This window comes from Paenibacillus lentus, assembly GCF_042714055.1.
Lineage (GTDB): Bacteria > Bacillota > Bacilli > Paenibacillales > Paenibacillaceae > Fontibacillus > Fontibacillus lentus_A.
Genome location: NZ_JBHGVC010000002.1, coordinates 576,168 through 670,396, shown reverse-complemented (window position 1 = coordinate 670,396; position 94,229 = coordinate 576,168). Strand labels below are relative to the sequence as shown.

General features: G+C 49.1%; 97 protein-coding genes, 1 tRNA gene and 3 pseudogenes (1 of these 101 only partly in view). 17 read left to right on the top strand and 84 right to left on the bottom strand.

The features are described 5' to 3' along the window. The 8 genes and pseudogenes from ACE3MQ_RS06850 to ACE3MQ_RS06815 all read right to left on the bottom strand — a co-directional run. A pseudogene (locus tag ACE3MQ_RS06850) lies at nucleotides 1-1,230 on the bottom strand (flagellar hook-length control protein FliK); the annotation flags it as partial. Nucleotides 1,231-1,301: 71 nt separating this feature from the next. Continuing rightward, nucleotides 1,302-1,922, bottom strand: coding sequence for a ribonuclease HII (locus tag ACE3MQ_RS06845; RefSeq protein ID WP_379391846.1), 621 nt, complete (start codon nucleotides 1,920-1,922; stop codon nucleotides 1,302-1,304). A gap of 193 nt (nucleotides 1,923-2,115) precedes the next feature. Next, entirely contained in the window at nucleotides 2,116-3,090 is a 975-nt protein-coding gene (locus ACE3MQ_RS06840; RefSeq protein WP_379391876.1) for an MraY family glycosyltransferase, read from the bottom strand. Between the two features lie 124 nt (nucleotides 3,091-3,214). Beyond that, complete coding sequence (ylqF, locus tag ACE3MQ_RS06835) at nucleotides 3,215-4,078, bottom strand: ribosome biogenesis GTPase YlqF (RefSeq protein ID WP_379391845.1); 864 nt, start codon at nucleotides 4,076-4,078, stop codon at nucleotides 3,215-3,217. 39 nt (nucleotides 4,079-4,117) lie between these two features. Next, nucleotides 4,118-4,741 carry a signal peptidase I gene (gene lepB / locus ACE3MQ_RS06830; RefSeq protein ID WP_379391844.1) on the bottom strand — a complete coding sequence of 208 codons (624 nt, stop codon included), beginning with the start codon at nucleotides 4,739-4,741 and terminating at the stop codon, nucleotides 4,118-4,120. Nucleotides 4,742-4,846: 105 nt separating this feature from the next. Continuing rightward, a complete protein-coding gene (rplS, locus tag ACE3MQ_RS06825) occupies nucleotides 4,847-5,191 on the bottom strand; it encodes a 50S ribosomal protein L19 (protein ID WP_379391843.1) in 345 nt (114 codons plus the stop codon). A 308-nt stretch (nucleotides 5,192-5,499) separates the two neighbouring features. After that, nucleotides 5,500-5,573: transfer RNA gene (locus tag ACE3MQ_RS06820), tRNA-Pro, on the bottom strand. A 284-nt stretch (nucleotides 5,574-5,857) separates the two neighbouring features. After that, nucleotides 5,858-5,986, bottom strand: a complete 129-nt coding sequence (locus ACE3MQ_RS06815; RefSeq protein WP_379391842.1) for a hypothetical protein — start codon at nucleotides 5,984-5,986, stop codon at nucleotides 5,858-5,860. A gap of 264 nt (nucleotides 5,987-6,250) precedes the next feature. On the opposite strand from ACE3MQ_RS06815, the gene ACE3MQ_RS06810 reads away from it, so the two are divergent. After that, on the top strand, nucleotides 6,251-7,165 hold the full coding sequence (locus tag ACE3MQ_RS06810) for a polysaccharide deacetylase family protein (protein ID WP_379391841.1): 915 nt from the start codon (nucleotides 6,251-6,253) through the stop codon (nucleotides 7,163-7,165). A 52-nt stretch (nucleotides 7,166-7,217) separates the two neighbouring features. On the opposite strand, the gene trmD is transcribed toward ACE3MQ_RS06810, so the two are convergent. The 19 genes from trmD to ACE3MQ_RS06715 form a co-directional block, all read right to left on the bottom strand. Next, on the bottom strand, nucleotides 7,218-7,967 hold the full coding sequence (gene trmD, locus ACE3MQ_RS06805; RefSeq protein WP_379391840.1) for a tRNA (guanosine(37)-N1)-methyltransferase TrmD: 750 nt from the start codon (nucleotides 7,965-7,967) through the stop codon (nucleotides 7,218-7,220). A gap of 2 nt (nucleotides 7,968-7,969) precedes the next feature. Next, a complete protein-coding gene (gene rimM, locus ACE3MQ_RS06800; protein WP_379391839.1) occupies nucleotides 7,970-8,488 on the bottom strand; it encodes a ribosome maturation factor RimM in 519 nt (172 codons plus the stop codon). Between the two features lie 116 nt (nucleotides 8,489-8,604). Next, nucleotides 8,605-8,835: a KH domain-containing protein gene (locus tag ACE3MQ_RS06795; RefSeq protein ID WP_019638108.1), complete on the bottom strand. Its 231-nt coding sequence runs from the start codon at nucleotides 8,833-8,835 to the stop codon at nucleotides 8,605-8,607. Nucleotides 8,836-8,858: 23 nt separating this feature from the next. Beyond that, nucleotides 8,859-9,131, bottom strand: coding sequence for a 30S ribosomal protein S16 (gene rpsP, locus ACE3MQ_RS06790; RefSeq protein ID WP_019638109.1), 273 nt, complete (start codon nucleotides 9,129-9,131; stop codon nucleotides 8,859-8,861). 45 nt (nucleotides 9,132-9,176) lie between these two features. Further along, on the bottom strand, nucleotides 9,177-10,556 hold the full coding sequence (gene ffh / locus ACE3MQ_RS06785) for a signal recognition particle protein (protein WP_379391838.1): 1,380 nt from the start codon (nucleotides 10,554-10,556) through the stop codon (nucleotides 9,177-9,179). A gap of 86 nt (nucleotides 10,557-10,642) precedes the next feature. After that, complete coding sequence (locus ACE3MQ_RS06780; RefSeq protein ID WP_379391837.1) at nucleotides 10,643-10,996, bottom strand: putative DNA-binding protein; 354 nt, start codon at nucleotides 10,994-10,996, stop codon at nucleotides 10,643-10,645. A gap of 212 nt (nucleotides 10,997-11,208) precedes the next feature. Next, nucleotides 11,209-11,856, bottom strand: a complete 648-nt coding sequence (gene trhA, locus ACE3MQ_RS06775) for a PAQR family membrane homeostasis protein TrhA (RefSeq protein ID WP_379391836.1) — start codon at nucleotides 11,854-11,856, stop codon at nucleotides 11,209-11,211. Nucleotides 11,857-11,896: 40 nt separating this feature from the next. Continuing rightward, complete coding sequence (ftsY, locus tag ACE3MQ_RS06770; protein WP_379391835.1) at nucleotides 11,897-12,910, bottom strand: signal recognition particle-docking protein FtsY; 1,014 nt, start codon at nucleotides 12,908-12,910, stop codon at nucleotides 11,897-11,899. A gap of 91 nt (nucleotides 12,911-13,001) precedes the next feature. Next, nucleotides 13,002-16,574: a chromosome segregation protein SMC gene (smc, locus tag ACE3MQ_RS06765; RefSeq protein WP_379391834.1), complete on the bottom strand. Its 3,573-nt coding sequence runs from the start codon at nucleotides 16,572-16,574 to the stop codon at nucleotides 13,002-13,004. A gap of 114 nt (nucleotides 16,575-16,688) precedes the next feature. Further along, nucleotides 16,689-17,387, bottom strand: a complete 699-nt coding sequence (gene rnc / locus ACE3MQ_RS06760) for a ribonuclease III (protein WP_379391833.1) — start codon at nucleotides 17,385-17,387, stop codon at nucleotides 16,689-16,691. Nucleotides 17,388-17,399: 12 nt separating this feature from the next. Continuing rightward, the gene (gene fabF / locus ACE3MQ_RS06755) at nucleotides 17,400-18,638 is read right to left on the bottom strand and encodes a beta-ketoacyl-ACP synthase II (RefSeq protein ID WP_379391832.1); all 1,239 of its coding nucleotides are present in this window, start codon (nucleotides 18,636-18,638) and stop codon (nucleotides 17,400-17,402) included. Nucleotides 18,639-18,761: 123 nt separating this feature from the next. Continuing rightward, nucleotides 18,762-18,995: an acyl carrier protein gene (acpP, locus tag ACE3MQ_RS06750; protein WP_019638123.1), complete on the bottom strand. Its 234-nt coding sequence runs from the start codon at nucleotides 18,993-18,995 to the stop codon at nucleotides 18,762-18,764. A 69-nt stretch (nucleotides 18,996-19,064) separates the two neighbouring features. Further along, nucleotides 19,065-19,814 carry a 3-oxoacyl-[acyl-carrier-protein] reductase gene (gene fabG / locus ACE3MQ_RS06745; RefSeq protein WP_379391831.1) on the bottom strand — a complete coding sequence of 250 codons (750 nt, stop codon included), beginning with the start codon at nucleotides 19,812-19,814 and terminating at the stop codon, nucleotides 19,065-19,067. An 83-nt stretch (nucleotides 19,815-19,897) separates the two neighbouring features. After that, nucleotides 19,898-20,833, bottom strand: coding sequence for an ACP S-malonyltransferase (gene fabD, locus ACE3MQ_RS06740; RefSeq protein ID WP_379391830.1), 936 nt, complete (start codon nucleotides 20,831-20,833; stop codon nucleotides 19,898-19,900). Between the two features lie 82 nt (nucleotides 20,834-20,915). Beyond that, complete coding sequence (locus ACE3MQ_RS06735; RefSeq protein ID WP_379391829.1) at nucleotides 20,916-21,905, bottom strand: beta-ketoacyl-ACP synthase III; 990 nt, start codon at nucleotides 21,903-21,905, stop codon at nucleotides 20,916-20,918. A gap of 8 nt (nucleotides 21,906-21,913) precedes the next feature. Further along, nucleotides 21,914-22,906, bottom strand: a complete 993-nt coding sequence (gene plsX, locus ACE3MQ_RS06730) for a phosphate acyltransferase PlsX (RefSeq protein ID WP_379391828.1) — start codon at nucleotides 22,904-22,906, stop codon at nucleotides 21,914-21,916. After that, the gene (fapR, locus tag ACE3MQ_RS06725; protein ID WP_379391875.1) at nucleotides 22,890-23,486 is read right to left on the bottom strand and encodes a transcription factor FapR; all 597 of its coding nucleotides are present in this window, start codon (nucleotides 23,484-23,486) and stop codon (nucleotides 22,890-22,892) included. The genes plsX and fapR overlap by 17 nt, the downstream gene beginning before the upstream one ends. Before the next feature lie 213 nt (nucleotides 23,487-23,699). Then, the gene (rpmF, locus tag ACE3MQ_RS06720) at nucleotides 23,700-23,873 is read right to left on the bottom strand and encodes a 50S ribosomal protein L32 (protein ID WP_055108505.1); all 174 of its coding nucleotides are present in this window, start codon (nucleotides 23,871-23,873) and stop codon (nucleotides 23,700-23,702) included. A gap of 52 nt (nucleotides 23,874-23,925) precedes the next feature. After that, a complete protein-coding gene (locus tag ACE3MQ_RS06715; protein ID WP_379391827.1) occupies nucleotides 23,926-24,444 on the bottom strand; it encodes a YceD family protein in 519 nt (172 codons plus the stop codon). A 285-nt stretch (nucleotides 24,445-24,729) separates the two neighbouring features. Between ACE3MQ_RS06715 and ACE3MQ_RS06710 the strand changes: the two genes are divergently transcribed. Next, entirely contained in the window at nucleotides 24,730-25,989 is a 1,260-nt protein-coding gene (locus tag ACE3MQ_RS06710) for a nucleotidyltransferase (RefSeq protein WP_379391826.1), read from the top strand. Here the strand turns inward: ACE3MQ_RS06710 and ACE3MQ_RS06705 are convergent. Continuing rightward, nucleotides 25,979-27,016, bottom strand: coding sequence for a SepM family pheromone-processing serine protease (locus tag ACE3MQ_RS06705; RefSeq protein WP_379391825.1), 1,038 nt, complete (start codon nucleotides 27,014-27,016; stop codon nucleotides 25,979-25,981). The genes ACE3MQ_RS06710 and ACE3MQ_RS06705 overlap by 11 nt on opposite strands. Nucleotides 27,017-27,128: 112 nt before the next feature. Here ACE3MQ_RS06705 and ACE3MQ_RS06700 point away from each other — a divergent pair, with 112 nt between their 5' ends. Further along, a complete protein-coding gene (locus ACE3MQ_RS06700; RefSeq protein WP_379391824.1) occupies nucleotides 27,129-28,382 on the top strand; it encodes a nucleoside recognition domain-containing protein in 1,254 nt (417 codons plus the stop codon). Between the two features lie 27 nt (nucleotides 28,383-28,409). Here the strand turns inward: ACE3MQ_RS06700 and coaD are convergent, their stop codons facing one another. From coaD to gpmA, 6 genes are all read right to left on the bottom strand, one after another. Beyond that, entirely contained in the window at nucleotides 28,410-28,922 is a 513-nt protein-coding gene (gene coaD, locus ACE3MQ_RS06695; protein WP_379391823.1) for a pantetheine-phosphate adenylyltransferase, read from the bottom strand. Beyond that, a complete protein-coding gene (rsmD, locus tag ACE3MQ_RS06690; protein ID WP_379391822.1) occupies nucleotides 28,906-29,523 on the bottom strand; it encodes a 16S rRNA (guanine(966)-N(2))-methyltransferase RsmD in 618 nt (205 codons plus the stop codon). The genes coaD and rsmD overlap by 17 nt, the downstream gene beginning before the upstream one ends. A 424-nt stretch (nucleotides 29,524-29,947) precedes the next feature. Continuing rightward, nucleotides 29,948-30,139, bottom strand: coding sequence for a hypothetical protein (locus ACE3MQ_RS06685; RefSeq protein WP_379391821.1), 192 nt, complete (start codon nucleotides 30,137-30,139; stop codon nucleotides 29,948-29,950). Between the two features lie 133 nt (nucleotides 30,140-30,272). Beyond that, entirely contained in the window at nucleotides 30,273-30,368 is a 96-nt protein-coding gene (locus ACE3MQ_RS06680; protein WP_379391820.1) for a YjcZ family sporulation protein, read from the bottom strand. 84 nt (nucleotides 30,369-30,452) lie between these two features. Then, the gene (locus ACE3MQ_RS06675; RefSeq protein ID WP_379391819.1) at nucleotides 30,453-31,166 is read right to left on the bottom strand and encodes a glycoside hydrolase family 73 protein; all 714 of its coding nucleotides are present in this window, start codon (nucleotides 31,164-31,166) and stop codon (nucleotides 30,453-30,455) included. A 93-nt stretch (nucleotides 31,167-31,259) separates the two neighbouring features. Next, nucleotides 31,260-32,009: a 2,3-diphosphoglycerate-dependent phosphoglycerate mutase gene (gene gpmA, locus ACE3MQ_RS06670; RefSeq protein WP_379391818.1), complete on the bottom strand. Its 750-nt coding sequence runs from the start codon at nucleotides 32,007-32,009 to the stop codon at nucleotides 31,260-31,262. Between the two features lie 184 nt (nucleotides 32,010-32,193). On the opposite strand from gpmA, the gene ACE3MQ_RS06665 reads away from it, so the two are divergent. Further along, nucleotides 32,194-32,685 (top strand): hypothetical protein, encoded by a 492-nt coding sequence (locus tag ACE3MQ_RS06665; protein ID WP_379391817.1) that lies wholly within the window; start codon nucleotides 32,194-32,196, stop codon nucleotides 32,683-32,685. Nucleotides 32,686-32,817: 132 nt separating this feature from the next. Beyond that, on the top strand, nucleotides 32,818-33,489 hold the full coding sequence (locus ACE3MQ_RS06660; protein ID WP_379391816.1) for a tetratricopeptide repeat protein: 672 nt from the start codon (nucleotides 32,818-32,820) through the stop codon (nucleotides 33,487-33,489). Between the two features lie 255 nt (nucleotides 33,490-33,744). Here ACE3MQ_RS06660 and ACE3MQ_RS06655 read toward each other — a convergent pair whose 3' ends face one another. From ACE3MQ_RS06655 to ACE3MQ_RS06630, 6 genes are all read right to left on the bottom strand, one after another. Continuing rightward, nucleotides 33,745-34,179, bottom strand: coding sequence for a GNAT family N-acetyltransferase (locus ACE3MQ_RS06655; protein WP_379391815.1), 435 nt, complete (start codon nucleotides 34,177-34,179; stop codon nucleotides 33,745-33,747). Between the two features lie 16 nt (nucleotides 34,180-34,195). After that, nucleotides 34,196-34,867 carry a ribose-5-phosphate isomerase RpiA gene (gene rpiA, locus ACE3MQ_RS06650; RefSeq protein ID WP_379391814.1) on the bottom strand — a complete coding sequence of 224 codons (672 nt, stop codon included), beginning with the start codon at nucleotides 34,865-34,867 and terminating at the stop codon, nucleotides 34,196-34,198. A 129-nt stretch (nucleotides 34,868-34,996) separates the two neighbouring features. Continuing rightward, on the bottom strand, nucleotides 34,997-35,683 hold the full coding sequence (locus ACE3MQ_RS06645) for a thioredoxin domain-containing protein (protein ID WP_379391813.1): 687 nt from the start codon (nucleotides 35,681-35,683) through the stop codon (nucleotides 34,997-34,999). Nucleotides 35,684-35,813: 130 nt separating this feature from the next. Next, nucleotides 35,814-37,064 (bottom strand): MFS transporter, encoded by a 1,251-nt coding sequence (locus ACE3MQ_RS06640; protein WP_379391812.1) that lies wholly within the window; start codon nucleotides 37,062-37,064, stop codon nucleotides 35,814-35,816. A gap of 82 nt (nucleotides 37,065-37,146) precedes the next feature. Further along, nucleotides 37,147-39,489, bottom strand: a complete 2,343-nt coding sequence (helD, locus tag ACE3MQ_RS06635) for an RNA polymerase recycling motor HelD (protein ID WP_379391811.1) — start codon at nucleotides 39,487-39,489, stop codon at nucleotides 37,147-37,149. A 231-nt stretch (nucleotides 39,490-39,720) separates the two neighbouring features. Continuing rightward, entirely contained in the window at nucleotides 39,721-40,749 is a 1,029-nt protein-coding gene (locus ACE3MQ_RS06630) for an FUSC family protein (RefSeq protein WP_379391810.1), read from the bottom strand. A gap of 160 nt (nucleotides 40,750-40,909) precedes the next feature. Between ACE3MQ_RS06630 and ACE3MQ_RS06625 the strand changes: the two genes are divergently transcribed. Then, nucleotides 40,910-41,431, top strand: coding sequence for a hypothetical protein (locus tag ACE3MQ_RS06625; RefSeq protein ID WP_379391809.1), 522 nt, complete (start codon nucleotides 40,910-40,912; stop codon nucleotides 41,429-41,431). Between the two features lie 108 nt (nucleotides 41,432-41,539). On the opposite strand, the gene ACE3MQ_RS06620 is transcribed toward ACE3MQ_RS06625, so the two are convergent. Together ACE3MQ_RS06620 and ACE3MQ_RS06615 are read right to left on the bottom strand one after the other, a co-directional pair. Next, entirely contained in the window at nucleotides 41,540-42,619 is a 1,080-nt protein-coding gene (locus ACE3MQ_RS06620) for an AI-2E family transporter (protein WP_379391808.1), read from the bottom strand. Between the two features lie 198 nt (nucleotides 42,620-42,817). Further along, the gene (locus tag ACE3MQ_RS06615; protein ID WP_379391807.1) at nucleotides 42,818-43,903 is read right to left on the bottom strand and encodes a lactonase family protein; all 1,086 of its coding nucleotides are present in this window, start codon (nucleotides 43,901-43,903) and stop codon (nucleotides 42,818-42,820) included. 176 nt (nucleotides 43,904-44,079) lie between these two features. Between ACE3MQ_RS06615 and ACE3MQ_RS06610 the strand changes: the two genes are divergently transcribed. Continuing rightward, nucleotides 44,080-44,433 carry a LytTR family transcriptional regulator DNA-binding domain-containing protein gene (locus ACE3MQ_RS06610; protein ID WP_379391806.1) on the top strand — a complete coding sequence of 118 codons (354 nt, stop codon included), beginning with the start codon at nucleotides 44,080-44,082 and terminating at the stop codon, nucleotides 44,431-44,433. A gap of 112 nt (nucleotides 44,434-44,545) precedes the next feature. Here ACE3MQ_RS06610 and ACE3MQ_RS06605 read toward each other — a convergent pair whose 3' ends face one another. Continuing rightward, complete coding sequence (locus ACE3MQ_RS06605; protein WP_379391805.1) at nucleotides 44,546-45,547, bottom strand: aldose 1-epimerase; 1,002 nt, start codon at nucleotides 45,545-45,547, stop codon at nucleotides 44,546-44,548. Between the two features lie 60 nt (nucleotides 45,548-45,607). After that, nucleotides 45,608-46,870, bottom strand: coding sequence for an MFS transporter (locus tag ACE3MQ_RS06600; RefSeq protein ID WP_379391804.1), 1,263 nt, complete (start codon nucleotides 46,868-46,870; stop codon nucleotides 45,608-45,610). Between the two features lie 220 nt (nucleotides 46,871-47,090). On the opposite strand from ACE3MQ_RS06600, the gene ACE3MQ_RS06595 reads away from it, so the two are divergent. The 3 genes from ACE3MQ_RS06595 (at nucleotide 47,091) to ACE3MQ_RS06585 (ending at nucleotide 51,690) form a co-directional block, all read left to right on the top strand. Then, nucleotides 47,091-47,972 (top strand): molecular chaperone DnaJ, encoded by an 882-nt coding sequence (locus ACE3MQ_RS06595; protein ID WP_379391803.1) that lies wholly within the window; start codon nucleotides 47,091-47,093, stop codon nucleotides 47,970-47,972. A 129-nt stretch (nucleotides 47,973-48,101) separates the two neighbouring features. Continuing rightward, nucleotides 48,102-49,160, top strand: coding sequence for a LacI family DNA-binding transcriptional regulator (locus tag ACE3MQ_RS06590; protein WP_379391802.1), 1,059 nt, complete (start codon nucleotides 48,102-48,104; stop codon nucleotides 49,158-49,160). Nucleotides 49,161-49,254: 94 nt separating this feature from the next. Next, entirely contained in the window at nucleotides 49,255-51,690 is a 2,436-nt protein-coding gene (locus ACE3MQ_RS06585; protein ID WP_379391801.1) for a glycoside hydrolase family 94 protein, read from the top strand. Nucleotides 51,691-51,789: 99 nt separating this feature from the next. Here ACE3MQ_RS06585 and ACE3MQ_RS06580 read toward each other — a convergent pair whose 3' ends face one another. The 4 genes from ACE3MQ_RS06580 to ACE3MQ_RS06565 are packed head-to-tail and all read right to left on the bottom strand — an operon-like array spanning nucleotide 51,790 to nucleotide 55,592. Then, the gene (locus ACE3MQ_RS06580) at nucleotides 51,790-52,179 is read right to left on the bottom strand and encodes a RidA family protein (protein ID WP_379391800.1); all 390 of its coding nucleotides are present in this window, start codon (nucleotides 52,177-52,179) and stop codon (nucleotides 51,790-51,792) included. A 21-nt stretch (nucleotides 52,180-52,200) separates the two neighbouring features. After that, on the bottom strand, nucleotides 52,201-53,673 hold the full coding sequence (gene nhaC, locus ACE3MQ_RS06575; RefSeq protein ID WP_379391799.1) for a Na+/H+ antiporter NhaC: 1,473 nt from the start codon (nucleotides 53,671-53,673) through the stop codon (nucleotides 52,201-52,203). A gap of 27 nt (nucleotides 53,674-53,700) precedes the next feature. Next, on the bottom strand, nucleotides 53,701-54,879 hold the full coding sequence (locus ACE3MQ_RS06570) for a MalY/PatB family protein (protein WP_379391798.1): 1,179 nt from the start codon (nucleotides 54,877-54,879) through the stop codon (nucleotides 53,701-53,703). A 38-nt stretch (nucleotides 54,880-54,917) separates the two neighbouring features. Next, nucleotides 54,918-55,592, bottom strand: coding sequence for a helix-turn-helix transcriptional regulator (locus ACE3MQ_RS06565; RefSeq protein WP_379391797.1), 675 nt, complete (start codon nucleotides 55,590-55,592; stop codon nucleotides 54,918-54,920). Nucleotides 55,593-55,860: 268 nt separating this feature from the next. Here ACE3MQ_RS06565 and ACE3MQ_RS06560 point away from each other — a divergent pair, with 268 nt between their 5' ends. Further along, nucleotides 55,861-57,111: a methyl-accepting chemotaxis protein gene (locus ACE3MQ_RS06560; protein WP_379391796.1), complete on the top strand. Its 1,251-nt coding sequence runs from the start codon at nucleotides 55,861-55,863 to the stop codon at nucleotides 57,109-57,111. A 96-nt stretch (nucleotides 57,112-57,207) separates the two neighbouring features. Here ACE3MQ_RS06560 and ACE3MQ_RS06555 read toward each other — a convergent pair whose 3' ends face one another. From ACE3MQ_RS06555 to ACE3MQ_RS06505, 11 genes and pseudogenes are all read right to left on the bottom strand, one after another. Then, entirely contained in the window at nucleotides 57,208-59,403 is a 2,196-nt protein-coding gene (locus ACE3MQ_RS06555; RefSeq protein ID WP_379391795.1) for an alpha-galactosidase, read from the bottom strand. Nucleotides 59,404-59,522: 119 nt separating this feature from the next. Next, nucleotides 59,523-60,632 (bottom strand): DUF4349 domain-containing protein, encoded by a 1,110-nt coding sequence (locus ACE3MQ_RS06550; RefSeq protein ID WP_379391794.1) that lies wholly within the window; start codon nucleotides 60,630-60,632, stop codon nucleotides 59,523-59,525. A 153-nt stretch (nucleotides 60,633-60,785) separates the two neighbouring features. Beyond that, nucleotides 60,786-62,213 carry a C4-dicarboxylate transporter DcuC gene (dcuC, locus tag ACE3MQ_RS06545; RefSeq protein ID WP_379391793.1) on the bottom strand — a complete coding sequence of 476 codons (1,428 nt, stop codon included), beginning with the start codon at nucleotides 62,211-62,213 and terminating at the stop codon, nucleotides 60,786-60,788. A 105-nt stretch (nucleotides 62,214-62,318) separates the two neighbouring features. Continuing rightward, nucleotides 62,319-63,239, bottom strand: a complete 921-nt coding sequence (gene rihC, locus ACE3MQ_RS06540; RefSeq protein WP_379391792.1) for a ribonucleoside hydrolase RihC — start codon at nucleotides 63,237-63,239, stop codon at nucleotides 62,319-62,321. Then, entirely contained in the window at nucleotides 63,236-64,126 is an 891-nt protein-coding gene (gene rbsK, locus ACE3MQ_RS06535) for a ribokinase (RefSeq protein WP_379391791.1), read from the bottom strand. The genes rihC and rbsK overlap by 4 nt, the downstream gene beginning before the upstream one ends. A gap of 14 nt (nucleotides 64,127-64,140) precedes the next feature. Further along, complete coding sequence (locus ACE3MQ_RS06530) at nucleotides 64,141-65,121, bottom strand: LacI family DNA-binding transcriptional regulator (protein ID WP_379391790.1); 981 nt, start codon at nucleotides 65,119-65,121, stop codon at nucleotides 64,141-64,143. 525 nt (nucleotides 65,122-65,646) lie between these two features. Beyond that, a complete protein-coding gene (locus ACE3MQ_RS06525; protein WP_379391789.1) occupies nucleotides 65,647-65,970 on the bottom strand; it encodes a hypothetical protein in 324 nt (107 codons plus the stop codon). A 39-nt stretch (nucleotides 65,971-66,009) separates the two neighbouring features. Next, nucleotides 66,010-66,525, bottom strand: coding sequence for a hypothetical protein (locus ACE3MQ_RS06520; protein ID WP_379391788.1), 516 nt, complete (start codon nucleotides 66,523-66,525; stop codon nucleotides 66,010-66,012). Between the two features lie 190 nt (nucleotides 66,526-66,715). Then, a pseudogene (locus ACE3MQ_RS06515) lies at nucleotides 66,716-66,900 on the bottom strand (hypothetical protein); the annotation flags it as partial. Between the two features lie 49 nt (nucleotides 66,901-66,949). Continuing rightward, a pseudogene (locus ACE3MQ_RS06510) lies at nucleotides 66,950-67,003 on the bottom strand (hypothetical protein); the annotation flags it as partial. 139 nt (nucleotides 67,004-67,142) lie between these two features. Beyond that, on the bottom strand, nucleotides 67,143-68,636 hold the full coding sequence (locus ACE3MQ_RS06505; RefSeq protein WP_379391787.1) for an amidase family protein: 1,494 nt from the start codon (nucleotides 68,634-68,636) through the stop codon (nucleotides 67,143-67,145). Nucleotides 68,637-69,241: 605 nt separating this feature from the next. On the opposite strand from ACE3MQ_RS06505, the gene ACE3MQ_RS06500 reads away from it, so the two are divergent. Genes ACE3MQ_RS06500 through ACE3MQ_RS06485 form a run of 4 tightly spaced genes read left to right on the top strand, consistent with a single transcriptional unit; the run spans nucleotide 69,242 to nucleotide 73,074 of the window. Beyond that, nucleotides 69,242-70,216, top strand: coding sequence for a FecCD family ABC transporter permease (locus tag ACE3MQ_RS06500; protein ID WP_379391785.1), 975 nt, complete (start codon nucleotides 69,242-69,244; stop codon nucleotides 70,214-70,216). Continuing rightward, nucleotides 70,213-71,028 (top strand): ABC transporter ATP-binding protein, encoded by an 816-nt coding sequence (locus ACE3MQ_RS06495; RefSeq protein ID WP_379391783.1) that lies wholly within the window; start codon nucleotides 70,213-70,215, stop codon nucleotides 71,026-71,028. The genes ACE3MQ_RS06500 and ACE3MQ_RS06495 overlap by 4 nt, the downstream gene beginning before the upstream one ends. A gap of 25 nt (nucleotides 71,029-71,053) precedes the next feature. Further along, nucleotides 71,054-72,115, top strand: a complete 1,062-nt coding sequence (locus ACE3MQ_RS06490; RefSeq protein WP_379391781.1) for an ABC transporter substrate-binding protein — start codon at nucleotides 71,054-71,056, stop codon at nucleotides 72,113-72,115. Between the two features lie 32 nt (nucleotides 72,116-72,147). Further along, nucleotides 72,148-73,074, top strand: coding sequence for a ferrochelatase (locus tag ACE3MQ_RS06485; protein WP_379391779.1), 927 nt, complete (start codon nucleotides 72,148-72,150; stop codon nucleotides 73,072-73,074). A gap of 85 nt (nucleotides 73,075-73,159) precedes the next feature. On the opposite strand, the gene ACE3MQ_RS06480 is transcribed toward ACE3MQ_RS06485, so the two are convergent. The 7 genes from ACE3MQ_RS06480 to ACE3MQ_RS06450 all read right to left on the bottom strand — a co-directional run bounded on the left by ACE3MQ_RS06480 (nucleotide 73,160) and on the right by ACE3MQ_RS06450 (nucleotide 79,142). Next, nucleotides 73,160-73,879: a 3-ketoacyl-ACP reductase gene (locus ACE3MQ_RS06480; RefSeq protein WP_379391777.1), complete on the bottom strand. Its 720-nt coding sequence runs from the start codon at nucleotides 73,877-73,879 to the stop codon at nucleotides 73,160-73,162. Between the two features lie 133 nt (nucleotides 73,880-74,012). Next, nucleotides 74,013-75,011: a biotin synthase BioB gene (bioB, locus tag ACE3MQ_RS06475; protein ID WP_379391775.1), complete on the bottom strand. Its 999-nt coding sequence runs from the start codon at nucleotides 75,009-75,011 to the stop codon at nucleotides 74,013-74,015. A 200-nt stretch (nucleotides 75,012-75,211) separates the two neighbouring features. After that, nucleotides 75,212-75,622, bottom strand: a complete 411-nt coding sequence (locus ACE3MQ_RS06470; RefSeq protein WP_379391774.1) for a hypothetical protein — start codon at nucleotides 75,620-75,622, stop codon at nucleotides 75,212-75,214. 2 nt (nucleotides 75,623-75,624) lie between these two features. Further along, entirely contained in the window at nucleotides 75,625-76,374 is a 750-nt protein-coding gene (locus ACE3MQ_RS06465) for a GNAT family N-acetyltransferase (protein WP_379391772.1), read from the bottom strand. Between the two features lie 302 nt (nucleotides 76,375-76,676). Beyond that, nucleotides 76,677-77,120: a hypothetical protein gene (locus ACE3MQ_RS06460; RefSeq protein ID WP_379391770.1), complete on the bottom strand. Its 444-nt coding sequence runs from the start codon at nucleotides 77,118-77,120 to the stop codon at nucleotides 76,677-76,679. A gap of 151 nt (nucleotides 77,121-77,271) precedes the next feature. Further along, nucleotides 77,272-78,369: a saccharopine dehydrogenase family protein gene (locus ACE3MQ_RS06455; protein ID WP_379391768.1), complete on the bottom strand. Its 1,098-nt coding sequence runs from the start codon at nucleotides 78,367-78,369 to the stop codon at nucleotides 77,272-77,274. Beyond that, on the bottom strand, nucleotides 78,366-79,142 hold the full coding sequence (locus ACE3MQ_RS06450) for a class I SAM-dependent methyltransferase (RefSeq protein ID WP_379391767.1): 777 nt from the start codon (nucleotides 79,140-79,142) through the stop codon (nucleotides 78,366-78,368). The genes ACE3MQ_RS06455 and ACE3MQ_RS06450 overlap by 4 nt, the downstream gene beginning before the upstream one ends. 149 nt (nucleotides 79,143-79,291) lie before the next feature. Between ACE3MQ_RS06450 and ACE3MQ_RS06445 the strand changes: the two genes are divergently transcribed. Beyond that, the gene (locus tag ACE3MQ_RS06445; protein ID WP_379391765.1) at nucleotides 79,292-80,359 is read left to right on the top strand and encodes a LuxR C-terminal-related transcriptional regulator; all 1,068 of its coding nucleotides are present in this window, start codon (nucleotides 79,292-79,294) and stop codon (nucleotides 80,357-80,359) included. On the opposite strand, the gene ACE3MQ_RS06440 is transcribed toward ACE3MQ_RS06445, so the two are convergent. From ACE3MQ_RS06440 to ACE3MQ_RS06390, 11 genes are all read right to left on the bottom strand, one after another. Beyond that, nucleotides 80,356-80,820, bottom strand: a complete 465-nt coding sequence (locus ACE3MQ_RS06440; protein ID WP_379391763.1) for a GNAT family N-acetyltransferase — start codon at nucleotides 80,818-80,820, stop codon at nucleotides 80,356-80,358. The two genes, ACE3MQ_RS06445 and ACE3MQ_RS06440, sit on opposite strands and share 4 nt — an antisense overlap. Nucleotides 80,821-81,019: 199 nt before the next feature. After that, entirely contained in the window at nucleotides 81,020-81,895 is an 876-nt protein-coding gene (locus tag ACE3MQ_RS06435; RefSeq protein ID WP_379391761.1) for an alpha/beta fold hydrolase, read from the bottom strand. Then, a complete protein-coding gene (gene fosB, locus ACE3MQ_RS06430; RefSeq protein ID WP_379391759.1) occupies nucleotides 81,888-82,310 on the bottom strand; it encodes a metallothiol transferase FosB in 423 nt (140 codons plus the stop codon). The genes ACE3MQ_RS06435 and fosB overlap by 8 nt, the downstream gene beginning before the upstream one ends. A gap of 180 nt (nucleotides 82,311-82,490) precedes the next feature. After that, entirely contained in the window at nucleotides 82,491-83,231 is a 741-nt protein-coding gene (locus tag ACE3MQ_RS06425) for a GTP pyrophosphokinase (RefSeq protein WP_379391757.1), read from the bottom strand. An 80-nt stretch (nucleotides 83,232-83,311) separates the two neighbouring features. Further along, a complete protein-coding gene (locus tag ACE3MQ_RS06420) occupies nucleotides 83,312-83,995 on the bottom strand; it encodes a phosphatase PAP2 family protein (protein ID WP_379391755.1) in 684 nt (227 codons plus the stop codon). Between the two features lie 37 nt (nucleotides 83,996-84,032). Continuing rightward, the gene (locus tag ACE3MQ_RS06415) at nucleotides 84,033-85,163 is read right to left on the bottom strand and encodes an FtsW/RodA/SpoVE family cell cycle protein (RefSeq protein ID WP_379391753.1); all 1,131 of its coding nucleotides are present in this window, start codon (nucleotides 85,161-85,163) and stop codon (nucleotides 84,033-84,035) included. 28 nt (nucleotides 85,164-85,191) lie between these two features. Beyond that, a complete protein-coding gene (locus ACE3MQ_RS06410) occupies nucleotides 85,192-85,731 on the bottom strand; it encodes a hypothetical protein (RefSeq protein ID WP_379391752.1) in 540 nt (179 codons plus the stop codon). 78 nt (nucleotides 85,732-85,809) lie between these two features. Continuing rightward, on the bottom strand, nucleotides 85,810-87,204 hold the full coding sequence (locus ACE3MQ_RS06405; protein WP_379391750.1) for a sensor histidine kinase: 1,395 nt from the start codon (nucleotides 87,202-87,204) through the stop codon (nucleotides 85,810-85,812). A gap of 1 nt (nucleotide 87,205) precedes the next feature. Continuing rightward, nucleotides 87,206-87,910 carry a response regulator transcription factor gene (locus ACE3MQ_RS06400; protein ID WP_379391748.1) on the bottom strand — a complete coding sequence of 235 codons (705 nt, stop codon included), beginning with the start codon at nucleotides 87,908-87,910 and terminating at the stop codon, nucleotides 87,206-87,208. Between the two features lie 159 nt (nucleotides 87,911-88,069). Continuing rightward, nucleotides 88,070-88,522: a RidA family protein gene (locus ACE3MQ_RS06395; RefSeq protein ID WP_379391746.1), complete on the bottom strand. Its 453-nt coding sequence runs from the start codon at nucleotides 88,520-88,522 to the stop codon at nucleotides 88,070-88,072. Between the two features lie 27 nt (nucleotides 88,523-88,549). Further along, on the bottom strand, nucleotides 88,550-89,167 hold the full coding sequence (locus ACE3MQ_RS06390; RefSeq protein ID WP_379391744.1) for a hypothetical protein: 618 nt from the start codon (nucleotides 89,165-89,167) through the stop codon (nucleotides 88,550-88,552). A 108-nt stretch (nucleotides 89,168-89,275) separates the two neighbouring features. Here ACE3MQ_RS06390 and ACE3MQ_RS06385 point away from each other — a divergent pair, with 108 nt between their 5' ends. Further along, nucleotides 89,276-89,917, top strand: coding sequence for a copper amine oxidase N-terminal domain-containing protein (locus ACE3MQ_RS06385; RefSeq protein WP_379391742.1), 642 nt, complete (start codon nucleotides 89,276-89,278; stop codon nucleotides 89,915-89,917). Here ACE3MQ_RS06385 and ACE3MQ_RS06380 read toward each other — a convergent pair. The 7 genes from ACE3MQ_RS06380 to ACE3MQ_RS06350 form a co-directional block, all read right to left on the bottom strand. Next, nucleotides 89,904-90,266: a VOC family protein gene (locus tag ACE3MQ_RS06380; protein WP_379391741.1), complete on the bottom strand. Its 363-nt coding sequence runs from the start codon at nucleotides 90,264-90,266 to the stop codon at nucleotides 89,904-89,906. The two genes, ACE3MQ_RS06385 and ACE3MQ_RS06380, sit on opposite strands and share 14 nt — an antisense overlap. A gap of 112 nt (nucleotides 90,267-90,378) precedes the next feature. Then, the gene (locus ACE3MQ_RS06375; protein WP_379391739.1) at nucleotides 90,379-90,588 is read right to left on the bottom strand and encodes a helix-hairpin-helix domain-containing protein; all 210 of its coding nucleotides are present in this window, start codon (nucleotides 90,586-90,588) and stop codon (nucleotides 90,379-90,381) included. Between the two features lie 123 nt (nucleotides 90,589-90,711). After that, nucleotides 90,712-91,398, bottom strand: coding sequence for a phosphoribosylaminoimidazolesuccinocarboxamide synthase (locus tag ACE3MQ_RS06370; protein ID WP_379391737.1), 687 nt, complete (start codon nucleotides 91,396-91,398; stop codon nucleotides 90,712-90,714). Between the two features lie 1,111 nt (nucleotides 91,399-92,509). Next, a complete protein-coding gene (locus ACE3MQ_RS06365; protein ID WP_379391735.1) occupies nucleotides 92,510-93,283 on the bottom strand; it encodes an N-acetylmuramoyl-L-alanine amidase in 774 nt (257 codons plus the stop codon). Further along, entirely contained in the window at nucleotides 93,283-93,531 is a 249-nt protein-coding gene (locus tag ACE3MQ_RS06360) for a phage holin family protein (protein ID WP_379391874.1), read from the bottom strand. The genes ACE3MQ_RS06365 and ACE3MQ_RS06360 overlap by 1 nt, the downstream gene beginning before the upstream one ends. A 37-nt stretch (nucleotides 93,532-93,568) precedes the next feature. Further along, a complete protein-coding gene (locus ACE3MQ_RS06355; protein ID WP_379391733.1) occupies nucleotides 93,569-93,793 on the bottom strand; it encodes a hemolysin XhlA family protein in 225 nt (74 codons plus the stop codon). Between the two features lie 101 nt (nucleotides 93,794-93,894). Further along, nucleotides 93,895-94,229, bottom strand: partial view of a hypothetical protein gene (locus ACE3MQ_RS06350; protein WP_379391732.1) — the 3' portion only. It continues 121 nt past the right edge of the window; the window shows 335 of its 456 coding nt (coding positions 122-456); its start codon lies off the right edge, out of view — the gene reads right to left on this strand; it ends in the stop codon at nucleotides 93,895-93,897.

Sequence of the window (94,229 nt, the reverse complement as noted above, 5' to 3'; positions counted from 1 at the left end):
GACAGGGCCACTGCCGCCTGGCGCCTCTGCGCCTCCGGCGGCAGCCCGCTGCGCCGCCCCTGCGGCTGGCGGCGCCTCCTGCGCGCTGCCCGGGGCTGCGCGCAGCACTTGCTGCTCGTGCTCCGCACCGAGCAGCTTCAGCACGCGTCCCACCCACGGCTCTGCCTCGGTGGCGGGACGCGTCAGCGCGGGCGAAGGCCCTGGGGGCACTTCGCCTTGCGCCTGCGCCGCAGGCGCCGGTGCCGCCGCCGCAGGCATGGCGGCTGCAGGGCTATGCGGCTGCAGGCTTGCCGCTGCGCGATCCGCAGCTGGAGCTGCGCTCGGCGTTGGCATCGCCCCGCGCAGCTCCTGCAGCACCTGCTGCAGCTTGACTAATAGCGCCTCAGTGGATCCCCCGGCGCTCGGCACAGCTGCCTGCCGGCTCTGCGCCATTAGTCCCGCAGCTTGGTAGCCTGTCGCCGAATGGGCCACAGTTCCGGCTGGATTTGCCGTAGACATACTGCTAGCGGCATTGGCTGGAATAGAAGCAACATTCGATGCATTCGGAGACGACTGACCAGCCGCCGCCTGAGCCTGCGCTTGAGGCGGGTTAGTCGTATTCGCAGCTCCATCTTTCGTACCATTCCCTCCGGCTGAACGAATAAAATTCCCAAGCAGTTCATCCAACGTGGAGAGCAGTTCGTGAAGAGGCGCGCCAAATACAGCCTGATGCAGGCCGGCGATCGTCTCACCAGTAAGCGGGAGGCCCCGGCCCATAGCAATTCCTGCAGTCTGTATCCATTCCGATAAAGGAACAGCCGCCGGTTTATGCAAAGATAGCTGCTGTAAGGTTTGCAAGCTCTCTTTCGTTAGCGGCAGCCCGCTCGCCCTCATCATCTGCACAAGCTCCCGATTGGCTGCCGTATCCTCCAGCCCCATGGCCGCCAGAGCGCTAGCCAGCGAAGCGGCGGACATCGGTGCCGAACCATTGGAGCCGACGGGCTTTAATACGGCCAAGCCATCGGCTGACGGCTGCTGAACCTGCAGCAGCGTCGTTTCGCCTTGACGAAGCGGAGTCTCCAAGGCAGCGTGAAGCTTCACGCCTTGTACCTGAATTACCGCTTCTTGTCCATTCTCCGAGACACTCAGCACAGTCCCTCTAACCACTTGTCCGGTTTTTAGTTCTAACGCTCGCGGTTCTCCCGGCCGGGTATCCCCCATAAGACTACGCAGCAGCGGTCCGATATTCATGAGCATCCTCCTGTAATCGCAGCAATGATACGGAAAACCCGCCTTACTTAAGACGGGTCAATGAAAAAGCATTAAAACAACGTCTGTTCCTGTACGAATAAATTGCGCATAAAGCTTTTGCGATGCATCGGTGTCGGGCCCAAAGCCTGAATACGCTCCCGATGCAGCTTGGTGGCATATCCCTTGTGCGTGGCAATTCCGTATTCCGGATACAGCACATCCCATTCGCCTTGACATAGGCGATCCCGGGTCACTTTGGCAACGATGGAAGCTGCGGCAATAGACTGACTTACGGCGTCCCCTTTGATGACCGCCATCTGCTCGATATCGACATCAACCTTCTCCGCATCTACGAGGAGAAAATCCGGTCTTATCGCAAGCTGCTCTACAGCCTGCTTCATCGCCAGGCGCGTCGCCTGTTTGATGTTCAGCCGGTCAATCGTCGCTGCATCAACAAATCCCGTGCCTACAGCTAACGCCTCTTTCATAATGATGTCGTATAGTTTATCACGCTTTTTGGCGGTCAGCTTCTTCGAATCATTGACTTCCTCTAAGATTAATCCATGCGGCAAGATGACTGCCGCAGCAACAACGTCACCGAACAGGCAGCCTCGGCCCACTTCGTCAATTCCGGCGATATGATGGAACGAGCGCTGCCAATATTCTTTTTCATACGCTAATAAATCACTCATTTTGCCTCCTTGTATTTTGAAACCCCACCGTCCCGACACGTGAAACATAATGATCTTATAAATTCCGAATGCCTGCTGAATACAAGCCCTACGTCTGGTTATATCAGTAATATCGGAAGCTGAGCCTGATTTATATAGACTTTAAGCAAAATAAAAAGCCGGGTCTCTTCTCCCGGCCAGATATACTTATACTCTAGGTTTGAATAAGGAGCAGTATGATCGAGGACAAGCATAGACAAGTGCTGATCAACCATAAAAACATTACGGTTTGTCGATGGGTCAGGCCTGCCCGAAGCAAGCGATAGTGCACCTGGCTCGCATCCGCCTCATAAATCGATTTCCCCTGTAAAAAGCGTTTGATCACGACAAAAAGATTGTCAAAAATCGGCACACCAAGCGCCAGTACAGGAATAAACAACGATAATACTGTAGCTTGCTTAAATGCACCGTCCAGAGCAATGACCGCTAAAATAAAACCGAGAAACGTTGCCCCCGCATCCCCCATAAAAATTTTGGCTGGCGGCTTATTGTAACGTAAGTAAGCAAGTGCTACTCCAACGAGAATGATGGCCATGATCGCGGAATTGGATTGCCCTTTGGTCACTGCTACGATGAACAAGGTAATCGCGGATATAGCGGATAGTCCCCCAGCTAGCCCGTCCAAACCATCCGAGAAATTAATGACCGTGGTTACCCCGAAGATCCACAGGATCGTCAGGATAAACTGCAATATTCCCGGCAGCACAACATACTCCCCTGAGATTGGGTTAAAAAAGCCGGTAAAGGAAATGCCTGACGCATAAACGATCACGGCAGCCGATACTTGGACAATCAGTTTCGGAAGAGCCGGAAAATCCTTGCCCTTCGTCTTATACCAATCGTCGAGCGTACCGATCACCAGCAGCAATATTCCACCGATAAAGATAGCCAACGTCTCCAAGTTGAACTCTCTGCCAACAACTAAATATGTAACAAAAAAACCAATGAATATGACGTAACTTGCCGTCAGCGGAATCGGCTCGCGGTGCAGCTTGCGCTCTACATCCTTTCTTGGTTTGTCTACGAAGTCAAGCCGAAACGCTAGTCTTCCAAAAGGGGGAATAAGCAAATATACGATAAGAAACGACATAATAAACGAAATTACATATAGAATGATCAACACCACCATCAAGTATAATCAACAAGATTATACAATCTAACCGGAAGATTGTCGATAATCCAGCTAACTTGCCACCGTAAATAGCATAAATAAAAAACCGCCTTCCTGGATGGAAGACGGTCTAACCCTTGATTTAATAAGGAGCCTCTAGGGAATATCTTCCTAGCTTTCCGGCCCGCAGCTCGCGCAATAGCACGCTGGATGCCTTCTCGAGATCCACCCGTCCGCCGCTGATCAAGCAGCCGCGTTTACGGCCTACGGCTTCCATAACAGCCACAATTTCATCCGGGTTCTCGAAATCCTGAGGGGCCTCTGCGATTTCAAAACGTTCCGCAAATGGCTCCCAATAATATTTCGCTAAATATTTCACCGCAAAAAAAGCAATATCTTCAATATTCAGTATTTCTTCACGGATCGCCCCGGTCACGGCCAGTCGATATCCTACGTTCTGATCCTCGAATTTAGGCCATAATATGCCTGGAGTATCGAGCAGTTCCATCTCTGTGCCTACTTTAATCCACTGCTGGCCTTTCGTAATTCCCGGCCGATCCCCGGTCGCCGCGATATTTCGCCCTGCCATCCGGTTAATGAGCGTTGATTTGCCGACGTTCGGAATACCGACAATCAGCGCCCTGACCGCTCTCGGGTTCATGCCTTTAGCCAATTGCTTCTCGATCTTATCCTTCAGCAGTTCTCTAGCCAAGGCAGGAATTTCTTTGACACCCTGCCCGCTGGAAGCATCTACAGCAACAGCAGCAAAGCCCTCTTCCTTAAAATAATCAATCCATTGACGCGTTATCGCAGGGTCTGCCAGGTCGGCTTTGTTCAACAGGATCATTCTCGGCTTTCCTTGCAATATTTCATCGATCATCGGATTTCGGCTAGACAAAGGAAGCCTTGCATCCAGCAGTTCTATTACAACGTCAATCAGCTTCAGCTTCTCCTGAATCTGGCGGCGCGCTCTCGTCATATGTCCGGGAAACCATTGTATCGTCATATCATCACCTCAGCTCCCGTTAATCCCGCTTCCGGGTGTTCATTTATGCTTGATCACTTTAATATCCTTCAAAGGCCAGAACACGAGATCCGCTCTTCCGACGATATCCTTGTACGGCACGAAGCCGATTCTCCGGCTATCCGTGCTGTTCGAGCGATTATCCCCTAGCACGAAGATATGTCCCTCCGGAACCGTACTCTCCGGGACGAATTCATTCGGGAAATTTCCTTCTGTATTATAAAGCTGATTATTATTATGTTTCTCAGTTATGACGTCTTTAATGTATGTTTCGTCAACCACTTCCCCGTTCACCATAACGGTATCGCCCTCAATCTGTACGGTGTCACCGGGAACGCCGATAACCCGTTTGATGAAATCGCGGCCTTGCGAAGGCACATGAAACACGACGACTTCACCATGCTTTGGTGCACGAATGTCATACAGAATTTTGTTAACAATGATTCGTTCGCTCGTATGAAAGTTCGGCTGCATCGACTCTCCGTCTACAATAAAAGGAGCAAAGAACAGCCAACGGATAAGAAGAACCAACACAACAGCAATAACTATGGCTTTTAGCCACTCCAAAGCCTCGTTCTTTTCTTTATTTGGCGGGTCCTGCGGTACGCTGGATTGCCCCGTCTCCGATTGAAATTGCTGTTCCATAGTTCGCAACCTCACTTTATCATAAAATATGTAACGAAAACGGCTGTTCAAACAAATAGTAAAGGGGCTTGAATAAATACAAGCCCCCACTTGATCGTTAACGAATTAACGACGCGCTTCTTTAATTCTCGCTGCTTTACCGCGAAGTTCACGAAGATAGTACAGCTTCGCACGACGCACTTTACCACGGCGAGCCACTTCGATTTTATCGAGTTTCGGGGAATGAAGTGGGAAAGTTCTTTCCACACCAACACCGTTAGAAATTTTACGAACAGTAAAAGTCTCACTGATTCCGCCGCCACGACGCTTAATTACAACACCTTCAAATAGCTGGATACGCTCACGAGTTCCCTCGATAACCTTAACGTGCACTTTCAAAGTGTCACCGGAACGAAAGCTCGGAATATCTTTGCGAAGTTGTTCTTGCGTAATCGCTTGTACGATATTCATCTATGACTCCCTCCTTCCACTCAGGTGTTCTTGCCTCTTCCGGAGAACCCCATGTTCTCCCTCATCATCCGCAGCGGACCACCGAATTCACAACAAGAAAAATTTTATCACATTTAACCAGCGTTAGCAAGCGATAAACGAAACTCTATCGGAGATACCAATCAAAATCGCTAGCCTCGAAACATAGTATTTTCACCCCAAAGCATCTTTGAGAAGAAGCAGCAATTAAGCTCAAATTGTCACAGAATGAACTATGGACAAAAAAAGTTATGCGCGAGCTAATTCTCGTCACATAACTTTATTTAGGATCGGAGTAGCGGGATTCGAACCCACGGCCTCACCCACCCCAAGGGTGCGCGCTACCTGACTGCGCCATACCCCGATTTAATTAATATATGTATATGTCAGGGTTAGCAAAGAAGACCTCAACCTAGCAAAATCCCTTCATATATGAGAAATATTAGCATACTTCACAGGTTAATGTCCAGTGCGCTTCAACCCTGAAGACAAAGAGCGTTTACAGCAAAAAACCTCACTGTAAACGCTCTTATATTACTCGACTTATCTCGTTCTGTCATCAATCATACGGCAATACTTCATTCAACAATTCAAATTCCTCGTCTATTGGGTCAATTAAGTATTCACTTAACATTCAGGTAACCCCCTTCACTGCAAAAGCTTTTTCCGGCCGCCGGCGTAAAAATCGAGGATATCATCAACCGTTAACATCCGATCATCTTCTCTTCGTCCATTATCCTGTGACTGCTGTGGTTCGTTCTTCTCTGTCTGTTCCATGATGTTCTGCCTCCCAAACCAATAAACGTGATTAGGTGCCTCTAGTTAATTAACCAGGAGCTCTAATCCTGAAACAGGATTACCGCAATATCTTTTGTAATCCAGCCTAAAAATATACAGGCACATATTCATCATATTCCGCTCGAGGCTAACGCGTGCCCGTCTACAAAATATTTATGAACAATTTACATTTTCTACACTTATTTCGTACCTGCTTTCATATACAATAGAGCTAGCAAGTTACCTAGATAAAGGAGAGTCATTATGAGTCGCTTCAAGAAATATGCATTAGTTTTGCTAGCTTTTATTATTATTCTATACGCGGTAGCCGTAGCAAATCCCGGTACGGTTCTCTCGCGCAAAGCCTGCAGCTCCTGGAGCTTGGTTAAGGATCAAGCCTTTCTGATGACTCACCCCAGACAGGACGATAACCTGAAGCTGCCTGCCAGCTTCTCAATCCAGCCCGGCACCGCCGAACAGGTTCCTGTTCTTATGTATCATTACATTACTCCTCAAGCCTACAATGATCAACCGGACAACAATTCGATTATTAATCTGGAAGCCTTCGAGGAAGGGATCGATTACCTATATGAACAAGGCTACTATACAGCTACTTTGGAAGAGCTGGAGCAATATGTGCTCGGCCAAGCAGCTCTTCCCGCCAAAACTGTAGTCATTACTTTTGACGACGGCTATCAGAACAACTATATCTATGCTTATCCCATTTTGAAAAAATACGGATTCCACGCAACGATCTTCCTGATCGGCAGCAGAATTCAGGCGGAGACAACGCCATTTGATCCCGCCAAAAAAAGCTTTCTCTCGCAGGAGGAAATAGAGGCTTCCTCGGACGTATTTGAATATCACAGCCATACGTACGATCTTCACCACAAGGAATTTATAAAATGCGGATTGAACTACTCCTCAGGCTTTGACACTACTAATTTGGAGAAGGATATCGCCAAAATGAAGGAGCTCGGCATCGACAGCCCCTATTTTGCATATCCTTTTGGTGAGAAAAGCACCCCTATGGTCTACTATTTGCAAAAAAACAGCTACCGGATGGCCGTGACCGTTCACCAAGGCTTCGTCAAGCCCGGCGACTCTCCCATGAGATTGAAACGGCTCACGGTGACTTCAGGAACTAGCATGGCTGAATTATTGCAAAACGAACCATGAGAAAAAGCAAAATACCCTTGCCGCTGGCAAGGGTATTCTAACATTCGCTCCTCTATCCTTCCTGCTCCGACTTGATCTCCTCGAGCCATTTCCGATCCTTTGGAGTTAGCTCGATAAGCTCCAGCAAATCGGGACGACGCAGCCATGTTCTGCGCAGCGCCTCCTTGCGGCGCCAATCCGCTACATTGGCATGATGCCCGCTTAACAGGATATCCGGCACTTTCCAGCCCCTAAACTCTACAGGACGGGTATAGTGAGGGTGCTCCAACAATCCGGTACTGAATGAGTCGCTGACCGCACTAGTTTCATTTCCTAGGACGCCAGGCAGCAATCGAACGACACTGTCGATCACGACCATTGCCGGCAGCTCCCCGCCGGTCAGCACATAATCGCCAATCGACAGTTCATCCGTGACGAGATGCTCCCTAATTCGTTCGTCATACCCCTCATAATGGCCGCATATGAAGATCAGATGCTCCTCCTGGGCCAGTTCCTCCGCTTTGCGCTGCGAGAAGCTTTCGCCTTGAGGGCACATCAGAATAACGCGGGGAGCGGGCGCACTCGCAGGCTGGGCGGACAACAGCTCCTCAACCGCCCGGAAGATCGGGTCAGGCTTGAGCACCATTCCTCCTCCTCCGCCATACGGCGTATCGTCCACCGTACCGTGCTTATTTTCGGCATAGTCTCGAAAGTTGACCGGTTTTAGCGTAACGATCCCCTTATCTTGAGCCTTACCGAGAATGCTCGTTCCAAATACGCCTTCGAACATTTCCGGAAACAGAGTTAATACATCTACTCTCATCCCTACAGCAGCCCTTCCATCAGGTGAACTTTGACAATCTTGGCCTGCACGTCCACATCGAGCACAACCTCGTCTATAACCGGAAGCAGAAGCTGCTTCCGAGATGGCATTTTGACCACCCAAACATCGTTTGCTCCTGGGCGAAGGATCTCTTCTACGACTCCAAGCTCTTCCCCTTCTTCATCCATGACCCGGCAGCCGATGATTTCATAGAAGTAGTACTCATTATCCGGCAGCTCGACGGATTCCTCTTTGCTGACTTTAATTTCAAAGCCTTTATACTTCTCTACCTCATTGATGTTGTCAAAGTCCGCGAAACGGACGATGAACATTCCCTTGTTAGGGCGCGCGGAAGCGACAGTTACCTCAATTTGCTCGCCAGTTTCAGGGTGAACCATCATCAGCCGGCTCTTTGGAGCGAACCGCACCTCCGGGAAATCCGTGTTGGAAATAACCTTTAATTCTCCACGGATGCCGTGTGTATTTACAATTTTGCCAACAGACAGCAATGAATCCGACATAACATCCTCCTTGAAAAAAAATCATCACTTGTAGAACTGTGCTCCATCTCTCGCCTCAGCTTCAGCATGTACGAAAAAGGGCTAGGACAGTCATCCTAACCCTCTTTCGTATATTTTTAAGATATGATATCCACGGTGACCCGTTTATCCATCTTAACGGCTGCCGATGCTACAACCGTGCGGAGCGCCTTAGCGATTCTCCCCTGCTTGCCAATCACTTTCCCCACATCATCAGGATGTACGGACAGTTCATACACAATCAGGTGTTCCTTCTCTACGACCTCCACACGAACATCGTCCGGATGATCAACAAGAGCCTTCGCAATAACGCCGACTAATTGTTCCATAAAGGGACCCTCCGAATCAGCAATTATTTTTGCTGCTTAAGCTCATGAAATTTCTTCATTACGCCTGCTTTGCTAAGCAGGTTGCGAACAGTATCAGATGCTTGCGCACCGTTCTGAAGCCATTTCAACGCTTTCTCTTCGTCAATGTTTACTGCTGCCGGCTCAGCGACCGGGTTGTAGTAACCAATTTCCTCGATAAAACGGCCGTCACGCGGGGAACGGGAATCCGAAACCACGATACGGTAGAAAGGAGCTTTATGAGCACCCATGCGTTTCAAACGAATACGAGCTGCCACGAAATTCACCTCCTTCAAAGAATGAACTGAACGATACATAACGGCTTACCGGAAAGGAAATCTCATTCCTTTGCCTGCTTTGGCCTGCATTTGCTTCATCATTTTGGAGCCCTTGCCTTTCGGCCCCATCATATCGGAGAACTGCTTCATCATCCGGCGCATTTCATCGAACTGCTTGATCAGCCGGTTCACATCGGCAAGCGTCGTGCCGCTTCCTGCGGCGATCCGTTTGCGTCTGCTGTGGTTGATCATATCCGGGTTCTGCTTCTCTTCCTTGGTCATGGAATGGACGATCGCCTCGACGCGGCCCATCTGCTTCTCATCGACCTTGATATCCTTCATCTGCTTCATCTTGCCCATGCCCGGAATCATATCCATGATCTGATCGAGGGGACCCAGCTTCTTCACCTGATCCATCTGCTCGAGGAAATCATCAAACGTAAATTCCGCATTGCGCATTTTGCGTTCCATTTCCTTCGCTTTCTCGGCATCGATGTTCGATTGCGCCTTCTCAATGAGGGACAGCATATCGCCCATGCCGAGAATTCGCGAAGCCATCCGCTCTGGATGGAACGGCTCCAGCGCATCGATTTTCTCTCCGAGCGCCGCAAATTTGATCGGGCATCCGGTAACTGCTTTGACGGACAAGGCAGCACCACCGCGGGTATCTCCGTCCAGCTTGGTCAGCACGACACCGGTCAGCTGGAGCTGCTGATTAAAGCTCTCGGCCACGTTAACGGCATCCTGACCCGTCATCGCATCAACGACAAGCAGCACTTCATCCGGCTGCGTCACCTCATGAATTTGACGAAGCTCTTCCATCAGCTCTTCATCGACATGCAGGCGACCCGCTGTATCGATCAGCAGATAGTCGTTGCCGTTATCCTTCGCATGCTGCAGCGCCTGTCTTGCAATCTCTACCGGGCTGTTGCCTTCAGGCAGTGTGAATACAGGCACCTTGATCTGCTCGCCTAGCACCTGAAGCTGCTTAATGGCCGCCGGACGATAAATATCTCCCGCTACCATCAGCGGACGATGATTTCCCTTCAGCAACAGCTTGGCCAGTTTAGCTGAAGTCGTCGTCTTACCCGCACCTTGCAGACCCGCCATCATAACCACGGTCGGCGGTCGATTGCTCTTCGCGAGCTTGGCCTGGCTTCCGCCCATAAGGTCGGTCAGCTCTTTGTTAACAATATCAATGATGACCATGCCCGGCGTGAAGCTGTCCATCACTTCCTTGCCGACGGCCTTCTCCTTCACCTTGGAGATAAATTCCTTGACCACTTTGAAGTTGACGTCCGCTTCGAGCAATGCGAGCCGTACTTCTCTCATAGCTTCATTGACATCGTCTTCCGATACCTTGCCTTTGCCGCGCAACTTGCTGAATACGCCCTGCAATCGGCTCGTTAAACCTTCAAAAGCCATCTTCGGTCACCTCCGTTTCAAGGATTAAATACTGCGAAATCCAGATAAATCATGCATAACCAACCCGTCGATACATGTTTTTCTTATTATAATTGCTCAGCCTGATCGAGCAAGTTCCTTGCTTCTTCTTTATGTACGGCGGGTAACTCGCTGTTTGCAATCAGTTCCCCCAGCCGGACAAGTACAGCGCTTCGTTCCTCATGCTTTTGAAGGAGCCCAAGCTTCTCTTCATAGACCTCCAGCATGCCCTCGGCCCGCTTAATATGTTCATAAACGGCCTGTCTGCTGATCCCAAACTCGGCAGCAATTTCGCCCAGCGAAAAATCATCATGGAAATAATATTTAAGGAACGTCTGCTGCTTCTCTGTAAGCAGCGTCTCATAGAAATCAAATAAAAGGTTGATCCGATTCGTCTTCTCAAGCCTATTCTCCTGACTCATATGGGCACTCCCTCCGTCAAGGAAAAACACTTTACAGCGCGCATCAACGTTCTTTATCATACCTAATGAAAAGTAGGATGTCAAGTAGTTTCCCTTAACATATAAATTGCAATTTCCCGCCTTAGCGATTCTGCCCCGCAAATCATCAAGGCCGCATGTCGATCAAGCGGACAGCGGCCTTATCCTATGAACAAACGGAGTATATTTTATTCCTACCAGTTTGGCAGCAGATACAGCAGAATGGCGAAGAAATGCGTAACACTGCCTGCGAGCACGAACAAATGCCAAATCGCATGATGGTAAGGAAATGCTCGCCATACATAGAATACCGTGCCCAGCGAATAAAGAATCCCCCCAGCGACAAGCAAAGCCATGCCCTGAGAAGGAACTGCAGCCGTCAACGGCCCCCAAGCAATAACGATCAGCCAGCCCATGATTAAATAGAAGAAGGTGGACATGAACAAAAAACGTTTGACGAAAAAAGCCTTGAACAGTACGCCAAGGATCGCTATCCCCCAAATGACGCCGAACAGGCTCCAGCCGAGCGGGCCGCGAATCGCCACAAGGAGAAATGGAGTATATGTGCCAGCGATGTAAAGGTAAATGGAGGAATGATCGAAAAATTCGAACAAGTCCTTCACTTTGCCTTCCTTAAAGCTATGAACGAGAGTGGAGCAAACATACAGCAGAAGCATGCTGACCCCATAAATTGTAAAGCTGACTACGTGCCAGGCCGTCCCCTTCAAGCTGGAAAAAACAATGAGCAAAACTAGCGCTGCCACACTTAGTACAGTTCCAATCCCATGGGTAATGGCATTGGCGATTTCTTCTCTGCGCGGATAAGTATGCGTATTAGCCATACTATATCGCCTCCTAGAATTTTGGTGTGCTTCTCTCTAATCAGTCATGACTCGCTGCAGGGTCTTCTTCTGCCGCTTCTTCTTCCTGAATCAGTCCAGCGAATAAGCCGTGAACAAACTGCTCGGAATCGAATCTTTGCAAATCCTCCATTTTCTCTCCAAGGCCTACGAACTTCACCGGCAGGCTCAGTTCTTGACGGATAGCGATAACAATGCCACCCTTGGCTGTCCCATCCAGCTTCGTTAACACAAGTCCAGTAACTCCGCTTTTTTCACCAAACAGCTTCGCCTGACTTAAAGCGTTCTGACCCGTTGTGGCGTCAAGCACCATCAGCACTTCATGCGGCGCATCCGGAATTTCCCGCTGAATCACGCGATAGATCTTGTTCAGTTCTTCCATCAAATTCGATTTGTTCTGCAAGCGTCCTGCCGTATCGCAGAGCAGAATGTCTACTCCGCGCTGTTTCGCGGCCTGAACGGCATCAAACATAACGGCAGCCGGGTCGGAGCCGGGCTGCTGCTTGACGACGTCTACGCCGACGCGCTCGCCCCATACCTCAAGCTGCTCAATGGCTCCGGCACGGAACGTGTCTCCGGCAGCAAGGAGCACCTTCTTGCCCTGCTGCTTATAATGATGCGCCAGCTTGCCGATGGTGGTTGTCTTGCCGACGCCGTTGACCCCGACGAACAGAATAACGCTGATTCCATTCGGATTCAATCGCATCGTGTTGTCTTCATCCCCACGAAGCAGCTCCGTGAGCTTCTCCGACAGAATCGGCTGCAGCTCGGCCGCGTCCTCGATCCGCCGTTTCTTCACTTCGCTTCGTAAATCGTCGATCAAGGTAATTACGGTATTTACGCCGACATCGGCTCCAATTAATATTTCTTCCAATTCCTCAAAAAACTCCTCATCGATCTTTTTGCGGCGAATGACGAGGTCAGTCACTTTCTCGACAAAGCCTTTACGGCTCTTCTCGAGTCCATCCTTAAATTGCTTTGTCACCGTCTCCGTTTTGGAGGCAATGCTATCCTTCAATTTTTTAAAGAAACTCATGAGGTTCCTCCCTTAAGTAATTCATCCCAAGTTCCATTTTCAAATCGATCTGTGACGCTCTATGCTCTAATTTATGCCACGGCAGAGCGGCTCAAGCAATTTCCACCGTCTCCTCATCCTCCAGCTTGACGGAGACAAGCTTGGATACCCCGCCTTCCTCCATCGTTACCCCATAAAGAACATCCGCCTCTTCCATCGTCCCTTTGCGGTGGGTAACGACGATAAACTGGGTTTGCTCGGAGAATTCTCGCAAATATTGAGCGAACCGGGCGACATTGGCTTCATCCAGCGCGGCTTCTACCTCGTCGAGCACGCAGAACGGCACGGGCTTCACGTGCAGGATTGCGAACAGCAGCGCCATTGCCGTTAATGCGCGTTCTCCGCCTGAGAGCAGCTGCAAATTCTGCAGCTTTTTGCCCGGCGGCTGGGCCACGACATCGATGCCGGTCTCCAGCAGATTATCCGGATCAATGAGCACGAGATCTGCCCGTCCTCCTCCAAAAAGCTTGGTGAACACCGTGCCGAATTCCCGGCGAATGGCATCAAAGGTGATTTTGAAGCGCTTGGACATTTCGTCGTCCATTTCCTTGATCACCTGATAGAGCGTCGCCTTCGCCTCCACCAGATCATCCTTCTGCTCGCTCAGGAATTGATAGCGCTCGGACACCCGCTCGTATTCGTCAATCGCCCCGAGATTCACTTCGCCCAGCATCGTGATCTGCCGTTTGAGCTCTTTGACCTCCCCTTGCGTTTGCGGCACATCCTCAGGCACAGCATAACGCTGTTTCGCCAATTCAAAGCTAAGCTCATACTCATCGCTCAGCTTATGCAATATGTTATCGAGCTCCACATCAAGTCTGTTCGCTTGAATTTCCGTCTGACGAAGCTGCTCCTCAACAGCCTTGAGGCCAATTCTTTGCTCCTTAGTCTCACTCTCGCCTTCTTCAAGCTTCTTCACCAGTACGCTTCGCGAAGCCCGCTCCATATCAAGCTGCTCGCTCGTGCGCTCTTTTTTCAATTTGAAGTCATTCAGTTCTTCTCGCTGATTGACGCTTTGCCGTTCATTCTGCTGCAAATCGGCCTCAATCGACTGAAGAATGCTGCGGTTCTGCTCCAATTCCTTCTTCTGGATTTGGAATTCCTCCTGCGAGCGCTGAAGCTGCTCACGGAGAGAGTGGCATTCCTGATCCAGTTTGCCTTCACGAACCTTAAGCCCGGTTAATTGATGCTGCAATTCTTCCTTTACGGATTCATTCGCTTTACGGGCAAATTCGGCCGCCTGAATTGACTGGCGGATCGTTTGCTCCTCCTTTTCCAGCTCCTTCAGTCTTGCTTCTGCAGTTGCTTTGCTCTTGTCCAGCTCCTCGATCTCCTGGATATAGTGCCCCTTCTCCTGGCCATAGAGCTCAAATTGCTCGGAAACATGTCTCCATTCATGCTCTACTTGCTTCAGCTCGCTGGTCTGAGACTGCTCTTCCGTACGCTTACTATCTCCGGCTTCGCGCAGCTTCTCCAGCTCCTGCTCGCACTGCTTCATTTGCGTGCGAACATCATTTAATCCATTTCTCAGCTTGTCCAGCATATCCTCGCTTTCGCGAATATCGGCAGCAAGCTGATCCAGCTGGCGCTTCCGCCCCAATAAATTGCTGTTCTTGCGATGCTGGCTGCCTCCGGTCATCGAGCCCCCGGCGTTGACGACATCGCCCTCCAGGGTGACGATCCGGAAACGATACTGGCAGCGGGCCGCCATCTTATTGGCTCGTTCCAGGTCGCTGGCAAACACGACGTTGCCAAGCAGACTGCCCACAATATTCGCATAACGCGGGTCATGGCCGACGAGCTCGGCGCCGATGCCGATAAAGCCCTCGGCTTCCTCCATCGTTCTCTTGTCTGTCCCGGACATCTGCCGGGGACGAATGACGTCGAGCGGCAGGAAGGTCGCCCGTCCGAGCTGGCGCTGCTTCAGGAACGCGATCGCCTGCCGGGAGACGGCTTCATTCTCCATGACGATATGCTGCATCGCGGCTCCGAGTGCGGTCTCAACGGCAAGCTCCAGCTTCTCCGGTACCCGGATCAGCTCCGCCACTGCCCCGTGCACTCCGCCGAGCAGCGATTTGCGGGATGCCTTCAGCACTTCCTTGACGCCCAGGGCAAAGCCGTCAAAATCCTCCTCCATCTCCTTCATCGTATCGCGGCGGGAAATCAAGGCTTCTCGCCTTTGCTCCCACTTGCGGATATTCGCGGAGCTGTCCTCAGCCAGCTTTTGCAAGGACTGCTGCCGTTCGCTTTCTGTAATATACCGGCTGCGAAGGTCGGCAATTTCCTTGCCGAGACGTTCCAGCACCTGCTCAAGCTCCGTCTTTCTGCCTTTCAGGCGTGCCAGATCCTCCCGCCATTTCGCGCCCTCTTCCTCCGAACGATCCATTCGGCGCTGAACGCCTTCCTTCTGCTGGTCGGCATAGCGAATTTCATTGCGGGCCTCTGCCATTTGATTCATCGTATCCAGCAATTGCCCTTTGAGCGCTTCCTCCTGAGCCTGGCTGATGCCACCGGTCACGCCCACGAGCTTCACTTCCTCTGCCGAGAGCTCCGTTCTCAGTTCGTTCAGCTGCTTCTCGGCCTCGGCAAACTTCTCGGACAAAGCATTCATTTCTTCTGCGCGCTGGGCGTAACGTTCCTCATTGACAGCGAGCGATTGACGCAGCTGATCACGATTCTGGATCAGGTTCTTCTCGCGCTCCTTCAATACCTCGCCAAAGCCTTCGCTTTTCTCAAAGCTTTCGCTGTACTCCAGAAGCTGTCCCTGCAGCACATCGATATGCTCCTCTAATTGGCGAAGAGCTAGTCGGTCACTCTCCAGCTTGGCATCATGAGCCGATACGATCGTCGATAACGCCAACTGCTCCTCCTGCAGCTTGGCCAGCTTGCCGTTCGCCTCGCTCCAGGTCTCATGAATTTTCTCGATTTGGTGCACATATAGCGATATTTCTTTATGCTTTAACTCCTCACGGAGCTCTTTATAACGAAGCGCCTTCTCCGATTGCTCCTTCAAAGGGCCGATTTGATCTTCCAATTCACTGACCAGATCGTGAATACGCAGCAGATTTTGTTCCGTGTCATCGAGTTTACGCCGGGCATCCCGTTTACGGCTCTTATATTTGACGATCCCGGAAGCTTCCTCAAAAATTCCTCGCCGATCCTCAGAGCGCGTACTCAAAATTTCCTCGATTCGCCCTTGACCGATGATCGAATAAGCTTCCTTTCCGATTCCCGTATCCATGAACAGCTCGGTAATATCCTTTAGGCGGCAGGATTGCTTATTGATCATGTACTCGCTATCCCCGCTGCGGTGAACCCGCCTTGTAACCGTTACTTCACTGAAATCGAGCGGAAGGGCATGATCCGTGTTGTCGAGGGTAAGAGAGACTTCTCCGTAATTCACTGCTTTACGCGCGTCACTGCCCGCAAAAATAATGTCTTCCATTTTGCCGCCGCGGAGCGACTTGGCACTCTGCTCACCCAGCACCCACCGAATGCCGTCCGAGATATTGCTCTTTCCGCTGCCGTTGGGGCCAACTACAGCCGTAATGCCGCGTACGAATTCCATTTCCGTTTTGTCGGCAAAAGATTTAAATCCTGCTAACTCGATCCGTTTCAAAAACATACCTTCACGATCACCTCTACCAGCTATTGTAACATACAAAAATGCTTAATGGGACAAGCAAAACGTCCCCGTGCAGCAAGCAGCGGGGACGATTCATTAATGCCATTTTGATTGTCATTCATTCAAGGATTTCAAACGTTCTAGCGCCACTGCGGCAGCCTGCTGTTCAGCTTCCTTCTTGGAACGTCCAGTCCCTTGCCCCAGCGCACGGCCATCCATGGATACCTCGGAGACGAACTCGCGCTCATGGGCCGGGCCCCGCTCCTCTACGATACGGTACTCCAGCACTCCCATATTATGATGCTGGGTAAGCTCCTGCAGCTCCGTTTTGTAATCCGTCGTCTGCAGCTTTCCGTTAAGCGTAAATTGAGAGAACACGTACTGATGAAGGAAGGCATTAACGGCCTTCAACCCTTGATCCAGATAGAGGGCGCCAATGAACGACTCGAAAACATCCGCCAGCAACGCCGGACGGGTTCGTCCTCCGGTCAATTCCTCCCCTTTGCCGAGTAGTACGTATTTGCCAAACTCCAGACTCTCGGCAAACTTCACGAGTGAAGGCTCGCATACGATTGCTGCGCGAAGCTTGGTTAATTCTCCCTCAGGACGATCCGGAAACATCCGATACAAATGCTCGGATACCGTCAGCTCCAGGACAGCATCGCCGAGAAATTCCAGGCGCTCGTTGTCCTGATGCTGGCTGAACCGATGTTCATTCACATATGATGCATGGGTAAAGGCCTGTTTCAACAGCTGTCGGTTTTGGAATACAATTTGAAGTTTATGCTGTAACTGCTTCAGATCTCCACTCAACAGACTGACCCCTTATGCTTCAAATTTCTTCAGAACAATGGTGGCATTGTGCCCTCCAAATCCGAAGGAGTTGGACATGGCTACAGTAACATTTGCTGGTCTAGCTTGATTTGGCACGTAATCCAAATCGCATTCCGGATCCTGGTTCTCCAGGTTGATCGTCGGTGCGATCATTCCATTCTGAATCGTCAATCCGCAAATAACAGCCTCTACGCCGCCTGCTGCCCCGAGCAAATGACCCGTCATCGACTTGGTCGAGCTGACGGCCACTTTGCGAGCATGCTCTCCGAGCGCTTCCTTGATGGCTAACGTCTCGGAGCGGTCGCCTACAGGCGTAGACGTACCATGGGCATTGATGTAATCGACTTCATTCGGACTGATGCCAGCATCGCGAATCGCCATCTCCATGCAGCGGCGCGCCCCGTTCGGATCCGGATCGGTCATGTGATGCGCATCAGCGCTTAGCCCGTATCCAATCACTTCCCCGTAGATTTTAGCGCCGCGCTTCTGGGCATGCTCCAGCGATTCAAGTACGAGAACCCCCGACCCTTCGCCCATAACGAATCCGTCCCGTCCCGTATCGAAAGGACGGCTCGCTTTCTCAGGTTCATCATTGCGAGTCGACATCGCCCGCATCGAGCAGAATCCGGCGAGACCGGTCGGTCTGATCGTCGCTTCTGCGCCGCCGCAAATCATGACATCGGCATCGCCACGCTGAATCAATTTATACGAATCGCCAATGGAATGAGTTCCGGTCGCGCACGCCGTTACAGCCGTACTGTTGGGACCTTTCGCTCCGAACAGTATCGATACGTGGCCGGAAGCCATATTCGCAATCATCATCGGAATAAAGAAAGGGCTAACACGTTTCGGGCCTTTCTGCAGCAAAATATTATGCTGATCCTCCCAGGTTCCCAGTCCGCCAATCCCTGAGCCGATAATAACGCCTACACGCTCAGGATCAGCTTGTTCACCAATCACGAGGCCGCTGTCTTTTATAGCATTCGTAGCCGCCGCCGCTGCAAACTGAACGAAACGATCCATTTTGCGCGCATCCTTGCGGTCTACGTAATCCTCGGCATTAAAATCCTTCACCGAGGCAGCGATTCGGGTCGGATATTCGCTGACATCGAATGATTCGATAGCGGATACCCCCGATTTCCCAGCCATGAGATTATTCCAGAACGTATCCAAGTCTTGACCAAGGGATGTTACGACTCCCATACCGGTTATTACCACTCTATGCTTCAAACACACTCACCTCGTATAGATCTCATGTGCAATATTGTAATGTAACTAACGATCCTAGCCTGATGATTTGCTAAGATGAGGAGAAGTCCCGCCTACAAAGGAGGTACGGGACTTTGAATGACATTAGGTATGAGATTGTATGTAGTTTACAACTTCACCTACGGTCGTAATCTTCTCAGCATCTTCATCTGAAATTTCCAAATCGAATTCATCTTCGAGTTCCATAACCAATTCGACAACATCGAGCGAATCAGCACCCAGGTCATCTTTGAAAGACGCTTCAAGCGTCACTTCAGCTTCATCTGCGCCGAGGCGATCCACTACAATGCGTTTTACGCGCTCCAATACATCGGACATCCGGTTCACCTCCTCCTTCGTATTATACGAAAATTAAAATCAAAATGCCATAGAAGCTAGGACTATAAATCACATATACATCCCGCCGTCTACGTGCAGGGTCTGTCCTGTCATGTAGGACGCAGCATCGGATGCAAGGAACACCGCCACTTTCGCGATTTCTTCCGGCTGGCCAAGGCGGGCCAACGGAATGTCACCAAGCAAATTTTGCTTCAAATCTTCCGGCAGCTGATCGGTCATATCCGTTGCAATAAATCCAGGCGCAATGCAGTTCACGGTAATGTTCCGGCTGGCCAGCTCCCGCGCGGACGATTTAGTCAAGCCGATTACCCCGGCCTTGGCCGCCACATAGTTGGCCTGCCCGGCATTGCCAAGCACGCCTACGACGGACGATATATTTATAATGCGTCCGGAACGCTGCTTCATCATCGGACGGGTAACCGCTTTGATGCCGTTGAATACGCCCTTCAGATTCGTCTCGATGACCGCGTCGAATTCTTCTTCTTTCATACGCATAATTAGATTATCTCTAGTAATTCCGGCGTTATTCACCAGGATATCAATTCGGCCCCATGTATCCATCGTCTGCTTGACGATCGCCTCGAATTGAGCACTGTCGCCGACATGGCCTTTTACAGCAAATGCCTGAACGCCAAGCGCCTCAATCTCGCTGACGACGCGAGCCGCTGCTTCCTCATTGCCAGCATAATTGACGGCCACGTTTGCCCCTGCTTCAGCAAGCGCAAGCGCAATGGCGCGCCCAATACCACGGGAGGCACCTGTTACCAAAGCCGCCTGACCACTTAGCAATTTCGTCATTGTACACTCTCCTTTCCTAGGATAAACAAGCGGTTAACCGGCATCCTTAAAGCCAGCGCTTAAATGAATACGACTTATATAAGCTACATCAGCGCTGCTGCCGTTTGCTCCAAGCTCTCCAAGCTATTCACGTTATATGTCGTAATGCCTCGGTTTATTTTTTTAATAAGTCCAGTCAGCACGCTGCCCGGCCCGATTTCCACAAAGGTATCCACGCCTTGCGATAACAGCCAGGAAACGCTGTCCTCCCAAAGAACCGGCGAATACACCTGTTCTACTAACAATCTGGAAATGTCCTCTCCGCGCAGAACCGAATTCGCCGTTACATTAGCCACGACAGGGATGGATGCATCACGAATCGTTAGCTGTTCCAGCTTGCCGCCTAGACGCTCTGCCGCCGATTTCATGAGCGACGAGTGAAACGGACCGCTGACTTCGAGCGGAATGGCCCGTTTGGCGCCGATTTCCTTCACCCGTTGGGTGACTGCAGCCACGCCTTCACGACTGCCGGAGACAACGATTTGTCCCGGACAATTGACGTTAGCGAGTTCAACCAAGCTTCCGCCTGCCGTTATGTCGGCACATAATCCAGCCAATGCTTCGCGTTCACCGCCAAGCACTGCCGCCATGGCCCCTTGGCCTCCTGGAACGGCTTGTTCCATGAATTCGCCGCGAGCCCGTACAGTAGAGACCGCATCGCTAAAGCTAAGCGCTCCAGCTGCCGTCAACGCGCTGTACTCCCCGAGGCTATGTCCCGCTACGAAGTCCGGCGTTATTCCCTTGGCCGAAAAAGCCTGATATAGCGCTACGCTTGTTGTCAGCAAAGCAGGCTGCGTATTCGCCGTCTGCTTCAACTCCGTGTCGGGGCCTTCAAATATAAGGCGGGTCAGCGGGAATCCGAGAATCTCATCGGCTTGATCAAACAACTGCCGGGATTCCGGTACCGCTTCATAAATGTCCTTCCCCATTCCTACGCTTTGAGAACCCTGACCTGGAAATACAAATGCCAGCTTACCCATAAATTCGTCAGCACTCCTTCTCCCTATATCAATCACCATATGAAACTCTTTATGACTGTCCGTCGCATATGACTGTGGTCACTCACCAGACAAGAACGGACGCCCCCCAAGTCAGTCCCCCGCCGAACCCTACGAGAAGCAATGTGTCGCCTTCTTTAACTCGACCTTCCTCCACGGCTTCGACAAGCGCCAGCGGGATCGATGCCGCCGAGGTGTTCGCATATTTATCCACGTTAATGACGCACTTCTCCTCCGGCAAGTCCAGCCGCTGCATGGCGGATTGAATGATGCGGATGTTGGCCTGGTGAGGAACGAACAGATCAATTTCACTCTTGTCCTTGCCGGCTTTGCGCAGCACTTCTTCCGTGGCCGTTCCCATAACACGTACGGCGAATTTGAATACCTCACGGCCATTCATATAAATAAAATGCTTGCCGCTTCGTACCGTCTCCTCGGAAGCCGGGCACCGGGAGCCGCCGCCTTCGAGCTTGAGCAGCTCTCCGCCTGCCCCTTCAGCCCCCAAATCAAAGGAAAGGAAGCCTCTTCCTTCCGGTACCTCGCCGAGCACGACCGCTCCGGCTCCGTCACCGAACAGGACGCAGGTGTTGCGATCTGTATAATCCGTAATCCGGGACAAGGCATCCGCCCCAATGATCAATGCATTGCTGTACATACCGGTCTTAATGAAGCCGTTGGCCGTAGCCAGGCTGTATACGAATCCAGAGCAAGCCGCCGACAAATCAAAGGCCGCCGCCTTCTTCGCTCCAAGCTTCTCCTGCAAAATACAAGCGGTAGACGGGAACGTCATGTCCGGCGTTACCGTAGCCACAATAATCAACTCTAAGTCCTCGGCGGTAAGACCCGCTGACTTCAAAGCTCGAACAGCCGCTTCATAAGCTAAATCCGAGGTGGCCTGATCCGGTGCCGCGATGTGGCGCTCGCGGATTCCCGTCCGCGATACGATCCATTCATCGTTGGTTTCCACCATCGTCTCCAACTCGGCATTTGTTAATACTCGTTCAGGTACGTATTTCCCTGTTCCAATGATGCCTACTGAACGTGATTTCATCATTCTACCACTCACTTCCCGCTGATTTCCTGTGATATGCTCTCTGTCAATTGACCTTGAATTGCTGTTCTTGCCTGTCTTACCGCATTCTTAATCGCTTCCCCGTCAGAAGAGCCATGCCCCTTCACCACAAGACCGCTCAGGCCAAGAAGCGGGGCCCCGCCATGCTCCTTGTAGTCGAGCGTCTTCTTCATGCCGCGCAGCGAAGGCATCAATAAGGCGGCGGCTAGTTTGTTCTTCAGCGATTTGGAGAATTCCTGCTTAAGAATCGAGAATATTGTTCCTGCTGTTCCCTCTAGCGATTTCAGCAAAATATTGCCGGCGAATCCGTCACAAACGAGCACATCGCAAGCGCCCGTCAGGATGTCCCTGGCCTCTACGTTGCCGACGAAGCGAATCGGGAGTTCCTGAATCAGCGGGTAAGCGGCTTTCGTCAGCTCATTCCCCTTCATTTCCTCCGTCCCGACATTCAGAAGGCCAACGCGCGGCTTGTGGATACCATGTACCTTCTCCCGATAAATGCTGCCCATTAACGCGTATTGAGCCAAGTGCTCCGGCTTCGCATCCATATTCGCGCCAAGATCCAGCGCCAGAACGCCTCGCTCGTCCACCGTCGGGATCATTGGCGCCAAGGCCGGACGCTCAATGCCATTCATCCGTCCTACGACGAGCAATCCCGTCGTCATCAGCGCGCCCGTATTGCCTGCCGAAATCATCGCCTCGGCTTCTCCTTCGCGCACAAGCCGCCCGGCAACAACCATAGACGCGTCTTTTTTGCGTCGCACCGCCCGTACAGGCTCATCATCCGCTTCTATCACTTCCCCGGCATGATGAATCCGTAGATTAGCAGGTACCTCCGAGCCTTTCAGCAGCGGCTCCAGCTGCTCCTGATCACCAACGAGAATAATTTCGATATCCTTCCATTCCTTAGCTGCAGCCAAGGCACCTTCAACCGTGCTCTTTGGCGCGTGGTCACCGCCCATGGCATCAATGGCGATTCTCATGAAGACTTCCTCCTTCGTTGTTGTCCTCTACCGCTGAACGGTAAATGACGAAGTTCCCTTGGAACACCATCTCTTCGCCCACATAGGTGAACACTTCGACCTTGGCCTTGCCCTTGTTGCCGGATACCGGACGAACATATGCTTTGGCGATGCACTTCTCTCCCAAATGAACCGAACGGATAAAGCGAATATCCGCCGAAAACGTCAGTGCAATCTCATCGTTAATGACCGCAACCGCCAATGAATTGGCTTGAGCGAAGACATGATGTCCGCGCGCAATGCCCGTTCGTGAAAAGACATGCTCCTTGCTTATTTCAAAAATAGATATTCCACTCTTGTCCAACTGCAAATCAACGATTTCACCGATAACCTCATGCAGCGGCAAGGAACGCACCTGATCATAGGATCGTTCCGCCATCAGCTTCATCCGCTCCCGCAGCTCAGGAATTCCCAGCTCCATCCGATCCAGCCGGATCGTCTGAATGCTGACCTTCAGCTGCCGGGTCAATTCCTGATCCGTGACGAACGGATTCTCCTCGATCAGTTTAACAAGCCGCTGCTGCCTCGCCCTCTTGGGCAAACGTTCGATGGGTAACACCCCCGAGTGATCACATTATTTTTATGTAAAACGAATCGCATCAGTTTAGAACCTGGTACTAAGATAGAGTATAAAACATCTCCCTGCAAAAATAAAGAGAAACTAATAAATGAACCTGCCATTTCCATATTAAGCAATAAAAAACAGCACTTCCTTAAAGGATGTGCTGTTTAAGTTCTGAGATATTATCTGGAATTAACCTTTGATAACTTCTCTTGCTTTGTATGTTCCGCAAACTTTACATACGTGGTGAGCAAGCTTCAATTCTCCGCATTGTTCACATTTTACCATGCCCGGCACAGCCAATTTGAAATGCGTGCGGCGTTTGTCGCGGCGCGTTTTGGACGTTCTCCGTTGAGGTACTGCCATGGTTCCCACCTCCTTAATGAAGTCAACCTTATTACGGTGTCACATTGTAATCTCATTTTTTGAAAAAGTCACCGAGCGCTGCCAGCCGCGGATCGATCCGATCCTTCTCGCAGTCGCAATCCCGTTCGTTCAAGTCCGTTCCGCAATTGGGACAAAGCCCCTTGCAGTCGTCCTTGCATACGGCAGCATACGGAAGATTCAGAAGCAAAGCTTCTTCAATATATGGATTCAAATCCACCTGATCCTCGGCCGTAAACCGAATCTCATCCTCTTCTTCATTCTGCCCTTCTTCTTCGGGGGTGTCAATGCGTTTGAAAGTTTCCTCAAATTCAATATCGACTTTACGCTTCAAAGGCTTTAAACAGCGGGAGCAGGACATGTCCAATTCCGCGGACAACGTACCAGTCACCTCAACTATATTCCCTTCCACGTAGACAGCCTTCAAGTCGCATGCAAGCGGACTTATGCTGTGAATGTCTTTACGTCCTTTAACCACATGGCTCATATCCAGAGCTTCTTGCAGCTGCTTCGGCCCATCGTGTGATGCCATCTGGCGAAATTTAAAATTCATGAGTATCACTCCAAACAAACAAAAATTATTATACCGATTTCAAGTAAGTTTTGTCAACAGCAAAGCGCAGAACAAAAGCGGCTGTCTCCCTAATATTACACATATTCCGCAAAACGTCCATGCACATGTGCCAAGAAGGCAGACTGCGTTTTTAGGGCAAGAATCGGCCGGTCATAACGGAATTACACGGCGCAGCTGAAGGCCAAAAAGCTTTATCTTCTTCAAAATGCCCTGGCGAACATGGTATAGTCATAAATTATAGGCCTGTAAAGGTGGTATGCAACATTGAACGTCGTCGGATTAATCGTTGAATATAACCCGTTTCACAACGGGCACGCCTACCACATGACGGAAGCGAAGCGGCTCGCAGGCGCGGAAGCGGTCGTCGCCGTCATGAGCGGCGACTTCCTGCAGCGCGGCGAGCCCGCGATCGTGAGCAAGTGGGCGCGCGCCGAAATGGCGCTGCATGGCGGCGCCGACCTCGTGCTGGAGCTGCCGGTCGCCTATGCGACCCAGCCCGCCGAGTGGTTCGCGCACGGCGCCGCAGCGCTGCTGGATGCGACAGGCATCGTGTCGCATCTCTGCTTCGGCAGCGAGGCGGGCACGCTCGCCGAGCTGCAGCCGCTCGCCCAGCAGCTCGCGGGCGAGAGCGGCGCGCTCAAGGCGGCGATCGCGGAGGAGCTCGCCACCGGGGCGAGCTACCCTGCGGCCTATGCCGCCGCTGCCGCGCGCAGCGTGGCCGCCCCGCAAGCGGGCGTCTCAGGCGCCGCGGCCGACGCAGCTCGCGCGCGAGCGCTGCTGGAGCAGCCCAACAACAGCCTTGGGCTGCACTACCTCATCGCGCTGCAGCGGCTCGGCAGCGGGATCGCGCCGCTCACCGTACGGCGCGAGGGCGCTGGCTATCGCGACGCAGAGCCCGGCTCCGCGAATATCGCCAGCGCCACCGCCATACGCGGGCTTATCGCAGGCGGCGGCAGTTTTCAAGCTGCCGCTCCCTACGTCCCGCCCTATACGGCGGACATCCTCACCCGGGAGTTCCGGGCCGGGCGAGGCCCCGTCACCTGGGAGAGCTTCGCCGCACCGCTGTTCCACCGGCTGCTGACCAGCTCTCCCGAAGCGCTCGCCAAGCATCACGAAGTCACCGAGGGCTTGGAATACCGCATGAAGAAAATGCTGCCTGAGCTAAAACGGTTAACCGTAGAGGAACTGCTGGAGAAGCTTAAAACGAAACGGTACACGTATACGAAATTACAGCGCATGCTGCTGCATATTTTACTTCAGCATGATCGCCAGACCCTGGCTCCCGGACAACTGGCACAAGGCCCCGGGTACCTGCGCGTGCTTGCCTTCAGCCCGAAAGGCCGGGAGCTGCTCAAAAAAATGAAGGGCCGCTCATCCCTGCCCATCGTTACTAGAGCTGCCGCGCTGTCTCATCCCGGTCTGGAGCTTGACATTCGGGCTTCCGCTGCATATGCAAATGCCATGCCTGTCCGAGATGATGCGGAAGTATTCCGAGACTATCGCCAGCCGCCCATCACGATTTAGAGGACGTTTTAACAGGCAGTGCCTCCAAATATTGCAGGGCCTCATCGGCATGCTTGACGGGGATAAGCTTCATCGTCGTGCCGATCTCATCTGCTTTCGCCTTAGCATCCTTATAGTTCGCTTCCGGCACGAAAAATATTTCCGCCTTTTCCCGATGTGAAGCAACGATTTTAAACTGGACGCCGCCGATCGAGCCGATCGTGCCATCCTCTGATATCGTACCCGTTCCGGCGATCCGGTAGCCTTTACTGAGATCGCCCGGAGTCAATTGATTGTAAATTTCAAGCGTAAACATTAAGCCCGCTGAAGGCCCGCCGATTCGCGTATCTGCGAATTTCACTTCCTTATTCTTATCGGTCGGCATCACCTTGCGGACTTCTCCTACGCTCACGCCAAGGCCTGCCTTCGGCAGAGCGCTATCCTGCCCGATCTCCACGAGTTCGACCTGCTGGCGAATCTCTTTGCCGTTACGACTGAGCACGACCTCTACGCGATCTCCTGATTTCTTGCCCTGAAGCAGCTCGGGCAGATCCTCAAACCGCTCAACCGGGCGGCCGTCAACCATGGAAATGATATCGCCAGACTGAAAGTCCCCCTTCGGGGCAAACGTTTTAGACAATCCTACGACGAACACGTACTCGGGGACGACTTCATATTCGACATTGGCCAAATTATAAGCCGCCATGATCGCATTCGATTGGGAGCTGCTCATGTAATAATGCTGCTGCGTTGCATACTCCTTCTCGTTCCGATCCGGCTCCTTGCGTACAACCTCGGTATGAGCCTGGAACCGGGAGGTCGCCAGCATCGCGATATTCGCGTAGCTCACGGACACCGTTGTCAGCATAAACGTGCCCTCTTCTTCCGGATCACCGGCAGGTATCGTCACCATCGGCTTGATCTCCTCCGCCGTACCTGGCTGGTTGATCATATAGGGCGTAGGCATATAAACAACCACATATACAATAATGGCGAGCGTGATGATGTATAACCCCGCTTTTATGACTCCTGATCTGGATTGACGCATATTTTTGCTTCCTCTCTTTTCACCAAGCAGTTAACTGGTGGTCTTTCAATGGCTGATCGAGCATAGACATGTACTAGCCTTCCATATGCTCAAAAAGAGGTGAACTCGCCCGATGAATTACGAACGTTCCGAGGACAGCAGCCTGCTCTCCACGATTCTGCTGGGTATGACCGCCGTCCTGCTAGTTGTTAGTATCATTTATGCTCCTAGTCAAGCTTTTGAAGCCTCAAGCCAAGGGCTGGCTCTTTGGTGGAGAATCGTATTCCCCGCCCTGCTGCCTTTTCTCGTGCTCTCCCAAATTCTCATGGCTACAGGATATGCCCATGGACTCGGGACGATCATCGAACCGATCACCCGCCGTGTTCTCGGCTTGCCGGGAGCACTTGGCTGGGTGCTTCCCTTAGGTATGACCGCCGGATTTCCTGCAGCTGCCGAGGCGGCCGCTACCCTATATAAGCAAGGCAGAGTCACCGCCCATGAAGCCGAGAAACTGGCCAGCTTTGCGCATTATTGCAGCCCGGTGCTAATCGTCGTCGTCGTCGGCACCGCTTTTATGAAGCAGCCTGAGCTGGGCCTCTTTCTACTTGGCATACACTGGGCATCGGGCCTGAGCGCCGCAATGACCATGCACCTGGTCTTCTCCGGCCGAAATGACAAGCAGTCTAATTTAGCCTCGAAGCGGCCTCTCCGCAAGCCCGCAATTTCCAGGTGGAGGCTTGTCTTAGAGCAAATGGAGGAGGCGCGGCGTGAAGATGGCCGCGGCTTCGGCAAGCTGCTCGGCGATTCCGTAAGCATGTCCGTGCAGACATTAATGTCGACGGGGGGCTATATGCTTATCTTTGCCGTTATTATTCATATTGCCTCATCGCTCTTAGCACCCGTTATATCGCCTGTCTTGGCAGCTACGCCCATCGCAGCCCTGCTGGAAGTTCACCTCGGCTCACACGCCATTGCCAAGCTCGGCTCAGCTTCTCCATTTCCCGCAGCCTTCCTGGGAGCCTTATTCGGCTGGAGCGGGTTGAGCGCCTATTTGCAGGCACGTGCCGCCCTGAAGCCGACCGGGCTGAGCGGAGCTTTTTTTCTGATCAACCGAATCATTCACGGCGCGTACGCCTATGTATTCACTTTGCTGCTCTGGAAGCCGCTTGCCGCGATAGCTCCGCTAACCTCCCCCACCTACCAAAACCGGAATGGGGCCGCAGCCTGGATCGCTAACGAGGAGCCGCTTACGAATTGGAAAGTTTTCTCAAGCGTTATTTCCTGGCAGCTGTGCATGTTTGGATTGCTGATCATGCTTCTTCTTTTTACCGCTTATCTATGGACGAAACATATCCAGACAAAAGAACTTAACAACAATACAAATTAGCCTGCTATCGGCACGACTAAAATGCGATTAAGCTTTCGCAGGCCTCGATCTATATTTGCTTTTTAAAGCCTCCTCCACTACGGATGGGACGAGATCCGACACATCACCCTGGAAGCTGGCAATCTCTTTGACAACACTCGAACTCAAATAAGAATATTTGGGGTTCGTCATCATAAAAATTGTCTCAACCTCACTGTTTAGTTTATGGTTGGTGGATGCCAGCTGCAGCTCGTATTCGAAATCCGTCACGGATCTAATGCCGCGTACGATCACATGGGCTTGCTTATAGTCCATATAATTTACGAGCAAGTCCCGGAAGCTGTCGATCTCGATATTAGGCACATGCTGCGTCGCTTCCCGAAGAAGCTCCTTTCTCTCCTCCACCGTAAACAGAGGGTTCTTGCTTGTATTGTTCAATACGGCTACGATCAGCCGGTCAAATTGACGGGAGGCACGCTGAATAATATCCATATGCCCCTTTGTTACCGGATCAAAGCTGCCGGGATAAACCGCGATCCGAAGCTCATGTTGTTGCTCCATGGGAATGCTGCTCCTCCTTCTCCATCGAATTCGATTCTGTCCCGTGATCTCGGTCGTAGACATAAATCGTAATTCCTGTCTCTCCGTAATCTGTTTTGCGAATCATTTTGAAATTTCCGAATTTTTCCCGATAGTCGAAGGAAGATTCGTATTCCAATACGAGAATAGCCTGATCCTGCAGCAAATTCAGCTCGTCCATTCGTTCCATCAGCTTGTCCCCGTGCTTTAAACGATAAGGCGGGTCTAAAAAAACAAGATCAAAAGACGCCCCCCGTTTGGCCAGCGTCTTAAGCGCCCTTTCCGCGTCGTTCTTATACACTTCTGCCTGCCCGGTTAACCCTGCAGCCTTTAAGTTTGCTTTCACCGTCTCTACGCTTTTGTAATCCAAATCCACGAATATCGCTTTATCCATACCTCGGCTTAACGCCTCAATACCCAAGCCTCCCGTACCCGCGAATAAATCAAGCACAGTCCCGCCTTCAAAATAGGGGCCGATCATGCTGAACAATGCCTCCTTCACCTTGTCGGTGGTTGGCCTTGTGCCCATGCCGGGAACGGCTTTCAAAGGTCTGCCCCTCGCGCTTCCCGATATTACCCTCATTGTTATTCACCTTATTTCAGTCACCTGTTTGTCCATGATTTAACATGGTATGTCGATATCGTACCACAATCATGGGCAGATTGAAATTTGCAGTATTTTTTTACATTTTTGCATCCTTCAGGTATAAAACCTGCGAACCGGGACACACTTGAAATATCGACATCACAAATGTCGTAGACAACCGCGGAGAAGACTTACGTTTCCCCATAAGCTCTTCGTCCGGTTTCTCCTCTCCCATGATGGGCGTCCCGCAAGGGGCGCCCGGACAAAAGCCTTTGTAGCGTAGAATTCTACGAGGGCTTTTGTCCTTTTTTTATGTTTTGTTTCCCCTAGCGTATGAAAAAACCGCTCAAAAGAGCGGCCCAAAATACGGCGAATAGCTTGATACTACTATAAATCACCTATAAACAACCTCTCCTAATCCTTATAAAAACACCCTCACCACAATAGTGACGACAGCAATGATGGTCACCAAAATGAGCAGATTACTGACTTGCCGCCACAGGCCAGGAAGGCCGCTTCTATGCAGCAACTGCTGATTGGCGTCAAAGTTGGATTTAGCAGCATACCCATCTGTCATATGTGTAAAAGGTTGGTTATGATGATTCTCACTCATACCTTTCACTCCTTCTCGCATGGTTATGGAGTATTATACCTCAATTCTGTTGTGATGGCGCCTTCCCCTCAATGAATAATCCGCCAGGCAGAGCCTGGCGGATGTTTGCTTTGCTGCTTCATTTAAAGTTTGGTTAAGTCCAAGCACGAGAGACGATTACTAACAGGATGAACAGCACAAGAATTACCCCAGTAGAAGTCCAGAGTCCTCCGCCTCCAATTTCGCCCATCGAGATTCCTCCTTTACTCTTGAGTACATAGTCAGCATATTCAATTCATTAGCAGTGGATTGGACAAATGTTAAAACTGTATGCTTATCCCGCATCGGATTTATTGAACAATCCTCTGCGGTACATAATCGTGATTAATCGATAAAAGTCGTAGCTTCCTTGTACGGGAGACTGAATCAGAGGATGCTTCTTATCGTAGTTTACGGCAGCCTTCACCGCTTCCTTAGCCCAATCCGGCATCTTGAATTCGGCTCGCTTCTCCAGCTCTGCAATGCGCTCCGCCTGCTTCTTCACCGTCTCTTTAAGAGCTTCAAACTGCTTCTTCTCCTCCGCCGTCATCGGCTCCTCCCCCATTTCTGCGTCATATTGATATAAATCATATTTATCCATCAGGGCAATCAGCTTATTGGCATAATTCGGATCCGTCGCATAGCCGGCTGCCGCGACCCGGCGGGCGGCTTCCCTGCCTGGTCGGCGGAGAGCCTGCTCATAGCGCTTGTTCAGCAGCAGTCGGGTATGATCGGTGACAGACTCATCCCACGATTTATATTTACGGAAGGCTGCGTTAACGGTAAATGATACCCTGCCTCGATATTCCTTTGTAGGCATGCTAATGCTCCCGGCAGAACCCGTCCCCTTGATTCCGAATAAATTGTTGGCCCGTTTCGCCAAGGCGCTCGTCCCCCAATTCGATTCGAGAATCGCCTGAGCGATGGTTAGTGCCGCAGATACTCCGCTGGACTGCCAATCCCTTATAGCAGCAGGCGCAATTTTAGCGATAAAATCGTTTGAATTCATCCTGTCCCCCCCTTGCTGCGGCTTGGAGTCGTATGTCGCTTTCTACATTAAATGATGCCGGGAGGGGGACCGCTTGGACATCCTGGCCTTTTTTTACTCCATAACCCGATCAGGATCGGCCGCTTTCTCCATCTTCCGTTCAATTCTCCTATCGCTGCCGAGATAGTATTTCTCTATAGGCAACAACTGCTCATCGAGCGTATAAACGAGCGGAGTCCCTGTCGGAATGTTGACCTGCATGATTTCCGCCGCACTCAGGTTGTCCAAATACTTAATCAGCGCCCGCAGGCTGTTTCCATGTGCAACGATAATGATTTTTTTGCCTGTCAGAATTTGCGGCTTGATCTCGCGCAGCCAATAATCTTCTACACGAATAATCGTCTCCTTCAGGCTCTCGGTTAACGGAATGAATTGATCGGGGACATCCCGATACTTCGGATCATTCCGCGGATATCTCTCATCCTCCTTGGTCAAGGCAGGGGGCAGAACGTCATAGCTCCTCCGCCATAGCATCACCTGTTCTTCGCCATATTTTTGAGCCGTCGTCAGTTTACTAAGTCCTTGGAGCGCCCCGTAATGCCGCTCGTTCAATTGCCAGCTCTTGTAAGTAGGAATCCACAATAAATTCATCGTATCCTGAATAAAATATAAGGTCTTGATCGCCCTTCTCAAATAAGAGGTATAAGCGATATCAAATTCGAATTTATGCTCCTTCAGCATATTTCCAGCCTCCTTGGCCTCATCGACTCCTTTACTGGATAAGTCTACGTCCGTCCAGCCGGTAAATAAATTGGATTTATTCCACTCACTCTCGCCATGCCGGACAAGTACAAGCTTATGCATGCTTTATCCTCTCCTTCCCTATTCCCTTATCCCAAAGACTGAACCGAGTATATGTTTCCCGTGTTCGTCTCTATTCCGTCCAATGGCCGGAAATTGAGCTTCTATGAATATCTTTACCCCACCTGGGAAACCTAACCCTGGTTTCTAATTACAACAACTTACCACCCGAGGAGGATTTACGAACATGCATCAAAACGTAAACCAGCAAATCCGTCAAATCGAGCAAACGATTCAGCAGTTGGAACAGCAAACTCGTCAAGCTACTACGATGTATCAGCAATTGATGGAGCAGGAGCAGCAAAACGCGATACAGCTGGAAGAAATCGCCCAACGCGAACGCAGAGCTGCCCAACAAATCCAATCAGCGCTTCAAGGGCATCAAACAGCCATGAACCAATATCAACAGATTTCGCAACTCGCCAACCAAATCGAGAATATGGTCAGCTCGAATGTATCCCATTTCAGCAGCCCTTCCAGCTTTGGCCAATCCGGAATCGGGCAGCGCTCTATGGGGGGCGGTCAAAGCTATGGTCAGCCTAGCTATGGGCAACAAGGCCTCGGTCAACAAAGCTTCGGACAACAAAGCAATTTCGGTCAAGGCAGCTTCAATCCATCCCAATCCGGCTCTTCTATGGGCCAAATGGGACAAGGGTCGCAAGTACGCGGCTACCAATAAAAGAGACGAAAAGGCAGACCAAGAAATTCTTGATCTGCCTTTTTGCATTAACGAGCATTCGTTACATAACACGAGCACAATTGCACTTCTGCGTGGTATAATTGGAAAATAATATTACCGACGGAGGAGAACATGAAATTTTTAATTCTCGTAATACTTTCCTGGCTCACAGGAAATGTATTCCTTTCTTTACTTATTTTTTTGGCTATCCTATACTTTTTGGACAGACGCTTCATCGGCATCTTCCCCAGTGTGACCAAGCCCTTTCGCAGATCACGACACATCTCCCGCTTACGGCAGCAGCTAGCCGTCAATTCCTTTGACGTCTCTTCAAAACGAGAGCTCGCCAGACTTCTGCTGGATCGCAAAAAATTTCAAGAAGCTCACGACCTGCTTCAAGAAGTCAAATCCTCCTCTGATACTTCGGCAGAATACTGGAGCGATCTGGGAGAAGCCCTTCTAGGAATGGGACAATTGGAAGAGGGCGAGCAGCATACTCTCCAAGCACTAAAAATTAACGAACGCGTCAAATACGGACAGCCCTACTTAATCCTTGCTTTTGCGTTCCGGGAGACGAATCCTGAAAAAGCATTGCATTATACCGAACAATTCGGTGAGCACTACTCCTCCTCCAGCGAAGCGTACTATCTGCTCGGCAGCTTGTACCAATCATTGAACCGGAAGGATGAGGCCAAGCAGGCTTGGGAAGAATCGATTGCGATTTATCGGACGTTGCCCAGGTATAAGAAGCGGGACGAACGGAAATGGGCATGGAAGAGCTACTTCAAAAAGCTTGCCCAATAGTCAAGTAAGCCGCCAGCCATCATGATATGCTCCCCTTTAGGTAGACAGGTGAAGTATAAAATCTGTTTACTAAGGGGAGTTTTGCTTTGAAGAAGGATATTGATAACTATATTCATTTTTATAATTTTTAATAGTTGCAGAAAAAAATGAAACAGCCTTAGCCCGATGGAAGCACGAGCTAAGACTGCCTAATCATTTTATTTTATTCCACGTCTGCTTGAGTGGGGTGCACTTCAGTCTATCTTTTTACTGATTTTAATATTCTTCGTTCTCTTCGGTTACGTATATACAGCGAAAATACTCTGGCCCGCCGGGGTACTTCGTAAACCCGGTCACCTGGAAGCCGATGCTGCGGAAAAAGTCGGCGCTCTCCTCGTCCGTTTCCGCCCGAATCACGGCCGGCCGCTCCATCACTAAGGCGTCCAGAATGATTCCTCGGCCATAGCCCATGCCGCGATCCTCCGGATGAACAGCAAGGTGCAGCAGCTCCATCGAATTTCCGTCACCGCAACGATAACCGATAATTCCAACATACTGGCCTTCCTCCTGAAAGGCATATAGCTTGCAGTCGGCGTCCGACATATACTGCCTCAGCGTCCGATTAAGCTCCTCTTCATCGTCTTGCGACGCATATTCGAGCAGCTCCCGAATTTCTTCGTCGGCCAATTGCGATTTAACATCTATAAGCATACTTAAAACTTCCTTCCTACTTCTCGATAACCTCGGTACGTCCATCGTCATAACCGATGATAACCGTGTGGGCAATGTCTACGAACAGACCATGCTCGACCACCCCGGTCGTAGCCTTCAGTTCATCACTAAGCTTGCCTGGCGACTCGATCTTGCCGAAGGCCGCATCAGCGATATAATTGCCGTTATCTGTTACGTAGAGCTCATCGCCGTCCATTCGCATCTCGATCGTTACATGATATCGGCTCCGCAGCAGCCGAAGCGTCCATTCATAGCAAAAAGGCACGATTTCGATCGGCAGCTTGAATTGCCCTAAATGAGCTACTCTCTTAAGGCTGTCGGCAATAACGACGAAACGGTCGCTTTGAACCGCTACCAGCTTCTCCCGAAGCAAGGCGCCCCCGCCCCCCTTAATGAGAGCCATATCCGGATCTACCTCGTCCGCACCGTCAATCGCAATATCAAGCCGATCTACATCAGCCGCAGGGACAAGCGGAATATTATATTTAGCAGCAAGCTCTTCCGAAGCCTTCGACGTAGCAATCGCTCGAATGCCAAGCCCGGCTGCAACCATTTCACCGATTTTCTCAATGGCATAATAGGCCGTAGACCCCGTCCCGAGTCCGACCGTCATTCCTTCCCTTACCAATTCTGCTGCACGGTAGCCCGCCGCTTGTTTTGCATTCATGGTTACCCCTCCTGGTCTTGTTGCTGTCTATTATGTAAAACTCATTTCACAAAATAATCACGCCTTCATCATACCAAAATATAAGCAAAAAAAGAACAGCAAGTCCGCTTGGGGACTTGCTGATCTATATTATAAATTCTCAATCGCGGCTTGAATGCCGGCAAACGAAACGTCTTCGACCTCTTTACCATTCACGAATACGGTTGGCGTTCCTCTAACCTGATAATGATCTACGAGCATGAGGTCTTTTTTTATATTAGCGCTGTAGGTTCGGTTGTCCAAATCCTTCTCGAATTTCTTGATGTCCGCTTCCGGAATGTGGGTGCGTACTAAATCGAGAATAAATGATTTCGTTGCCCAGATGTCATCCTTTTTCCCTTGCAGCTCGCTCATTTTATGATGATAAATCCAGAAATACTCCTGATTTTGCTGATACAGCGTCTCCCCGGCCAATGCTGCCAAGTTGGAATCCGGTGCGAGAAATGGGTAATCGACGTAATACAATACGGCTTTGCCCGTGTCCAGATATTCCCGTTTCAGCTCTGGTAGCACCTCTTCATTCCATATTTTGCAAGCTGGACATTTGTATTCGGAAAATTCGACGATCGTGATCGGAGCTTCCTTATTGCCGATATAGGGCTGCTCCGCCTCGTTAAATCCTTCAGGACTGAATTGAACCGTAATTTGATCAAAATTGGGAAATTCCGCTTTTACTTCCTTGGTACCCTTCAGACTGCTAAAAATTATGACTGTTATGGCAAGTAAGGCTACAGCTGCCAGTATCACAAGGCCCAGCTTTTGTTTGTGCTGCTTCACCATTGTTCCCCCCATTAACATCGATATAATCATTGATTGTTCGATTGTATAAGGGGGGAACCTGGGAATCATAGGACAGATATAACATTCAAAGTATATGTTTATGTATAAATTGTGAAATGAATACAAATCAGGACTGAGGGGCTGGACGTGCTGCTTTTTTTATACCGCCCTTGCCTTTATCCTTACCCGACCCCGGCTGAACCAACGTCAGCAGTAGAATAACTGCAATGAGCGACACACCGGCGATTGCAAAGAACATCGTCATATGTCCCGCCTTCATTAACAGCGATACTGCGGGAGGCCCTAAGGACACACCGATAAACCGCATACTTCCATAGATGGAAGTGATCGTTCCACGCAAAGATTTGTCAATGCCCTCGGTAATCAAAGCATCAGAGCTCGGCAGAACTATGCCGATGCCCGCGCCGCATACGATGAGGCAGGCGATAACGAAGTATATATTGTTAAAAAAGCCAATGCCAAAAAGGGCTCCTGTAGACATAACTAAGCCGAATACCCCGCACCACTTCATCAGCTTTTTGTTATTGCCGATCTTCTTCCCTGTAAAATAAGCGGCAAGGCATAGCGCTGCCAGCGGAATGGCCAGCACTAGCCCCTTCAATACACCGTCCAGGCCATGCTTGCTCTCAAGCTGCTCAGACAAGTAGAAGAGCACGCCAAACAACAAAAACATGCAGATACAACCGATGGCAAAAATCGCGTAGAGCCAGCGTCCTTTTTTTTGAAACAATTCCTTCACCGTACTCAAAAATTCCTTTAACGGCTTCGCCTCTTCCCTCCGCTTTGGCTCCTTCACTAGGAAGATGACGAGCAGCAGGGAGACGAAACATAGAACGGGGATTGCCAGGAACGGCACATACCAAATCCAGGCGCCAAGCAGAGCTCCCAAAATCGGGCTGAGCACTTTACCGAACGTGTTGGACGTTTCAATGATCCCAAGGCTATGGCTGACTTCCTCATCAGCATCGAACAGATCGCCAACAAAGGGAAGAACGATCGGGAATGCCCCGGCCGCACCGATTCCCTGCAGTAAACGGCCGGCCAGAATAATCCAGTATACCGTCGCTCCATCGGCGAACCAACTGGCGACACCCGATACCGCGCCTCCCGCGCCGGCTATGATCAAGCTCGGAATAATAATCATTTTTCTGCCGAATTTATCGGATAGATAGCCCGCGATCGGTATGAGCAAGATGGCGACCACCGCGTACACTGTAATAAGCATGCTGACCTCGAAAGAAGAAACATGCAGCTCGCGTGATATTTGGGGCAAAATCGGGATCAGCATCGAATTTCCTAATGTCATAATTAATGGAATGGAGGCAAGGGCAAACAAATCGTTTTTTTTGTTATCCATTCTATTTTTGCCACCTTTCAAACACACGATATGTACAACGTTAGTGTGGTTGAAAAGCGAAAATATATTCTGGTTCTCCCGTCTAAGCTTGGATATATGTCGATGGGTCGCTCTCCGTAATAAACCGGCTTGGTTCTCCGTCCGAATAGATGTGCAGCAGATGCATCGCTCTCGTGCATGCCGTATAGAATAATTTGCGTTCTGCCTCTTTGGTGTAGTTTTCATTGGAGCCATCATAAATGAGGACGGCATCAAATTCCACGCCCTTCGCGAGGTAAGCCGGAATAATATGAATGCCCTTCTCAAACGACAGCGTGGTTTTCTTGATTAGCTTGACAGGCAAATCAGCCGACAATATCTCGTGCGCCTGCTCGCTCTGCTCGGCCGTCTTGCAGATGACCGCGATCGTCTCATATCCGTCCGTCCGCAAGGCGGATAGATCCTTTCTAATTTCATTATGCAATGCGTCCCGGCCCGGCAGCACTCTAACGAGCGGCTTTTCTCCTTGGCGATTAAAGGGAACGATCTCCTCGCCTCCAGCAATCATCCGTTTCGTAAATTCGACAATTTCGCGAGTAGAACGGTAGCTCTGCTTCAGCACAATCAGCTCGCTCTCCTCTGTCCCATATAAATCGGTCAGCGTAGCGGACTGCTGAAGCACTGAAGCATGGGCATAAATGGCCTGATTAAGATCGCCAAGCGCCGTCATTCGCGCCCGAGGAAACAGCCGCTTGAGGAAGAACAATTGAAACGGCGAATAATCCTGAGCCTCATCGATGATCACATGGCGAATATCCGTATTCGAATGAAAACCTAAAACCAGCTCCTTTAAATATAGGAACGGAGTAGCGTCTTCATAAAACATTTCGCCCGAACGAATTTTGCCCACGGTCTGCAGACTGATTTCGTTCCAGTCTTCGGGCAGCGCTTCAAGCCCGACTTCAGCCGCAATATTCGGGTCTTCAAAAAGCTGTGTATACAGCTTCGTTATATCGACGAAGCGCAAAGCTTTTACCCATCGGCGCAGCGGCTTCAAACGCTCGCTGACGACCATGCGGGCGAGAATTTCCTTCTCGTTCTCATAATCGCTAAATGAGGCGCCTGCACCCCGCTGTTTATGGCGCATGCGCTGATACGCCCGCTGATAATCCTCCGCATCAAGAAGCTGAATCTGCTCCTCGACCCACGGAGCTTCCAACTCGTTTTTCCCGAAAGCGGCGATCTCTTTCAGCAGCCACTCCTTCAACAACTCGCAGCGGTTCGCCAAGGTAATGGCGGAATCGTATCCATAAAATTGGCGGGATATTTCCTCAGCGTCCACGACGACCCTGCCTTGAAAACGGATCGGCCGAAACTTCATCCCCTTCTTTTCCAGCCAGTGCTTATAGCGATTTACCGCATCGAGATACAATGAGGAGGATTTATAACGGATCCCGCTGATCCGATGGGCGTAATCCTCATCCTCCGTCCCAGTTAAGACATATTCGATTTGCACGAACGGATCCTCAAGCTGGAACTCCCTGCCCAGACGATGCTCCAGGTATTCTTGAAACGTCGTCTGCTGCATATTCTCCTCGCCAAGCTCCGGAAGCACGGTGGAGACATAGCTGTTAAACATGGGATTAGGGGAGAACAGAATCATTTGATCGGCGTTCAAATGCTCCCGGTGCTTATACAGCAAATAAGCGACTCGCTGCAGAGCTGCCGACGTTTTCCCGCTGCCGGCCGCGCCTTGAACAATGAGCATCCGGCTGCGGTCATTGCGAATAATCCGGTTTTGCTCCTTCTGGATCGTGGCAACGATGCTTTTCATTTGCGCGTCCGAGCTGCGGCTCAGCACCTGCTGAAGCATTTCGTCGCCAATGGTGACGCCCGTATCGAACATTAGCTTAATGACGCGTCCATGAATGACGAACTGACGCTTAAGCGACATCGTTCCCTCGATCATCCCGGATGGCGTCATATAAGAGGCTGAACCCGGCACTCCGTCATAATATAAATTGGAAATCGGCGCACGCCAATCATAGACTAGGAACTCTTCATCTCCCTCTTCCAGCAGAGAGGCGATTCCCAAATAAATCGCTTCCTCTTCCCCACCGTCCTCGGCAAAATCGATGCGCCCGAAATACGGAGATTGCTGGAGCCGTTTCATTTTCCCCAGAGCCGCCGATGCATGAAGATGGCTTCTTTCCCGGTCAGATAGAACCTGTGACTGCTGCCGCAAGCTCGTCGAGGTCTCGCCAACATCGTCCGCTTCACTGAAGTTGACCGTTACTTCATCCCAGAAGTCTCTGCGCATACCAACGACGTCTTCCCGAACTACCATCACTTCCTGTTCAAGTCCACGAATCCGCTTCTCGATTTGATCAGCTACATATTCGACGCGCCGCTGTTCCTCCTGCCAAGCCTTATCCGTACTATTCAATCATGATCGCCCCTCTACATTTACTCAACGATAGTTCCATCGTTAATCCCTTGCCTCAGCGGTATTGACAAACAAATCAATTTGTGATAAGATTGATATAGAATTACCATGCCTTTAACATTTTATTTTTCAGTCCATTTTTCATTTTAACCATTTCTCGAAAGAATTTCAACAGTCCCCCTGTCCGAAAGGATAGAGGGACTGTTTTTTTATTAGTACATTAGTTCATGCCTATGACGAAGAAGATGCCGGCATGTCGGAATGATCGGCAAGCCGGTTTAAGCGCTGCAACTGATGACCGTATTCATAAATTTCCGCAGAAACGATAGACAATCGGAGTATGCCCTCTCGCTGCTCAGCGTAACGATCCAGCATGCTTCGCTGAAATCTGTCATTCTCCTGCTCGAACCATTCCGCCTCCCGAGCATTTGGCTTCAGCTTCCCCTCAAACTTTAGCATAATATGCTCATGAAATTTTATGAGCTTCTCTAAATGCGCATCGAACTCCTCATTGACCTCCGGTGGACGAGGCGCCTGGAAATAATGCTGTTCGATCGCATCCAATACTCCATAGCCTTTGCGAAGCGTTCGCAATATTTGCTTATATACGACCAACTGGCGGCTATTGCTGAATTTAGGCGTTTTTAATTTTTTCTGGTCTTCTTCCATCATTTTATAAGTGTCGCTAATGGAACTAATCGTGTCTTCAAGCTCCCGCTTCTGATTGCGGAATACGTTCTCCTTCATTTCGCTGGAGATCGCCATGCGGAGCAGAAGGGATAGCTGCTCAAATGTCTTCTTGGCCTGGTTCTCGTATTGCACCCTTGGCTTGGGTGGAGATACCAGAATATTAATGACAAACGCGGAAACAATTCCAACCAGAATAAGCGTAAACCGGGTAAGGGCAAATTCCCATTGTCCCGATGCCTCCATAACCGCAACAACCGTTACAAGCGTAACGCCGATCGTCTCGCCCATCTTTAGCCGGATGCAGATCATGATCACGAGGATACATACCAGGCCGACCGCAATCGGTTCGTTGGAAAAAATTGCGCCTCCTGCCATGGCGAGTACGGCACCAAGCGTATTCGTCTGCAATTGATCCCGCAAATATCGCCATGAGCGGTAGATCGACGGCTGCATCGCAAAGATGGCAGCAACCGCAGCGATGACGGGCGATGATAAGTTGAACCAGAAGACTACATAAAGAGCTAATGTTACTGCAAGTCCAGTCTTAAGCATTCTGGCCCCGAACGTCACAAAGATTCCTCCTGTTCCCTTAGGCTTTCCTTAATTCATTTTTACCCAATTCATCGAGTAATTCAATTTTTAGCTCATTTTAAGATAACCTTTGACTTTTTGGTCAAAACTATATGAGAGAAAGACCCAATCATTCTAAACGATGAGGTGAAAAATGTCTATGAGACAAATATGCAAACTGCTGCTTAAAGGATGTATGGCCTCCGTAATAGCGGTTGGCGGGTATGCCGCAGCCGCTGAGGCGGTACTTGCCTATAATGAGCCAAAAGCAACCCTGGAGGTTTTGCCCCATAATTCAAAGGAACAGCACAAACCGCCGCATCATCACAAGGGCCATGTTCGCGGAGGACATATTGTCAAGGATACAGCTGAATTGCTGGGAACAGAGCCGAAGGTGCTTGTAGAGGAATTAAAGCAAGGCAAATCACTGCTCCAGGTCGTCCAGGCACGTAAAGGCTGGAGCGAAGCGGAATATGTGCAGAAATTGACCGTAATCGTCACAAAAAATATCGATGAGGCTGCTGCTGAAGGCAGACTAAGTAAGGAAAAAGCCGAAATCATGAAAACGGAGCTTCCTGTGAAGCTCAAAAAAATCGTTAACCGCACTTGGAACAGCCCGACCAAAGGACATCCTGTTACCGAGTATCGCAACAATACGATTCTATGGCATACAACTGAATAGAACGCATCCGAAATAAAAAAATAACCTCGCCTTCCGGCGAGGTTATTCAGGATTCAGCCTTTGCTCTAAGAAATCGGAAGGCCGCAAGCCATACGCTCGAGAGCTCAATCAACGATCCGATCCCTTCAATGCTATCTTCTTCTTGCTCTTAGGTCTGACGGATAAATTCCCTACGGGAACTTCTAAAATATCAAGCAGGAATATGAAAACCGGCACGCCGACGATCAATCCCCATACACCGAAGAAATGCTCTGATACCAATAAAATCATAAACGTGTAGAAGATAGGCAAATGCGTCTTATTGGACATGAATTTCGGGTTGAGGAAGTAGGCTTCAAAGGCATGAACAACCGCAATCATGACCAGAACATAGACAATTTTGACCAATCCGCCTATTTTGAACGCAATGGCACAAAGCGGTATCAAGGAGATGATGACCCCCATCACCGGAATCAATCCGAGCAGGAAGATCATAATTCCGATGGCAACCAAGTTCGGAAAGCCAAAGATCCAAAGAAAGATCGTGGACAAGATGGCGTTTACGGTAGCGATCAAAAATTGAACCTCGATCACTTTTCCGAAGGAAGTCACGAATTTTCTGCCGAAATACTCAAGCTCCGTAAAAAGAAATGCTGCCCGGCTCTCTTTGAATTTCGAAGTAAATTTCGCTACCTTGTCCTTCTCCAGCAGAAAGAACAAGCTTAAAATGATCGCAATAAATAAATTCAGACTCCACTTTCCAATATCCGATACGGTTTTAAGCAGGAAATTAAAGCTGTCGCCAACATATTTGGATAAATCGATTTCCTTTAAGGAATCCACTAAAAAATTCAGCAGGACATTGTCCGGCAAATTTGTCGGGGGATTATCATAAAACGAGATAACCTGATTGACGAGGTCGTTGAATTCCTCTAAAAATACGGGAAGATAATAATACACGGTAGTTATAAGCAATGTTAAAATCAAGGCATATATGAACAGAATCGTAATACTCCTGTTAATTTTTACGACTTTATCTACATTGCGCGTAATGAAATTATGGAGACGGTTGATTAAATAGGTCAAAATAAATGTGATCAGCAGCATGTTCAGCATGCTTCGGGAAAAATAGAGGATGAGTATGACGAATAGTAAAGCAAGAAACCTGCGGAAGCCCGCGATTTGAAACAGCTCTTTAAAAAAAGTCATTATAAGCAACCTGCTCCTTTGATTAATCTATCTAATGATGTATGGGACTTACGGCTATAATTCGATCCCTTGAATCAATCTTAAGTCAGTATACAAGTGAAAAGCAAGTAAGTGAGAATTCTTTTTTCGTAAAATTACTGTTAAACGTCAAACAGTCCTGTCCAAAATCATTTGGGCAGGACTGTTGATCATTATTATCTATAGCTGGAACAGAACGGGCTGGACGCATACCGGCTTCGATATTTGCGCAGTTTGCCCCGTAAACTCCAACTTCCCTGTAGCTTGATCTATCCGGAACACGGCTAAATTATTCGCATCCCGGTTTGCCGCAACGAGATAATCCCCTGTAGGCGTTAATGCGAAGTGACGCGGATGCCCGCCTTCACTGGATATGTGCTGAACCAGGATCAGCTTGCCGCTAGTCGGATCGATGGCAAAAACGACGATGCTGTCATGGCCCCGATTAGATCCGTACAAGTATTTGCCGTCGCGGGAGATCGCCACCTCCGCCGTAGTATTCTCTCCTGTAAAGCCTTCGGGCAAGGTCGGCACCGAATCAATAACGGAGAGCGTTCCGGCTTCCGCATCAAACGTATACAACGTTAGCGACGAATTGACTTCGTTAATGGAATACAGCCATTTGCCGTTCGGATGGAACGCCAGATGGCGAGGCCCCGCTGACGGCTCCGTCTTCACGTCACTGTGATATACCAGCTTGTCGCCTTCTTCATCCAGGCGATAAACGAAGATTCTGTCCAGCCCTAAATCAGCGACAAGCACATAGCGGCTATCCGCGGTAAACAATGCAGAATGCGGGTGCGGCCGGTCTTGACGAACCGGGTCTGCACCTTGGCCTTCGTGCTGCCGCTCATCTGCTTTCTCGCCAACAAGCCCGTCGTCAAGCAGACGAACCAAGCCGACGTTGCCGCCATGATAACCGGAGACCACGACGTAACGGCTCTTGGGTTCAAGCTCAATATGGGACGTCGACGGCTGCAGCGTGAATGCCCGGTTCAATTCCGACAGGCTTCCTGCGGACGGATCAATGGCAAAGCTGACGGCTTCCCCAATCCGTTCTCCGTTTGCCGTCGTCGTTTCCGAGATAGCATACAGCTTCCTTTGATGCGCATCGACTTTGAGAAAGGTCGGATTTTTTAGTCCGGCTGCTTGGCCCAAGCGCTTAAGTTCACCCGAGGCAGGATTCATCTCCACGACATAAACTCCCGAATCCGCAGCCTCGGCATAAGAGCCTATGTATAATAGTAGTCGTTGTTGTTCTGACACTATGGTCACTCCTTCTCTATCGTATCTTGTCTTCTTATTCTTCCGTACTTTCGGGCAATTGTCCAGCCCGGCAGAGGATGAAAATATTTTAAATATAGTCTAAACACTATTCAAACCTCAAAAAATATGTTATACTGCAAGCGCTTCCACAACATCATCTAAAGGGGGATTTTGGAATGATGAATGTCGGACTAGAGGAGAAGGACGTCTACGAGGCCCTCGATCCACATGACGCTTATTTCTTCAAGGTAGGAGGTCACGGCTTAGTTTGTTTTCACGGCAGAAACTACAGTATAAAAAAGAGATTATCTGCTGATCAAACGTCAAAACTAACCTCAGACTCCTCATTTTACCGCGTAAGCACCAACTGTTACGTCAACTTGCACAAGGTTACGGAAATCCGGGACAACGTATTACTGTTCAGGGATCAAATTCACGGCATTAAGACGATCAATGTGCCGAGAAGAAACTTGGAGCAGATCAAACGCCTCCTTCCTGAGCAGAACCAAAGTGTAGCTGAAGTCGGTTAATCTAACGATGCATTAAAGATGCCAAGCAAAAAGCAGCCTGCTGCTCACCGAAGGGTGAGATCAGGGCTGCTTTTTTGTATATTTCGCTAACGCTTGCTGCTATGATATCGCCTTACTTCGAGGATTTCAGGTAGAATCTCGCAGATTCCTCCCAGATTTCACCCGGTGCCAGGCTGAATAATCCGATTTCATCTGCAGGCAGATGAACGTGAGGCGCATTCACCAAATTGATTTGCGGCTCCGGGCAGAAGAATCCTTCCGTCCCGCCATTATTCCAGATCATCCACTGCTTATAGGAGGTTCCTACATCATAAACAAGCGTCAGGCCCAGCTTGGAATCGGTCAGCTCCATGCGGTTTCTGCCATTTTGCGGCACGGCCGTATAATGGTTATCCAGCGAAGCGAAGAATGGGAACACCCCTTCATTCTTCATCGCTTCTTCCTCTGCGGTCAACGGCAAATGCTTGCCTGTCGGCAGCATCCGCTCGTTAAGCTCCCAGCGCTCGCCAATCGTAAACTTCATCCGGTAATCGCTGGCTTGGCTTCCCGCTGCGAACGGAGCGTTAACGGCAGTATGGAAGGCTAACAGGCAGGGCATTTCACCTTCTCCGTCGTTTCGTACGAATACATGCTGCGCCAATCCGTGCTCACCCAGCGCATATTTCAGCCTAACGGTAAATTTGAAAGGCAGGTAACGATAGACTTCATGCGCTTCATCGACGCTGACCTTCACGGTGACATAGCTTTCCTGCTCCGTGTGGCCGAATTCCTCTACCTGCCAAGGAATCGTATGTAAAAATCCATGCAGGTGGTTTCCCGTAGCTTCCTCATTGACCGGAAATTGATAGGTCGTGCCTTTCCAAGGGAACTTGCCATCTTCATAACGATTAGGTGGGAACAGAACAGGAATTCCATATACGCCCGGATTGCTGCGGAAATCATCCATCTCTGTCTCGCCCGGCTCCCGCAAAAAGCGGAAACCGCTTTCGTTGTCCCGAAAAGCAATCAAATTGCCGCCAACGTTCGGTACAAGCGCGGCTTCGTATTTTCCCGCCTGCAGCCAGATGGCCTTCTCACCCTGGTACATGCCTTCATAAGCTTTCAATTGTGTCATTTGATTATCTCCCTTCATGATGAGCAAGTAAATATAGTATCTATCAAACCAGGCCTTACATCAAGCATCCCGCAATATCCGCCTGCCGAGTACGAGCGCCAGCACGATCATCGCCGTGCCCACGGCAAGCTGCATTCCGAAGACTTGAATCCACTTCGGCCAATCGACAATCCATTCGTAGACCTTGCCGCCGAGCAGAGGCCCAAAAAAAGCGGCAACCCCTGTAATCGCCGAGTACATGGCCATGTACATCGGGCGTTCGCTCTTCGGCGTATCCCCGATCATGAAATTGAATGCCAGCTGGTTAAAGCCGCCGACGCCGATACCGAATAACATATGGGCAGCAAACAGTACTGGCAGCTCCCGCGATATGGACAGCATGCCCCAGGTCAAGATCGAGGCCGCAATGATCGGCAGCGTCCAGAACAACAGGCGCCGGTTACTGTACCTCGCGTTCAAATTTCCCCAAATGTAGAAGCTCCCCATCATCGTTAACGTTTGAGAGACGTTCAGCAAGGAAATCGTCTGGTAATTAATTTTCAGCAGTTCCAGCATAACGTAGGAGTATAAGGGCACGACCAGATTTTGCAAAAACAAAAAACTGGCTAGGAACAAGGTCGCTTTAATAAAAGAGCTGTCCCGCAGCGGCTTGCGCAGCATCGGCAGGAACTTGCTCTCCACGGAACGCTCGAACGTAACGTCCGGGTAGAACATGAACATAATAATATTGGCTATCACGCAAACCCAAACGATAATATACAAATATAAGAAGCCCTGACTTTCCGGAAAACGATCCAGAATCATGCCGCCGATGAACATCGTCAGCGTTCCAAGCGCATTCAGGAAGGTATTTCTGATGCCGAAATATCTGCCCCGTACCCGTGCGGGCACAATATCGCTGATGAGCGAGTTCCACAGCATGGCTCCAATCGTGTTGAACAGGAATGCAGCCACATAGAATCCTATGAATGCGCTAACCCAATACGGCTGAGGAAATAAAAACGGGACAAGTCCTGTAGATGCCCATAGAATCCGGTGCAATGCTACAAATAATACGAGCGCCCATTTCCGGCTCGTTAGCCGTTGAATCAGAAATGCCACAGCGATTTGGGCAATATTCACAAAGGTCGTAATCGCCAGCACAAAACCCAATTGTCCGGACGTTGCTCCTAAATACAGCAAATACCCCGTTAAAAATTGTCCGCCCAGCAGGGTTTGAAAAATGACGGCAGGAACACCTTCCCAGGTCGCAATAGCTAGGTTTCTGCGCTGCAGAGACGTCTTGCGTCGCGTGTAAAATTTCAGTTTAAAGATGTCCCTCATGATGACACTCCTTCTAATTCCTACTACACATCGCGAACCTTTTCATATCCTACATGTCCAGACCGAAATTCTCGCCAAATCCAATTATTCGGCAGATCACTCCTTTATCCCGTGATAGCAGCAAAATTTCCATTCGTTCCAAATTAACAGTATAATAAATACATGGATTTCTTGCCATACACTTTGTATACATAATGAGGAGAAACAGAGGAGATTTTGCATGGATGATTTGAAAAAGGCCTACGAACAGCTCGGTCTTCCCGAGAACGCTTCCAGAGAAGAGGTGGAGCAAGCTTTTGATCTGGCGCTCCGCAAGTCCCGTTCCCGCAAGGGAGCCGACGATACGGACAGCGAATATGAGCGCTCGCTTCGAGCCTACAAGTTAATCACCGGGTATGAGGATCAGCGCAAAATTGAACAAATGAGTCAGGAAAGGTTCGCTAAATGGGGTAAATTCGCCGGTACAGCGGAGAATATCGACGACTTCTTTCGCATTTACAAAACGAGGGTCATCATCAGTGTCATTGCGGTCATCGTATTGATATTCGGAATCAACGCCTTCGTGGATTACCGTGCGGAGCAGAAGCGTATCGCTGCGCTGCCCCCTCTTGATCTATCCATACTATTTATCGGCAATTTTGCGGTTGATGAGGCAAACAAAGGAGAAGAAGCGCTGGAGCAAGCGATATTGGCGCAATTCCCCGAGTGGAATCGGGTCGACTTGCAAATGACATACGTTCCCGAGCAGGGCGAGATGGTATATCGGCAAAAGGCGATGGCTGTGATTGCTACCGAGAAGCCTGATTTATATATCATCGACAAGCCGACCTTCGAGTGGATATCCGGAGGCGGCGGCTTTCGAAGCCTGCAGGAAGAGAGCAACGGCGTGCTAAGCTCCGTGCTTCCCGATGAAGCTGCACTCCGCGCCCAAGCGGAGGAAGACCCCGAGCCCCAGGTGTACGCGATTGATTTGACATCCAGCGAGCTTACGGAACAGCTTCCTCTCGCCAAAAAGGAAATGATCGCCGCAACGGGCTGGGGTGAAGAGCGTCATGACAATACGATTCTGTTCATCCAACGTTATTTGGAGCATATGAAATAGCATCATACAAGGGGCACGGAGCGATTTCACCGCTTCGTGCTTTTTTGGCATGCTTTTTACGATTGATTTATCCCGAAGGTTCATTTATGATAGTTCCATAAACGCGCGTTTACAGAAAGAGTGATTATCATGCGGAGCGAAGATATCGCTAAGCTGGCCGGGGTATCGCGAAGTACCGTATCCCGCGTCATCAACAACTATCCTAACGTCCCGGAGGCTACCCGGGCTAAGGTGCTTGCGGTCATTGAGCAGCATCATTACGAGCCGAACAGCTTTGCCCGCGCACTGGCCGGGAAACGGACGGACACGATCGGGCTGTTTGCCATCAGCATGAACGAGAAGGAAGATGCACGCCGCATTTACCAGAACAGCTACTTTGCCCCCATCGTCGATCTCGTGGTCGATACGGCCAACGCCCGGGGATTTTACGTGCTGATTCATACGGTCTATTCGCCCAATGATTTTCAGAAGGTCAAGCAGGCTTTTCAGCAGAAACGGATTGACGGCGGAATTCTAGTCGGCACCCAAAAGGACATCGAGCTCGTTCGCGAAATGTTGGGGCAAGGCGCCCCGCTTGTCCTGATCGATTACGACATCTCGGAAATTACGGCAGAGCGCCTCGACAAGAATCATTTGGCCATCGTCAACTCGATGGATTATGAGGGCACGGTTGAAGCAATGGAGTATCTGATCGGGCTCGGTCACCGACATATCGGCATCATTCAAGGACGGATGAATACATTTTCCGGCCGGGAACGCTATATGGCTTACGAGGACACGCTGCGGAAGCATAATTTGCCGATTAGAGACAGCAGTATCCTTCAAGGCGATTTCCTGAAGGATCAAGCCTATGCTGCGGTGCTCGGCCTGCTTGACTCCGGTGAAGAGCTGCCCTCCGCCCTATTCTGTTCCAATGACGACATGGCGATCTCGGCCATGGAAGCCTTTGCGGAGCGAGGCGTCTCTATACCGGAGGATCTGTCCATCATCGGCTTCGACGATGTGCAGCTTGCTGCCCGCATTCAGCCCAAGCTGACCTCGGTCAGCCTGCCGATTGAAGAAATGTCCAAAGCCGCGGTGGATACGATCATTCGCCTTTGCAGCGGCGAACAGACAGGCTTCAGCACGCTCAGCTTTCCGACTCGGCTGATGGTCAGAGACTCCTGCCGTCCGATTTCGTCAAAGTAGCAAAATCTAGGCATCACAAGGCTCCTCTCTATACGAGAGGATGCCTTTACACTAAAATAAACGCGCGTTCACAAAAGAAAGGAGCCATCTTCACATGAAATTCGGAACATTTGACGATCAACGCAAGGAATATGTCATCAATACGCCAAAGACTCCTTATCCTTGGATCAACTATCTCGGCAACGAGGAATTTTTCGGCTTGATCTCCAATACTGCCGGGGGATACACATTCTATCGCGATGCCAGGCTTCGCCGGCTGACCCGTTACCGCTACAACAACATCCCGATGGACACAGGCGGGCGCTATTATTATCTGTACGATAACGGCGACTTCTGGACACCAGGCTGGATGCCGGTCAAACGCGAGCTTGATTTCTATGAATGCCGCCATGGACTGGGCTATACCTCCATTACCGGAGAGCGAAACGGCATCTCCGTTACGCAGCTGGCGTTCATTCCGCTCGGATATCAAGGCGAAGTGCATCGTTTAACCGTCAAAAACACCGGCAGCGAAGCAAAAACCGTCTCTCTCTTTTCTTTTGCAGAATTCTGTCTATGGAATGCGCAGGATGATATGACGAACTTCCAGCGCAATCTGAGCACCGGTGAAGTCGAAGTGCAGGATTCCGTCATTTATCATAAGACCGAGTATCGTGAACGCAGAAATCATTATGCCTTCTACTCCGTAAATCGCAGCATCGATGGATTCGATACGGATCGCGAAGCTTTTGTGGGCCTGTATAACGGTCTTCATGAGCCGCAGGCCGTCGCCTCCGGCAAAGCAACGAATTCGGTGGCCAGCGGCTGGTCTCCGATCGGCTCGCATGAAGTGAGGCTGGAGCTGGCTCCTGGAGAAGAGCAAAGTCTGATCTTTATTTTGGGATATGTAGAAAATGAAGAAGACGAGAAATGGGAAGCCCCTGGAATCATCAATAAAAAACGGGCACTGGCGATGATCGAGCAGTTTGCGGCCGATGAGGACGTCGATCGGGCGATGCAAGAGCTTGCTTCGTATTGGGATGGCCTGCTGTCGAAATACCAAATCCAGAGCGACGATGACAAGCTGAACCGGATGGTCAACATTTGGAACCCCTACCAGTGCATGGTCACGTTCAATATGTCCCGCTCCGCATCGTACTTTGAATCAGGTATCGGGCGCGGCATGGGCTTCCGTGATTCGAACCAGGATTTGCTTGGCTTCGTTCATCAAATTCCGGAAAGAGCACGGGAACGAATTCTTGATATTGCAGCTACCCAGTTCGAGGACGGCAGCGCCTATCACCAGTATCAACCGCTCACGAAGAAAGGAAACAACGAAGTGGGCAGCGGCTTTAACGACGATCCGCTTTGGCTCATCCTCGGAACGTCTGCTTATATAAAAGAAACCGGGGACATGAGCATTCTCGACGAGCAGGTTCCTTTTGACAGCAACCCGGACAATACGGCAACCCTTTTCGAGCATTTGAAGCGATCCTATTACCACGTCATTAACAATCTCGGCCCTCACGGACTACCGCTAATCGGCCGCGCCGACTGGAACGATTGCCTCAATCTGAACTGCTTCTCGAAGGAGCCGGGCGAATCCTTCCAGACGACAGCCAACATTGAAGGACGCGTAGCGGAATCCGTCTTTATCGCCGGACTATTCGTATTCGTGGCTCCAGATTACGTGAAGCTGTGCCGTCAGCGCGGTTTGGAGGATGAGGCCGCCGAGGCTGAAGCTCATATGGAAGCCATGCGCAAAACAACACTAGAGCACGGATTCGATGGCGACTGGTTCCTGCGCGCTTATGATCATTACGGCGAGAAGATCGGCAGCAAGGAAAACGAGGAAGGACAAATTTTCATTGAGCCGCAAGGGATTTGTGTCATGGCCGGGATCGGCGTAGAAGAGGGTCTTGCCCAAAAAGCGATGACCTCCGTACAGGAACGCTTGGATACAAAATACGGTATCGTGCTCCAGCAGCCAGCGTATTCCAAGTACTACCTGAACCTTGGGGAGATCTCTACGTACCCGCCGGGCTACAAAGAAAACGCGGGCATCTTCTGCCATAACAATCCTTGGATCATGATCGCGGAAACCGTACTCGGCAATGGAGATCGCGCCTTCGAGGTGTATTCCAAGATCGCTCCGGCTTATTTGGAAGAGATCAGCGATATTCACCGTACAGAGCCTTATGTATACTCGCAGATGATCGCGGGGAAAGATGCGGTTCGCCACGGGGAAGCGAAAAACTCCTGGCTAACGGGAACCGCGGCCTGGAACTATGTCGCGATTACGCAAGCCATTCTTGGAATCCAGCCTGACTTTGACGGCTTGAAGGTCGACCCGTGCATCCCTTCCGCCTGGAATGGATTGCAAGTGACCCGCGTTTTCCGTGGAGATACGTTTGAAATCTCTATTAAGAATCCGAATCACGTGTCCAAAGGCGTGAAAAGTATCACGGTCGACGGCAAGACGATCGCAGGAAATGTAATTGCCCCGATCGGCGATGGCGGCACGCATCGCGTGGAAGTTGTTCTTGGCTAATCTTTAACCCCTTGTCAAGGGATGTGCCGATTCGCTAAAACCAATAGCCCTCCGTCCTTATCCGGGACGGAGGGCTATTATTGCCTGCTATGCTGAAGATTACGGTCTCGCCGCGACCACTTCGATTTCAACTAAGCCATCCTTGGGCAGCCTTGCCACCTGAACGGCACTGCGAGCCGGATAAGGCTCGGCAAAGAACTTCGCGTATACTTCGTTAACGGCGACGAAATCATTCATATCTTTCAGAAATACGGTCGTCTTCACGACATGCTCCATCGCATACCCTGCTTCCTCCAAAATTGCCTTCACATTGAGCAGCGAGCGTTCCGTCTGTTCTTCCACAGTCGGCGGGAATGCGCCTAAAGCATCCATGCCAAGCTGCCCGGATGTAAACAATAAATTACCGAAGCGAATCGCTTGCGAGTATGGCCCAATCGCGCCTGGCGCACCTTTCGTTGCTACTACTTGTTTCTCTAATTGTTGTTCCATTGGTGTTCTCTCCCTATTTTTTTATTTTTCTTCGTCATACTCCTTCAGCATCTCTTGCTGCTGCTCCGGCGTAAGCTTGGCAATGCCGATACCTGTAAAGCCTAAAATGGTGGCAAAGATAATGCCAGTCCAGCAAAGCACCGCCCAAGGCAAATAATCCAGTGTGGCGACACCCAATGTTCCTGCCATATAAGCGCCTGCGGCTGTCCATGGCAGGATCGGCTCGATGATCGTCGCCGAGTCCTCAATCGTCCGCCCCAGGTTTTTCGGATGCAAACCGCGGCGAATATAGGCTTCCCTCAGCATTTCACCAGGCATAAGAATGGATACCTGTCCATTGCTTGTTACTCCAATCATCGTTAAACCGGTAATGATGGTGGCAACAATGAGCGAGCCTGTTTTATGAACGAATTTTAGCAGCTTGTTCACGATCAGCTCCAATGATCTCGTCAAACTAATCGTTCCGGCAAACGTAATCGCACTAAAACAGATTAACAGCGTGCCCATCATGGAGTTCATCCCGCCTCGGTTTAGGAGACGCGGAATATCCGCAATGACAGTTTCAGGATCGAAACCGCTCACATGCACCATAGCAACATCGAAGCCGTTGATGACTGACGTCACGACATCATGCAGCGTGAAGCCTTGGAAGATCATCGCGTTAGCCATCGCGAAAAAGGAAGAAAACAGCATGACTGGAATCGTAGGCTTCTTTGTGATTGAGCCATACAAAACGATAATTACAGGAACCAGCAGCAGCAAATTCCAATCAAAAATCGTATCCAGGGTCGACATGATCGTAGCAACCTTCTCAGGCACTACTGCGCCCGCTGCATTCGTGTTCAGCCCGGTAATGACATACACAATGCTTGCGACAAAGAACGATGGCAGCGTCGTGTACAGCAAATGGCCGATATGCTCATACAAATTAACGCCTGTAGATAAGGCAGCAATGTTTGTCGTATCGGAAAGCGGAGACAATTTATCGCCGAAATAAGCTCCGGCAACTACAGCACCTGCCACAGCCGCCAAGTTGACATCCATCCCGGCCCCTACGCCCATAAAGGCTACCCCGATCGTTCCGGCAGAGCCCCAAGAGGTTCCTGTACAAATCGAAACCACGGAGGTGACTAAGAAAGCTGTAATTAACAAAAATTGCGGGTTAATAATTTTCAAGCCATAGTAGATCATCATCGGAATCGTTCCGCCAGCCATCCATGCTCCGATCATAAAGCCTACCGTGATCAAAATCAGAATCGCCGGCATCGTCTTTGCGATCTTCTGGGCAATGGAATCCAAAATATCATTATAGCTATAACCAAGCATGATGGCGATTACGCCGGCAACCACTGTAGATACGATAATTAGCGGCTCTGGCGGCAATTCGAACATGACATAGCCCAAGCTAAGCAATAGAACCATGGTTATGATCGGTAATAAGGCTAAAAATAGAGTCGGTTGTTTCACATTAGGGTTTATGCTCTGCTTACTCATGATGTATTTCCTCCTAATATTAAGATATTAAGTTTTTTTCAAAGGATAGGCTGCAGCTATACGTTCGAGCGCTTCCTTCAGCACGCTGCGAGGCGCGGCTATATTTATACGAATAAAGCCCTCGCCGTCTGCTCCGAAGGAGCTGCCGAAGCTCGCGCTGACCCTGGCCGTTTGTTCAATCCACTGCTTTAAGCCGCTCTCCGCCGTATCCACGGCTCGGCAATCGACCCACAGCAGGTAGGTGCCTTCCGGTTTAATCACAGATAATTCCGGCATATGCTCATGGATAAACGCACTGGCATAAGCAATATTCCCAGTTAGGTATTCACGTAATTCTTCCAACCAGTCATCGCATGCGGTGTATGACCATTCCAAAGCCGGCACTGCAAAGAAGGTCGGGTTATGAATACCCGCTTGCTGCAACCCTTGCTTAAACCGCTCTCTTATCGTTTCATTCGGAATAATGATATTGGCAATTTCCAAACTGGCCAGGTTAAACGTCTTTCCTGGAGAAGTACAAATGACGGAACGCTGGGCAATCTCCTCTGACAGCTTGGCAATAACGGTATGCTCATGTCCTTCATGGATAAAATCGGCATGAATGTCATCGGAAACAATAAGCGCATCATACTTGATGCACAAGGCCCCGATTCGCTCCAGCTCCGTTTTTGTCCATACGCGTCCGACCGGATTATGCGGAGAAATCAACAGTACAATTTTTACCCCCTGCTGCATGCGCTGCTCCATATCTTCGAAATCAATTTCATAACGTCCATGATGGAATTGCAGCGGGCTTTCGATGAGCACACGGTTGTTTAGCGTAACCGCTTTGGCAACAGGCTGATAAACAGGTGTGTGAATAAGAATGGCATCGCCCTCATTCGTGAACTGCTGAATCACCAGAGATACGGCTTGTATAATCCGTGGGCAAAATACGATCCATTCCTGAGGTACGTGCCAGTGATAGGAACGGCCTAGCCATGCCTGAACCGCACTGAAATAGGAAGAAAACGTATCCGTATAGCCGTAGATTCCATGCCTTGCCGCCATTTCAAGCTTCTCCACCACGATTGGCGGGGCTTTAAGATCCATATCGGCAACCGATAGAGAAATCATGTCGTTCCCCATTGATTCCACCATGCCATCCCACTTGGCGCTATTCGTACCTATGCGTGAAACGACTTCATCAAAGTTGTATTTCATCATGCTCCCTCCTTGGTTTCTTTCATCATCATCTCTATCATTTATCTCAGTTTTTGCAGGTAACGATATACTGTAGGCTCAGAGATCGAAAGCGCACTAGCGACCTGGGAGACGCCTCCCTTGAGAAGGAACACCCCCTGCTCATTCAATTCCTTCACAATTTCAATCTTCTCATTCGAAGATAGACGGTCGATAGGCAAATTCACTTTACTGAGGGAATTCGCGATGATGTGCTGAAGCAAATAATCCACATTGCCTTGCAAAAATTCGGATTCCTGCAGTTTCTCCTCAGGTATTGACTCCATAGGTACAGGAGGCGTAAGCGAACCTCCCTGCAGCACATGGCTGATCCATTCTGCCGCAACCTCCACATGCGTAATATCAATGTTCAGACACATCAAGCCAACGAGCTTCCCCTGAGTATCTTTAATGAAATAAGTGGAGGATCTGAATTTCTGCCCCAGAGGACCCGTAGCCTTGTAATTGACAATATACTCCTGGTCCCGATAGGCTTCCCCCTTCAATATTTTCAGTACAAGATCCGTGGAGCTGTCCCCAATCTTCCGGCCACTGATATGCCCGTTCTCAATGAAAATGATCGAGCGCTCAGGATCACTGATATCATGAACGACCACTTCACACTTCGGCCCGACAATGGCCGCAATAAAAGAAGCTATCGGAAAATAAGATTCGAGCAGCCGCTGATTTGCAGTCAATGGTATCCCCTACTCTCACTATTTTTGATGTAATGATAATAATATTCTTATCTTGATAATAATTTATTATCTAATTTGATCATAAAACATCTCTTAAGCGTTTTCAAGTATTTTTTAGTATTGGACACCGAAAAAATTCAGATGCGATGGTTAAATATCCAAGTTATCTCGATTTTACCTGTATCTCGGAAAATCGTTATATCCGCTTGTCCTTTCGGATGATATAATGGGTTAAACATCCTATTTCTTTAAGGAGGGTATCATTCTTATGTCATGGTTCAACAGACTTCCCCTCGGCGGAAAAATTTCAGCAGCATGTTACTGTATCGCCGCCCTATTCGGAATACCGACGCTGATTATTTTCATTTTACAGGGCCACTTATTGACGGGGATCGTCTTGGTTGTCGTTCTGGGAGCGCTCACCATCCCTCTTACTCGGTACGTTCAGAAAGCGCTTACGGAATCTTTCGATGACATCTCTAATGCTTCGGCTAAAATTGCCAAGGGAGACTTCACAAGCCGCATCCATGAATCTGGAAGCATGGACAACTTAAGCCGCTCTTTCAACAGCATGATCGACAGACTCACGAAAATTCTTCAGGAGACTTCCGACATTACTCGCAAAGTGATGGATTCCAGCCGGGCAATTTCGGATAGAAACGAGGAGCTCATCCATGTTATGGGCCAGGTAGCCCAATCTTCCAATGAACTCGCGATAGGAGCCAATGAAATTTCCGAGGACGTTGGCGGGATGACCGACTCGATCCGGCAGATCGAAGAAAAGGTGAGCAATTATACCGACTCTACCCGGGAAATGAATGAGCGTTCCATTGAAACGCTGGAGCTGGTCGAGAAGGGTCGGGATTCCGTATCCAGGCAGGCGGAAGGCATGCGCCGCAACATTGATGCCACGCAAAAGGTAGCGGAGTCGATCAATGCGCTCTCCATTAATGCTAAAGGCATTACCCGAATTACGGCTACGATATCTGAAATCGCGGAGCAAACCAACTTGCTGTCCCTTAACGCCTCGATTGAGGCAGCCAGAGCCGGGGAGCATGGCGCGGGGTTTGCGGTCGTCGCTCACGAGGTTCGCAAGCTTGCAGAGGAATCCACGGCTTCAACAAAGGAAGTATTCAATCTCGTACGCGGCATCGAGAACGACGTGAAGCTGGCGGGACAGAATATCAAAATTAACGAAGAGGTCGTACAGCAGCAAAATCTGATGATTCGGGAAGCCGAGCAAATCTTCCAGCAAATCGTTCAGAGCGTCCATTATATTTCTGAGCAAATCGCGGCCTTCTCCAAGGAAAGCGAGAGTATGCTGGAAAGCGCTCACCATATTTCTCAGTCGATTCAAAATATTTCGGCCATTACCCAGCAGTCCGCAGCAGGTACGGAGCAAGTATCGGCATCCATGAATGAGCAAATCCAATCTATTCACAAGATGGCCGAAGAAACGGAAGCCATGAAAAATGCCGTATTCCAGCTGCAAAAAACGATACATATTTTCAAGTTCTAGTTGCCTGTTTTTGCATGCTAATTGCTTGTCGGAGCCAATAAAAACGAAGAAGCCATGGTCAATACCGGCCATGGCTTCTTTTTATTTCAATATTTTTTAATTCGTAACGGCTCTTAAATGCAGGACTCTGCTTTCGAAATCGCCCTGAATGGAAGTGATTGGCAACCCGGCTCCCATCAACCTGTCGCCGCCGTAGACAGTATCCGTGTCTCCCAACCGGTAGTCCAGCATCGGATCGAGGCCTTCCAGCTTTACGCGTTTTAGCGGCCCGTTTGGCTCGGCGAGCACATGGAAGTAGCACAGCAGCGCCTCCCTGCGATCCTCGCTAACGAACATCCATGACGTCTCGTTGCCTTCAAAAGGACTCAACAGGCGATACATGTCTCCCTGCTGCACTAGACCGCGAATTTCCTTGTAGCTTGCGATCTGAGCCTTGGCTATTTCCACCTCTTCCGAAGTAAACGTCGTCAAATCGAGTTCATAGCCGAAATTTCCGGACATGGCGACGTCTCCGCGGAATTCCAGGGATGTCGTGCGGCCGACCTGATGGTTCGGCACTGCCGATATATGGGCGCCCATCGTGGAGACTGGATAAACGATACTCGTGCCGTATTGGATTTTCAAGCGCTCCACGCCGTCGGTGTCGTCGCTCGTCCAGGTTTGAGGCATATAATAAAGCATCCCTGGATCAAAGCGCCCTCCGCCCCCGGAGCAGCTCTCGAACAGAATATGCGGGAACTCGCTCGTCAAGCGCTCCAGCAATTCATATAAGCCTAGCATATAACGATGTGCCGTCTCCGCTTGCCGTTCAGCAGAGCTAAGAGCAGAACCGATCTCCGTCATGTTGCGGTTCATGTCCCATTTAATGTACGAAATCGGAACATTTGCGAAAATATCGCTTAACCGCTCATATAAATACTCCCGGACATCCGCCCTGGACATGTCGAGAATCAGCTGATTGCGCGCCTCGGTTCTGCGATGATTCGGAACATGCAGGCACCAGTCTGGATGGCTGCGGTATAAATCGCTATCCGGAGAGATCATTTCTGGCTCGAACCATAGGCCGAACTGCAGGCCGGTTTGCTTCACCCGCTCCGCGAGATCCTTCAAGCCGTCCGGCAGCTTGCGCCGATCCTCAATCCAATCGCCCAGCGAGCAGTTATCGGAATCCCGCTTGCCAAACCATCCGTCATCCAGCACGAACAGTTCAATGCCGAGCTCGCCGCCCTTCTTCGCAATAGACTCGATCTTGTCGGCATTGAAATCAAAATACGTGGCCTCCCAGTTATTGACGAGAATTGGACGTTCCTGATCCCGATGCACACCCCGGCATAGTCTAGTACGGTACAGTCGGTGAAACGTACGGGACATGCCCCCGAGTCCTTCGGTCGAATAGACCATAACCGCCTCCGGCGTCTGGAAGGATTGACCCGGTTCCAGCTTCCAGGAGAAATCAAAAGGATTGATGCCTAGCGAAACGCGCGTCGTTCCATATTGATCCACCTCGGCCTCCGCAACGAAGTTGCCGCTATAAACCAAGCTGAAGCCGTACACCTCGCCTTGACGCTCGTTTGCCTCGGGACGCAGGAGCGCCAGGAAAGGATTGAACTGGTGCGAGCTGGCCCCTCTTCGGCTGTTGATTCCCGTAACCCCTGGTGCAAGTGCTCTTCGCTGAATATGACGTTCTCTGGCCCAGGCTCCAGATAAGTACAATGCATCATAACGGGCATCCGGAAGATCGACCGAGGTGCTTAGTGCCCGCTCCAGCCGCAAGGGGGCAGCTGCCTCGTTCGACAGCTTGGCCGATCTTGCAATCGCGCTAAACTGCTCGAATACCGTGTAATTCAATGTTACGGTAAGTCCCGCCTTGGCGTCATGCAGTACCAGTTCTAACGTCTCCGCCTCGCTCTCCTGCTCGGCATACGTAGCTGGCAGCCCCTCTAAGGCTGGTTTGCCGGCAACGATCCGGTGGGATTGATATGCCAGCTCGGTAATGCGGGTTCCATCAGATAGCTCGACCTGGTAGGCCGGGTTTCTGAAATCGCTTGTACCATACTGCGGGTACTCCTGCGGCAAAGTATCCAGCGAAATCGTCTTGTCGTCTGGAAACGGGTTGGGGCAGAACGAGGAGCGTTCCACCCTGTACAGCAGATCGTTCAAATTGCTTCCGTGGCGAAGCTGAGGGCCAAAATATACATGTGCAGGCATGCCCCGCACGAGTTGAATGACGTAACTGGTTTGATACGATTGCAAATGAAAAATACCTGATCCTTCGTCGTAGTAAATAGGCATTCCATATCCTCCTATCAATAGCTGATATCATGTATTCTACTATGTTCAGCTTGTTACGTAACGTCAGTAAAGTGATATTCTATATGGAATTTTGTGTCCTATTTTGAGTTTAGCGATGCTTACGAGTCTTTCTCATCACGGTCATCCACATGACCGGTCGGCCCATTAGCCTTTTCGGTCTGCTCGGCTTCGCCAGGCAAGTCGACTGTATTTTTGCGATGCAGGCGGTATTCTCTTGCTTTAAGCACACGCCTGCGGTGCGCAATCCAAATTGGAGCTGCAATGATGCCTAAGAGCAGCAGGATCGGCAGCGCTCCAGACAAAATTACGATGAGCCATTGGAAAACCGTTGCTATTGCTTTCAGACTGCCATCCAAAGCATTCCACGCTCGATGTCCCAGCGGTTCTGTCCCTTTGGGCGACAGGTTGGCCTGCTTCGTTTCAGGCTGGTACAGTCTGATCTCTACCGTGGAATAAGCCACATTCTGGTCAATGTACCGCATCCGTCCCCGTATTTGCTCAATTTCCGTCTGTATGCGTTCCAGTTCATTGGCAAACTCGACCATCTGGCTGCTCTTCGTTGCTTCCTTCAAAAACTGCAGGTATCTGGATTCCATCGCCTGCTTCACTTTGAGCCGCGACTCCAAATCGACGTATTCCTCTGAAACGTCCTGTCCCTGCATGCTTCGCTGCAAGGATTCATGCTCTAGCTTTTCCAACTGATCCAAAAATGATGAAAAGCCGGAAGACGGCACCTTTAGGATGATCGTCCCCCCTTGCTCATGCTGCGACTGATTTTCAGTGAACTCTACAATATAGCCGCCCGATATAGCCACGAGATTCCTTATCTCCGACTGAGCCACGCCGTAATCCTTTACTTCCAATACGACATTGGCCCGATAGATCAGCTTTTTATTCAACCCGGCAGGAGCATCAACCGCTTGAATGCCTTGGCCTGCTCCAGAGGGCTGTATCTCCTCCCTAGCTTTTGGAGTGGACAGCTGCTCACTGCGAGCGGCCTCCTCGCTCTCCGCCGGCATGCTTTGCTCGGATGATGCAGTCCTGCTTGAATCCGCATTCATACTTACTGATTCCGAACTGGCAGCAAAGCCGCCGTCTGCTTTACTATCGGCTGACCCGGCGCTATCTCTTGCACTTCCGCAGCCGCCCAGCACTAAGGATACTGAAATTACCCCCATACAAAATATGGACTTCCATTTCTTTGTCATATTTGTAACCCCCTTTGCTCCTTCGGACGTTTCCATTGTCTGGAAGGTTGCAGCGGGTGATTTGTTTTTTGGAATCTTGCGCGGTGTACCGCTGAAATAAAAGAAAAGAGGCACAAGCATAAGCCTGTTCCTCTTTTCTTCGTACCTATCCAATTAAAGGAAAACAACCATGGACAGGATAAACATGAAGATAACGCCTGCAATCATCGGAACCGAGGTTCTTTTTACAATAGCGATCGGATCCGTTTTTACTGTGCCGGCAACGATCAGAACCACGGCCGCAACCGGGGATACTGCCCGGAACAGGTTGCCCGAAAGACCCATAGGAACCGAAATCGCAATCGGGCTGATGCCCGCCGCATCGGCTAATGGAACCATCAGCGGCACCATGGCAAAAATCAAGGCGGTACCGCTGCCGCTAAGAATAACGATCAGCGCCGTTATGGCTACTAGGATGAGAGGCAGAACGAAATCCAATCCGTTGCCTTGAATATTTTGCATGGATTGCTGAAGCGCATCCACCAATCCGATGGATTTCAAACCTGTAACGAATACGGAAGCTGCAACCAGCAGGGCGACGATCGGCACCGCTCCACCCATTCCTTTAAAGAAGGATTCCGTTTTATCCAGTACGCTTCTGTCGCCTTTATGGCGAATGACCTCACAGATGATAGCGAGTACGAACGAAACCAAGGTCGCAACCTCTACGCTGATCTCTATCGCATAACCCGTCGAAATCTGAAGCGCGTAGGTACCTAGCAGCAGAATAATCGGGAAAATCGGCAGGATCGCATACACTGTTTTGAATAGCTTGCCGCCCTGAATGACGATGTCTTCCTTGGCTTCATGGTTCTCCTCGGCTCCACCTTGCAGATGGCTGGCTTTCTTGTCCATTCTCTTCTGCCAGTAATAATGAACCAAAGCGATAAAGAGCAAGGTTGGAATCGAGACAATGGCATGATATCTGAACACATAGTCCGTTACCGTTAAATTAGCGAAGAGAGCATGCTTAGCCAATTCCTCGGCGATCGCGACGTTGTCGCTGCCGAGCGGTGTAGGAACGATGGTCGCGGACGTAGCAATCACTGCCGCGGCAGAGAGCGCCGACATGCCCGCTTTTCTTAAAATCGGAAACAACGTAGCGAGCAAAATAATGGCCAAATTAGACGCACTAGGAATTACGAGTGACAATAAGTTGCCCAGCAAAAATACGATCGGAACTAGAATATAGGCGGATTTAATTTTGGAAATCGGCTTTGTTAAAGCGTTGACGGTCACTTCATTAGCTCCGATGGAGGACATATAAGCCGTGTATCCTCCGAGCAGGAGGATGATAAAGCCGGCCGCCGTAAAGGTCTGCTTAAACTGCGTAATTATCACTTGAAGCGGATCCAGCCAAACCGAGCCCGTCGACGCAAAATCCTTGACAGCGATCTCATTGCCCATAGCCGTACTAACCAGAATCAGAATGATCCCCATGAGAAAGAGAGTGATTTTGATGTCCATTTTTTTGATTAACATGTAGATAACAATAAGTACAGCGATAATCGCTGAGCCATACATGACTAAATTCGACCCCATAAATGGTGTTCCTCCCTAAGTTGCAAATTGGGTGCATATTGAATGCAGGGTTGGTGCAGATCAGATATAGATCAGTAGCGATTCAGTTATAGAATTAGTTGCTGCTTAGTTGCACTTGCTTAAGCTTTCCATGAACCACTTTTTGAACATTTGCGGATCGATATCGACGCATACTTTGGCATTGTTGTCTTGGCCCAAATAACCTTTCAAATCGACAACCGTACAGCCAGCCGTCAAGGATCCGTTCAGTTCGATATCCACGAAGGTATCGACCACGGTGAACATTTCAGGCTGAAGAAGATAAGCCATAGCGGAGCTGTCGTACATTTTCAATCCTGTCTTCATGCTGCCGCCTCTATATTTTTGGAACAGGGAATAGATCATTCTTCCGGTCTCGTTCATGTCCTTCAACTGCTCACTATCCTCAGGGTAAACAAGCGCCTTCAATCCAACGTCAAGCCCAACCATAACGACAGGCAGCTGGCTCTGGAATAAAATTTTTGCAGCTTCCGGGTCGGCATAGATGTTGAACTCAGCCATGACTCCGGCATTGCCGCGAGCCGTTGAGCCGCCCATGAGAACAACCTCGGCAATTTGCTCCTTGACTTCCGGGTACATTTTCAACAGAAGCGCGGCATTCGTTAAGGGCCCGATTAGAACTAAGGTCATAGGCTGTTCACTCTCCATAATGACCCGATACATGGCATTTACTGCATTTTCCTTCAATAGCAGTTCTTCCGTCGGTTCCTCAAAGTCATATCCGTCCATTCCCGTAGAACCGTGTACATTGCTTGCATCGATCGGTTCCTTGATTAACGGTCTGTCAGCGCCTAACGCTACCGGGATATCCTTCTTAAAAAATTTCAGCAATTTCAAGGCGTTTAGCGTGACCTTATCCAGTCCCACATTACCTGCTACGGTCGTAATTAAGCGTACATCCAATTCCTCGCTGTATAGGGCGATAGCTAAGGCAACGGCATCATCAATTCCAGGATCTGTGTCGATAATAATTGGTCTTTTAGTCATTTGATTCGTCCTCCTTGAATAAATTGTGCTACTTCTTCTTCCGTCGGCATTCCGGTTTGCGCTCCGAGCTTCGTAGTCGATAAAGCAGCTACGGCATTGCCGTAGCGGCACGCATCGCTAAGTGACATGCCTTGACTTAAAGCAACGGCCAATCCGCCATTAAAGGAATCTCCTGCTCCGGTCGTATCCACGACGTTGATTTTATAGGCAGGAACATTCAGCTCCTGACCTTCTTCTATTATTGAAACTCCCTGGCTTCCCTTCGTAACGATGAGCTTCCCGCTAAGATCCTGGTCATGAAGCTGCTGCTTCAATACCATTTGCTCATGCTCGTTAGGGGTAAGGTAATCCACCTGCCGTATGATTTCTGCAGGCAGCTCCTGAATCGGAGCCGGGTTAAGAATGACGGTGACTCCGTTCTCTTTCGCAATCTCTACCGCTTTTTGCACACCTTCCAATAGTATTTCCAATTGAACAAGAAGAATATCACTATCCGCGATAACTTCTCGCTTGGACTCTACAAAGGCCGCAGTCACGTGATGGTTGGCCGCCGGTACGACAATAATGCTATTGTCCTGGTTGTAGACGGTGATCGTAGCCGTTGCCGTATGATCTGTAACCGGTTCCACATTGGATATATCAACACCTTCATTGCTGAGGTGCTGTATGATGTCTTGACCAAAGCGGTCATTGCCGACGCAGCCAATCAAACGAACATCTGCTCCAAGACGGGCTGCGGCTACCGCTTGATTGGCTCCTTTTCCGCCGGGATTCATTTGAAACTGCTTGCCTAGGAGCGTCTCGCCGATTTGGGGCATTTGAGTTGTAATGGTGACTAAGTCCATGTTGATGCTGCCAACAACAGTTATTTTAGGTTTCCGCTCCATTCCTGTCTCTCCTTTTAAGTCGATTCTCTCTCTATCAGCTTAACGTCTAATATTTGATAACTCTTCTGATCTACCGTCTGCTGCTGCTCCATTAAGCTGACCAGCAACTTGGTCGCCTTCTCTCCCATTTCATAGATGGGCTGCTCTACCGTAGTGAGCTCTGGCGTCGTTGCTTTAGATAAACTGATGCCGTCAAAACCGATAATGGCTATATCCTCGGGCACCTTTTTTCCAAGCTGATAGGCAGCTTTAATGGCACCAATCGCCATAATGTCATTCGCCGCAAAAATCCCGTCCATCTCAGGGTGTCTCTGCAGCAGCTCAAGCGTCGCTTGAATGGATGACTGCATGTCATATTTGCCATCCGCGATGTATGTCTCGTTAAACCAAGGCTCCTGGCCAACGATTTCCTTATAGCCTTCGCAGCGCTCCTCCGCATTGATGACGCTGCTGTTTCCTTTAATGTGCCCAATCCTGCTGCGGCCTTTACTCTGCAAAAAGCGCGTAGCCATCATGGCTCCCTTCTTATTCTCTACAACAATCGTCGGCAGTCCTTTGCTAATCACTCGGTCGATACTAACGACCGGAATATTAAGCTGTTCGATCTGGGCCGCAGTCAAAGTATTGGAAGAAACAATAATACCGTTTACATATTGCTGCTGCAGTATGTCCAGGTAGTTTTGTTCCTTTTTCTCATCTCCATCTGAATTGCAAAGAATAACATTGTATCCCAACTGGATTGCTGTATCCTCGACAGCTCTTGCAAGCTCGGGAAAGAAGGGGTTCATAATATCGGGAACGATCAAACCGATGGTGCTGGACTGCTTCTTGAACAGACTTCTTGCTACCTCATTCGGCTTGTAATTCAGCTCTTTAATCGCCTTTTCTACCTTGATTCTTGTATCCTGGCCCACGTATCCGCTATTGTTCAAAACTCTGGATACAGTCGCTACGGATACGCCTGCATGCTTGGCAACATCTTTGATTGAGATCATCTTTTTCACTCCATCTCATAGGTAACCGGTTACACACAAAATATACCCCGTAATGAGACAGAAGTCAACAAGTTTTTTCTTCGCAAGCGGAGTGCAACCCTATGAAATCCATAACTAACCTTTCATCCTCTTTTCACATGCTTGCATCCTCGTTAAGGTATACTATTTTCCGAAAACAGAAGGAAGATTTCTTTAAGAAACTGAACCAGCCCTTATCCACCAATCGGACAAGGGCACTCACTCACATATTTTTCAGCTTGTAAAACTCGCCTTCCCTGCTCAAGAGCTCGTCTGCTTTTTGGCTTAAGATAGGTATATTGAATCAGGCCAGACACGGCTAGAGTTAAGTATAGAAATTTTCCTATGTTATCTCTATGAATTTCCGCATCGATAGCCGTATTACAACGCAAAACGGCTTGAGCCTCATGGCCCGAGCCGTTCCTATCCTACATTTAATCCTGATGAGTACTATCCTCACCTCTATGCCGATGGGACGCCTTGCTTTCCGTTTTGGATTGCCGCAGCTTATCTGCCTTTTTCCTTGCTTCTTCCACTCGTTCCCCCTGTTTCATATAAATCAAATTCATTCCAATTGCTCTTTATTTGTTCGATCTGCTTCCGCATACTCGTGCCTTCCAATTCGGCGACAAGCAAATATGTAATCCCTAGAATTAATGCGATTGTACTAAGAATGATAGGGCCATTTCCGATATAGCTCAGCATATCGTTGAAGTGATCTGCGTTCCAGATAGATGAGTTGGATCCATAAATCGCTGCAGCCAAATATCGAATGCCGTATAGCAATGCAGCGATCATAATCAGGAGCATTCCTGTAGTTCTTCTATGCATCATTTATCACCTCAGTATATGTATGTAATTCAGCAGCGATTATATGACTTCAATAAATTCTTCAAGATGATCCTGGACATATCCATTCATCCGTTGGATCGTTCCAGGAGCATGGAGATTATACAGAGAGAAAGATTCGTCAATCTCATACCGTAGTACAGCATCATGATCCAAATCGGCCGCAAGAGCCTCCCGCCACTCCCCGTTTTCCAGGCGGTTACGTCTCTCTACAATGTCCTCCAGCTGCTTATAGACGACAAGCATCTGTTCATCCCGCAAATATTCCATTCCTTGCAGGAGTGCAGGCCATATTTGCAATTCTCCCACGTAATAGGATGCGAACCAATAATACTGTGCCGGAGACTCCACATGATTGTGAAATACATAGAACATGAATATAGCCTTTTGTCCGTTGTTCAACTGCTCGAACAATGTCCCCTTACTTTGTGCATCTTTGCCGCGAATCTCCTGCGTGTATGGCTCAACAGACAACCAAGCCAAATGATGAATTTCCCAAGAACACAGCTCCGCTAAAGTCAGCTTGAGTCGTCGCATCACAACCTCCTTCGGGACTAAGCAATGTATGCCTATATCCTCATGTCACAATTTTACAAGTAGTTACTTACTTTATACAAGGGACTTAATTCACACTATTATTCATGCTTTTCGACAAATTAAATAGGAAGACAACGAAAAAATCCCGCTATCTTCCTAATTAAAGTTGCAATTTTAATGAATTTAGCTGTTATATCTTCATCCGCTGCAGTCTCAGAGCAATCAATACGACAGAAACGGAGCTCAGAGCCATGCTGCTCCGGCAATCCATGGGGCTAATAGCCCAAGTGCAGCTATCGGAATGCCTAATGAATTGTAACCGAGTGCCCAAAATAAATTTTGGCGAATATTGTTCATCGTTTTGCGGCTCATACGTTACTGTAGCCCGTTCCAATGCGAAATTTACATTCGCCTCTTGAACACCTTCAAGCCTGCCAAGACCTTTCTCGATCCGGCTAGCGCAGGCAGAACAAGTCATCCCCGTGATCTGCAAAGAAATTGTATTCTTCGCTGATTCCATCGAGCAACACCTCATTTCTATGAGCCATGCCGACTTATAGCTCTCTTCCCCGAACAGCATGGTATGTACTCTATGATATACCCCAGTAGGGTATGTGTCAACCGATCATTTCGTCCAGCTCCGGGGGTAAGCGGTGCAGCGTCGCTTGTTCATAGCCATAGGCCAACCGGATCAGCGTAGGCTCGCTAAAGGCGGTACCGACAAAGGTTACACCGTGCGGGCCTTTCGTCGAATAACCTTCCGGCAATATTATTCCATTCGAGACAAAGCCGGCCGGAACGGTAACTGAAGGATACCCTGCCCGAGCAGCAAGATCGTTTACATCATCATCCCCAAGGATAAGCAAGGCATCTAAATGATACTGCTCCAGGGCGGCATCGATCCCTTGTCTACCCGCCAATTCGAAATTTCTCCGTTTACTGTCTAAATACGCCTGCTCTGACAAGGTGCCGCTCGTCCGGTTAGACCAAAGCAATACATCCTGTCCGTATTTTAACGCAGCTTCCGCATGCCGTTCGTTAAATTCGATCACATCCTCTAGGGAGCGCACTGTCACGGTTTCCGGGAGTGTTCTTAAATAGTCATTCAAATATTTCTTGAATTCAAATTGCAGCACATTCGCATCCCATTCCTGGCCCTGGCAGGGAAGCTCCACCGGGTCGATAATCGTTGCTCCCTCGGATTCAAGTATTTGAATAGCTTGTTCGACAATCGCCAATCTCGCTTCGTCCAGATGACGGTAATAGTAACGGGGAATGCCGATACGAGCTCTTGCCAGGAAGGTACGATCAAGAAAGGGCGTATAATCCGAAAAAGCCAGGCGATTTTCTGACAAGGTGGCAGCATCCCTCGCATCTTTCCCGGTCAGAGCACCTAGAATAAGAGCGGCATCAGCAACCGTTCGTGCCATCGGTCCCGGCGTATCCTGCGTATCGGTTAGCGGGATAATGCCAAACCGGCTGATCAAGCCTACCGTCGGCTTGATTCCGACAAGGCAATTTTGGCTGGCCGGACTAATAATTGAGCCGGTCGTTTCCGTTCCGATCGCTGCGGCAGCAAGGTTGGCAGCGACTGCTGCTGCCGAGCCAGAGCTCGAGCCTCCGACGAACAGCTCCCCTGGGCCATAAGGATTTAACGTTTGCCCGCCTCGCGAGCTGTAGCCTGCCCACATCGTGCTCGACATAAAGTTCGCCCACTCCGTCATGTTGGTCTTGCCGAGAAGAACAGCACCGGCAGAACGCAATTGAGAAGCAACGGCGGAATCCTCCACCGGGATCGATTGAGCCAATGCTATCGATCCCGCACTCGTATGGGTTTGATCATGCGTGCCGATATTATCCTTCAGCAAAATGGGGATACCGTGCAGCCTGCTCCGACTCCCCTGCTCCTTACGCTCCCGATCCAACGCTTTTGCTATATCCAAGGCTTCTGGGTTCACCTCAATGACTGACCTTAATCGCCGATCATAGCGCTGAATTCGCTCTAAATATTCGGCAACCAATTCCACGGAAGTGATTTTTTGCTCCTCCATTGCCCGCTGCATCATCTCAATGCTTGCTTCGACGATCCATTCCTTTAATTGAACACTCATCATATGTTCCCCCATTCATTATCATTTGCCGCAAGTCTATTCTAAAGATGCAAATCGATAAGGCCATTCTACCTTTCCTTATTCTGAACGATCCGCGGATATCAGTAAAGCCAAGACGAATATAGCCGCTCCCGCAAGCTTGGCCTTCGTCTCCAACTTTCTCTTCATGGTTACCCTCCTTTACATGTTCCTCCCTCTTCTATAGCCAGGCAAAATATGAAGCTATCGATGAATGTTTTCAAAAATGTTTACCTATGTAAACAAATATAGTTACATTTAAAATATTTTCTTTCCCTTCTTTTTGTCAAGAAATAAATTCCAATTCCCCCGATGATTATTGTTTAATTCATTTAAAAGAAATAAATATTGTACATATGAAAATCCCATATATTCAATGTTTAAGGCCAAAGCAGAAGCTATGACTTTCATTATTTTGCCCTAGGGAAATAAAATTGGTCTGTACAAATATTTTTTCCGGTATTATAATACTCTCTAAATTGTAAGAGGAGGCGAATCGTATTCAGACTCATTTCGCAACCCGCAGGAAACAAATAAAATGGCAAACGGCTACACTTCTCCTGCTGGCAATTACGCTTGGGCTGACTATGGTTGCAGCTTGTGCGATCGGACCGATCGGCATTCCATTTCGAAGGACGATAGCTGTGCTGCTGTCATCCATCGGCCTTCCCTCATTCACCTCTTATACGGATAGAGAGCTGCTGATCATAGCTGAAATGCGTTTGCCGCGAGTGCTGGCAGGAGCATTGGTAGGGGCAGCGCTTGGGGTTTCCGGCGGCGCAATGCAGGGATTGTTTCGCAATCCGCTCGTCGAACCGGGTTATGTAGGGGTTTCCAGCGGAGCCGCTTTAGGTGCGGTGTGCGCGTTATATTTTGGCTGGAGTCAGTTCGGTCCCTGGACTCTCCCTTTATCGGCCTTTCTAGGTGCAGTTATAGCCGTCATGATCATCCTGGCTGTTTGGCAGCGGAATCGTCATAAATCCATCGCCACATTGCTGCTCCTCGGCATTGGAATCAACGCCCTGCTGTCCGCGGTGATCAATATGCTAGTGGCGAGCTCCAACAGCGAGCAAGAGCTGAGGAGCATAGTGTTCTGGCTGCAGGGTGGCTTGGAAGCACGGACATGGCATCATGTCCAACTGATAGCTTTGCCTATTTTAGCGGGGTGTCTCGTTCTTTTTGCATTCGGACGCGATCTTAACGCCATGCTGCTCGGTGATGAGCAGGCGACCCATGCTGGAATCAACGTGAACAGGATGCGCCCATTGCTGCTAATTCTGATCTCCCTCATGACGGGCTCAGCCGTAGCTATAAGCGGCATCATCGGCTTCGTGGGCCTCGTTGTTCCGCATGCCGTTCGTCTGGCTACCGGCCCGGATCACCGATTCCTGCTTCCTGCCAGCGCGCTCGGGGGTGCAATTTTCCTCATCTGGGCCGATCTTGCTTCGCGGATGATTCTTCAGCCCGTCACTCTTCAGGTAGGTGTCGTATGCGCGCTTGTCGGCGCTCCTTTATTCATCGTTCTAGTGATGTCATCCCGGCGTGGAGGTGCTCTAAAATGAACATGCTTGATTATCGCGGAGTCAGCGTCAATATTCAGGGGCAATCGATTCTACGGAATTTATCCTTTCAAATCGGTAAAGGACAATTTATCGGATTAATCGGACCGAATGGAAGCGGAAAATCAACCCTGCTGCGCACGATGTCGGGATGGATTCCCCGCGCTGAAGGGCAAATCAGCATCGCCGGAAGGCTTTTGGAAAGCTATAAGCGGAGGGACATTGCTCGTCTAGTTAGTTTTGTGCCCCAGGATACCGTGGTGGATTTCGACTTTTCGGTACGGGATATTGTCATGATGGGGAGACATCCTTATATGTCCCGTTTCAAGGAAGCATCTCGCGAGGATCTACTCGCTGCAGAGCGAGCTATGTCCAGAACGGAGATCGCCCATTTGGCCGACCGCACGGTAACCAGCCTGTCCGGCGGTCAGCGGCAGATGACGTTCATCGCCAAAGCGCTAGCCCAAACCCCGCGGCTGCTGCTGCTTGACGAGCCGATCTCCGCACTGGATATACGGCATCAATTGCACACGCTGGAGCTTGTCCAGCGTCTAACCCATGATGGGCTGACCGCCGTGGCCGCCCTTCATGATCTCAATTTGGCAGCGCGATACTGCGATAAACTCATACTGCTGCATCAAGGCCGAATTCTGGGCATCGGCACACCAGAGCAAGTGCTTACCCAACCAGCGATATTTGACGCTTACAAGGTGCATGTCGAGCTCCAGCGGGATCCCTGGTTAGGCAGCTTGTCGGTAACCGCAATCGGCAAAGCTGTGCATTCTCATGCGGGTTTGCTTACACAGCAACTATAACTTTACATGGAGGTCATGAAGTAACATGAAGCTTACTAGGTTAAAGCAGGTTTGCGGCGCATCAATGATCATTACCGCGATTACCGCGCTAGGCATCATATCCGGCTGCAGCAAGGAGAATTTGCCTTCAGGATTAACTGAACAAACACCGGCTGCCAATGCAGCTGATAGCGGAACAATTGCAGCTGATCTAAGGAAGACACAGCTATCGGATGAGCAAACGAGCTATCCCCTTACGCTGCCCATGGACGGCACTGACGTAACTATTCCTAATAGGCCTGTGAGGATTGCTGCCCTATCGCTGGATGCGGCAGAGGCGGTTCTAGAGCTGGCGGATCCTGCGAGAGTCGCTGTATTAACCCGCAGTGCCGCAGATTCAGATTTGGCTTTCAATGCAGGTAAGGTGAGCGGAGACATCGTTCAAATCGCCGGAGCGACATCCCTTGATCCCGAGAAGATTATGTCATATAATTCAGATTTGCTTATTATGACCAAAGGGCATGAGAAGGAGAAAGAGGCTTCGCAAATGCTGGAGCAGGCTGGAATCCCTTTAATTAGCCTCGATGTATGGGATACGTTCGCGAAGATGGAAGCGAACTACCGCATCCTGGGTCAAGCGCTTGATGAAGAAAATTCGGCGGAGCAAATTATTCATGAAATAAACCATAAATTAGAATCAGTTCGTCAAGCTGTTGCCGGTAAATCCCAGCCAACGGTCCTTGTGATTTCTCCAGTCGGCCCGGGGACAGGCCCCTTTCTAATCGGTTCATCCAACATATCCTACGAGATCGTCAAACAGGCTGGAGGGAACCATTTAGCGGATGCGCTATCCCTGACCCGAGCGACGAAGGCCACCATGGAGACGATCATCAAGGCAGATCCCGAATATATTATTCTGCTTCAATGGAAGCAAGGAGACGATGCTGATTTACAAGAGCTAACGGAGGCTGCCGGCTGGTCAGCGCTCACAGCGGTACAGAATGATCAGGTACATACGTTGACAGTTAAACAAATGCTGTACCCGAACCGATACAATGCCGATACCGTCAGCGAGCTCGCTCGATTGTTCCACCCGAATGCCTTCTGAGTATTCCAAAGCAACGATAAGGAGAGAGATGTATGAGAGCCATACTGCTAATGTCTTACTGCCACTTGGCATCAATCGATGACATAAGCTCGTTCTATCATCATTTATATCATGGCCGAATTCCTGCCCCCGACGTCATGGAAGATGCCGTCAACCGCTACCGCAATCTGGCGAAGCCAGATCCACTGGGCTCTACGACGACCCGTCAAGCCAGAGCGCTGGAGAGACGGCTTACGCTGCGCCTCGGAGAAACGATTCCTGTCTATACAGCTCACAAGCATACGAGCCCTTTCGTTGATGAGGTCATGGAACGGATCTTAAGGGATAAAGTGACGCATTTGTATACCTTGCCGTTGTCCCCCCTCTACTCCAAGACGGGAACCGGGAGCTATCAGCGAGCTGCCGAGCAGGCTCGCGATCAGCGAAATGCGAATTTAGCCATCACGCATATTCCCGCTTGGCATCTTCACGATCGCTTTGTTGAAGCGCTGAGTACCCGGCTGGTCGAAGCGCTCCGCTGGATTTCCGCAGCGAACCGGGAACGGACGGTCGTCATTTTTACCGCGCATAGCAAGCCTGGCCTTCCCGCGCCTCACCGGGATTACATCGCGGCCTTTACTGAACTGGCGCAGGCAGTCTCCCGCAAGGCTGGCTGCTACAGTTGGAAGCTAGCCTATCGCAGCGGCGGCCCCGCTCCACAAAAATGGCTCGGGCCCGATGTACTTGACATGATGGAGACCACAGCCCGGGAAGGTGCAGCCGCCATCGTGATTTGTGATTTGCTCTCGATGACGGAGAACATCGAGACTTTGCAGGACTGCAGAGTCGACGGACTGCTCAAAGCGCGGGAGCTAGGGCTGGAGTTTGCGAATACGGAATTTTTGAATGACGCAGATGATTTTATGACGGCGCTCGAGGAAATCGTGCTCGCCCAGGTGCTGTATGAAGCGCAGCAATAGACTTTGAGAGAGCTGAAATGCTAACCAAAGAAGCCCTGCCACTACTGTGGTCAGGGCTTCTCATTTTTCAAAATTCCCCGTTGAATTATTGCGGATTTGTAGTCCAAATGCCAGCGGTTTTCACAAACACGCGCTGCGGCAGCTTCAATGTCGCGAGTGCCAGCTCCGCCACGTCCTCCGGCTGCATCATCCGATCCTCGTCACCGATTTTAAGCCCCGTGTTTACGGCAAGCTCTGTATTCACCGTACTTGGAGTCAAAGCGACAACGCGGATGTTATTCTTCCGAACCTCCTGCATCACTGCCTCGGTCAAACCCATGACGGCAAATTTGGAGGCATTGTATGCCGATCCGGTTGCAAAGCCTCTTTCCCCGGCTGTAGAAGCTATATTGATAATATTGCCTCGATTTTGAGCAATCATCGTAGGAAGTACGGCACGAGTCATATAATAGGTTCCCATAAGATTAACCTGAATGATTCGCTCCCAATCCCTCGGATCCATCTCGACCAGCTTGCCGAATTGGGCAATGCCCGCGTTATTGATCAGAATATCCACACCGCCAAGCTCTGCCGCAAGAGTATTTACCGCTTTCTCCGCCGCTGCCTGTTCGGAAATATCCGCGGAAGCGATCGCCACCTTAATATTATACTGCTCCTTAAGCTCCGATTGCAGCGCCTCAAGATCCGAAATCGTACGAGCAATTAATCCTAAATGAGCACCCTCGTTAGCAAGCGCCTTAGCTATGGCTTTACCGATCCCTTTCCCTGCACCAGTGATGATAGCCACTTGATTGTTTAAGCTCATTCTACTCATCTCTCCTTCCTATCCGAAACAGAATTCAATTGATTAGTGATTCCACGTTCTATTATAGGCGAAAGGCATGTCATATAACAAATTATGGAACTTCTAACTAGGCCATATATTTCTGAATATTCGATCAGATGGCGCACTTCTCGATTTCAAAGCCAAGATCTTCGATCATTTGGTGATCCTCATTCACCTCTTGGCCTCCGGTAGTCAAATAATCGCCGACAAACCAAGAGTTCGCTGCATAGAGGGATAGCGGCTGCAAGTGTCTCAAACTGGATTCCCGCCCTCCTGATACGCGGATTTCCTTACCCGGACAAATGAAACGGAATAAAGCCAGTACCTTCAGCGCTTGCATCGGCGTAATCCTTGCGGAGGATTCCAGCGGGGTTCCCGGTATGGGGATCAGGAAATTGACGGGGATCGAATCGGCATCAAGCTCCCGCAGTGCATAAGCCATTTCCACGATTTCAGCAGCACTCTCCCCCATTCCAATAATGACGCCCGAGCAAGGCGACATCCCGGAGGATTTCGCTTTCTCGACCGTGTCAGCCCGCTGCTCATAGGTATGAGTTGTTGTAATAGAATCGTAATTGGCTTGGCTCGTATTCAGGTTATGGTTATAGCGATGGACACCTGCCGCCGCAAGGCGTTCCGCTTGTTCATCCCGGAGCAGCCCAAGACATGCACAAATTTTAAGGGGCATCGTACGGCGAATTTCTGTTACCGCCTCAATGACCTGATCAAGCTCTCGGGAAGTAGGCCCTCTTCCAGAAGCTACGATGCAATATGTGCCGGCCTGACGAGCCATCGCTTCGCGTGCACCCGCCAGCAGCGACTCTTTATCCAGGAAAGAGTATTTTGGAACAGGAGCGCTTGAAACGATCGATTGCGAGCAATAGCCGCAGTCCTCGGGACAGAGGCCGCTTTTGGCGTTCATGATCATATTAAGCTTCACTTTGTTGCCGTAATAATAGCTTCGAACCTTATAGGCGGCCTGCATAATAGGCAATATTTGCTCATCGTCTCCTCCAAGCACCCTCAACCCTTCTTCCATTGTTAGCCGCTCCCCGCGCAGTGCTTTATCCGCAAGCTGCTCCCAGTCCATCTTTTCTATAACGTTATGCATCCTTTTCTCGTCCTTTCTTGATATGTATCCAGACTATCGCTGGACTCCGATTCAATTGTTAACCCAAGGTGACTCAATTAGGTTGACAATTAAACTAAACGAGAACATCTTACCAAGTTGTTTCACGGTTGTAAATAGTCCCGTGATTTTCCTCGGTAAAATGCAACCGCTTCTAGATGTCCTCGGATCTACGCTTCATGTCACCCCTCGACCAGGGCATAAAATCTAATATCCCCTTGATCCGTCTCGGCAATGACGATATCGCCACGCTCCTTGACACGATATATTTTCGTCCCGACGGGAAGACCGCTGGCAGTTCCATTCGCAAATTCGTTTCCTACCCGGCTATATTTCAATATTTCCAGCACTAGTTCTCCTTTCGTCAGCTCTAGTTCATCAACCCATTGAATACCAGCTTGATACACAATGTCCTGATACACTATTATGTTAGCACTAGGATCAGATGCAAGGATATCACTCGCCGTAGGATTGCCTATCGTCGTCGACTGCTGCGGGACAGGCCCACTGAATCCACAGCCTGTTATTATGAAGAAAAGAAGCGATATCAAGAGCAGACGAAACGAATTCGTTAATCGCAAGGCACGGATCATGATCAATTCCCCTCTTCCGATCGGCATCTATACCAATATGTATATAATAGCTGGTAGTTCAATTTTTCATATAAGCGATTCGCCGAGGCGTTGCTCTGTAACACGAGAATATAGCTTTTCACAGCCCCGTTCTCTCTCGCCCATTTCAAAATGTGAAGCAATAATTGTTCGCCATACCCACGGTTGCGGCAAGCCTCGCTGGTAACAATATCATACAGCCCCACATAACCCTGCTCAATGACGGCAAGACCGCAGGCAACCGGTTTGGTATCGTGCAATAATGTGAAGAAGCCCTGCTTGAGAGGAGAACTCGTTAGCAGTCTCCTGGTTACTTCAATCTGATGCTCCGTCAGCTGGTTCATGCTCGCCATGGTTCGCAGCCATCGTTCACTTGGCTCATGTTCTATAAGAATCTCTTGCATATGCGGCTCTTTGACACTCCGAATGTTGTCCAAAATTTTTACACTGGACGGTTCGACAAGCGTATAACCGCGTTGCTCCAATCTCTGATCCAGAGCTTCGGGTACAAACGGGGTTATTTTGAAAATCGTCTTTAAGCCGGCCGCTGCATAAATTTCATCGCAAAAAGCAATCTGCCGCTCCATGTTTTCATTCGCTTGGGCGTAAATAGCCTGAATCGAATTCGATCTTTTAGTATATCCTTCGGCAAAACGCAACAGCCAGCCTTGATGCACCATCGTTTTTAAAGCCGGCCATGCATTTAATGAGAGCTCTTCTATAAATAAAGGCATTATGTTCCCCCTCCCCATAGACATGTAGCACCGCGAAACAATTGATTCAGAAAATCCAAACGGAATACATCCTCCCAATTCTTGGCTTCACATGATGGGCGGATCGTATCGACTGTTTGACAAAAGGACTGGATACGCATTTCCGATTCTCGATCCCGGCAAAAAAATCTGCCAACCCTTTCGCCTGCCTATAGCCTTCAGGCGTTAACCGTGCTGTCGGCTCCTGCCCGCTCGCCTAGCAATGCCTAATTAGGTAAATATGCTTTAGCCTGCCACCATCCATTAGGGCTCTCCTTTCACATTCAGGTCATGGTTGCCTTTTTCAAAGCTCGTGTTATCCATTTGTTAAGTATAATCATCAGATTAAGATATAAATACGACCCAAAAGCACCTGAAAGAATCAAGCTTCCATAGCTCGTAACTTCGCTTCCATTCATCAGTCTGACTAAAGCAATGAGCGTAACTGCTCCGGCAATCATATAAACGATGGACATGATCAGATAATGGGTAGGCTTAGGGGAATTCAAGCGCATTTTGACCAGCCATTGATCAACTATTAGGGAGACGGGCACAGCTATGAAAAGGAATATAACCAAGACGACTATGAACCCCTGCCCTAGCAAGCTTGCAAAGGAATAATAATAAATGCCTTCCTGCCGATCTGCTATTGCGGTGTAATTCAATAAGGAAATGACCAGGCTAACAATGAAAGCCGAGGATAAAGCACTAAATATTCTGCTTACCATGACAAAATGCCCCTTCATGACTATTTTCGCGCTCTTCAAACATATTGGTAGGTTCAACTTTTTTCCATAATTATACTTCGATGCAGCCAGTCTGTCAGCCCTCAGTTCATTAAATGAATGAATAACCTTATCGATGCTGACTGAGTTCTAATTACTTATTACTTTGGTAATTCATTTCATCCTGAATCTGGATATCAAGGTTAGCGAATTTCTCCAGCCAGCTTTCCAGGCTGCGAACCTCGAGCAACTGCTCTAAATGGTACACGCCGGGTAAAAAATCGGAACGGTAAATCGTATCCGCTGCAAAGGCGGTTACGAGGGCCGTCATCTCGGATTGGTTTCTTCCTTGTAAAATACTTTCGATTTTTGCATTATTCCCATTCCTGATCCCCCATGCATCGATTTTGAGCGCGAATTTGTCTGTTCCAAACCGCAGTTTATGGAATAAACTTACGGCTGTTCTGCGTGCCCAACGGGTATGAAGCACGCGCAGCATTCCCCATGTCCTCAGGTTTGCTACCATTTCGGTCACGACAGCGGAATCGAAGCATAATCGGGTAGCTACAGATGGCACGTTCAATGTTCGGGCAAGCGTCTGTTGATCCGAGAACGGGAAGCGATAAGCCCGCCTTGAGCCGAGCTCCCATCCAAAATTCGTCCTTCTCCCATCCGTAAAGCTGGACACAGTCTGCCTCTGTCCGTTCTCTATCACCTCAAAGCTAGCATCGATCTGATCTATCGTCCACTCGATTGCGGCTGTCCCGTGCCGATCTCCAAGCCCAAGCATGATCGATATTTCTATCGCTTCCGTATGGTCTAACCATTGAATGGCTCTGGAAGCAAGCAGGTTCGTTAAGCCGGGGGCCAGCCCCACGCTAAGTACAGCTGTTGCGCCATTGTCCCGCGCTATATTGGCCAATTGCTCCACTTGATTCAAAAAAATACCCTTCGCCGTAATATCGATATAATGGGTTCCCGTCAGCAAACAGGCGCGAACAAAGGCGGAATCCGCCTGATCAAGGCACATCACGACCAGCTTAAAGCGGCGCAGCAGCTCCGGATCGACGGCTTCTTGAATATCAAGCTGCAGTGCTTTGACCTTGCCGGCAGTTTCTCGAGATAGCTGCTCCGCACGCTGCAGACTCCGGCCCGCTGCAACAACTTTACCCGGATACCTGTCGCTTAGCTTTGTGCAAATGATCTTACCGACATGGCCATACCCGCCCACCACAAGAATTTCTGTCTTCATAGACTCTCAATGTCCTCTCCAGTTGACTTGACCACGTACCAGGCATTGATCAAATAAGAGCCGAAATAATGTGTGGCTTGCGTGAATCCTGTCTCCTCCAGAAGTTCCAGCACTTCCGATGCCGGTACAGGATCGGACTCTCTGCCAATCGAAGCGGCAAAGCGCTCCCATTCTTGAATCGAAATGCCATTATCGAGCATATGTCCCTTCCACGCTTCCATTTGGGTCGAGAAAGCTCTGCAGCCCGAATCTCCGTTAATTGAGGCCAAAAACAACGGTGCCCCAGGCTCTAAACGATCAGCTATGTTTTGAAGCAGCCTGCGCTTATTCGATTTTCCATGGACAAAATGAAGGACCAGCAGGCAGGTGGCGGCATCAAAAGTGGCATGCAATGGAAGCTGCTCTATCGTTCCCTGTTGAAGAGACACTCTCTGTTCGACTCCTCCCTCTTCTGCCCGCCGGCGTGCAATCTCCAGCATAGGGCTAGAGGGATCAATTCCTGTAAATGACCACTCCTTGTGCCGGCTGCCCAATGTCACGAGCTCCTGGCCTCCTCCTGCTCCAACAATAAGTAGTTCGGCGTGCTCTGGACTATGGTGGCGATGTGCATTCAGCAGCCGTTCCGTCATCTCGTACAGAAGTACGTATCCGGGAACCTTCAAAGGAATCGTCTCTTCGTATCTCCGCACGTTGGGATGCTCCCAGCTCATGGGTTCAGCCAGATAAGCCGCAGAGTCCACAGGCGATAATTTGTTCATATCGAAATCTTTCATCTTATTTGCACCTCATTCTAGTCTTGTTGAAAGGATCAACTATCCTATACACTTGTATTAAGAATTGTTCTCAATTATATAGGCAGTGCCATAATTCGCACCATCCCATAAATGTGGGATGTTAATTACAACAGATTAGGAGATCCGATATGAAGGCAAAGATCGAAAGCATAAAGCAGAAAGTCACCCGACTGGCCGAAGCAGCGACTACTTCCCGGGAATTTCGAAAGGCGTTGCTTGAACAGCTTCGCGAGCTGCTGCCTTTTGATGCGGCCTGCTGCACTACGGTTGACCCGCAGACGCTTCTGTCCACCGGAGCGGTTACGGAGGTGGGCATCGAGGCCATTCACGACCGTCTGTTCGAATATGAATATTTGCGTGAGGATTTCAACAAATACGCGCGACTGGCTCAAGAGGAATTCCCCGTTGCGATCTTAAGTGCCGCGACCAATGGGGAATTGGAACGAAGCAGTCGGTTCCGTGAGATGCTGCAGCCGGCTGGATTCGCAGATGAGATGCGAGCTGCTCTGATCTATGAGGGGAAATGCTGGGGGTACTTAACTTTATTTCGCCGGCAATTATTTCTGGACGCGGAGCGGGATGTGCTAGCTGATTTCGTTCCCGTCATCGCATCCAGCTTACGCTCGACAAGCCTCTTTTTACCGGAAGAAGCCGTGAGTGGAATTGAACAAGGGCCTGGTATACTGGTGCTGTCGGAACAGCTAGATTCGTTCTCAGCCAATGAAGCTGCCGAGAGTTGGCTAACCCTTCTCCAGCAGTGGGAAAGTATTGATAGCAGGACACTGCCTCGGCCAATTCGGGCTGTCTGTTCCCGCTTGTTGTCCCAGCCCTCAGGGGGAGCCCGACACTCGGACGAGGCTAAAGTGTCTCTTTGCCTCCCCGATCTGCCCTGTATAACAATTCGTGCAAGCCGTTTGCGCGGGTCAACTGCGACTGGAGGAATTGCTGTCCTGTTGGAGCAGGCAACCCCCGCGGAGATGCTGCCCATGATTGCAGATGCCTACGGATTAACGGAGCGCGAGAAAGAAATTATCAGCGAGCTTGTAACAGGGGCATCTACGAAGGAACTGGCTCAAACCCTCCATATTTCAACCTATACAGTACAGGATCATTTGAAATCGATTTTTGCCAAAACCGGGGTATCGAGCCGCAGAGAGCTTATCTGGCACTTGTTCTCCCGATTCAGCAGCGTCTAAATCTTTTTCTCATAAACAACGATCTCTTTATTTTTCTTCATGGTGAATTTCACCGGCCTCATTCCTTGTCTTTGCCAAAAGCGATGGCCTGGCTCGTTCCCGCTAATAACCCCGAGTCGGAACTTCTCCACCTGACGTTCCTTCATCATCTCATAGAAGAGGTTTAACGCTTTATAGCCATATCCCTTGGATTGATGCTCTTTTTTAATTTCCAGCAAACCGAGCCAGGTGTAGCCATCGTTCGGATTCACCATAAGGACTTCCAATATGCCGACGTACTCTTCCTCTTCTTTAATCAAATAGCGTTCTGCGCCAAGCTCCAGCGACTCCTTGATCTCTGCCATGATCTCCTCCATAGAGAGAATTTCTTTATCATTGACTATTTGATTATAAAATGGATCTGAATTGAGTATGCCGGCTTCGATCTCTATCATATTTAAGGTCGATTTTTCTAATTTCATATAAGAATAACCTCATCTCATGTTAGTATAACTGTCATTTCATTATACTATTTCTTCGAGATTGAATTCATCTGCATCGATAGATAAACATTTTTTGGAACTAAAAGGGCGAAACAGAATTTCAATCCCGTTTCGCCCGTGGCTCCATAATTTGATTTAGCTTTCCTCTTCTAAATGGTTCATTTCCAGAAACCACAGCCTAATAATGCTGCTTAAGAAACTGCTTGATTCGGTGATTTATATCTACTAGTTGGCTTTCCGAAGGGAAATGCCCCATGTCATATTCCACGCTCGCCAGATTCGAGATAATAGCCTCTGCTGCTGTAATCACCTTTTTTGCAGGAAAAAACACGTCTTGCTGACCGGCTACAACCAGTGTGGGAGCGAAATATGAACTAAGCTCGGCTTTTGTCGTCAGCTTAGGCATCTCCTGTTCTAACTTTACATGCTTAAAAATGCTGCCAATGACCTGCTTGTCTACTTCCTTCATGCTGCCATTCGACATGGCGTTAGTTATGTTGTCTAGTTGCCGCCCAGAAGAGTTTAGTTTAAACATCAATAATGGCAGTAGAATTTGTCGAATCATTTTTACCGTCGATCCTAATTTAATTCCCGAAGGTGACAGCAAAACTGAACAGGCGATCAGCTCTGGCCTGAACGCAACGATTCGGAGAATAATCCCTGCACCATAAGAGGGGCCTATGAATGCAGCCTGCTCGATTTTAAAATGACTCAATAAATCGGACGCCCATAGGGCAAAGCTCTCATCACTAGCATTTATTCTTGTCTCGGCACTGTAACCGGGATGTCCAAGCGTGTCTGGTGCATAAATACGATACTCTTCGAATAATGAAGTGAACCAGGACAACGTCATAGGATTGATGCAATTGCCACCTTGAAAAATAAAAACAGGTTTTCCTGAGGGAGGCCCGATAACTAAAGTATGAGTCTTTCCAAAGCGAGTTTCCACGTAAGCTCTCTCAAATTCCGTTCTTAGAAGTTTGAGATAGTCCTCATAATGATGCCGGATTGAGCTTTTTCCGGCAGCTGTTTTATAAATGGTCTGTTTATTCATAAAATTTCATATGTCCTTTATCCCTTTTATAATATTCCAATCGGTCGGTTAAGCTGCCCGTATGAAATTCAAACATATGTCCATCCGGATCTCGAAAATAGATGGACTTCTTGTCCTTCTCATCTCTTGTTCGTCCAGGAAGAATGTTCACTTGGAGCTGCTTTAATTTAGCCTCAAACGCATTAAATTCGGCCTCATCAATAGTGAATGCAATGTGAGTGTACGAATGATTCGAGGCGCTTCGGTCTATATCCTCTTGATTGAGAGCGATCCATAAACCGTTCAAATCGAAATAAGCCAGTTTCCTTCCCTTGACTAATATTTTGGCTCCAAAGACTTCCCTATAAAATTGGATCGATGCATCCAGATCCGATACCGAAAAGCATAAGTGATTTATCGCTTGAACTCCTTTCATTTCCTATTCACCGCTTCAGAAACTATATACATTCCGTGCCCAGCTCCTTTTCAATTTCCCCAGATTTTTTCGTGCAATCTGATTTGATCAATCTGTCCCTATACACAACAAACGACCCAGCCCTAAGATTGCTCTGATCTTAAGCTGGGTCAATGTCTGAATGAGCCTGATTCTTATATGCTATTCCTGCTTGCCTAGCACATCGATCAAGGCACGCGGCAAGTTAAACTTCTGATTGTTAATAATAATACTAGTGAGATCATCGTCCGAATTCTCATCATTCAAATGCTTAATCGTCTGGACTTCATTCATTAAGCGCTCCATTTGATGATCCAGTTCATCCGCGGTATCTGCCGCCTCTTTAAGCTCCTGCAGAAGCCGCTCGGGTACAGACTGATTATATTTATAGAAAATTTTATGCTCCAGGCTTGCCCAAAAATCCATCGCAATCGTTCGAATTTGCACCTCAACGCATACCAATTCCACGCGATCAGACATAAATACCGGAACCTCAATGAGCAGATGCAAGCTTTTGTAGCCATTAGGCTTAGGGTTCTTGATGTAGTCCTTGATTTCAAGCACCTTTAAATCACTTTGCTGCTGCAGCATTTCACTCACTCGATATATATCGGATAAAAAAGAGCATGTAATCCGCATCCCTGCGATATCCTTCACCGTTTCCCGGATCGATTCGAAGGAGAAATCCGCCCCCTTGCGATACAGCTTGCTCATGATGCTTTCCGGCGATTTCAACCTCGTTTTCGTATGCTCGATCGGGCTGTAGTCGTGGAGGGATTCAAACTCTTCTTTTAAAATATCAATTTTCGTTTCCATCTCGTCCAAGGCAAATTTGTAGCTTAATAAAAATCGGGTAATTTCGTTGCGCATGATTTTCAGTTGTTCCAATTGTCGTTCACTCATATGGCTTTCCCTTCCTGCTCATTCACTTTTCCTATATTATAACGAATTCGGATAACCGATGCACGAAAGCTCAGGCAGCCTTACTGATTATCTCCAAAACGATATCGGGACAGCGGAATATGACGTCCTTCAAGCCGCCCGGCAATCCCGATCATGACGCACAGCCAAAGCCCGCTGGCTAGCAAGGCTCCCATAATATCGCTAGGATAATGAACGCCAAGATAGATGCGGCTGACACAGATCATCAGCACCATGAAGCAGCTCGCTCCAATGAGGAGGGCGCGCCCCCATCTTGGCCGTATATGACGCCATAACAGATAGGCCAGCGCTCCATATAAGGCGAACGCCGCCATAGCATGGCCGCTGGGGAAGCTAAAACCCGTCTCTTCAACCAAACGATGCACGAATGGGCGCTCCCGCTGAAAAACGAGCTTCAGCAGCTTATTCATCAATGCTGCCCCCCCTAGTGACGCAGCAAGAAACAGTAATTCCCTCCGGTGCTTGAGCACGAAAAATAAAATAACCATGACCAACAAAGCAATGAGGATCGTAAACTTCGATGAACCCAGAGTGGAGAAGAACACCATCAAGCCTGTCAAATTCTTTGTCTCAAAGCTCTGTACCCAAGCAGCCGTTTGGAGATCAAAGGAATTCAGCGGCTGTCGAACCGCTATGACTGCCATGGCACTAAATCCCAGCAATGCTAATAGGCCGAAAAAAGTAATATAAGGGCTTAAGCGCCGTTGCTTATGTAATTGTCTCATTGCATTATCCTCGCTTCCTCTTTTACTTCCGAATCAATCACGGTAAAAGTATCGTTATTTCATCCTTGTGCAGCTTTACGCTTAAAACGAGCCCGATCGCGATCATATTCGTCATCAGCGAACTGCCCCCGTAGCTGATGAAAGGCAAAGAGATGCCCGTTAAAGGAACAAGCCCGATATGCATGCCGATATTGACGAAAATTTGAAAGACGAACATGGCCGTGATTCCGATCACAAGGTAAGAACCCGCCAGATCTTTACTCTCAATCACGATATTGATCAATCGGGTAATCAGGATAAAATATAACAGCAGCAGTACAGCCGACCCCAAAAAACCATATTTCTCGCCAATGACGACGAATATAGAATCGGAATACGCATACGGAATATACCCCTGCTCCAAGAAAAAGCCTTCATCCCCGGTCAAGCTGCCCGAGCCGATCGCCATCATCGCATTTTTAACATGCCATGACTTATCAGGATCGCTCGAAGGATCGAGAAAAGTTTGGATTCTCGACATTTGGTGGGGCTTGATCACGGTGGACAGCAATTCATGATTGGCATAGTACAGCCAAATTATCGTTCCGATGATGATAACCACCGTACTAAGGAAAATGAACATGTATCTTAAGCGAATATTTCCCATCCAAAGCATGCTAAACAGTACGCCAACAAAGACGAGCGCTGTGCCCAAATCAGGCTGCTTGATGATAAAAAGGATCGGAAGCAAAAAGATGAGGCAAACCGGAGCGACATCCTGAATCAAGCGAAGCTTCTTGCCCTGCCTTTTGCTCAGCATATCGGCCACAAGAAGGATTGTGAATATTTTAACGAGCTCGGAGGGCTGAAGCTGGAAAGAACCGATACTCAGCCATCGAACCGCTCCGTTAATATTTTCTCCTTTAAATTGGACGAAAGCCAGCATTCCTATCCCGAATGCATATAGAATATAGATGAACTTGCCCAAGAGAATTCTGTAGTTGAATATAGAAGCCAGCACCAGCAAGAGCATGGAAAGTCCAAAAAGCAGCAAGCTGCTCTTATGCAAGCCTTCCAGCTTTGTCCCGGCTGTAGCCCCGTATACCGCCACCGTACCAATGGCATTCAAACAAATGATAATGAGCAGCATTGCCTTGTCTATCTTTTTAAGCTTGTCGAGAAAAATCATGGTTGACCTCAATCTTCAATATAACAATCTAGTTCATGATGTCGCTTATATCGCGATAACCTTTCCGATCCTGCAGCTTCCATTCGTCTCTGTCCCATTCATAAATATCAAGCCCGTTAACGCCTTCTCCTAACGACCAGCCTAGAAGGATCTCGGCGAGCCCATCCTTGTCCACATCATGGATCCCCGCATAGTCCAAGCCGCGGCCGCTGCCTTCCGCAGCCCACACAATTTGCCAGGCTTCTTGCTGACGCATCAAAAGAGCCGCTTTTAGCGTTCTTTCCCGGCCACCGTCTTCTTCATATACAACGATCGCCTCATTTCGCCCGTCTCCGTCCAAATCTCCGTACGAGATCCCGCTACTCGCCTTGCCATCAGGCGTAGTCAGCAGCCGCGCGCCATCAGGCAACAATGCTTGAAGGCTTCTCTGCATGTCGTCATCCTGATTCCCATACTCTCCGGTATTCGGCGCCGTTATGAGATCGCTTGGCATGGAGGGTATAGCGCATCCGCCGATCACAAGCCATACTGCGGCCATTAGACTGATTAATATGAGCCTTTTCGACATATTGCGTCCTGCTCCTCACGTATTCTTTGTCCTATTCTAAATGGTTTATGGATCTAAAAGGTTATGAAATAGTTAAAATTAATCTAGATCGCTCCTTGGAAGATATATCGTCACTTTAGTTCCTTTACCGAGCTCACTGTGAATCGTTAATTGGCCTTGGTGCAGCTGAATGATTTGCTCAGAGATCGCTAAGCCTAATCCACTGCCGCTCATCTTGTGATTTCCCTTGTAAAATTTCTGCAGTAATTTCGGAAGCTCCTGATCCGCAATGCCGGCTCCCGTATCTACGACGGTAATGATGACCTGCTTCTCAACTGGACGGGCCGAAAGAACGATCACTCCGCCTGGCTCCGTAAATTTAAGCGCGTTATCGAGCAAATTAATGATGACCTGCTTTAAACGGTTCTCGTCCGCGGAAACGATGGGCAGCGTGTCCGGTGCCTTAACCTCCAGCAAAATGCCCTGCCTGACAGCCCGAGGGCGAAGCAATTGGCCGATATTCAGCAAAAACTCCGTTAAATGAAGCGGGGAGCGGTTTAACACCATACGCCCGTCTTCAAACTTCGAGAAATCCAGCAGCTCGTCGACGAGACGCGCCAATCGATCCGTTTCCGACTCGATAATGTCCAGCCCCTCCTGAAGCGGAGCCTTTCCTTTCAACAGATTTCCTTTTAACGTGACGACCCAGCCTTTGATCGAGGTTAACGGCGAACGAAGCTCATGCGAAACCGAAGAAATAAAATCATTTTTAAGCTGGTCTTGCCGCTGTATTTTGACTGCCATCGTATTCAGCGTTTCCGCCAGTGCTCCAAGCTCGTCTTCGTATGGGGCGGTGGCTCTGGCCGTAAAATCTCCCTCCGCCATCTTTTCGGCTGCCCGCTTCAGTCCGGTAATGGATCTCGTTATCGTTCCGGATAGTATAATACCAACAACGGCAACGAGGGCAATCACAATTAGACCTACGGAAATAAAGATAACCGCAATCTGCCTGACCGTTTCCTTCGTTTCCGTTAGGGAGGTCACGAATCGCACCGCGCCAACCGCCTGGCCGTCGGCCAGCAGCGGATAGGATACCGCCAAGACCTCCTCCTGCGCCAACGGGTCAAGCCCTTGCCAAGACTCTGCATAGCCGGCGATGGCCTTCCGTACATCCGGGTATCCGGTCATGTTCTGCCCGATCTGATATCCGGTCGAATCCTGAAGAAGCTGTCCAGAGGAACCGATGATTTGCGCCTGAGCGGCGAAGTTATGCGAAAATCCTTTCAATAGCCGTTCAGCCTGCTGCTCCAAATCCTGATCGGAGAAATATTGCTCATAAAAAGAAGCCGATAGCTCCGCCTGATGGATCAAAATTTGTTCCATATTATGATGGTAATAATAATTCACCCCGGCAACCAGAATGGCCTCCAGGGTGATTACCGTGATCAGAATAACCAGGAGATAGCTTCCGACCAGCCTTTTGCGTATTCCCAATTCAATCGTCCTTCCTCCAGCGATATCCTACGCCCCAAACGGTTTCGATCAACTGCGGATTGGAGCTGTCATCCTCCAGCTTTTCCCGCAGCTTCCGCACATGGACATCCACCGTTTTCGTATCGCCGACAAAATCTTCTCCCCAGACAAGATTCATGAGTTCATTTCTCGATAAAGCTGCATCCGGGTTTTCCATAAACGCCTTGACCATTTGGAATTCCTTCGGCGTTGCTTCGATAACCTCATCTCGTTTATATAGCTTATTCGAGGTCAGATCGAGGCGAATCGCTCCGGATTGAAGAACGGTATTCTGTGATTCCTCCGTCTTGCGGGTACGGCGCAGCACCGTGCGAATTCTTGCCGTCAGCTCCAACGGATTAAACGGCTTTACGATATAATCGTCAGCCCCTAGCTCCAATCCCTTGATTTTGTCCAAGTCCTGCCCCCGCGCCGTCAGAAAAACGATCACGACCTCCGGATCCATTTCTCTTAACCGCATGCATATTTCAAAACCGTCGAAATCCGGCAGCATGATGTCCAGAACGATCACATCCGGCCGGTCTGCCGCGAAGCTTCTAAGTGCCGTCTCCCCGTCCGCAGCTTCGGAAACACGAAACCCGCTGCCTTCTAAATTGATCGCGATAAAGCGCCGTATATGATCATCGTCCTCCACAATAAGCACGTGGTTACGGTTGTCCAAATCCATAGTCCCCCTCAAAAGCTTGCTCGTTCAATGAATTATCCCTATTAAAACACTAAACCTATCGTCATGCAAAAGCCTCCTCAACAGCACCCTGCAATCTCGTATAAAAAAATAAACCCAACCGGTTCGATAGAACCGCTTGGATTATTCTCCTCCATCTTCCTATTCCTCAACTTCAAAAATGGAATCCACGATGATCGGCAGATTTTCTCTCACCGAAACGGCACCAAATACCGATCTCGCATGGCTTCCCTTGTCTTCAAATACTTCCATCAACAAATCGGAGAATCCGTTAAATACTTTATGATGCTCTTCAAACTCAGCAGTCGCATTGACGAACCCCTGCACTTTAACCGCCCTTTTTACGCGGTCTAATGATCCAAGAGCTGATTTCAGCACAGCGAGCACTTCGATTCCTGCTTGTCTGGCGAACTCATACCCTTCCGCTGTCGTGAAGTCTTGTCCCAGCTTCCCCTTCGGGTTGCCCCTCGGCCCTTTCCCGGAAACAAACATCAATCCATTAACGATGACATAATTCGCATACTTCGCTGCCGGGTCACTTGCAGCAGGCAACGTAATCTTCAAAGCTTCCAACCTTGCCTCAACAGAACTCATACATAAACCCCTCACCTTCTTCTTAGCTTATAAAACATACTTCATAGACAGTCTTTGATGCAGTATAAAGTCGGGATGGTTCCGAATGGCCTCCTGCAGGCTTTTCTTCCATTCCAGCTTAATCCATCCGGGATCATACCCGGCTAGTTTGGATTCATCAAATGGATGAGTGAACGAAGACAAGTCATCCCTAAGTATTTCAAGCCCGGCGATCATCTCTGCCGCTTTGAAATCTTTTTCATGGAGTAAAATACCATCGGTCAAATCCGCTTTGACGTAACGGTAAAAATCCGCTAAGGTACTATAGATAATATAGGTTGATGCTTCATAATGCATAAAATCATGATCGAGCAGCCGAAATGAATCCCCTGCCGAGCTTAATGAGACCTCTAAGTCGCCCAATAAGCTAATTGTGTTCTCGGGACTAGTCCCATTCTCAAGTCTTTGAATTAATAAATCGATCTGGTTTATAGATAGATTTAACTGCGAGAAGGCATGGCTTATTCTCTGGGCATATCCATTTTGCTGAGTCTCTTTAAATTTAAAAAGTTTAAAATTAAGGAAGATGCTTCCTGTTAATAATAGAATCAAGAGTACAACGATTAGGGTTATCTTCTTGTATGCTAAGTACTGCCTAATCCTCATTTTATCTTTCCCTTCACCCTCATGAATTGAAATATTTTAATCATCTTGGCAAGTTATCCCGATATAGCTCTTAGGCATGTAAATAAATGATTCTAAGGAGGCTGTACGATGAAAAAGATTCTGGCTCTTGTTGTCAGTCTGACTTTGCTGTTATCGGCTCAAACGGCTCTAGCCCATCCCGGAAGAACAGATGCCAACGGTGGACATAATTGCTCTGAGAAGTCGAAGCAGAAAGGCCTTTGCAGCGGTTATCACTATCATAATTCTGGAACGACGACAAATTCCAGCTCCAAATCAAAATCCACGACGACAAAATCAAGTACTTCCACTAATAAAAGCTCGTCTTCCAAATCCAATGCGGGCAGCAAAAATACCGTACCTAAAAAGGGTTATACCACGGTGGACATTACATTGATTGTCAATGGCAATATCGTACCCTTGGATCAAAAAGCGGTTATCGTCAATGGCACGGTATTGATCCCTTTGAAAAACATGTTCGATGCTCTCGGAGCAACAATGCAATGGGATCAAAATACAAAGAAGATTACCGCCACCAAAGGGGACACGACCGTTGAACTGACCGTGGACAGCACATCTGCCAAGAAACACAATGAAGAACTGACTTTACAGGCTAAACCGATTGTAATCAATGGTTATACGATGGTGCCTGCCCGTTTTGCCGCCGAGTCGTTTGATGCTTCCGTTGAATGGGATTCTTCATCAAGCACGATTACGATTACAGCGCCTTAATGCATTCTACGCGGTTGCCGAATGGATCTCTGAACTCGAATCTTTCATACCCTGGGATCGGAATGGATTCCAGGGTTTCTATGCCATTGTCCTTTAGCTGCTGCTGGATCACCTTCAGATCCTCCACTTCATAAGCCAGGTGAGCTTTGGTTGAACCTCGATTCACGCCATCCTCTGTTCCAACGTGCAGCTGTTGATGACCAACCTGAAGCCATAAGCCGCCTCTCCCCATCAAGCTTTCCGGCTTTGTAATTTCTTTCAGCAGCAATACGCCGCAGTAAAATTTCCTAGCCTCCTCTTCCTTGCCGACTGGAATTGTAATTTGTGCATGATGAAAGCCTCTAATCATAGTCGGGACCTCCTTAATCTTGAATGGATTCTCCAGCGATTCGGAACCGTTTAGCGGATTTTCTTCCATGATTATACATCAAGACAACTTGGTTCTGGTAGACTCTATTAGTCTAGTCCTCTCTATAAGCCATTCCTCTCTCTTGCAGTGCATTTCGAAGCCTTTGAACAGCATTGGGGCCAATCCCGTGCAACTGCTTCAGTTCTTCTTCACTGTAGCTAGCAATCTGCTCTAAGCTTGTAATACCTGCATTGGCCAGCGCTCGAAGCGCTGGTTTGGCCAAGCCAGCTGGAAACCCATGTCCTGACGGTGTAGAATTCATTTTCCTTTTCCCTCTTTCAGGTAGATTAAAATCTGAGTTGTATACCATATCATGAATAAGACCCGGCCTATCAGCCGGGTCATTTGTCGAAGTTTAATATTCTTTTCGGAGAGGGTAAAGACTTTAAGCTTCGACGATCAATTTTTCCAACACCAGCGGCTCTACATATTTGCCATCTTGATAGGCCCGCATATTTCCGCCGGAAATCTCATCGATGAGAACGATTTGGGCACCGTCGTCGACTCTGCCGAATTCAAACTTGATGTCGTACAGCTCAACGCCTTTTTTCGCAAGCTCCGTTTTAACGACTTTCCCAATCGCTTGGGTCAGCTCTTTCAACACCTTATACTCGGCGGAGGATAAAATCCCTAGCATATCAAGCGCATCCTCGGAAATCGGCGGATCTTGGCGCTCGTCGTCTTTGATGGTGACCTCTACGAAGGCGTCCAGAGCTTGTCCCTCCTCGGCATACATGCCATAGCGGCGCAGGAAGCTTCCCACCGCTCTATAACGGCAAATCACCTCTAGACCTTTACCGAAAACGGTAGCCGGTTTGACTGTCATCGTTGCGTTGTCGATATCAGCATCTATATAGTGCGTAGGAATTCCTTTGTCCTTCAATATTTCAAAGAAATATTTCGTCAATCGGAGTCCCGCTTTCCCCGCGCCTTCCATCGTCAATCCGACCGTGTTGGCACCCGGATCGAATACACCGTTCTCTCCCGTCACATCGTCCTTGAATTTCAGCAAATAGTTTCCATCTTCTAGAGCATACACATCTTTTGTTTTTCCTGTATAGACCAATTTCATTCCTGCAGATCCTTTCTCGAAAAAGATTATATTTACAATATATCTTAGGTAGTAACGCTGGCGATCGTTAGTGTACGTTTAGGTTATAAATGTCGGCTTTTCTGAGCAATTCATCATTTTTTATACGCCTATATTCGCCTACGTTCGCCGATAATGTGATTTTTTCTTTATTAAGCGGTTTGTTCAGCACATTTATGTTTACCTGATAATTGATTATAACATTTTTTCAGTTTACCGCTAGTGAAAAACAGGAGGATTAAGGCTCATCACTTTGTCGTTAATTTCTTCATAATCTCCTGACAAACTTCACTGTTCCATTCCATATAAAAAATAATCATCCCTAAGATCAATACTGCTTTCTTTGCTAAATGTTTTGATCGGTTTTCCACATGACTTCTCCATGATTTCTATTGCCTTGAACTGTATTTCTTGATCCATCCGACTCATTGATAATCTCATGACATCAGAATTATATACCAGACAAAATGAATTTTCACCCTCTGAATGTGCCCACGAAATTACAGTTTCATTTTTTTTATTAGCCATCATAGCATAAAAATGCTAGGTATTTGCAAATTTACTATATTTAGCCATTATTATCATGAAAAGTATTTTATTAAATGAAGTTGTTACTGCATCATATTATTAAACGATATGGAGGGATGAGCATAGTGACAAATCAATCATTAACGTTAGGGGAACTGTTTGGAGAAGATTCTGCTCTTTATTCGGACGATCAACAAAAAGTGGTTAATTCTTTTTACAAAATCCTAAAGATTTTTTTGCCAGTACCGCAGAACAGGTCGCTTCTAAGATCTCCGTTAGCGAATCTGTCGTCTATTCTACTTTGCTTACTGGTTTACCGGTTTGTTCTGGGAATACGAAACTGGATATAGAACGAAAACTCATTAAAATGAATGGTAATAAGATTAATTATAAGAACCCTTGAGGGGGTACGTCCACAGGTCTTCTTTGACGTCTGTTACCATGTTGTTCACGATAGCTTTATATCCCATAATTTTGAAGTTAAAGTTAATAGTTTTCATAAAAACGTCAAAAAGACCCTACCAGCAGTAGGGTCTTTGATGTTACTGTTATGATTCAATAGCCTTCAATCGCTTCTCGACTTCACTGATCCTCTCATTACCCCAGCAATCAAATCCAGAATATTCTTTCGGAGCCGGTTAAGCACAATTGCTGATTCTTCCCTTGTAATTGCCGCACCAGGACGTTTGCCGTCATAGTATCCGTTCTTTTGCATCTCTTCCCATGCTGGCGCTGCCCAAGGGCTAACCACGTTGATATCTCGTTCTTTTGTCACAACTGCCCCCTCCTTTCGCTTCAAGCCTAAATATTTTACGGTCCCGCTTACATGACCCTGGATGATCGCATCGATCACCTCTTGCCGTTTAAGCTTGGCCGCATCACTTAACACATCGATGAATAGATTCTCTGTCAAAACAGCGGGCATTTTATTTTCACGGATCATGTGCAAATTTTTAGACTTCTGCCCCCGATCGATTACGCCGTACGGTTTCAACGCTGCCATGATCTCGGTGTGAAGGCCGTTTTGGAATGTCTTTGATGCAGCCGAAACCGATGTATATCGGAACGTTTCAAAACCACCCGGACCGCCGCCGGCGTTACAATGTATAGAAACTAGGAGATCCGCTCCCGCTGGCTTAGCTTTATTCGTTCGGTCTTTTAGCTCCAAAAATACATCTGTGCTGCGAGAGAGCAGCACTTGCACTCCCACATATTGGGATTCTAGCCGCTGCTTTACGCCGAGAGACACAGCCAGCGCAATGTCCTTTTCCTGCAGTCCATTCCCGACTGCCCCCGGATCTTTGCCTCCATGCCCGGCGTCAATCCATACTTTTTTCATTATTCTCCTCCCTTCTTCGCCTGCTTAACAGCCTGGTGACCAAATACCGCGAAAGCGCCCGCTAAGATACCCTGGATGACAGTTTCTACGCTCCAGCCAAGCAATCCGACAGCAAACACAACAGCAAGTACCACCACAGTATAAACGATGCTCCAGTCCGGTACCCTCGGGGTCTGCTTAAATGCATATCCCAGCACCCAGCATGCAGCAACTACAACTAACAACCTAGGATTGATGAGTTCAAAAATTACATTCTATTCCATTTCTATCATTCCTCTCATTTTTTTATTTAAGACCTCCAGCGATAATGAAAGCGGCAATCGCCAAAATAAAAGCCCCGGCAAAAGTTCGCCAGAGCCACTTTTGGCCGTCCTGGATCTGGTCTATGCGCTCATGCGCGGACTTAGCCTTTTCCAATGCCTCCGTTGCCGTCTCATTGACAACTAACGCGCGGTCAAGCTTTTCGTTCATACTCACTACGTTTGTTTCAACCCTAGTGATCCGCTGCAATGTCTCTACCTACAGCTCATCCATTTCCTTACCCCCAATCCAATAAAATAGCCCCCGGATCAGTCCGAGGGCATGAAGAAAGCACCCGAAGGTGCTTAAAACTATAAATTCTTGATGTACCAAACAAGATCATATTGAGCTGATACATTTTTTCCTGGTGCATGTTCTATTACAAAATAAACAGTTGAACCAGCTGTTAAATATAAATAATCAAATGACATTATATTTCCACCGTATAATGTATCAGTATACGCAATGTAAGTTTCGCGATTGTTACCATAATCGATTATATACCCTAATCTAAAATCTGTTGTACTTCCGCCACTGAGAAATACATCAACACTAACAAACTTGTCTTCTCCGGTATTGTTTGTCCACTTATACCAATCTTTATCGGAGCTATCTGCGGCGAGAAATAACTTGATGACTTGGGAGG

Coding starts and splice junctions, on each gene's coding strand:
- fosB (WP_379391759.1), bottom strand. CDS start 82,310: ATGAAAGGAGTTCAAGCGATAAATCACTTATGCTTTTCGGTATCGGAT.
- rsmD (WP_379391822.1), bottom strand. CDS start 29,523: ATGAGGGTAATATCGGGAAGCGCGAGGGGCAGACCTTTGAAAGCCGTT.
- rbsK (WP_379391791.1), bottom strand. CDS start 64,126: ATGGAGCGGAAACCTAAAATAACTGTTGTTGGCAGCATCAACATGGAC.
- ACE3MQ_RS06370 (WP_379391737.1), bottom strand. CDS start 91,398: ATGAAATTGGTCTATACAGGAAAAACAAAAGATGTGTATGCTCTAGAA.
- ACE3MQ_RS06425 (WP_379391757.1), bottom strand. CDS start 83,231: ATGAGTGAACGACAATTGGAACAACTGAAAATCATGCGCAACGAAATT.
- ACE3MQ_RS06620 (WP_379391808.1), bottom strand. CDS start 42,619: ATGACTTTTTTTAAAGAGCTGTTTCAAATCGCGGGCTTCCGCAGGTTT.
- ACE3MQ_RS06435 (WP_379391761.1), bottom strand. CDS start 81,895: ATGAATAAACAGACCATTTATAAAACAGCTGCCGGAAAAAGCTCAATC.
- ACE3MQ_RS06460 (WP_379391770.1), bottom strand. CDS start 77,120: ATGGTAAGCAGAATATTTAGTGCTTTATCCTCGGCTTTCATTGTTAGC.
- ffh (WP_379391838.1), bottom strand. CDS start 10,556: ATGGCTTTTGAAGGTTTAACGAGCCGATTGCAGGGCGTATTCAGCAAG.
- ACE3MQ_RS06550 (WP_379391794.1), bottom strand. CDS start 60,632: ATGACAAAGAAATGGAAGTCCATATTTTGTATGGGGGTAATTTCAGTA.
- ACE3MQ_RS06395 (WP_379391746.1), bottom strand. CDS start 88,522: ATGAGTTCTGTTGAGGCAAGGTTGGAAGCTTTGAAGATTACGTTGCCT.
- ACE3MQ_RS06560 (WP_379391796.1), top strand. CDS start 55,861: ATGTCATGGTTCAACAGACTTCCCCTCGGCGGAAAAATTTCAGCAGCA.
- ACE3MQ_RS06735 (WP_379391829.1), bottom strand. CDS start 21,905: ATGATGAAATCACGTTCAGTAGGCATCATTGGAACAGGGAAATACGTA.
- ACE3MQ_RS06845 (WP_379391846.1), bottom strand. CDS start 1,922: ATGAGTGATTTATTAGCGTATGAAAAAGAATATTGGCAGCGCTCGTTC.
- ACE3MQ_RS06410 (WP_379391752.1), bottom strand. CDS start 85,731: ATGTCGAAAAGGCTCATATTAATCAGTCTAATGGCCGCAGTATGGCTT.
- ACE3MQ_RS06455 (WP_379391768.1), bottom strand. CDS start 78,369: ATGAAGACAGAAATTCTTGTGGTGGGCGGGTATGGCCATGTCGGTAAG.
- ftsY (WP_379391835.1), bottom strand. CDS start 12,910: ATGAGTTTCTTTAAAAAATTGAAGGATAGCATTGCCTCCAAAACGGAG.
- ACE3MQ_RS06380 (WP_379391741.1), bottom strand. CDS start 90,266: ATGATTAGAGGCTTTCATCATGCACAAATTACAATTCCAGTCGGCAAG.
- acpP (WP_019638123.1), bottom strand. CDS start 18,995: ATGTCCGATGTATTGGAGCGCGTAAAACGCATTGTAGTGGATCGCCTC.
- ACE3MQ_RS06685 (WP_379391821.1), bottom strand. CDS start 30,139: ATGAGTGAGAATCATCATAACCAACCTTTTACACATATGACAGATGGG.
- ACE3MQ_RS06600 (WP_379391804.1), bottom strand. CDS start 46,870: ATGAGGGACATCTTTAAACTGAAATTTTACACGCGACGCAAGACGTCT.
- ACE3MQ_RS06420 (WP_379391755.1), bottom strand. CDS start 83,995: ATGAGACAATTACATAAGCAACGGCGCTTAAGCCCTTATATTACTTTT.
- fabD (WP_379391830.1), bottom strand. CDS start 20,833: ATGGGTAAGCTGGCATTTGTATTTCCAGGTCAGGGTTCTCAAAGCGTA.
- ACE3MQ_RS06605 (WP_379391805.1), bottom strand. CDS start 45,547: ATGACACAATTGAAAGCTTATGAAGGCATGTACCAGGGTGAGAAGGCC.
- ACE3MQ_RS06585 (WP_379391801.1), top strand. CDS start 49,255: ATGAAATTCGGAACATTTGACGATCAACGCAAGGAATATGTCATCAAT.
- ACE3MQ_RS06700 (WP_379391824.1), top strand. CDS start 27,129: ATGAATTACGAACGTTCCGAGGACAGCAGCCTGCTCTCCACGATTCTG.
- ACE3MQ_RS06375 (WP_379391739.1), bottom strand. CDS start 90,588: ATGAATTCTACACCGTCAGGACATGGGTTTCCAGCTGGCTTGGCCAAA.
- ACE3MQ_RS06680 (WP_379391820.1), bottom strand. CDS start 30,368: ATGGGCGAAATTGGAGGCGGAGGACTCTGGACTTCTACTGGGGTAATT.
- ACE3MQ_RS06675 (WP_379391819.1), bottom strand. CDS start 31,166: ATGAATTCAAACGATTTTATCGCTAAAATTGCGCCTGCTGCTATAAGG.
- rplS (WP_379391843.1), bottom strand. CDS start 5,191: ATGAATATCGTACAAGCGATTACGCAAGAACAACTTCGCAAAGATATT.
- trmD (WP_379391840.1), bottom strand. CDS start 7,967: ATGAGAGTAGATGTATTAACTCTGTTTCCGGAAATGTTCGAAGGCGTA.
- rimM (WP_379391839.1), bottom strand. CDS start 8,488: ATGTCGGATTCATTGCTGTCTGTTGGCAAAATTGTAAATACACACGGC.
- ACE3MQ_RS06815 (WP_379391842.1), bottom strand. CDS start 5,986: ATGGAACAGACAGAGAAGAACGAACCACAGCAGTCACAGGATAATGGA.
- ACE3MQ_RS06385 (WP_379391742.1), top strand. CDS start 89,276: ATGAAAAAGATTCTGGCTCTTGTTGTCAGTCTGACTTTGCTGTTATCG.
- ACE3MQ_RS06415 (WP_379391753.1), bottom strand. CDS start 85,163: ATGATTTTTCTCGACAAGCTTAAAAAGATAGACAAGGCAATGCTGCTC.
- ACE3MQ_RS06610 (WP_379391806.1), top strand. CDS start 44,080: ATGATGAATGTCGGACTAGAGGAGAAGGACGTCTACGAGGCCCTCGAT.
- ACE3MQ_RS06505 (WP_379391787.1), bottom strand. CDS start 68,636: ATGAGTGTTCAATTAAAGGAATGGATCGTCGAAGCAAGCATTGAGATG.
- dcuC (WP_379391793.1), bottom strand. CDS start 62,213: ATGGGGTCGAATTTAGTCATGTATGGCTCAGCGATTATCGCTGTACTT.
- ACE3MQ_RS06365 (WP_379391735.1), bottom strand. CDS start 93,283: ATGAAAAAAGTATGGATTGACGCCGGGCATGGAGGCAAAGATCCGGGG.
- plsX (WP_379391828.1), bottom strand. CDS start 22,906: ATGAGAATCGCCATTGATGCCATGGGCGGTGACCACGCGCCAAAGAGC.
- ACE3MQ_RS06665 (WP_379391817.1), top strand. CDS start 32,194: ATGCATCAAAACGTAAACCAGCAAATCCGTCAAATCGAGCAAACGATT.
- rpmF (WP_055108505.1), bottom strand. CDS start 23,873: ATGGCAGTACCTCAACGGAGAACGTCCAAAACGCGCCGCGACAAACGC.
- ACE3MQ_RS06480 (WP_379391777.1), bottom strand. CDS start 73,879: ATGAGCTTAAACAATCAAGTGGCTATCATCACTGGTGCAGGGAAAGGG.
- fabG (WP_379391831.1), bottom strand. CDS start 19,814: ATGACGAAATTGCTAAGTGGTCAGGCGGCTTTGGTAACAGGTGCCTCC.
- ACE3MQ_RS06470 (WP_379391774.1), bottom strand. CDS start 75,622: ATGATCCGTGCCTTGCGATTAACGAATTCGTTTCGTCTGCTCTTGATA.
- ACE3MQ_RS06525 (WP_379391789.1), bottom strand. CDS start 65,970: ATGCATAGAAGAACTACAGGAATGCTCCTGATTATGATCGCTGCATTG.
- ACE3MQ_RS06390 (WP_379391744.1), bottom strand. CDS start 89,167: ATGAGGATTAGGCAGTACTTAGCATACAAGAAGATAACCCTAATCGTT.
- ACE3MQ_RS06445 (WP_379391765.1), top strand. CDS start 79,292: ATGAAGGCAAAGATCGAAAGCATAAAGCAGAAAGTCACCCGACTGGCC.
- ACE3MQ_RS06490 (WP_379391781.1), top strand. CDS start 71,054: ATGAAGCTTACTAGGTTAAAGCAGGTTTGCGGCGCATCAATGATCATT.
- ACE3MQ_RS06520 (WP_379391788.1), bottom strand. CDS start 66,525: ATGCGACGACTCAAGCTGACTTTAGCGGAGCTGTGTTCTTGGGAAATT.
- ACE3MQ_RS06625 (WP_379391809.1), top strand. CDS start 40,910: ATGAGACAAATATGCAAACTGCTGCTTAAAGGATGTATGGCCTCCGTA.
- nhaC (WP_379391799.1), bottom strand. CDS start 53,673: ATGAGTAAGCAGAGCATAAACCCTAATGTGAAACAACCGACTCTATTT.
- ACE3MQ_RS06400 (WP_379391748.1), bottom strand. CDS start 87,910: ATGGATTTGGACAACCGTAACCACGTGCTTATTGTGGAGGACGATGAT.
- trhA (WP_379391836.1), bottom strand. CDS start 11,856: ATGGCTAATACGCATACTTATCCGCGCAGAGAAGAAATCGCCAATGCC.
- gpmA (WP_379391818.1), bottom strand. CDS start 32,009: ATGCATAAGCTTGTACTTGTCCGGCATGGCGAGAGTGAGTGGAATAAA.
- ACE3MQ_RS06595 (WP_379391803.1), top strand. CDS start 47,091: ATGGATGATTTGAAAAAGGCCTACGAACAGCTCGGTCTTCCCGAGAAC.
- ACE3MQ_RS06655 (WP_379391815.1), bottom strand. CDS start 34,179: ATGCTTATAGATGTTAAATCGCAATTGGCCGACGAAGAAATTCGGGAG.
- ylqF (WP_379391845.1), bottom strand. CDS start 4,078: ATGACGATACAATGGTTTCCCGGACATATGACGAGAGCGCGCCGCCAG.
- ACE3MQ_RS06705 (WP_379391825.1), bottom strand. CDS start 27,016: ATGCGTCAATCCAGATCAGGAGTCATAAAAGCGGGGTTATACATCATC.
- ACE3MQ_RS06580 (WP_379391800.1), bottom strand. CDS start 52,179: ATGGAACAACAATTAGAGAAACAAGTAGTAGCAACGAAAGGTGCGCCA.
- ACE3MQ_RS06450 (WP_379391767.1), bottom strand. CDS start 79,142: ATGAAAGATTTCGATATGAACAAATTATCGCCTGTGGACTCTGCGGCT.
- ACE3MQ_RS06555 (WP_379391795.1), bottom strand. CDS start 59,403: ATGCCTATTTACTACGACGAAGGATCAGGTATTTTTCATTTGCAATCG.
- ACE3MQ_RS06660 (WP_379391816.1), top strand. CDS start 32,818: ATGAAATTTTTAATTCTCGTAATACTTTCCTGGCTCACAGGAAATGTA.
- smc (WP_379391834.1), bottom strand. CDS start 16,574: ATGTTTTTGAAACGGATCGAGTTAGCAGGATTTAAATCTTTTGCCGAC.
- ACE3MQ_RS06810 (WP_379391841.1), top strand. CDS start 6,251: ATGAGTCGCTTCAAGAAATATGCATTAGTTTTGCTAGCTTTTATTATT.
- ACE3MQ_RS06530 (WP_379391790.1), bottom strand. CDS start 65,121: ATGATCTCAATCAAAGATGTTGCCAAGCATGCAGGCGTATCCGTAGCG.
- rpiA (WP_379391814.1), bottom strand. CDS start 34,867: ATGAATGCAAAACAAGCGGCGGGCTACCGTGCAGCAGAATTGGTAAGG.
- ACE3MQ_RS06465 (WP_379391772.1), bottom strand. CDS start 76,374: ATGCCTTTATTTATAGAAGAGCTCTCATTAAATGCATGGCCGGCTTTA.
- ACE3MQ_RS06590 (WP_379391802.1), top strand. CDS start 48,102: ATGCGGAGCGAAGATATCGCTAAGCTGGCCGGGGTATCGCGAAGTACC.
- ACE3MQ_RS06795 (WP_019638108.1), bottom strand. CDS start 8,835: ATGGAACAATTAGTCGGCGTTATTGCGAAGGCTCTTGTTGATCATCCG.
- ACE3MQ_RS06570 (WP_379391798.1), bottom strand. CDS start 54,879: ATGATGAAATACAACTTTGATGAAGTCGTTTCACGCATAGGTACGAAT.
- ACE3MQ_RS06500 (WP_379391785.1), top strand. CDS start 69,242: ATGGTTGCAGCTTGTGCGATCGGACCGATCGGCATTCCATTTCGAAGG.
- ACE3MQ_RS06715 (WP_379391827.1), bottom strand. CDS start 24,444: ATGAATTTTAAATTTCGCCAGATGGCATCACACGATGGGCCGAAGCAG.
- ACE3MQ_RS06440 (WP_379391763.1), bottom strand. CDS start 80,820: ATGAAATTAGAAAAATCGACCTTAAATATGATAGAGATCGAAGCCGGC.
- rihC (WP_379391792.1), bottom strand. CDS start 63,239: ATGACTAAAAGACCAATTATTATCGACACAGATCCTGGAATTGATGAT.
- bioB (WP_379391775.1), bottom strand. CDS start 75,011: ATGCATAACGTTATAGAAAAGATGGACTGGGAGCAGCTTGCGGATAAA.
- ACE3MQ_RS06640 (WP_379391812.1), bottom strand. CDS start 37,064: ATGGATAACAAAAAAAACGATTTGTTTGCCCTTGCCTCCATTCCATTA.
- ACE3MQ_RS06780 (WP_379391837.1), bottom strand. CDS start 10,996: ATGAGTCAGGAGAATAGGCTTGAGAAGACGAATCGGATCAACCTTTTA.
- ACE3MQ_RS06840 (WP_379391876.1), bottom strand. CDS start 3,090: ATGGTGGTGTTGATCATTCTATATGTAATTTCGTTTATTATGTCGTTT.
- ACE3MQ_RS06495 (WP_379391783.1), top strand. CDS start 70,213: ATGAACATGCTTGATTATCGCGGAGTCAGCGTCAATATTCAGGGGCAA.
- ACE3MQ_RS06485 (WP_379391779.1), top strand. CDS start 72,148: ATGAGAGCCATACTGCTAATGTCTTACTGCCACTTGGCATCAATCGAT.
- coaD (WP_379391823.1), bottom strand. CDS start 28,922: ATGGAGCAACAACATGAGCTTCGGATCGCGGTTTATCCCGGCAGCTTT.
- lepB (WP_379391844.1), bottom strand. CDS start 4,741: ATGGAACAGCAATTTCAATCGGAGACGGGGCAATCCAGCGTACCGCAG.